At 65.1% G+C, this 105332-nt stretch carries 98 protein-coding genes and 1 pseudogene; 52 read left to right on the top strand and 47 right to left on the bottom strand.

Translation table 11 applies throughout. The features are described 5' to 3' along the window. Positions 1 to 59: 59 nt before the first annotated feature. Genes BraRD5C2_RS23600 through BraRD5C2_RS23610 form a run of 3 tightly spaced genes read right to left on the bottom strand, consistent with a single transcriptional unit; the run spans position 60 to position 3270 of the window. Entirely contained in the window at positions 60 to 1616 is a 1557-nt protein-coding gene (locus BraRD5C2_RS23600) for an MDR family MFS transporter (protein WP_223971979.1), read from the bottom strand. 6 nt (positions 1617 to 1622) lie between these two features. Next, positions 1623 to 2798, bottom strand: a complete 1176-nt coding sequence (locus tag BraRD5C2_RS23605) for an HlyD family secretion protein (protein WP_223971981.1) — start codon at positions 2796 to 2798, stop codon at positions 1623 to 1625. After that, positions 2791 to 3270, bottom strand: a complete 480-nt coding sequence (locus tag BraRD5C2_RS23610) for a MarR family winged helix-turn-helix transcriptional regulator (RefSeq protein ID WP_223971983.1) — start codon at positions 3268 to 3270, stop codon at positions 2791 to 2793. Before BraRD5C2_RS23610 ends, BraRD5C2_RS23605 begins: the two co-directional genes overlap by 8 nt. Before the next feature lie 190 nt (positions 3271 to 3460). Here BraRD5C2_RS23610 and BraRD5C2_RS23615 point away from each other — a divergent pair, with 190 nt between their 5' ends. From BraRD5C2_RS23615 to BraRD5C2_RS23625, 3 genes are all read left to right on the top strand, one after another. Then, positions 3461 to 3946 (top strand): Fur family transcriptional regulator, encoded by a 486-nt coding sequence (locus tag BraRD5C2_RS23615; RefSeq protein ID WP_028338147.1) that lies wholly within the window; start codon positions 3461 to 3463, stop codon positions 3944 to 3946. A 248-nt stretch (positions 3947 to 4194) separates the two neighbouring features. Beyond that, the gene (locus BraRD5C2_RS23620) at positions 4195 to 5070 is read left to right on the top strand and encodes a DMT family transporter (protein WP_223972550.1); all 876 of its coding nucleotides are present in this window, start codon (positions 4195 to 4197) and stop codon (positions 5068 to 5070) included. A gap of 139 nt (positions 5071 to 5209) precedes the next feature. Further along, positions 5210 to 5398 carry a hypothetical protein gene (locus tag BraRD5C2_RS23625; protein WP_223971985.1) on the top strand — a complete coding sequence of 63 codons (189 nt, stop codon included), beginning with the start codon at positions 5210 to 5212 and terminating at the stop codon, positions 5396 to 5398. A gap of 205 nt (positions 5399 to 5603) precedes the next feature. Here BraRD5C2_RS23625 and BraRD5C2_RS23630 read toward each other — a convergent pair whose 3' ends face one another. Next, entirely contained in the window at positions 5604 to 6479 is an 876-nt protein-coding gene (locus BraRD5C2_RS23630) for a sulfurtransferase (protein WP_223971987.1), read from the bottom strand. 258 nt (positions 6480 to 6737) lie between these two features. Between BraRD5C2_RS23630 and ispG the strand changes: the two genes are divergently transcribed. From ispG to BraRD5C2_RS23645, 3 genes are all read left to right on the top strand, one after another. Continuing rightward, complete coding sequence (ispG, locus tag BraRD5C2_RS23635; protein WP_223971989.1) at positions 6738 to 8027, top strand: flavodoxin-dependent (E)-4-hydroxy-3-methylbut-2-enyl-diphosphate synthase; 1290 nt, start codon at positions 6738 to 6740, stop codon at positions 8025 to 8027. 252 nt (positions 8028 to 8279) lie between these two features. After that, entirely contained in the window at positions 8280 to 9173 is an 894-nt protein-coding gene (locus tag BraRD5C2_RS23640; protein ID WP_223971991.1) for a TauD/TfdA dioxygenase family protein, read from the top strand. Positions 9174 to 9294: 121 nt separating this feature from the next. Then, the gene (locus tag BraRD5C2_RS23645; protein ID WP_223971995.1) at positions 9295 to 10635 is read left to right on the top strand and encodes a Rieske 2Fe-2S domain-containing protein; all 1341 of its coding nucleotides are present in this window, start codon (positions 9295 to 9297) and stop codon (positions 10633 to 10635) included. Positions 10636 to 10670: 35 nt separating this feature from the next. Here the strand turns inward: BraRD5C2_RS23645 and BraRD5C2_RS23650 are convergent, their stop codons facing one another. Together BraRD5C2_RS23650 and BraRD5C2_RS23655 are read right to left on the bottom strand one after the other, a co-directional pair. Next, on the bottom strand, positions 10671 to 12278 hold the full coding sequence (locus BraRD5C2_RS23650) for a Na+/H+ antiporter (RefSeq protein WP_223971997.1): 1608 nt from the start codon (positions 12276 to 12278) through the stop codon (positions 10671 to 10673). A gap of 107 nt (positions 12279 to 12385) precedes the next feature. After that, positions 12386 to 12760: a nuclear transport factor 2 family protein gene (locus BraRD5C2_RS23655; protein WP_223971999.1), complete on the bottom strand. Its 375-nt coding sequence runs from the start codon at positions 12758 to 12760 to the stop codon at positions 12386 to 12388. Positions 12761 to 12962: 202 nt separating this feature from the next. Between BraRD5C2_RS23655 and BraRD5C2_RS23660 the strand changes: the two genes are divergently transcribed. Beyond that, entirely contained in the window at positions 12963 to 13397 is a 435-nt protein-coding gene (locus BraRD5C2_RS23660) for a GFA family protein (RefSeq protein ID WP_223972001.1), read from the top strand. A gap of 6 nt (positions 13398 to 13403) precedes the next feature. Here BraRD5C2_RS23660 and BraRD5C2_RS23665 read toward each other — a convergent pair whose 3' ends face one another. The 3 genes from BraRD5C2_RS23665 to BraRD5C2_RS23675 form a co-directional block, all read right to left on the bottom strand. Continuing rightward, positions 13404 to 13820 carry a hypothetical protein gene (locus tag BraRD5C2_RS23665; RefSeq protein WP_223972003.1) on the bottom strand — a complete coding sequence of 139 codons (417 nt, stop codon included), beginning with the start codon at positions 13818 to 13820 and terminating at the stop codon, positions 13404 to 13406. Positions 13821 to 14046: 226 nt separating this feature from the next. After that, positions 14047 to 14727, bottom strand: coding sequence for a DUF1345 domain-containing protein (locus BraRD5C2_RS23670; protein WP_223972005.1), 681 nt, complete (start codon positions 14725 to 14727; stop codon positions 14047 to 14049). Between the two features lie 16 nt (positions 14728 to 14743). After that, entirely contained in the window at positions 14744 to 15664 is a 921-nt protein-coding gene (locus BraRD5C2_RS23675; RefSeq protein ID WP_223972007.1) for a polyprenyl synthetase family protein, read from the bottom strand. 200 nt (positions 15665 to 15864) lie between these two features. Here BraRD5C2_RS23675 and mtgA point away from each other — a divergent pair, with 200 nt between their 5' ends. From mtgA to BraRD5C2_RS23695, 4 genes are all read left to right on the top strand, one after another. Then, entirely contained in the window at positions 15865 to 16536 is a 672-nt protein-coding gene (mtgA, locus tag BraRD5C2_RS23680; protein ID WP_223972552.1) for a monofunctional biosynthetic peptidoglycan transglycosylase, read from the top strand. 157 nt (positions 16537 to 16693) lie between these two features. After that, complete coding sequence (rpmF, locus tag BraRD5C2_RS23685) at positions 16694 to 16879, top strand: 50S ribosomal protein L32 (protein ID WP_021077536.1); 186 nt, start codon at positions 16694 to 16696, stop codon at positions 16877 to 16879. 199 nt (positions 16880 to 17078) lie between these two features. Further along, on the top strand, positions 17079 to 17711 hold the full coding sequence (locus BraRD5C2_RS23690) for a hypothetical protein (protein ID WP_223972009.1): 633 nt from the start codon (positions 17079 to 17081) through the stop codon (positions 17709 to 17711). Positions 17712 to 17730: 19 nt separating this feature from the next. Then, a complete protein-coding gene (locus BraRD5C2_RS23695) occupies positions 17731 to 18201 on the top strand; it encodes a YybH family protein (protein WP_223972012.1) in 471 nt (156 codons plus the stop codon). A 16-nt stretch (positions 18202 to 18217) separates the two neighbouring features. On the opposite strand, the gene BraRD5C2_RS23700 is transcribed toward BraRD5C2_RS23695, so the two are convergent. After that, the gene (locus BraRD5C2_RS23700; RefSeq protein WP_374708038.1) at positions 18218 to 18475 is read right to left on the bottom strand and encodes a hypothetical protein; all 258 of its coding nucleotides are present in this window, start codon (positions 18473 to 18475) and stop codon (positions 18218 to 18220) included. Positions 18476 to 18734: 259 nt separating this feature from the next. Between BraRD5C2_RS23700 and BraRD5C2_RS23705 the strand changes: the two genes are divergently transcribed. Then, on the top strand, positions 18735 to 20426 hold the full coding sequence (locus tag BraRD5C2_RS23705) for a putative bifunctional diguanylate cyclase/phosphodiesterase (protein WP_223972018.1): 1692 nt from the start codon (positions 18735 to 18737) through the stop codon (positions 20424 to 20426). A 44-nt stretch (positions 20427 to 20470) separates the two neighbouring features. Here BraRD5C2_RS23705 and BraRD5C2_RS23710 read toward each other — a convergent pair whose 3' ends face one another. After that, complete coding sequence (locus BraRD5C2_RS23710; RefSeq protein ID WP_223972019.1) at positions 20471 to 21925, bottom strand: acetamidase/formamidase family protein; 1455 nt, start codon at positions 21923 to 21925, stop codon at positions 20471 to 20473. 394 nt (positions 21926 to 22319) lie between these two features. Between BraRD5C2_RS23710 and BraRD5C2_RS23715 the strand changes: the two genes are divergently transcribed. Beyond that, positions 22320 to 24677: an acetamidase/formamidase family protein gene (locus BraRD5C2_RS23715; protein ID WP_223972022.1), complete on the top strand. Its 2358-nt coding sequence runs from the start codon at positions 22320 to 22322 to the stop codon at positions 24675 to 24677. Between the two features lie 90 nt (positions 24678 to 24767). Here BraRD5C2_RS23715 and phaR read toward each other — a convergent pair whose 3' ends face one another. Further along, positions 24768 to 25358 carry a polyhydroxyalkanoate synthesis repressor PhaR gene (gene phaR / locus BraRD5C2_RS23720; RefSeq protein WP_223972025.1) on the bottom strand — a complete coding sequence of 197 codons (591 nt, stop codon included), beginning with the start codon at positions 25356 to 25358 and terminating at the stop codon, positions 24768 to 24770. 313 nt (positions 25359 to 25671) lie between these two features. Between phaR and BraRD5C2_RS23725 the strand changes: the two genes are divergently transcribed. The 3 genes from BraRD5C2_RS23725 to yddG all read left to right on the top strand — a co-directional run bounded on the left by BraRD5C2_RS23725 (position 25672) and on the right by yddG (position 28750). Further along, a complete protein-coding gene (locus BraRD5C2_RS23725) occupies positions 25672 to 26850 on the top strand; it encodes an acetyl-CoA C-acetyltransferase (RefSeq protein WP_223972027.1) in 1179 nt (392 codons plus the stop codon). A 168-nt stretch (positions 26851 to 27018) separates the two neighbouring features. After that, the gene (gene phbB, locus BraRD5C2_RS23730) at positions 27019 to 27744 is read left to right on the top strand and encodes an acetoacetyl-CoA reductase (RefSeq protein ID WP_223972029.1); all 726 of its coding nucleotides are present in this window, start codon (positions 27019 to 27021) and stop codon (positions 27742 to 27744) included. A 139-nt stretch (positions 27745 to 27883) separates the two neighbouring features. Beyond that, positions 27884 to 28750: an aromatic amino acid exporter YddG gene (gene yddG / locus BraRD5C2_RS23735; protein WP_223972032.1), complete on the top strand. Its 867-nt coding sequence runs from the start codon at positions 27884 to 27886 to the stop codon at positions 28748 to 28750. 52 nt (positions 28751 to 28802) lie between these two features. On the opposite strand, the gene BraRD5C2_RS23740 is transcribed toward yddG, so the two are convergent. Further along, positions 28803 to 29234 carry a cupin domain-containing protein gene (locus tag BraRD5C2_RS23740; RefSeq protein WP_223972034.1) on the bottom strand — a complete coding sequence of 144 codons (432 nt, stop codon included), beginning with the start codon at positions 29232 to 29234 and terminating at the stop codon, positions 28803 to 28805. Next, positions 29234 to 30001, bottom strand: coding sequence for a hydroxyacylglutathione hydrolase (gloB, locus tag BraRD5C2_RS23745; protein ID WP_223972036.1), 768 nt, complete (start codon positions 29999 to 30001; stop codon positions 29234 to 29236). Before gloB ends, BraRD5C2_RS23740 begins: the two co-directional genes overlap by 1 nt. A 183-nt stretch (positions 30002 to 30184) precedes the next feature. Here gloB and BraRD5C2_RS23750 point away from each other — a divergent pair, with 183 nt between their 5' ends. Next, on the top strand, positions 30185 to 30934 hold the full coding sequence (locus BraRD5C2_RS23750; protein WP_223972039.1) for a class I SAM-dependent methyltransferase: 750 nt from the start codon (positions 30185 to 30187) through the stop codon (positions 30932 to 30934). A 47-nt stretch (positions 30935 to 30981) separates the two neighbouring features. On the opposite strand, the gene BraRD5C2_RS23755 is transcribed toward BraRD5C2_RS23750, so the two are convergent. Together BraRD5C2_RS23755 and prmC are read right to left on the bottom strand one after the other, a co-directional pair. Beyond that, the gene (locus BraRD5C2_RS23755; protein ID WP_223972041.1) at positions 30982 to 31764 is read right to left on the bottom strand and encodes a DUF4167 domain-containing protein; all 783 of its coding nucleotides are present in this window, start codon (positions 31762 to 31764) and stop codon (positions 30982 to 30984) included. Positions 31765 to 32240: 476 nt separating this feature from the next. Further along, positions 32241 to 33128, bottom strand: a complete 888-nt coding sequence (prmC, locus tag BraRD5C2_RS23760; protein WP_223972044.1) for a peptide chain release factor N(5)-glutamine methyltransferase — start codon at positions 33126 to 33128, stop codon at positions 32241 to 32243. Positions 33129 to 33233: 105 nt separating this feature from the next. Here prmC and BraRD5C2_RS23765 point away from each other — a divergent pair, with 105 nt between their 5' ends. Further along, entirely contained in the window at positions 33234 to 33659 is a 426-nt protein-coding gene (locus tag BraRD5C2_RS23765) for an HIT family protein (RefSeq protein ID WP_223972046.1), read from the top strand. Between the two features lie 9 nt (positions 33660 to 33668). On the opposite strand, the gene BraRD5C2_RS23770 is transcribed toward BraRD5C2_RS23765, so the two are convergent. The 4 genes from BraRD5C2_RS23770 to BraRD5C2_RS23785 form a co-directional block, all read right to left on the bottom strand. Continuing rightward, positions 33669 to 34367 (bottom strand): ABC transporter ATP-binding protein, encoded by a 699-nt coding sequence (locus BraRD5C2_RS23770; protein WP_097671118.1) that lies wholly within the window; start codon positions 34365 to 34367, stop codon positions 33669 to 33671. Then, entirely contained in the window at positions 34364 to 36220 is a 1857-nt protein-coding gene (locus BraRD5C2_RS23775; protein ID WP_223972048.1) for a branched-chain amino acid ABC transporter ATP-binding protein/permease, read from the bottom strand. Before BraRD5C2_RS23775 ends, BraRD5C2_RS23770 begins: the two co-directional genes overlap by 4 nt. A gap of 13 nt (positions 36221 to 36233) precedes the next feature. Beyond that, positions 36234 to 37109 carry a branched-chain amino acid ABC transporter permease gene (locus tag BraRD5C2_RS23780; RefSeq protein WP_223972050.1) on the bottom strand — a complete coding sequence of 292 codons (876 nt, stop codon included), beginning with the start codon at positions 37107 to 37109 and terminating at the stop codon, positions 36234 to 36236. A gap of 103 nt (positions 37110 to 37212) precedes the next feature. Continuing rightward, positions 37213 to 38568, bottom strand: coding sequence for a substrate-binding protein (locus BraRD5C2_RS23785; protein ID WP_223972052.1), 1356 nt, complete (start codon positions 38566 to 38568; stop codon positions 37213 to 37215). 244 nt (positions 38569 to 38812) lie between these two features. On the opposite strand from BraRD5C2_RS23785, the gene BraRD5C2_RS23790 reads away from it, so the two are divergent. Beyond that, positions 38813 to 39301 carry a hypothetical protein gene (locus BraRD5C2_RS23790; RefSeq protein WP_223972054.1) on the top strand — a complete coding sequence of 163 codons (489 nt, stop codon included), beginning with the start codon at positions 38813 to 38815 and terminating at the stop codon, positions 39299 to 39301. Positions 39302 to 39448: 147 nt separating this feature from the next. Continuing rightward, the gene (locus tag BraRD5C2_RS23795; RefSeq protein ID WP_223972056.1) at positions 39449 to 39916 is read left to right on the top strand and encodes a MarR family winged helix-turn-helix transcriptional regulator; all 468 of its coding nucleotides are present in this window, start codon (positions 39449 to 39451) and stop codon (positions 39914 to 39916) included. A gap of 66 nt (positions 39917 to 39982) precedes the next feature. Here BraRD5C2_RS23795 and prfA read toward each other — a convergent pair whose 3' ends face one another. The 3 genes from prfA to BraRD5C2_RS23810 all read right to left on the bottom strand — a co-directional run bounded on the left by prfA (position 39983) and on the right by BraRD5C2_RS23810 (position 45091). Next, a complete protein-coding gene (prfA, locus tag BraRD5C2_RS23800; protein ID WP_223972058.1) occupies positions 39983 to 41062 on the bottom strand; it encodes a peptide chain release factor 1 in 1080 nt (359 codons plus the stop codon). A gap of 57 nt (positions 41063 to 41119) precedes the next feature. Next, positions 41120 to 43387 (bottom strand): phosphoenolpyruvate--protein phosphotransferase, encoded by a 2268-nt coding sequence (gene ptsP / locus BraRD5C2_RS23805; protein ID WP_223972060.1) that lies wholly within the window; start codon positions 43385 to 43387, stop codon positions 41120 to 41122. Between the two features lie 447 nt (positions 43388 to 43834). Beyond that, positions 43835 to 45091, bottom strand: coding sequence for an aspartate kinase (locus tag BraRD5C2_RS23810; protein ID WP_223972062.1), 1257 nt, complete (start codon positions 45089 to 45091; stop codon positions 43835 to 43837). A 210-nt stretch (positions 45092 to 45301) separates the two neighbouring features. Here BraRD5C2_RS23810 and BraRD5C2_RS23815 point away from each other — a divergent pair, with 210 nt between their 5' ends. From BraRD5C2_RS23815 to BraRD5C2_RS23825, 3 genes are all read left to right on the top strand, one after another. After that, the gene (locus tag BraRD5C2_RS23815; RefSeq protein WP_223972065.1) at positions 45302 to 45769 is read left to right on the top strand and encodes a PH domain-containing protein; all 468 of its coding nucleotides are present in this window, start codon (positions 45302 to 45304) and stop codon (positions 45767 to 45769) included. A 14-nt stretch (positions 45770 to 45783) separates the two neighbouring features. Beyond that, on the top strand, positions 45784 to 46554 hold the full coding sequence (ubiG, locus tag BraRD5C2_RS23820; RefSeq protein ID WP_223972069.1) for a bifunctional 2-polyprenyl-6-hydroxyphenol methylase/3-demethylubiquinol 3-O-methyltransferase UbiG: 771 nt from the start codon (positions 45784 to 45786) through the stop codon (positions 46552 to 46554). A 318-nt stretch (positions 46555 to 46872) separates the two neighbouring features. After that, on the top strand, positions 46873 to 47772 hold the full coding sequence (locus BraRD5C2_RS23825; protein ID WP_223972554.1) for a DMT family transporter: 900 nt from the start codon (positions 46873 to 46875) through the stop codon (positions 47770 to 47772). A gap of 59 nt (positions 47773 to 47831) precedes the next feature. Here BraRD5C2_RS23825 and BraRD5C2_RS23830 read toward each other — a convergent pair whose 3' ends face one another. From BraRD5C2_RS23830 to BraRD5C2_RS23850, 5 genes are read right to left on the bottom strand one after another with little or no spacing between them, the layout of a single operon-like run. Further along, positions 47832 to 48260, bottom strand: a complete 429-nt coding sequence (locus tag BraRD5C2_RS23830; RefSeq protein ID WP_223972072.1) for an EamA family transporter — start codon at positions 48258 to 48260, stop codon at positions 47832 to 47834. After that, on the bottom strand, positions 48257 to 48727 hold the full coding sequence (locus tag BraRD5C2_RS23835; protein WP_223972075.1) for a DUF1178 family protein: 471 nt from the start codon (positions 48725 to 48727) through the stop codon (positions 48257 to 48259). The genes BraRD5C2_RS23830 and BraRD5C2_RS23835 overlap by 4 nt, the downstream gene beginning before the upstream one ends. Beyond that, positions 48724 to 49602 carry a carbon-nitrogen hydrolase family protein gene (locus BraRD5C2_RS23840; protein WP_223972078.1) on the bottom strand — a complete coding sequence of 293 codons (879 nt, stop codon included), beginning with the start codon at positions 49600 to 49602 and terminating at the stop codon, positions 48724 to 48726. Before BraRD5C2_RS23840 ends, BraRD5C2_RS23835 begins: the two co-directional genes overlap by 4 nt. After that, positions 49602 to 49874: a glutaredoxin 3 gene (gene grxC, locus BraRD5C2_RS23845; RefSeq protein ID WP_097671104.1), complete on the bottom strand. Its 273-nt coding sequence runs from the start codon at positions 49872 to 49874 to the stop codon at positions 49602 to 49604. The genes BraRD5C2_RS23840 and grxC overlap by 1 nt, the downstream gene beginning before the upstream one ends. A 30-nt stretch (positions 49875 to 49904) precedes the next feature. Further along, complete coding sequence (locus BraRD5C2_RS23850) at positions 49905 to 50714, bottom strand: ComF family protein (RefSeq protein ID WP_223972080.1); 810 nt, start codon at positions 50712 to 50714, stop codon at positions 49905 to 49907. Between the two features lie 78 nt (positions 50715 to 50792). Here BraRD5C2_RS23850 and BraRD5C2_RS23855 point away from each other — a divergent pair, with 78 nt between their 5' ends. After that, positions 50793 to 51668, top strand: a complete 876-nt coding sequence (locus BraRD5C2_RS23855) for a methyltransferase domain-containing protein (RefSeq protein ID WP_223972083.1) — start codon at positions 50793 to 50795, stop codon at positions 51666 to 51668. A gap of 299 nt (positions 51669 to 51967) precedes the next feature. Here BraRD5C2_RS23855 and BraRD5C2_RS23860 read toward each other — a convergent pair whose 3' ends face one another. Continuing rightward, positions 51968 to 52378, bottom strand: coding sequence for a (deoxy)nucleoside triphosphate pyrophosphohydrolase (locus BraRD5C2_RS23860; RefSeq protein ID WP_050404797.1), 411 nt, complete (start codon positions 52376 to 52378; stop codon positions 51968 to 51970). A gap of 175 nt (positions 52379 to 52553) precedes the next feature. Here BraRD5C2_RS23860 and BraRD5C2_RS23865 point away from each other — a divergent pair, with 175 nt between their 5' ends. Next, on the top strand, positions 52554 to 53903 hold the full coding sequence (locus tag BraRD5C2_RS23865) for a TadE/TadG family type IV pilus assembly protein (protein ID WP_223972086.1): 1350 nt from the start codon (positions 52554 to 52556) through the stop codon (positions 53901 to 53903). A gap of 289 nt (positions 53904 to 54192) precedes the next feature. On the opposite strand, the gene argJ is transcribed toward BraRD5C2_RS23865, so the two are convergent. Beyond that, the gene (argJ, locus tag BraRD5C2_RS23870; protein WP_223972089.1) at positions 54193 to 55434 is read right to left on the bottom strand and encodes a bifunctional glutamate N-acetyltransferase/amino-acid acetyltransferase ArgJ; all 1242 of its coding nucleotides are present in this window, start codon (positions 55432 to 55434) and stop codon (positions 54193 to 54195) included. Positions 55435 to 55696: 262 nt separating this feature from the next. After that, positions 55697 to 56635, bottom strand: coding sequence for a peptidylprolyl isomerase (locus BraRD5C2_RS23875; RefSeq protein WP_212311945.1), 939 nt, complete (start codon positions 56633 to 56635; stop codon positions 55697 to 55699). A 379-nt stretch (positions 56636 to 57014) separates the two neighbouring features. Between BraRD5C2_RS23875 and secA the strand changes: the two genes are divergently transcribed. Then, positions 57015 to 59879, top strand: a complete 2865-nt coding sequence (gene secA, locus BraRD5C2_RS23880; RefSeq protein ID WP_223972091.1) for a preprotein translocase subunit SecA — start codon at positions 57015 to 57017, stop codon at positions 59877 to 59879. 55 nt (positions 59880 to 59934) lie between these two features. Here the strand turns inward: secA and BraRD5C2_RS23885 are convergent, their stop codons facing one another. Continuing rightward, positions 59935 to 60369 carry a VOC family protein gene (locus BraRD5C2_RS23885; protein WP_223972093.1) on the bottom strand — a complete coding sequence of 145 codons (435 nt, stop codon included), beginning with the start codon at positions 60367 to 60369 and terminating at the stop codon, positions 59935 to 59937. Between the two features lie 351 nt (positions 60370 to 60720). Between BraRD5C2_RS23885 and BraRD5C2_RS23890 the strand changes: the two genes are divergently transcribed. Beyond that, the gene (locus BraRD5C2_RS23890) at positions 60721 to 63156 is read left to right on the top strand and encodes a spermidine synthase family protein (protein WP_223972095.1); all 2436 of its coding nucleotides are present in this window, start codon (positions 60721 to 60723) and stop codon (positions 63154 to 63156) included. A gap of 21 nt (positions 63157 to 63177) precedes the next feature. Here the strand turns inward: BraRD5C2_RS23890 and BraRD5C2_RS23895 are convergent, their stop codons facing one another. Beyond that, positions 63178 to 63621, bottom strand: a complete 444-nt coding sequence (locus tag BraRD5C2_RS23895; protein ID WP_038387042.1) for a MarR family winged helix-turn-helix transcriptional regulator — start codon at positions 63619 to 63621, stop codon at positions 63178 to 63180. 178 nt (positions 63622 to 63799) lie between these two features. On the opposite strand from BraRD5C2_RS23895, the gene BraRD5C2_RS23900 reads away from it, so the two are divergent. The 9 genes from BraRD5C2_RS23900 (at position 63800) to BraRD5C2_RS23940 (ending at position 72957) form a co-directional block, all read left to right on the top strand. Beyond that, complete coding sequence (locus BraRD5C2_RS23900) at positions 63800 to 64981, top strand: substrate-binding domain-containing protein (RefSeq protein WP_223972097.1); 1182 nt, start codon at positions 63800 to 63802, stop codon at positions 64979 to 64981. Between the two features lie 152 nt (positions 64982 to 65133). Further along, entirely contained in the window at positions 65134 to 66297 is a 1164-nt protein-coding gene (locus BraRD5C2_RS23905; RefSeq protein ID WP_223972099.1) for a substrate-binding domain-containing protein, read from the top strand. 183 nt (positions 66298 to 66480) lie between these two features. Further along, entirely contained in the window at positions 66481 to 67995 is a 1515-nt protein-coding gene (locus BraRD5C2_RS23910; protein WP_223972101.1) for an amidase, read from the top strand. Between the two features lie 42 nt (positions 67996 to 68037). Further along, positions 68038 to 68895, top strand: a complete 858-nt coding sequence (locus BraRD5C2_RS23915; RefSeq protein ID WP_223972103.1) for a branched-chain amino acid ABC transporter permease — start codon at positions 68038 to 68040, stop codon at positions 68893 to 68895. Positions 68896 to 68900: 5 nt separating this feature from the next. Next, positions 68901 to 70121 carry a substrate-binding protein gene (locus tag BraRD5C2_RS23920; protein ID WP_212311940.1) on the top strand — a complete coding sequence of 407 codons (1221 nt, stop codon included), beginning with the start codon at positions 68901 to 68903 and terminating at the stop codon, positions 70119 to 70121. 7 nt (positions 70122 to 70128) lie between these two features. After that, on the top strand, positions 70129 to 71229 hold the full coding sequence (locus BraRD5C2_RS23925; protein WP_223972105.1) for a branched-chain amino acid ABC transporter permease: 1101 nt from the start codon (positions 70129 to 70131) through the stop codon (positions 71227 to 71229). Next, positions 71216 to 71950 carry an ABC transporter ATP-binding protein gene (locus BraRD5C2_RS23930; protein ID WP_223972108.1) on the top strand — a complete coding sequence of 245 codons (735 nt, stop codon included), beginning with the start codon at positions 71216 to 71218 and terminating at the stop codon, positions 71948 to 71950. The genes BraRD5C2_RS23925 and BraRD5C2_RS23930 overlap by 14 nt, the downstream gene beginning before the upstream one ends. Further along, positions 71943 to 72644: a branched-chain amino acid ABC transporter ATP-binding protein gene (locus BraRD5C2_RS23935; RefSeq protein WP_223972111.1), complete on the top strand. Its 702-nt coding sequence runs from the start codon at positions 71943 to 71945 to the stop codon at positions 72642 to 72644. Before BraRD5C2_RS23930 ends, BraRD5C2_RS23935 begins: the two co-directional genes overlap by 8 nt. Before the next feature lie 79 nt (positions 72645 to 72723). Further along, positions 72724 to 72957: a cysteine rich repeat-containing protein gene (locus BraRD5C2_RS23940; protein WP_223972114.1), complete on the top strand. Its 234-nt coding sequence runs from the start codon at positions 72724 to 72726 to the stop codon at positions 72955 to 72957. A 32-nt stretch (positions 72958 to 72989) separates the two neighbouring features. On the opposite strand, the gene BraRD5C2_RS23945 is transcribed toward BraRD5C2_RS23940, so the two are convergent. The 5 genes from BraRD5C2_RS23945 to BraRD5C2_RS23965 form a co-directional block, all read right to left on the bottom strand. After that, the gene (locus BraRD5C2_RS23945; protein WP_223972117.1) at positions 72990 to 73385 is read right to left on the bottom strand and encodes a nuclear transport factor 2 family protein; all 396 of its coding nucleotides are present in this window, start codon (positions 73383 to 73385) and stop codon (positions 72990 to 72992) included. A gap of 327 nt (positions 73386 to 73712) precedes the next feature. Continuing rightward, on the bottom strand, positions 73713 to 75185 hold the full coding sequence (locus BraRD5C2_RS23950) for a L,D-transpeptidase family protein (protein WP_249788359.1): 1473 nt from the start codon (positions 75183 to 75185) through the stop codon (positions 73713 to 73715). 229 nt (positions 75186 to 75414) lie between these two features. Next, a complete protein-coding gene (locus BraRD5C2_RS23955) occupies positions 75415 to 76377 on the bottom strand; it encodes an acetyl-CoA carboxylase carboxyltransferase subunit alpha (RefSeq protein ID WP_223972118.1) in 963 nt (320 codons plus the stop codon). Positions 76378 to 76579: 202 nt separating this feature from the next. Continuing rightward, the gene (xerD, locus tag BraRD5C2_RS23960; RefSeq protein WP_223972121.1) at positions 76580 to 77551 is read right to left on the bottom strand and encodes a site-specific tyrosine recombinase XerD; all 972 of its coding nucleotides are present in this window, start codon (positions 77549 to 77551) and stop codon (positions 76580 to 76582) included. 17 nt (positions 77552 to 77568) lie between these two features. Then, on the bottom strand, positions 77569 to 77715 hold the full coding sequence (locus tag BraRD5C2_RS23965) for a hypothetical protein (protein ID WP_016843561.1): 147 nt from the start codon (positions 77713 to 77715) through the stop codon (positions 77569 to 77571). A 145-nt stretch (positions 77716 to 77860) separates the two neighbouring features. On the opposite strand from BraRD5C2_RS23965, the gene BraRD5C2_RS23970 reads away from it, so the two are divergent. The 3 genes from BraRD5C2_RS23970 (at position 77861) to BraRD5C2_RS23980 (ending at position 81060) form a co-directional block, all read left to right on the top strand. Beyond that, positions 77861 to 78493 carry a shikimate kinase gene (locus BraRD5C2_RS23970; protein WP_223972124.1) on the top strand — a complete coding sequence of 211 codons (633 nt, stop codon included), beginning with the start codon at positions 77861 to 77863 and terminating at the stop codon, positions 78491 to 78493. Further along, positions 78490 to 79632 (top strand): 3-dehydroquinate synthase, encoded by a 1143-nt coding sequence (gene aroB, locus BraRD5C2_RS23975; RefSeq protein ID WP_223972127.1) that lies wholly within the window; start codon positions 78490 to 78492, stop codon positions 79630 to 79632. Before BraRD5C2_RS23970 ends, aroB begins: the two co-directional genes overlap by 4 nt. A gap of 117 nt (positions 79633 to 79749) precedes the next feature. Further along, a complete protein-coding gene (locus BraRD5C2_RS23980) occupies positions 79750 to 81060 on the top strand; it encodes an HlyC/CorC family transporter (RefSeq protein WP_223972130.1) in 1311 nt (436 codons plus the stop codon). 143 nt (positions 81061 to 81203) lie between these two features. Here the strand turns inward: BraRD5C2_RS23980 and BraRD5C2_RS23985 are convergent, their stop codons facing one another. Both BraRD5C2_RS23985 and BraRD5C2_RS23990 read right to left on the bottom strand, forming a co-directional pair. Continuing rightward, the gene (locus BraRD5C2_RS23985) at positions 81204 to 81692 is read right to left on the bottom strand and encodes a hypothetical protein (protein ID WP_223972134.1); all 489 of its coding nucleotides are present in this window, start codon (positions 81690 to 81692) and stop codon (positions 81204 to 81206) included. A gap of 88 nt (positions 81693 to 81780) precedes the next feature. Further along, positions 81781 to 82056, bottom strand: coding sequence for a BolA family protein (locus BraRD5C2_RS23990; protein ID WP_028338206.1), 276 nt, complete (start codon positions 82054 to 82056; stop codon positions 81781 to 81783). Positions 82057 to 82165: 109 nt separating this feature from the next. Here BraRD5C2_RS23990 and BraRD5C2_RS23995 point away from each other — a divergent pair, with 109 nt between their 5' ends. Continuing rightward, entirely contained in the window at positions 82166 to 82801 is a 636-nt protein-coding gene (locus BraRD5C2_RS23995; protein ID WP_223972137.1) for a J domain-containing protein, read from the top strand. A 107-nt stretch (positions 82802 to 82908) separates the two neighbouring features. On the opposite strand, the gene BraRD5C2_RS24000 is transcribed toward BraRD5C2_RS23995, so the two are convergent. Further along, positions 82909 to 84003 (bottom strand): citrate synthase/methylcitrate synthase, encoded by a 1095-nt coding sequence (locus tag BraRD5C2_RS24000; protein ID WP_223972139.1) that lies wholly within the window; start codon positions 84001 to 84003, stop codon positions 82909 to 82911. A gap of 76 nt (positions 84004 to 84079) precedes the next feature. Between BraRD5C2_RS24000 and BraRD5C2_RS24005 the strand changes: the two genes are divergently transcribed. Next, positions 84080 to 85303, top strand: coding sequence for a citrate synthase family protein (locus tag BraRD5C2_RS24005; RefSeq protein WP_223972142.1), 1224 nt, complete (start codon positions 84080 to 84082; stop codon positions 85301 to 85303). Here BraRD5C2_RS24005 and BraRD5C2_RS24010 read toward each other — a convergent pair whose 3' ends face one another. Next, a complete protein-coding gene (locus BraRD5C2_RS24010; RefSeq protein ID WP_223972146.1) occupies positions 85304 to 85966 on the bottom strand; it encodes a DedA family protein in 663 nt (220 codons plus the stop codon). It abuts the gene before it with no gap. 291 nt (positions 85967 to 86257) lie between these two features. On the opposite strand from BraRD5C2_RS24010, the gene cobS reads away from it, so the two are divergent. From cobS to BraRD5C2_RS24035, 5 genes are all read left to right on the top strand, one after another. Beyond that, positions 86258 to 87256: a cobaltochelatase subunit CobS gene (gene cobS / locus BraRD5C2_RS24015; RefSeq protein ID WP_050405952.1), complete on the top strand. Its 999-nt coding sequence runs from the start codon at positions 86258 to 86260 to the stop codon at positions 87254 to 87256. A gap of 3 nt (positions 87257 to 87259) precedes the next feature. Then, positions 87260 to 87670, top strand: a complete 411-nt coding sequence (locus BraRD5C2_RS24020) for a GNAT family N-acetyltransferase (protein ID WP_095731654.1) — start codon at positions 87260 to 87262, stop codon at positions 87668 to 87670. Then, the gene (gene cobT / locus BraRD5C2_RS24025; RefSeq protein WP_223972147.1) at positions 87667 to 89565 is read left to right on the top strand and encodes a cobaltochelatase subunit CobT; all 1899 of its coding nucleotides are present in this window, start codon (positions 87667 to 87669) and stop codon (positions 89563 to 89565) included. The genes BraRD5C2_RS24020 and cobT overlap by 4 nt, the downstream gene beginning before the upstream one ends. 3 nt (positions 89566 to 89568) lie before the next feature. Then, positions 89569 to 90675 carry an esterase-like activity of phytase family protein gene (locus tag BraRD5C2_RS24030; RefSeq protein WP_223972148.1) on the top strand — a complete coding sequence of 369 codons (1107 nt, stop codon included), beginning with the start codon at positions 89569 to 89571 and terminating at the stop codon, positions 90673 to 90675. 134 nt (positions 90676 to 90809) lie between these two features. Next, positions 90810 to 91922 (top strand): NADH:flavin oxidoreductase/NADH oxidase, encoded by a 1113-nt coding sequence (locus BraRD5C2_RS24035; RefSeq protein ID WP_223972150.1) that lies wholly within the window; start codon positions 90810 to 90812, stop codon positions 91920 to 91922. 31 nt (positions 91923 to 91953) lie between these two features. Here the strand turns inward: BraRD5C2_RS24035 and BraRD5C2_RS24040 are convergent, their stop codons facing one another. Further along, complete coding sequence (locus BraRD5C2_RS24040) at positions 91954 to 93522, bottom strand: FAD-dependent monooxygenase (RefSeq protein ID WP_223972152.1); 1569 nt, start codon at positions 93520 to 93522, stop codon at positions 91954 to 91956. Here BraRD5C2_RS24040 and BraRD5C2_RS24045 point away from each other — a divergent pair. After that, positions 93521 to 94159, top strand: coding sequence for a TetR/AcrR family transcriptional regulator (locus BraRD5C2_RS24045; protein ID WP_223972154.1), 639 nt, complete (start codon positions 93521 to 93523; stop codon positions 94157 to 94159). The two genes, BraRD5C2_RS24040 and BraRD5C2_RS24045, sit on opposite strands and share 2 nt — an antisense overlap. 106 nt (positions 94160 to 94265) lie before the next feature. After that, a complete protein-coding gene (locus tag BraRD5C2_RS24050) occupies positions 94266 to 95366 on the top strand; it encodes an LLM class flavin-dependent oxidoreductase (RefSeq protein WP_097671068.1) in 1101 nt (366 codons plus the stop codon). Between the two features lie 62 nt (positions 95367 to 95428). Here the strand turns inward: BraRD5C2_RS24050 and BraRD5C2_RS24055 are convergent, their stop codons facing one another. Then, positions 95429 to 97111, bottom strand: coding sequence for a phospholipase D-like domain-containing protein (locus tag BraRD5C2_RS24055; protein WP_223972156.1), 1683 nt, complete (start codon positions 97109 to 97111; stop codon positions 95429 to 95431). Positions 97112 to 97324: 213 nt separating this feature from the next. Continuing rightward, positions 97325 to 99592 carry a DUF2235 domain-containing protein gene (locus BraRD5C2_RS24060; RefSeq protein WP_223972158.1) on the bottom strand — a complete coding sequence of 756 codons (2268 nt, stop codon included), beginning with the start codon at positions 99590 to 99592 and terminating at the stop codon, positions 97325 to 97327. A gap of 222 nt (positions 99593 to 99814) precedes the next feature. Between BraRD5C2_RS24060 and BraRD5C2_RS24065 the strand changes: the two genes are divergently transcribed. Beyond that, positions 99815 to 100234: a hypothetical protein gene (locus BraRD5C2_RS24065; RefSeq protein ID WP_223972161.1), complete on the top strand. Its 420-nt coding sequence runs from the start codon at positions 99815 to 99817 to the stop codon at positions 100232 to 100234. 37 nt (positions 100235 to 100271) lie between these two features. On the opposite strand, the gene BraRD5C2_RS24070 is transcribed toward BraRD5C2_RS24065, so the two are convergent. Continuing rightward, positions 100272 to 101396, bottom strand: a complete 1125-nt coding sequence (locus tag BraRD5C2_RS24070; RefSeq protein WP_223972164.1) for an ABC transporter substrate-binding protein — start codon at positions 101394 to 101396, stop codon at positions 100272 to 100274. A gap of 236 nt (positions 101397 to 101632) precedes the next feature. On the opposite strand from BraRD5C2_RS24070, the gene BraRD5C2_RS24075 reads away from it, so the two are divergent. Continuing rightward, positions 101633 to 102589 carry a winged helix-turn-helix domain-containing protein gene (locus BraRD5C2_RS24075; protein ID WP_223972167.1) on the top strand — a complete coding sequence of 319 codons (957 nt, stop codon included), beginning with the start codon at positions 101633 to 101635 and terminating at the stop codon, positions 102587 to 102589. Here BraRD5C2_RS24075 and BraRD5C2_RS24080 read toward each other — a convergent pair. Further along, on the bottom strand, positions 102580 to 103206 hold the full coding sequence (locus tag BraRD5C2_RS24080; RefSeq protein ID WP_223972558.1) for a TetR/AcrR family transcriptional regulator: 627 nt from the start codon (positions 103204 to 103206) through the stop codon (positions 102580 to 102582). The two genes, BraRD5C2_RS24075 and BraRD5C2_RS24080, sit on opposite strands and share 10 nt — an antisense overlap. A gap of 52 nt (positions 103207 to 103258) precedes the next feature. On the opposite strand from BraRD5C2_RS24080, the gene BraRD5C2_RS24085 reads away from it, so the two are divergent. Together BraRD5C2_RS24085 and BraRD5C2_RS24090 are read left to right on the top strand one after the other, a co-directional pair. Continuing rightward, a complete protein-coding gene (locus BraRD5C2_RS24085) occupies positions 103259 to 103516 on the top strand; it encodes a hypothetical protein (RefSeq protein WP_223972170.1) in 258 nt (85 codons plus the stop codon). Positions 103517 to 103802: 286 nt separating this feature from the next. Further along, a pseudogene (locus BraRD5C2_RS24090) lies at positions 103803 to 105332 on the top strand (MFS transporter); the annotation flags it as partial.

A 105332-nucleotide genomic window follows, 5' to 3' on the forward strand; every position in this document is an offset into this window, starting at 1 on the left:
GGGCGATGACATCAACATTGGGGTTAGCGAGTGCGATCGAAGCGCAGGGACGCGAAAACCTACTCCATCACCGCGGCATGATCCGACGGCGCCGACTGCGCGCGCAGTGTGGCCTTGGTCGAGCCGATCATCAGCGCGAGCGGGATCGAGACCAGGATGAACAGCATCACCAGCTGGTAGTCGTGCGAGAACGCGATGATCTGCGACTGCGCCGCCACCATCCTGTCGGCCATCGCGCGGCCGGCATCGGTGTTGAGGTTGATCATGCCCGCGACGTCGGGCATCTGCAGCGCGTGGTTGAACGGATTGATCTGCTCCGACAGCTTTGCGTAGATCCGCCGTCCGCCCTCGGTGAGCTGTGCGATCACGATCGAAATGCCGACCGAGCTCGCGACGTTTCGGAACAGCGTCAGCATCGAGGTGCCGTCGGTACGCAGCTGGTTCGGCAGCGTCAGGAACGCCACCGTCGACAGCGGCACGAAGACGAGGCCGAAGCCGAAGCCCTGGATCACGCTGACGACGATGATCTCGCTCGCCTGCGTCATGTCGGTCCAGCCGGTCATCTGGAACAGTGACGCCGCGGTGAGTGCCAGGCCAGAGACGATCAGCGTGCGCGCCTCGATGTAGCGCATCAGGCGGCCGACCAGCATCATGGCGACGAAGGTGCCGGCGCCGCGGGTCGCCAGCAAAAGGCCGGCGGTGATGATCGGATAGCCGACCACGTTCTGCAGATAGGGCGAGGACAGCGCCATGGTCGAATACAGCACGAGGCCCATCACCGTCATGAACACGACACCGCCGAGGAAATTGCGGTCCTTGAAGATCGCGAACTGGATGAACGGCTTGTCGGTGGTCAGCGAATGGGCGAAGAAGAAGTAGGCGCCGACCGCCGCCACGATGAATTCGATCATGATCTCGTTGGATTCCAGCCAGCCGAGCTGCTCGCCGCGGTCGAGCGCGAGCTGCAGCGCGCCGATCGCGACTGCGAGCGCGCCGAAGCCGAACCAGTCGAAGCGCAGCGCGTGGTCCTTTCTGGTCTCGTCCATGAAGATGATCAGGCCGAGCACCGTGAACAAGCCGAACGGCAGGTTGACGAAGAACACCCAGTGCCAGGAATAGGTCTCGGTCAGCCACGCCCCCAATGATGGTCCCATAATCGGACCCATCATCACGCCCATGCCCCAGATCGACATCGCCTTGGCGCGCTCATGCAGCGCGTAGGAATCGAGCATCACGGCCTGCGACAGCGGCACCAGCGCCGCGCCGAACACGCCCTGCAACAGGCGGAACAGCACCATCTGGTTGATGTCCTGCGCCAGGCCGCAGAACACCGAGGCGACGGTGAAGCCGGCCGAGCAGATGATGAAGATGCGCTTGCGGCCGAAGCGGTTGGCGATCCAGCCGACCGGCGCGGTCATGATCGCGGCCGCGACGATGTAGGAGGTCAGCACCCAGTTGATCTGGTCCTGCGAGGCCGACAGCGAGCCCTGCATGTAGGGCAGCGCGACGTTGGCGATCGTGGTGTCGAGCGCCTGCATGATCGTCGCGGTCATCGCGCAGATCGTCACCATGTTCCGGCGCATGCCGGGCACGGCGGATGGTGACGGTGCATTCATGGCGTTTTAGTCCTGATGGTCCGGGTGCGCGGAGGCTGAGCCCAGCCCGAGCAGGCCGGCCAGCGTGCGGCGGTGGTTGGTGTCGATCGTCGCGTAGACGCTCATGCCGGCCTTCAGCTTCTTCACGAACGGATCGTTCTCGTCGAAGTAGATCCGCACCGGCACCCGCTGCACCACCTTGACGAAATTGCCGGTGGCGTTCTGCGGCGGCAGGATCGCGAACTGCGCCCCGGTGCCGGGCGACAGTGAGCCGATCTTGCCCTTGAATTCGTGGTTCGGGAACGCGTCGACGTCGAGCGTCACTGGCTGGCCGACCGCGACATAAGTGAAGTCGCTTTCCTTCGGATTGGCATCGACCCAGGGATGGTCGACGTCGATCACCGAGAACACCGGCGCGCCTGCCGCGACGAAGCGGCCGAGCTGGATCTGGTCGACCTGCGTCGCCACGCCGTCCATCGGCGCGCGCAGCACGGTGTGATCGAGATTGCGCTGGGCGTCGTCGAGCTTGGCCTTGGCCTGGGCGTAGGGCGGGAAGCGCTCGATCGGCAAATCGACATCGCCGAGCAGCTGGGTCTTGGCGTTGGAGATCTGCTGCCTGATGTATTGCGCCAGGCTCTCCGCGGTGACCTGCGCATTCGCCGCGTTGTCGAGGTCGAGCTGCGAGCCGAAATTCTGCTTGGCGAGCGTCGATTTGCGATCGACGTCCTTCTTCTTCAGCTCGATGCTCTGCTGGGCGAATTCGAGCATCCTGGTGTTGATCTTGATGTTGTCGACCAGATTGTCATAGCTGGTCCTGGTCTGGTCGAGCGCCGCCTTGGCCTGGTCGACCGCGAGGCGGAACGGCACCGGGTCGATCTCGAACAGCTCGTCGCCCTTCCTGACGTGCTGGCCTTCCTTGACGACGATCTTGTCGATCTTGCCGGAGATCTCCGGCGTGATCAGCACCTTCTGCGCGCCGACATAGGCGTCGTCGGTGCCGACATAGCGGCCGCCATTGAGATAGAACGCGCCGCCGCCGATCACCGCCACGATCGGCAGCACGACGAGCAGCAGCACCCGGCGATAGCGCCGCAGGGCCGCCATCAGGCGGCGGCGCGGCGCGCGGCTGGCCTTGCCTGCCGGCGTGGGCTCACCGGGATTGCTCTTCTGCTCAGGTGCCAGCTTGAGAACGGGTTCAGCCATAGCGTTGTTCCTTTCGGGAGGGCTCGCCGGCTGGGCTTTGGATGGCATTGCGAACGTTTTCCTTGATCGATTCCAATTGGGTGAGCAGGCGATGCGCATCAGTGGGGCTGATGCCCTCGAGCGCGGTCGCGGTGAGTTCGGAGCGCAGGCCGGCAAGCTTCCCGAGCAGCGGGCGCGCGGCCTTCTTCAGATAGAGGCGGTTGACGCGGCGGTCGTTGTCGTCGCTGCGGCGCTCGATCCAGCCATTGTCGCAGAGCTTGTCGATCAGCCGCGTCAGCGTGATCGGCTGCATCTCGAGCAGCTCGGCGAGCTCGGTCTGCTTCATGCCTTCCTGGCGTTCCACCTTGGACAGCACGGCCCATTGCGCGCGGGTGATGCCGTAGCGGGCGGCCTCCTTGTCGGCGTAGACGCGGATCAGCCGGAACAACTCGCCAAGCGTAAACAAGAAGTCCGTATCCACGGAACCGCGCATAGACCCATCTCCATAAGCTTGGGATATAATAAGCTTGCTTATGAATTCTGCATGCCGGGTTAACGGGAGGCTGCCCCGCATCACGCACATGGCTGCAGGGCAACGAGGGATGCGCTTCGGGTATTGGGCCGCGGTATTGAGGTTGGGCCGGGCTATGGGAACCGGCGCGGAAATGCTACACATCGGGGCAATGAGCCTGGCCAAGCCGACATTTCCTGCCCCCGACCACGATCACGGCCGTTGCGCCGCGGACGCGATGGCGCATGCCGAACAGGTGTGCGCGCGCCGCGGCCAGAAATTCACCCCGATCCGGCGTCAGGTGCTGCAGGCGCTGCTGTCGAGCCATCGCCCGCTCGGCGCCTATGAGGTGATCGACGAACTGGCCAAGACGATGCCGCGCCCGGCACCGATTACCGTGTATCGCGCGCTCGACTTCCTGATGGAGAACGGCCTCGTTCATCGCATCGAGAGCCGCAACGCCTTCCTTGCCTGCGCGCATGATCATGACGAGACCTCGATGGTGGCGTTCCTGATCTGCGACCATTGCGGCTCGGTCGGCGAAATCCCCGCCGCGCCCGTCGCGCAAAGCCTGACCGCCGCGGCGCGGGCCTCGGGCTTCATCCCAAAGCTCTCCGTGGTCGAGATCGCCGGCACCTGCGCGCATTGCCAGAAATGATTGTTCTCGTCCGAGACCCTTCTCCGTCATTGCGAGGAGCGAAGCGACGAAGCAATCCATGCCTCGGCAAGTGGCGAAATGGATTGCCTCGCTCCGCTCGCAATGACGATCCAAGCGACACGCGAAGACTAGCAACAACAGGCCGATAGGCCGGCCCGCGAGGAAACATGTCGACCCAAGCGATCACAGCCCACGTCACGAGGCCCGTCAGCGTCGGCCACGGGCTGCCGCCCGGCGCCATCGCATTGATGCTGATGCTGTGCGTGAGCTGGGGCTTCAACCAGCTCGCGGTCAAGCTCGCGCTGCCCGACGTGCCGCCGATGCTGCAGGCGCTGATCCGCTCCTCGGGTGCGCTGCCGGTCATGCTGATCGTCGGCCGGCTGCGCGGCGTCAAATTCTTCGAGCGCGACGGCTCGCTGCTGCCCGGTGTGATCGCCGGGCTGATGTTCGGCTGCGAGTTCGTGCTGATCTTCACCGGCCTCACCTTCACCTCGGCCTCGCGCGCCTCGGTCTTCCTTTACACCGCGCCGTTCTTCGTCGCGCTCGGTTCGCACCAGTTCCTCGGCGAGCGTCTTTCGACCGTGCAGTGGAGCGGGCTGGCGCTGAGCTTTGCCGGCGTCGCGCTCGCGATCGGCGTGCCGCAGCCGAATGTCGATGCCAAGGTGCTGCTCGGCGATCTTATGGTGGTCGGCGGCGGCGCGCTGTGGGCGGCGACCACGCTGGTCGCCAAGGGCACGCAGCTGCGCAAGGCGGCGCCGGAAAAGGCGCTCGGCTACCAGGTCGCGATCTCGATTCCGATTCTCGGGTTGGCGGCCTGGATCGCCGGCGAGCGTATCGAGCACGTACCGAGCGCGCTGTCGATCTCGCTGCTCGCATATCAGGCGGTCTGGGTGGTGGGCTGCACTTTTGTCATCTGGTTTGCGATGGTGAAGACCTATTCGGCGAGCAAGCTGTCGGCCTTCACTTTCGTCACGCCGCTGTTCGGCGTGGTCGCGGCCTATTTCGTCATGCACGACACGCTGACGGCGGTGTTCGGTGTCGCTGCGCTATTGGTGATTGCCGGGCTTTATCTCGTCAACAAGCCCGACCCGAAGGTGACACCGGATCCGAACGTTCCGGCGTGACAGCGCGGCAACGCGATACACATCGTCCGTGTCGGCCGGCGCAAACTGTGGCCCCTTGCTCCCGTATTGATCTACGTCAACACTGCTGCCCACATTCCGTGAACCCTCCCATGCGAGGGGATGCCGTGGAGGCACGCTGATGCCAATCGATGCCACCGATGCAATTGAAGCCGGAATCCGGTCCGCGTTCACCGCATACTCCAAAGAGGATGATCCGGACTGGCGCAGTGCGTGCTGGATCAAGCCGGATGAGTGCTCGCATTTGGCAAAGAGCATCTTGAAGGAATTGGCGGCCCGAGGCTTTGAGATCGTCAAGAGGCCGGCTTGATCGTCTGCTGCTTGGCGCCGCAATAGCGGTGCATCGTATCGTGCGAGAAGCCGTTCTCAGCGTCGTCCTGGCGAAAGCCAGGACCATTACCCCAAATGTCTGTTGTCGTGCGACGCTGGGGCCGCGTTCCCGTTTGCAAGCAAATTCGGTGGTTATGGGTCCCGGCCTTCGCCGGGACGACGAGTGGAGAGTCTGGTGCCTCCCACTACCCCACCTCGATCGGCAGCGATTTATCCTTTGCCCATTCGCCCATCGAGCCGTCATAGAGCGTGAGATTGTCGTAACCGAGCCGATGCAGCTGGAACAGGTCGATGGTCGCGGAGATGCCGCCGCCGCAATAGGCGACGACGCGCTTGTCCCTGGTGATGCCTTGCGCGGCGAAGGTTGCTTCGGCCTCTTCGAGCGGCACGAACGTCTTGCCCTTGGGATCGATCAAGGTTGCCGCCGGCACGCTGACGCTGCCGGGGATACGGCCGGGCCGGCCGTAACGGCTCGGCTCCAGTCCCTTGTAGAACTGCGGGCCGAGCGCATTGACGATCACGGTGTCACGCTCCGTGGTTGCGGCGAACATGTCACGCTTGTCGACGAACATGCCGTCCTTCGGCCGCGCCGAGAACGTCGCCTGCGGATAGCCGCCGGCAAGCCCGGTCTCGATGTCGCGTCCCTCGGCGGTCCATTTGTCGATGCCGCCGTCGAGCACCGCGGCGCCGTCGAAGCCCAGCGAATGCAGCATCCACCAGAACCGCGTCGCCCACATCGCGGTGCCGATCGAATAGAGCACCACGCGGCTATTGGCCGAGATGCCGTGGCGGCCGAACGCGGCTTCGAGCTGGGCCGTCGGCGGCATCATGAAGCGCAGCTCGGTGCGGGGGTCGGAGAATTCGGCCTGCAAATCGAGGAAATTCGCGCCGGGGATGTGACCGGCCTCGAACGTCTGGCGGCCCGAGACGACGACATAGGGGATGCTGCTGCCGGCCGGAGCCGGCTCCAGATAGGTCGTGCAGTCGAACAGGCGCAACTCGGGCCGGGTCAGGATGTCGGCGAGTTCCGCCGTGGTGATCAGCTCGCTATGGCCGGCCATGTCGCGCCTCCCGGTGTGTGTTTAACGGGATGCTAAGATGCTCCGGATCACATGAAAAGCTGTCACTTTGCCCTTTGATTCACCCCAATTCGGCCCAATATAGCTGTCCATGCAGGACGCCGCTGCATGGCTTGCCTTCGGCCTCAATCGGCGTCATAAGTTGTTGAATTCACTCCGAAACATCATCGTTTGGCCCGTCTTGCGCGAGGCCCATCGCCCCCTTGGTGAATGTCACCAAAACCTGATATTCGAGACGCCATGAACAAGCCCGAGATTTTGCCGCAAGACGACGTCGCCGGTCCCGCGCCGCGGCACCACACCACACAGGTCATGGTCGGCAACGTTGCCGTCGGCGGCGGTGCGCCGATCGTCGTGCAGTCGATGACCAACACCGACACCGCCGATATCGACGGCACCATCGCCCAGGTCGCCGCGCTGTCCCGCGCCGGCTCCGAGATGGTGCGCATCACCGTCGACCGCGAGGAGGCCGCTGCGGCCGTGCCGCACATCCGTGACGGCCTGCGCAAGCGCGGCATCACCACGCCCTTGATCGGCGACTTCCACTATATCGGCCACAAGCTGCTCGCCGAGTATCCGGCCTGCGCCGAGGCGCTCGACAAGTACCGCATCAATCCGGGCAATGTCGGCTTCAAGAACAAGCGCGACACCCAGTTCGCCGACATCATCGAGATCGCCAACAAGAACGGCAAGCCGGTGCGCATCGGCGCCAATTGGGGCTCGCTCGACCAGGAGCTGCTCACCAAGCTGATGGACGAGAACACGGCGTCCGCCAATCCGCGCGATGCTCGCGCGGTGACCCGCGAGGCGATGGTGCAGTCGGCGTTGCTGTCGGCGGCCCGCGCCCAAGAGCTCGGCATGCCCAAGAACAGGATCATCCTGTCGGCCAAGGTCTCGGCCGTGCAGGATCTGATCGCGGTCTATCAGGAAGTCGTGCGCCGCTCGGACTATGCAATCCATCTCGGCCTCACCGAGGCCGGCATGGGCTCGAAAGGCATCGTTGCGTCCTCGGCCGCGCTCGGCATTCTGCTGCAGCAGGGCATCGGCGACACCATCCGCATCTCGCTGACGCCGGAGCCCGGCGGCGATCGCACGCTGGAAGTGCAGGTCGCGCAGGAGTTGCTGCAGACCATGGGCTTCCGCACCTTCGTGCCGCTGGTTGCGGCCTGCCCCGGCTGCGGCCGCACCACCTCGACCACGTTCCAGGAGCTGGCGCGCTCGATCCAGGATTTCATCCGCGACGAGATGCCGGCCTGGAAGACCAAATATCCGGGCGTCGAAGAGCTCAACGTCGCTGTCATGGGCTGCATCGTCAACGGCCCCGGCGAATCCAAGCACGCCAATATCGGCATCTCGCTACCCGGCACCGGCGAAGCGCCGGCCGCGCCGGTCTTCGTCGACGGCAAGAAGTTCCGCACCCTGCGCGGTCCGGGCATCGCCGCCGACTTCAAGGCGCTGGTGATCGATTATATCGACCAGAAGTACGGCGCTGGCGCCAAGGTGCCCGAGCCGGCGGGCGCCGCGGAGTAATTTCACTCCGCGCGCGATCCACACTCAGTGTCGTCCCTGCGAAAGCAGGGACCCATAACCACAAGACGTGGTTATGGCACGAGATGTGAGTTACCAGCCTTCGCAAAAACCCAATCCTGTGGTTATGGGTCCCGGATCTGCGCTCCGCTTCGCTGCGCTTGTCCGGGACGACAGATATGTTTGCGGCGCAGATTGCGCTTCCGTTGATGCGCGCTACCATGCTCCCAATCAAGAACCATCGGGAGAACGCCCATGAGCTCGCTGTCCGGCAAGCAGGGTCCGCGCTACCGCCATCTCGCCGACCAATCCGAGCCCTATGAGACCATCGACGTCGAGAAACTGACGCCGATCATCGGTGCGGAAATCTCCGGCGTCGATATTGGCAAGCTGGTTGGCGACGATGCGCGCTCCAACCGCCAGATGGACGAGATCCATCGCGCGCTCGCCGAAAACCTCGTCATCTTCTTCCGCGACCAGCACATCAGCCCCGACCAGCATCTCGCCTTCGGCCGCAAGTTCGGCGAGCTGCACGTGCACCCGGCCGCGCCCAACGAGGGCGATCCGGCGCTGATGAAGATCTATGCCGACAAGGATTCACCGCGCGCCAATGGCGAAGGCTGGCACACCGACGTGTCCTGCGATCTCGAGCCGCCGATGGGCTCGATCCTCTACATCAAGCAGTGCCCGCCGCGCGGCGGCGACACGCTGTTCGCAAACATGTACGCGGCCTATGAGGCGCTGTCGGACCGCATGAAGGCTTATCTCGACGGGCTGACCGCGCTGCATGACGGCGAGCAGACCTACCGTGGGCTGTACGCCAATTATGGCGTCGCCGACAAACGGGAATATCCCCGGGCCGAACATCCCATCGTCCGCACTCATCCGGTGACGGGGAAAAAGTCGCTCTACGTTAATCGCGGCTTCACCCGCTTCATCGTGGGCATCCCGCGCGACGAGAGCGATGCCATGCTGGCCTATCTCTACCAGCATGCGGAGAACCCGCTGTTCCAGTGCCGCTTCCGCTGGTCCGAGAACGCGATCGCGTTCTGGGACAATCGTTGCGCCCAGCACCGCGCGATGTGGGACTACTGGCCGCACACCCGCTCCGGCACCCGTGTCACCGTGAAGGGCGAGCGGCCGGTGTAAAGGAATTGCGTGGATGGGTACAGCGCAGCGAAACCCATCATCTCGCCGCGTAGATGCCAGTGATGGGTTTGGCTTCGCTCTACCCATCCTACGAAAACAAAAGTAATTCGGGAGGTCGTCGATGCTTCGCGCCGAAGACAACAAATTCCTCACCGAGTCAGGTGAGGGGACCGGCATGGGCGAATTGCTGCGCCGGTTCTGGATTCCGGTGCTGCTCTCGGAAGAGCTGCCGGAGCCGGACAGCGACCCGAAGAAGATCGTGGTCATGGGCGAGGAGCTGCTGGCGTTTCGCGACTCGCGGGGCGTGGTCGGAATCATCGATCAATATTGCCCGCATCGCGGCGCCAATCTCTGGCTCGGCCGCAACGAGGAATGCGGCATTCGCTGCGTCTATCACGGCTGGAAGTTCGACACCGACGGCCGCTGCGTCGACATGCCGACCTCCTATCCGGACCTCAACGCCAAGGACCTGATCCGCATCAAGTCTTATCCGGTGCGCGAATGGGGCGAGATGATCTGGGCCTATATGGGCCCCGTCGAGCAGATGCCCGAATTGCCGGCGCTGGAGATGGCGCTGCTGCCGGCCTCGCATCGCTTCGTCACCAAAAAGTGGCAGGACTGCAATTGGGTGCAGGCGGTGGAAGGTTCGATCGACACCGCGCATTTCACCTTCGCGCATCTCTCCTTCGAGAAGGAGGAGAACGAAATCCTCGACATCAAGAAGCATTTCGTCAACCCGCTGACGCGGGTCGCGACCGACCACATGCGTTGGATCGCCGAGGATCCGCGCCCCGTCATCAAGATCAATCCGCATGAGGCGGGGCTCACGGTCGCGGGCGGACGGCTCACCGGCAGCGACAACATCTACTGGCGCATCGCCCAGTTCCTGATGCCGTTCCACAGCTATGCGCCGAGCTCGATGCCGGGCGAGAACATGTTCGGCCAGACCTTCGTGCCGGTGACCGACACCAATTGCTGGATCTACACCTATGCGTGGAATCCCGAGCGGCCGCTGACCGACGCTGAGCGCGACGGCTATGCCAATGGCAACGGCGTGATGGCAGTCGTCGACGAGAACTACGTGCCGCTGCGCAACAAGGCGAACGACTACCTGATCGATCGCAAATTGCAGCGGACCAAGAGCTACACCGGGATCAAGGGCGTCTCCGAGCAGGACGCCGCGGTGCAGGACAGCCAGGGCCCGATCGCCGACCGCACCCGCGAGCATCTCGGCCCGACCGATCTCGGCATCATGCATTTCCGCAAGCTGGTGCTGGAGGCGGCCCGCGCCCTGCAAAAGGGCGAGGCACCGCCGCACGCCAGGCACCAGGATCGCTACACCGTTCGCTCCGGCGCCTGCGTCACCAGCAAGACCAAGGATCTCACGGCCGTGATGGTCGAACGGTTCGGCGATCCCACGGGCTTCGTCGGCGGTCCCGGGCAGAACGCCGCGGCGGAATGATCTGTCGTCCCGGCCTTCGCCGGGACGACGTAAACTTACAACGGAATCCTGCGATACTCCCGGTTGGAGAGGCTCGCCTCCTCGAGATCCAGATCGCGCTCGATGCGCCGCCTGGTCTCGTCGGTGATCTTGCCGTCGCGCAGCAGCATGTGGATGAACTTGCGCTCGGACGAGATCAGCTCCCGCGTCAGCGCGGTGCCAGCGGCGGAGACGTCGTGCTTGTCGGGATCGAGCGTATCAGGCAGCTGGTTGATGCGGATCTCATGGCGCGAGCGCAGCAGCTTGATCACCTCGTCGGAGAGCTCGCGGTCGTCGGTGATGGCGTCGAGCGATTTCAGCGCGGCGTTCAGCGCCTCGCGCCGCGCCTCGATTTCCTGCTCGTGCTCGGCGATGTGCTCGCTGCGTCCGTCCTTGGCGAGGCCGAGCAGGCGCACCGCCGGCGGCAATCCGAGGCCGAGCCCGACCAGGGTCACGAAGATCACGCCGAAGGCGACGAACAGGATCAGGTCGCGATACGGGAAGGCCTCGCCACCAGGCAATGTCAGGGGCAGCGCAAGTGCCGCGGCGAGCGACACCGCGCCGCGCACGCCGGTGAAGGCGACCACGAACACCGCCCGCCACGACGGCAGCGGATCGCGCTCGCGCACGCGGGCGCTGATCAAGCGCGGCAGATAGGTGCCGGGGAACACCCAGAGGAAGCGCGCGACGATCACGATGACGGCGACCAGCGCGGTAGCGGTCAGGATGTCGTACAGCGGAAACGCCTTCGACTTCTCGTACAGCGAGCGCATCTGGAAGCCGGTCAGGAGGAACAGCAGGCCCTCGATCAGATAGATGATCAAGTCCCAGAAGAAGATGCCCTGCAGGCGCGTCGCGGCCGAGATCAGCAGCGGTCCGTTCCAGCTCATATAGAGGCCGCAGGCGACGGTTGCGATCACGCCGCTGCCGCCGAAATGCTCGGGGATCCAGTAGGCGAGATAGGGCGTGATCAGCGACAGCGTGATCTCGACCTGCGGATCCCTGGCGCGGCGGCGGGCGCGCAGGCTGAGCCAGCCCACCGCGATGCCGAACGCGATCTCGCAGGCGACGATGACGAAGAACGTGCCGGTCGCTTTCGGCAGCGAGAACAGCCCGGTGGTGATGGCGGCGAGCGCGAAGCGGTAGAGGATCAGCGCGGTCGCGTCGTTGGCGAGCCCTTCGCCCTCGAGCACGACAAGGATGCGGCGGGGCATGCCGAGCTTGCGCGCGATCGCGAGCGGCGCGACCACGTCGGGCGGCGCGACGATCGCCCCGAGCAGGAAGCCGATGCTCCAGGGCAGCCCGATCAGATAGTGGGTCGCGGCCGCGACCATGAAGGCGGTGAAGATCACGCAGCCGACCGACAGCAGGATGATCGGCCGCAGATTGGCCTTGAACTCGCGCCAGCTCATCGCGACGCTCGCCGAATAGATCAGCGGCGGCAGCACCACCAGAAGCACGAGCTCGGGCGGCAGTTCCAGCGACGGCATGCCCGGCACGAAGGCGAGCACGATGCCGACCAGCAGGAGCAGGATCGCCGGCGCGATGTCGGTCCGCCGTGCAACCAGCGCGGTTCCCGCCAGCACGCCGAGCAGCGTGAGAAAGATCTGAAATTTGGCTTCCATAATGGGCTCAATTCGCCCGGAAACCAGCGCCAGTCAATGCGGTCCGGCCGGAGCCGAACCGCTGGGGCGTGTCATAAAGCCGTCGTAGGGATGAGTGGGCCGCCCGGTCAGTCCCGCTGATCGTAGCGGTAGGACTTCGAGACGATCTGCCAGCCGTCGGCGAGCTTCATTGCGACCAGATAGTCGGTGAAATAGCGCGGCGGCAGCTGGCAGCGCACCTTGATGAAGGCGGTGTTGTCGTCGGAGCGGTCGATGGTGACGATGAAGTCCTCGCGCGGCTTGCCTTCGGCCTTCGCCGACGGCCGCTTGCGCACCAGAGCGAGCCAGTCCGGCACGCTGAGGACCTTCAGCTCGCCCCTGTCCACCCAGCGCAGGTCGGCACTGGGATGAAAGGCCGTCGCGAGCTTGTCGGCATTGCTCTCGTAGAGGCCGTCGAAATAGGTCTGCACGACGCTTTCGACGCTGGATCGTTCTTGACTCATTGGTTAGTCCTCCCGGCAGGATTTGAACTACTAGAGCGTTTTCGAGCGAAGTGGGTACCGGTTCGCGTGAAGAAAACGCGTCAAAACGAGAATCTAGAGCCCCAGTTCCGATTCAATCGAAACGGAAAGGGCTCTAGGATTTAGCCATGAACCGCCGGATTGCGCCATGGCCGGCGATAAAATTCCGCGTGAGGAGCGAGTCGTGACCGCATCTGCAAATTCGAACGAAACTATCCTGATCGGCGAATGCTTCTGCCGCGACGTGCGCTACGAGGTGGCCGACGCGTTTGGCTATGCGCTGAATTGTCACTGCTCGAATTGCCGGCGCACCACGGGTTCGGCGTTCAAGCCGTTCGCAGGCATCGTGCGCGAGAAATTCACCGTCACCAGTGGTGCCGACGGTCTTCTGATCTACGGCGATGAGCTCACCCACGACGCGCATTGCGGCCGCTGCGGGTCGCTGCTCTATTCGCAGGTCCGTAACGGCGCCTATATCCATGTCACGATGGGTACGCTGCGCGATGCGCCGACGATCCGACCGACCGCGCATATCTTCGTCGGCTCCAAGGCGCCCTGGTACGAGATACTGGACGACCTGCCGCAATATCAGGAGCACGTCACGCAAGGCGGGGAATAAATCCGCTCAAGGCAGGTTCTTGCCCTGAGTTGGGTCCACTTGTGCCGCCGATGTCTCGGACGGCCCCAGCGAGAAGGCGAGCACGACGTCGTCGGCGCGCTGCTTGAACTCCTTGCCGACCGCAGCGCGCGCGGCGTCGGCGAGTTCATGCAACGGCTTGTCCTGCAGCAGGCTGGGGAAGGTGACGGTGACCGACGTGAGCCGGCCATTGTGCCAGTTGAACGCGACCGCCGGTTTGACCCCGACCATCGCAACCAGATCGTTCTCCACGGCCTTGGCGTGCTTGAAGCCGTCGAACACGGCGTCGACCAGGCCGCAGCCCGCGGCGCAGCCGGCCAACAGCGCGAGTGAGAGGAGGTTTCTGGCCATGCTGCGGACCTTGCCGGCCCTGGCGGGTGGAACCGCCGCGCTTGTGCCCTGCATCATGTCCTCCGTGCTTCTGTTCTTGTTGGCTCGATCGTGCACGAAATCTCCCCACCAGCCAAATCCGAACCAGCGGTCTGTTTCGTCGACTAACAGTCAGGACGGCACGGTCCGCGCCATCGCCGATCGTGAGGCTGCTCACAAAGCGCCCCGGTTGCTTCTGGTAAACGGACCTGCATGGGCGGCAACGTCGGCAATGTCGAGGTCTGCAACTAGCTCTCAGCAGCTAGATCGCGCTCGCGGCGATATTCACCATCAGGGCCAGCAGCGCCGTGTTGAACACGAACGAGATGATGCCGTGCACGGTCGCGGTGCGGCGGATGATCTTGTCGGTGATGCCGACGTCGGAGACCTGCGCGGTCATGCCGATCACGAAGGAGAAATAGACGAAGTCCCAGTAATCGGCATCGACATGCGCATCGCCGCTCGGGAATTGCAATCCGCCGGGAGTCTTGCCGCGGTAGAACTCGTGGGCGTAATGCAGCGCGAACGCGGTGTGGACCGCCGTCCATGACAGCGTGATGGTGACGATTGCCACCGCCAGTCCCGCCGCGCTGCCCTTGGATGCGCCGAGTTCGAATACGATGGCCAAGAGGCTTGCCAGTGCGCCGAACGCGGTCAGCAGCAGGATCAGGAAACGGCCGTCGTCCTGCAATATGGCGCTGCGCTTGATGTGGGCGACGCCACAGCGCAGCATCATCACATAGGCGAGCACGAGATAGAGCGCGGCGAAGGCGTCCCAGCCGGCGAGCATGCGCGTCACGAGGCGCATCGAGCCGGGGATCAGCAGCGCGACGGCGATGCCGACCGTGATCGAAACGAAGGTGCGCGGCCGGCCCACCACCACGCGGACTGGCATCGGCAGCTTGCGGAAACGAACAAGGCGATCGTCGAGCTCCTTGTTCATTTCACGCGGCTTCCAGCTAGTTCTTGCGCTCGGCGACGAAGCGGGCGGCGGCGCGCAGCACGTCGCCCCGATCGCCGAACACCGACAGCGCGGCGTCGGCGCGGGCCAGCAGGTCGCGTACGCGCTGCTTGGCGCCGTCGATGCCGAGCTGGGTGACGAAGGTGGTCTTGCCGAGCACGGCGTCGGCGCCGGCCGGCTTGCCGAGTGCGGCGGCGTCGCCCTCGACGTCGAGCAGGTCGTCGGCGATCTGGAACGCTTCGCCGAGCGCTTTGCCGTAATCGTCGAGCGCCTGGTATTCCTTCTGCGAGGACTGGCCGAGGATCGCGCCGGCGATGCAGCCGAAGCGGAGCAGCGCGCCGGTCTTCATCTGCTGCACGCGCGCGACGTCGACCGGCTCGCGGTCGCCGAAGCGACCTTCGCCGGCGAGGTCGAGGATCTGGCCGCCGGCCATGCCGCCGACGCCGGAGGCGCGCGCCAGCGCGCGGGTCAACAGCAGGCGCACCTGGGCGTCCTTGTGGATCGCATCGCGGGTGATGATGTCGAAGGCAATCGTCAGCAGCGCGTCGCCGGCGAGGATCGCGGTGGCGTCGTCATAGGCCTTGTGCAGGGTCGGGCGGCCCCGGCGCAGATCGGAATTGTCCATCGCCGGCAGATCGTCATGAATCAGCGAGTAGCAGTGGATGCATTCGAGCGCGGCGCCCACCAGCAGGGCGGATTCGCGCGGGATGCCGAACACCGCGGCGCTCTCGACCGCAAGGAACGGCCGCAGCCGCTTGCCGCCGCCGAGGCTCGAATAGCGCATGGCCTCGATCAGCCGCTTCGGGCGCGCGATCTCGTCGCCTTCGGCCGCATCGGACAGCAGTTTGGCGAGCAGGGCTTCGGTATCCTCCGCGGTCTGGTCCAGCCGCTTGGAAAACTCTGCAGTACCGGTCGTCATTAAGAATTGCTCCAGATCGATTTTCGGCCGGACAATCGTTGATGGGATCGGCTTCGTCAATTCCCGCCCTGCGACGGATTGCGCCTTAAAAGTGCTGGAAAAACCGTGAATTATCCCATTGACGTCTGATGACGCCGGCCGTGTTCTGGCTGAAGGCTCCCAAATCCTCCCTGGAAAGGTCCTCCCCGGAAACCCCAGCTTTGCGCATTGTCCGGATTTTATTGCTGCTTTTGCTGGCCCTGCTGTTGCTGCCCTATCTGGTGACGCCGTTCTACCGCACCGGTCAGCCAGTTTCGGCCCTGATGGCGTGGCGGACCCTGCGAGGGGCCCCGGTCACGCGGCATTGGATCGATTTCGGCGCCATGTCGCCCTATTTGGCGCGGTCCGTGGTCGGCTCGGAGGACGCCCATTTCTGCAAGCACCGGGGCATCGATTGGGGGGCGCTGCGCGAGGTGATCGACGATGCCGGGGACGGCGAGGCGGCGCGCGGCGGCTCGACCATCACCCAGCAAGTGGCCAAGAACCTGTTCCTGTGGCCCGGCCGCAGCATGATCCGCAAGGGATTGGAACTGCCGCTGGCGCTCTGGATCGATTTCGTACTGCCCAAGCAGCGAATTCTGGAAATCTACCTCAACATCGCCGAAATGGGGCCATCCGGGCAGTTTGGCGCCGAGGCCGGTGCCCAATATGCCTTTGGCCGGCCGGCGGCAGAGCTGTCACCCCGGGAGGCGGCGCTTTTGGCGGCGATCCTGCCGAATCCGGTCAAAAGGAGCGCCCGGAACCCGGGGCCGGGGGTCCGCAGGCTGTCCGGCACCTACATGGTCCGGGCCAACTCGGTGACGCGCTGCTGGCGCGAAAATCGCGGCTCTTGAGCGCGATTTCGGGCGGATTTTGCTGTCTCCGGGCCTAGATTTACGCGGTCCCTTCCTCTATAAGCGCGGCCTTACCGGCATCGCAGCTTGCGCTTCGAAGCGCTGAGCCCGTCCGCATTTCGGACGATGCCTCCGCAACACCCTAGAGGACACCGTCATGGCCGTTCCCAGAAGAAAAACCTCGCCGTCGCGCCGTGGCATGCGCCGCTCGGCCGATGCGATCAAGACCCCGACCTATGTCGAGGACAAGGACTCCGGCGAGCTGCGCCGTCCGCACCACCTCGACCTGAAGACCGGCATGTACAAGGGCCGCCAGGTCCTGAAGGCCAAGAAAGAGTCCTGATCGGACCTTCGGCTGTCGCGCCGCTGGCGGGAGCATGATCCGGAAAAGTGCTTAGCGGTTTTCCGGAAATATCATCCTCCAATCAAGATCGCGCTGCGCCTGAATTCGGCCAACGAGTGCGGTCGACACGGACGCGTCGGCGGCGAGGCCAATGAGCATCGCCGCATTGCTGGTTCTCCCTGAATAAGGCGCAAGCCCGATGGTCGGTTTTCCGCTGTTGCTCGTTCCGCTCGCGGTCTACAACATCATCGCCTTCCTGATGCCCGGCGTGTCCTTCACGGACCCGCTGATCAGGCTGACATTGCTGTCGGGCGAGCAGTGGCAGATCACGCTCAGTGACATGCTGCTCGCCGCCGGCGTGCTGCTGCTGCTGCTCGAGGTCATCAAGGGCGCGCGCCCCGGCGCGAAGTATCTCACCGACCATCTGCTGTCGCTGATCGTGTTCGGCGCGGCGGCCGCCGAATTCGTGCTCTGGCCGAAATTCGGCAACTCGACCTATTGCCTGCTCACGCTGCTGGCGCTGGTCGATTTCATTTCCGGAATTGCGCTGCGCACCCGCCGCCGTGCGGTTGTCGCTGCACCGGCGCCTGCGCCGGTCGGCAAGTCGCAGCCCGCGGCGGTCGAGACGCCACGGGCCGCGCCTGCGGTGGAGCCTGCCCCGCCGCGACCCGAGCCTGCACCCGTCGTCACACCGGCGCCAGCCGCTCCCGTTCCGCCAGCGACTTCAGTTGCGGAATCCGTGCTGCTCGATCAGTCCGCGCCCAAGCCCACCGTCACCTCGCCGGATTTGCAGCCCGGCGGCCAGCCATCGCCAGGCACGCCGCAACGCTAGAGCGTTATCGAGGACGATCATGAGCGGAGAAACGGCCCTTCCGATCGCCGATTCGACGACCACCCGATCGATCTTCGACTGGCTCGAACGGTTCGCCGCCTGCGTCAGGGCGGTCGATTATGCGGCCGCCCATCCGTTCTGGCATTCGGACATCATCTCGTTCGGCACCTATCAGGAGCTGATCCACGGCCGCGAGCGCTGGACCGAGATGCAATGGGACAATGTCTGGCCCCGCACCGCGGATTTCGCCTTCGATCTCGCGCATACGGAGGTGCTGATCAGCGCCGACGGCGGCATGGCGACGGTGATCACGCCGTGGACGAGCACCGGCTTCCAGGCGGACGGCAGCCGCTTCGATCGGCCGGGGCGGGCGACGATCATTCTCGCGCGTCAGGCCGACGGGCGCTGGCTCGGCATCCATTCCCACATGTCGCTGCGCCGCGGCGTGCCGCAGGACAGCCACGGCAACCGGCCCGTCAAGGCCCGCTGATCCCCAAGATGATGGGCTAGATGATTTGCCTTGTCCGCCGCGCGACGCTGCGGCGTTCGTCGACATGCGGGCCGTAGGCGCTCTGCGCGTCGGCCAATGACCCACGCCGCAGCACGCAGGTTTGCGGCTCATGGGCGGCGGTGGCGATCAGATGGGCCACAAACGACGGATCGGCATGCACCAGCGGGATCTTGGGCGCCCAATGCGTGGTCGCGGCCAGCGGCACCAGAGCCGTGCCGGTCGCCTCGGGAGTATCGGTGAACTCGCCGTCCAAGATCTCTGATTGGACCTCTGATTGATCGATATCGAGCATCGCCTGCGACCCGTTGGAACGTCATAGTTTGGGACGTTGCGTCCCTCTGCAATACCCTCATGGCAAGGGTCATGCCCGCCATCCCCAGTTCGTTCCGCGGCAGTCGAAAACGTGGTTTCCAGATTATTTATCAAGTTCTCCTAGCGTTGGATTCGCCGGAACCACTATCTTGAGAGTGTAATAGAATCACCGGGTGCCGTCCCAAATCGAGACATGTTCGATGCTCCCTGTCCCGCCAGCTGCCAGCATCCTCGCCTCGCTCGGCCAAGCGACTTTCGCCTGGGACCTGGCGAGCGATGCGATTGCCTGGAGCGACAATGTGGCGACGGTGTTCCCGGACATCCCCGTCACAGCGCTGGCCAGCGGCACCGAACTCGCAAAGCTGATCGAGCCCATGCGCTCGGTTCGATCAGATGCACTCGGCCAGACCGGATCGGTGCGGGGCGGCGAGGGCGTGCCCTACCGGATCGAATATGGCGTGCGGGCCGTCACCTCGGCGCCGGTGATCTGGATCGAGGAGACCGGCTGCTGGTTTGCCGGCGCCGACGGCAGGCCGGCGCGCGTGCAGGGCGTCGTCCGCGTCAACAATGAGCGGCATGCCCGCGACGAGCAACTCGTGAAGCTGTCGCGGCACGACCCGCTGACCAACGAGCTCAACCGCACCCATCTGATCGCCTCGCTCGCCGAGACCATCGAGGAGTGCGCGCGCTTCCGTACCTCATGCGCCTTCATGCTGATCGGCATCGATCATCTGGCGCGGGTCAACGATGCCTTCGGCTTCGATGTCGCGGACGCCGTCATCGCCGAGGTGGCGAAACGGATTCGGGCCCGGCTGCGCAGCGGCGACATGCTCGGCCGCTTCTCCGGCAACAAGTTCGGCCTGATCCTGCGCAACTGCACCGTCGACGACACCAACGTCGCCGCCGAGCGCTTCCTCGCCGCGGTGCGCGACGAGGTGGTGCCGACCAGGTCCGGCCCGGTGTCGGTAACGGTCTCGATCGGCGCCGTCACCATCCCGCGCCATGCGAAGTCGTCGGAGGAGGCGGTCAATCGTGCCCAGGAGACGCTGGATGCCGCCAAGAGCCGTCGCGCCGGATCGTTTGCGCTGTGGAAGCCGAATGTCGAGCGCGACGCCCAGCGCCGCGTCAACATCCGTGTCACCGACGAGATCGTCACCGCGCTGAACGAGCGCCGCATCGTGATCGGTTTCGAGCCGGTGGTCGATGCGCGCTCGCGGCAGCCTTCGTTCTACGAGTGCCTGGTCCGCATGGAGCAGGATGACGGCCGCGCGCTGCTTGCGCCCGACATCGTGCCGGTTGCCGAGCGGCTCGGCCTGATCCGGATGGTCGATCATCGCGTGCTCGAGCTTGCGATCGCCGAGCTCGCTGCCGCGCCGAGCGTGCAGCTCAGCCTCAACATCTCGCCGGACACCACGATGGATCCGGACTGGTGGGCCACCATCGAATCGCTGATGCGTGCGCATCCCGGCGTCGGCGAACGGCTGATCGTCGAGATCACCGAGACGGTTGCGATCCAGGATATCGACGACGTCCGCGGCTTCGTCACGCGGCTGAAGAATTTCGGCAGCCGGATCGCGATCGACGATTTCGGCGCCGGCTACACCTCGTTCCGCAATCTGCGCAAGCTCGGCGTCGATATTGTCAAAATCGACGGCGCCTTCGTGCAGAACATCGTGCGTTCGGCGGACGACCGCGCCTTCGTGCAGACGCTGATCGATCTTGCGCGCCGCCTTGAAATCAAGACCGTCGCCGAATGGGTGCAGGACGAGGAAGCCGCCGTGATGCTGTGCGAATGGGGCTGCGACTTCATCCAGGGCCGCCTGATCGGCCTCGCCTCGCCGGACCGGCCGTGGAACGCGCTGGCGGAGAAGGTCGTGCCGGCTGCGGGGTGAAGCGCGATGATCGGCTGATCACCGCGCTCCAGAATTTCACTTCGTCAGCTGTCGCCGCCGGCGAAGATGTCCTTGCGGATCACCGCATGGACGCCCCAATTGCCGTCGACCACCTGGGTGACGCCGAAATCGACGCCGAGCGAGATCAGCGAGATCGCTTCGTCCTCGGTCAGCTTCTTCGTCGTCATCAGGAACTTGCGCATCTTGCGGAACGCATCGCGCAGAGCGAGGTCGACCGAGGACTTCTTGTAGATCTCGGTCTGCGCACTGGTGCCGAGCTCGCTGAGATAATTGGCGAAGCTGAAGCCGTGCACCAGCCATTCGTCCTGGGTCTCCAGCATCGGATAGTCGAGCGCTTCCAGCGCGGTGCCGCCGAGATCCGCCTTCTTGTGCAGGATGATCTGGAAGGTGCCGTTGAGCGAGCATTCGATCGCCGTGCCGCACAGTTCGGAATCGCCCTGCGAGGCGTGGGAATCGCCGATCGACAGCAGCCCGCCCTCGACCGCGACCGGATAATACATCGTGGCGCCCTTGCCGATCCGCCAATTGTCGATGTTGCCGCCGGTGTAGCTCGGCGGGATCGAATCGACGAACTCGGCCTCCTTGGGCGCGAGCCCGATCACGCCGAAATGCGGACGCACCGGGATGCGCACGTTCTTCAGGATGCCGTGGTTCTCCTTGACCGTCGAATGATCGACCGGCACGCCGGGATAATCGATGGTCTTGTGCACCACGCCGGACGGATCGGTCTGCGGCGTCCAGGTGAAGTTGTAGACGGCGCGCGCCCAGTTGCGTTCGCCTGTGGCATCGACCTCGTAGATGGTGACGACCTCGCGCGGCTTCGGCTCGGTGAGCAGATCCTTGTAGTGGAAGCCCCACGACGCCGCAGCGTTGCTGCCGAACGCCTTGCCGGAATATTTCGGGTTGGCACAGGGCCGCGGCGCCACGTCGATGATGCGCAGCTCGAGCACGTCGCCTTCCTCGGCGCCGCGCACGAACACCGGCCCGGTGCAGATGTGCACGCCGAGGCCTTCGCCCGCACCGCGTCCGAACAGCGAAGCATCCATCGGGCCGGCGCCGCGCCGGTTCACGCCCTTCTTCTCCTTGGTCCAGAGATACACGCTCTCGACGCCGGGATCGCCCTTCACCATGCGCTCGGCATCGTCATTGGCGTGGTGCGTCAGCGCCTCGATCGTGATGAAGTCGCCGGAATTGATCTCGACCCGTGGCTTCAGCGTCTTGCTGAAATAGCCCCAATGCACGGTGTCGGCATTCGCCGGCAAATGGTGATAGGCGCGCTGCGCCGGCTGATGCTTCTCGGCCGCGGCCGCCATCTTCGGCGTCACCAGCGAGATGCCGCCCGCGGTCATCGCCGCGGCGCCGCCCGCCGCCGCGAAGCTCGAGCGCAGGAACGAGCGGCGTTCCCGGTCGAGCGTCTCCTTGAACTGGCGATGATGCAATTCAAAGTCCGGGCAGTTCTTGTCGTCACCTGCGCACATCCTGAGCTCTCCCTCTGCTTTCCCTTGGATCGAAGTGCGGGTGAGAGTGCATGGAGCCGCGCTGCTCCGACATGACCGGGCGCGCCCAATAATTTGTAGCCGCGCTTGTGCTCCTCGCAACGCGAAAGCATGTGCAAAGGCGTGCAGAGCGTCCGCTGCGGCGGCCTTCGCATCGCGGCATGGCCGCTACGGTCAAGAATTTGGGCGCATTCGATCAAGTTGCACTGCGTTCGCGGGAGACCGCGTGCCGCGCGAGAGCGGCTGCGCCCGTGCATTGCACGCAGGCTGGGCAATCCGTGCCGCTGCAACATGCTTGCCGCCTCCCTGCAATCGGTGCACGCTGCCTTCACGGCTCTGTGACTTGAAGGTTGCGGAGCGTCGGCCTGGAGGGGTGATGGTCGCGACGACCTATCGGGTTTCGGTCGATGCGATCCCGCGGCAAAACCGGCGGGAGGCTTGGCGCGAGGCGCTGGCCGGATTGCAGCTCGATTGCGAATTGCCGGAGGCCGGCCAGTTCCAGTTCGGCGAGTTGACCGCGAAGCACTCGACGAGCGGCGGGCAGCTTGCGCTGCTGCGTTCCACCGAGCAGCAGATCATCTGCAATGGTCATGCGGCATCGCCTGCACTTCCGGCGCGGGTCGCCATCATCTTCCACGCTTACGGCCGCGGCAGCATTTCGTCCGGCCAACGCAGTTGCGAGTTCGCCGACAACGACATTGCGGTGTGCGATCTGCAATCGCCGTGGCGCATGACCTTGCGCGAGGATTTCGAGATCGTGCTGCTCGAACTGCCACGCGAGCGGTTGCTCGGCCGGCTCGGCCATAATCGCCTGCGTTTGCCGGCCGTGCTCGGCGCGACGATTGCCGCCGCGTCCGCCCGTCCGGTGATGCGGACCTTGGGCGGCAATTTCGCGATCCTGGACAAGGCCGATCTCGCCACCGCCGAGGTCGCGATCACCGAGCTCGTCGCCGGTGCGCTGCTCGGCGAGACCCGGCTCGACGCCGAGACGATGACGCAAGTCCAGGCCGGCCACTTAAGGCGGGTCGATGCCGCGATCGAAGCCCAACTCGGCAATGCAAGTCTCACCATCGCCGACATCGCGCGCCAGGAAGGGCTTTCGCAACGCTATCTGCAACGGCTGTTCGAGCGGCAGAGCACGACATTCTCGGCCTATGTGCGCGAGCGACGGCTGGAACGCTGCTGCAACGATCTGATCGATCCGAACTATGCCGACCAGCGCATCGCCGAGATCAGCTACCGCTGGGGCTTCACCGATCAAGCGCATTTCAGCCGCATGTTCAGCGCGGCCTATGGCACCTCGCCGCGCGACTTCCGCAAGGCCGTGCCGCGCGATGTGGAAAGCGAGCGGACCCGCGGCCGGCCGCGGCTGGCGCGCGGCACCGCAACGCTGCTCCGGCTCGCGCCGAGCCCAGCGGCGCGCGAGGTCATCTCGCAGCATGAGCCAGCCTTGCCGGTTGACCCGCCCATGACGACGCCGGAAGGGCGGGGCGCGTCGCATCACCATCTCAAGGTGTCCCGCGAGACCGCCCATTGGGGCTATCTCAGCCGCGCCATTCCGCCGGTCATGAGCGTGCAGTCGGGCGCGCTGGTGACGATCGAGACGCTGACCCAGCACGCCTTCGATGACTACGAGCGCATGATCAAGGGCGATCCGGGCGCGGAGAGCGTGTTTCACTGGACCGCCGAGGGCAAGTCGGTCGAACGGCGGGGCGCGGGCCCGATGGACGGTTCGATCTTCGGCCGTGGCGCCGGCGAAGGGTTCGGCGTGCATATCTGCACCGGCCCGATCCATGTCTGCGGCGCGGAGCCGGGCGATGTGCTCGAGGTGCAGATCCTCGATATCTGGCCACGGGCCTCGGCCAATCCGGCCTTCGCCGGCAAGTCGTTCGGCAGCAATGCCGCGGCCTGGTGGGGCTTTCAGTACAACGATCTGATCGAGTCGCCGGCCAAGCGCGAGACCATCACGATCTTCGAGACGGATGCGCGCGCGGAATGGGCCGAGGCGGTCTATTCCTATCGCTGGACGCCGCAGACCGATCCGTTCGGCGTGCGCCACGAGACGATGGATTATCCGGGCGTGCCGGTCGATCACGCCACCGTCGAGAAGCAACCCGGTGTGCTCGCCGGCGTGCGGATTCCGGCGCGATTGCATTTCGGTTTCATGGCGGTGGCGCCGCGCGAATCCGACATCATCGATTCGATTCCGCCGGGTTATTTCGGCGGCAATGTCGACAATTGGCGCGCCACCAAGGGCACCACGCTCTATCTGCCGGTCGCAGTGCCCGGCGCATTGTTCTCGATCGGCGATCCGCATTTCGCGCAAGGCGACGGCGAGGTCAACGGCACCGCGCTCGAACTATCGCTCACCGGCCAGTTTCGCTTCATCGTACACAAGAGCGGCGAGGAAGCCAAGCCCCATGTCGAGGGGCTTGCGCATCCGCTCTTGGAAACGCCGGAGGCGTGGATCCTGCACGGCTTCAGTTACGGCAATTATCTCCGCGAGCTCGGCCGCAACGCGCAGTCGGAGATCTACCAGCGCTCGTCGGTCGATCTCGCGCTGCGCAATGCGTTCCGGGCGACGCGCAAATTCCTGATGGAGTGTTATCGCCTCAGCGAGGACGAGGCATTGGCGCTGATCTCGCTCGGCGTCGATTTCGGCGTCACGCAGGTTGCCGACGGCAATTGGGGCGTACACGCGATCGTCCGCAAGAGCATGTTCGGCGGCACCTGACGCCGGCCAAAGGTGCCGCCGTCAGCATTCTCGAAGTGATGGCGGTCCGGCCGATCGGCCAGAAGACCTGCAAGAAGACCTCGACGAGACCTACTCGTCCTTCTTCGCCGGCTGCGACATGCGCTCGAGGCGTTCCTGCATGTCCTTCATCTGGCGGCGAAGGTCGTCGATGTTGCCGTCGTCGGCCGCGGGCTCCGGCACCTTCTCGGCCTCAGTGCCGCCGCGCTGCGGTACGAACGGCTTGAACATCGAGAAGGTCTGCTGGAACAGCTCCATGTTGCGGCGGACCTGTTCTTCCAGGGGCGCAAACGGCGTCCCGCTCAGGGCGCCCGCGATCTGCTTGCGGAATTTCTCCTGTTCCCGGGTCAGCGTATCGATCGACTGCTCGAGATATTTCGGCACCACCATCTGCATGCTGTCGCCATAGAAGCGGATCAGCTGGCGCAGGAAGGTGGTCGGCAGCAGGTTCTGCCCGGCCTTGTTTTCCTGCTCGAAGATGATTTGCGCGAGCACGGAGCGGGTGATGTCGTCGCCGGTCTTGGCGTCATAGACGAGGAAATCCTCGCCTTCCTTCACCATCGCCGCGAGATCCTCGAGCGTCACATAGGTGCTCGTACCGGTATTATAGAGCCGCCGGTTCGCGTATTTCTTGATCGTGGTCGGTTGTTCAGATTTTGCCATGGGCTCACACTTCAACACCGAAGGACCTGGAACCCGGCAGCATCGCCGCTGGGCTAAATGCAACGCATCGCAGCAAAGGTAAGCATTTTCAAAGCGCTTCGGCTACCGTTTTGTGCTTTGCGGTTAATTCCAAAGCATAGGATTTGCTCAGGAATGTGCCAAGAGCGCCATTTTGAGTGCGTCGCGGCGTGTTTTGCGCGACAGTTCGATTGACATGTCTCGACGAGGTTTACAGGATGGCCGTCAAGAGACAGGCCCGCCAAACCGGCCGCCCGCCGTCGAGAAACCCAGCTACAACCCATAGGAGATGTCCATGTCAGACGATGTCGTCATCGTCAGCGCCGCCCGCACCCCCGTCGGCAGCTTCAACGGCGCGTTTGCCACCACACCGGCCCACGACCTCGGCGCGATCGCCATCAAGGCGGCGCTGGAGCGTGCCGGCGTCGAGGGTGGTCAGGTCTCCGAAGTCATCATGGGCCAGATCCTCACTGCGGCGCAGGGCCAGAACCCAGCTCGCCAGGCCTCGATCGCGGCCGGCATTCCGGTGGAAAGCCCGGCCTGGGGCGTCAACCAGCTCTGCGGCTCGGGCCTGCGCACGGTGGCGCTCGGCTACCAGGCGCTGCTCAACGGCGATTCCTCGATCGTGGTCGCGGGCGGCCAGGAATCGATGAGCATGGCCCCGCATGCGCAATATCTGCGCGGCGGCGTCAAGATGGGCGGCCTCGAGCTGATCGACACCATGATCAAGGACGGCCTGTGGGATGCCTTCAACGGCTACCACATGGGCAACACCGCCGAGAACGTCGCCAAGCAGTACCAGATCACCCGCTCGCAGCAGGACGAGTTCGCGGTCGGTTCGCAGAACAAGGCCGAGGCGGCGCAGAAGGCCGGCAGGTTCAAGGACGAGATCGTCCCGGTCACCATCAAATCCCGCAAGGGCGATATCGTGGTCGACGCCGACGAGTATCCTCGTCATGGCGCCACGATCGATGCGATGGCCAAGCTCCGCGCCGCGTTCGAGAAGGACGGCACCGTGACCGCCGGCAACGCCTCGGGCATCAATGACGGCGCCGCCGCCGTCGTGCTGATGACCGCCAAGGAAGCCGCCAAGCAGGGCAAGAAGGTGCTCGCCCGCATCGTGTCGTGGGGCCAGGCTGGCGTCGACCCCAAGATCATGGGCACCGGTCCGATCCCCGCCTCGCGCGCCGCGCTGAAGAGGGCCGGCTGGAACATCGCCGATCTCGACCTGATCGAGGCCAACGAGGCGTTCGCCGCGCAGGCCTGTGCCGTCAACAAGGACCTCGGCTGGGATCCGGCCAAGGTCAACGTCAACGGCGGCGCGATTGCGATCGGCCATCCGGTCGGCGCGTCGGGCGCCCGCGTCCTTGTGACGCTGCTGCACGAGATGCAGAAGCGCGATGCCAAGAAGGGCCTCGCGACGCTGTGCATCGGCGGCGGCATGGGCATCGCTATGTGCGTTGCACGCGACTGAACAAGAGGCAGCGAGGTCGGTTAGGTGATGAAAAGATCATCTGTCAACCACGGCGCGAACTGATAGAAAAGATGCCCGGCTTTGCGCCGGGCATTTTTGTTTTGAGGTGTTGTGAGTGCGAGGACCGGAGTGATCCGGTTATAAAAGACGGCCAAGGAGGAGACGGATATGGCACGTGTTGCATTGGTGACGGGCGGAACGCGGGGCATTGGAGCTGCGATCAGCAAGGCGCTGAAAGCGGCGGGCTACAAGGTGGCGGCAAGCTACGCCGGCAATGACGCCGCGGCGGAGAAGTTCAAGGCGGAGAGCGGCATCCCGGTCTACAAGTGGGACGTCGCGTCGTTCGACGCCTGCGCGGCCGGCGTGAAGCAGGTCGAGGCCGATCTCGGCCCGGTCGACGTGCTCGTCAACAATGCCGGTATCACCAAGGACACCGCATTCCACAAGATGACGCTGGAGCAGTGGACTGCCGTGATCAACACCAATCTCGGCTCGCTGTTCAACATGACGCGCCCGGTAATCGAGGGCATGCGCGCCCGCAAGTTCGGCCGCGTCATCTCGATCTCCTCGATCAACGGCCAGAAGGGCCAGTTCGGCCAGGTCAACTACTCGGCGGCGAAGGCCGGCGACATCGGCTTCACCAAGGCGCTCGCGCTGGAGAACGCCAAGGGCGGCATCACCGTCAACGTGATCTGCCCGGGCTACATCAACACCGAAATGGTGCAGGCGGTGCCGAAGGACGTGCTCGAGAAGAACGTGATTCCGCAGATTCCGGTCAACCGGCTCGGCGAGCCCGAGGAGATCGCGCGGGCCGTGGTCTTCCTAGCCGCCGACGACGCCGGCTTCATCACCGGCTCGACGCTGACCATCAACGGCGGCCAGTATCACGCCTGACGCGAGAAGCGTCGTCGCGTCGCAGGCGCTCGATCAACGAAGTCGTGATGCCCGGCCTTGTGCCGGGCATTTTCGTCGTTACAACCGCGAGGCGCGAAGCCAAGACGTGGCCGGCCCGGCCGCGACGGATTGAATTCAGATGACGACCCGAACTGCCACCCTTGTCGGATTGACCGCCATCCTGATGTGGTCGCTGCTGTCGGTCATGACGGTCGCGACCGGGGCGATCCCGGCGTTTCAGCTCGCCGCGATGACGTTTGCGATCGGCGCCGCGGTTGCGTTCGCAAGCTTCCTGTTCCGCCCCGCGGCGTTCGGCGCATTGAAGCAGTCGCCGGTTGCCTGGCTCGTCGGCGTCGGTGGCCTGTTCGGTTATCACGCGCTGTATTTCCTGGCCCTGCGCTTCGCGCCGCCGGCCGAAGCCGGCCTGCTCAACTATCTCTGGCCGCTGTTGATCGTGCTGTTCTCGTCGCTGTTGCCGGGCGAGCGGCTGGCGATCCATCACATCATCGGCGCGCTGCTTGGCCTTGCCGGCACCGTGTTATTGTTCGCCGGCAACACCGGCGCCTTCACAAGAGCGCAGATTCCAGGCTTCGCGGCGGCCTTCGTCGCGGCGTTCGTCTGGGCCGCCTATTCGGTGATGTCGCGCCGGCTCAAGGCGGTGCCGACAGATGCGGTGGCGGGCTTCTGCCTGGCCACCGCCGTGCTTGCCGCGCTGGTGCACATGCTGGTCGAAACCACGGTGTGGCCCGCGACACCGCTGCAATGGCTCGCGGTGATCGCGCTCGGCATCGGCCCGGTGGGCGCTGCGTTCTTTGCCTGGGACATCGGCATGAAGCGCGGCGACATCCGCGTGCTCGGCGCCGCATCCTACGCCACGCCGCTGCTCTCGACCGCGTTCCTGATCGCCGCGGGTTTTGCCAAGCCCAGCGCCAACATCGCCATCGCCGCGATCCTGATCGCCGGCGGTGGGCTGATCGCGGCGAAGGATATGGTGTTGAAGCGATGACATCCTATCCGTCGTCATTCCGGGCGCGCTACGCGCGCCCTGGAATGACAAATTAGGCCGGCTCCCAGCCCTTCGGCGCCAGCTCGAACTTCGCGAACTCGAAGCCCGGCGCGACGGTGCAGCCGACCAGCGTCCAGTCGCCGCTGCTTTCAGCAGCCTGCCAGGCGGCCGCCGGCACGATCGCCTGGGGCTGCTCGCCATGCGCGACGTCAGGTCCGAGCGTGATGGTATGCTGCGGCGCGCCGTCCTGCGCAATCTTCAGCGTCAGCGGCGCGCCGGCGTAATAGTGCCACATCTCCACCGCGTCGATGCGGTGCCAGTGCGAGCGCTCGCCGCGCGCGAGCAGGAAATAGATCGCGGTCGAATGCGCGCGTCCACCGGCGTCGCAGCGTTGGTCGCGAAATGTTTCGCGATAGTGCCCGCCTTCGGGATGCGGCTTTAGCTCAAGCCGCGCGATGATGTCGGCAGCCGAGAGGCCGGCCATCACGACTTGTTCTTGCGCTCGCGGAGCTCGCCGAACACCAGTGCCGGATCGGCGCCCTTCATGTGCAGCTTGGCCGCGACAACAGGCTCGTCGGCGCGCAGGAACACGTTGGCCTTCTTCTCGTCGCCCAGCAGCACGGGGATCGTCGGCTTGTTCTCGGCGCGCAGTTTCGTGACTTCCTCGGCGCGCGCCTGCAGCGCCGGATTGTCGGGCTCGATGGTGAGCGCGAACTTCACGTTCGATGCGGTGTATTCATGGCCGCAATACAGACGGAAATCGTCCGGCAGCGAACGCAGCTTCAGCAGCGAATCCCACATCATGGGATAGGTGCCTTCGAACACCCGGCCGCATCCGATCGAGAACAGCGTGTCGGCGGCGAACACCGCCTTCTCGCCGTCGAACACATAGGAGATGTGGTCGAGCGTATGGCCGGGAGTTTCAACCACACGGGCCAAGAGGCTGCCGACCTTGATGACGTCGGCATTGGCGGCGCGCAGATCGACATTGGCGATCTTGGCCGACTGGTCGTGCGGCGCGACGACGCGGCAGCCGTATTTCTGCTTCAGCTCGGCGACGCCGCCGACATGGTCGCCATGGTGATGGGTGATCAGGATGTCGGTCAGTGTCCAGCCTTCGCGCTCCAGCGCCTTGATGATCGGGCCGGCTTCCGGCGCGTCGATCGATGCCGTCGCCTTGGTGGCCGGATCGTGGATCAGGTATCCGAAATTGTCGGTGAGGCAGCTGAAGGTGCGAATTTCGGCGGTCATGATATCTCCACGAACAAACGGGACGGACACGTCAGAGCATGATCTTTTCGAACAACCGGTGTCGCCGCTTCCGGATCATGCTCTTACCGCGCCCAATATAGGGGTGAAATATGGCGTTAACGCTCCGGCGGCAACGCAAATTTCGGCGCTCCCCGGCTGCAAGGGGCATGTTAGGCTGGGACCATGGACGTCATCGACCTCCGCGACTTCTATTCGCAGCGCCTCGGCATCGTGGCGCGGCAGCTGATCAACCGCGGCATCCGTGCGCGGTGGCCGAACGCGGAAGGCCAGCGCGTGCTCGGGCTCGGCTATCCGACACCCTATCTCGGTCTGTTCCGTGATACCTCCGAGCGCTGCATCGCCTTCATGCCGGCGGCCCAGGGCGTGCTGAAATGGCCGACCGGCCGGCCGGCGCTGGCGACCCTGATCGACGAATTCTCGATGCCGCTGCCGGATGCCGCGGTCGACCGCGTGCTGCTGGTGCATGCGTTGGAGATGTCTGACGATCCGGAGCGGCTGCTGCGCGAGGTATGGCGGGTGCTGTCGCCGTCGGGGCGGCTGATCGCGATCATCCCGAACAGGCGCGGCGTCTGGACACGCACCGATGCCACGCCGTTCGGCCACGGCCGTCCCTATTCGCGGGCGCAGATCACCCAGCTGTTGCGGCAGACCTGGTTCACGCCGGCGTCATGGGGCGAAGCGCTGTTCATGCCGCCGGTGCAGGGCAGCTGGTTCTTGCGCTCGGCGATGGCGTGGGAGCGTCTCGGCGCAGCGCTGTCGATGCCGTTCGCCGGCGTGCATATCGTGGAAGCGAGCAAGCAGGTCTATCGCGCGATCCCGGCGCGCCGCGAACGCACGCAGCTGATCCCGTCATTGCGCCCGGTGCTGGTGCCGTCCTCGACGGCGACGCGCAAATCCAGTCACGCGGAATGATGAAGACGCACCCTCCCCTGGAGAGGGAGGGTGGCCGCACAGTTGCGTTACTCGTTGCCCGGATTGAAGTCGTCGCTCGGCGCCGGCTGCGCCGCGATGTCCGAGCGCGGGCCGTGCGGACGGCGGCGGCGGCGCGGAAAGCGCTCGCTGCGTTCGCCGCGTTCTGCGCCGCCATTGTTGGCTTCATAGGTGCCGCCGTTGACCTGCGGCTGCGCGCCGCCGGTGATGAACGAGGGCAGGCGATCGACCCCGCCGGCATCGGCCAGCACCGGCTGCGGCTGGATTTGCGGTTGCGGCTGATACTGCGGCTGCGGACGATGCTCGCGTTCGCGGTGCTCACGCGGCTGCTGCTCGCGCGGCTGCTGGTCACGCTCGCGATGCTCGCGCGGTTGCTGCTGGTAGGGCTGCTGGCCGTTGTCGCGCACGAAGGGCTGTTGCTGCTGCGGCACGAAGCCCGGCTCCTGGCCGAAGCTCGAATAGCCGTCGCTGTCGTCGTCGCCGTCTTCGGTCTGCGTCACCTCGGCGTCGGGGCGCGGCTGCTGCTGATTCTGCCGGAACTGCTCCTGCGCGGTCGCGATGATCCGGTAGTAGTGCTCGGCGTGCTGGTAGTAGTTTTCGGCTGCCACTGGATCGCCGGAGGAGCGTGCATCCCGCGCAAGCTGGACGTATTTCTCGGCCACGTGGGAGGCCGTGCCGCGGATCTTGATGTCGGGTCCGTTTGATTCGTACACCCGTGTCAGGGGATTCTGGCCGCGCCGGTTATTATTATTGTTGTTGTTATTGTTGTTGTTCCGGTTGCGCATCCGCTTGTTGTTCTGACCGTTTCTCATCTGTCGCCTTTTATTCCAGCCCTGAAGTTATTGCAGTCCGGTGTTGAAGCTATTGCAGTCCAGCGTTCGATTCGGCGCGCGCCAAGGCACACGGAATCGCACTGCCGTTCGAAGTGGTTTCGATGTTGCCGACCATCACGTTCAGCAAAGTCGCGTTCAGCAAAGACGCGTTCCCCAACCGCCGCCGGCCAAACGCGCCAGCGACCAAATCATTCCGCCCGTTGAGACAGGCCCAGCTCTCGTGCGTAAGTCTTCAAGCGCAATAACAGGCTTTCGTTCGCTTGGCGGTCGAGAGCGGCACAGCTTCGGCTATTGCGCTCAATGAGACCTGCGTTCCTGGAACCTTTCGATCGGCGGGCTCTGCTGAGCCCTGGTCATCACCCGTAACGGTTACGGGGCCAGCACCGATGTTGTGGCCGGAACGTAGTCGTTCCCGGGGGATATTCCAAGAGGTTTTTTTTCGTTCCAATAGGACTTTATCGGGGCACCCGGCGGGCGGAAACCGCCCTCGGGATGCCCCCGAGATCGGCTTTCGGTGGTCCCGTTGGGGATAACCCCGAAGCCGTCATCAGCGCTTCAACGTCGCCGCTCTGGCCCAGTCCGACTTCCACAACCAGAAATCCACCTGAGGTCAAAAGACCCGCAGATTGCGAAATCAGGGCGCGGTAGGCGTCGAGCCCGTCGGCCCCGCCGTCGAGCGCCGCGCGCGGATCATGCGCGCGCACCTCGATGTCGAGGCCGGCGATGTCGGCCGAGGGGATGTAGGGTGGATTGGACACGATCAGGTCGAACGCGCCGGTCAGCGCGATGCCATAGTCGCACGCGATCCATGTCGCGCGCTGGCCGAGCCCGAGCTCGGCCGCGTTCCGGCTTGCCGTGTGCAGCGCCTCCGCCGAGATGTCGGTGGCGAAGCCATGCGCCTGGGGCAGTTCCGAGAGCAGCGCCAGCAGGATCGCGCCGGAGCCGGTCCCGAGATCGGCGATCCGCAACGCGCGGGCGGCCGCACCGTCGGCCCGCAGCAGTTCGAGTGCGCGCTCGACCACGGTCTCGGTGTCGGGGCGCGGCACCAGCGTCGCAGCCGTCAGATGCAGGGGCAGTCCCCAAAACTCCTTGATGCCGAGAATGCGCGCGACCGGTTCGCCGGCGAGGCGGCGCCGCGCCAGGTCTTCGAGGCGATCCGCTTCGTGCTTCGTCACGATGCGCATGGCACCGGTCACCATGCCGGTCAGATCGAGCCCCAGCGCGGCACCGGTCAATAGCCGCGCGTCGAGCTCGGCGGCGTCGTGGCCTGCCGCCTTGAGGCGCGCGGCGAGTGTGCGCCGTGCACCTTCGACGGTCTGGCCATTTTCAGCTGATGCGCTCATCGCGCGTTGTTAGCCGATGGTCGATGCGGCGTCGATATCGCTTGCGCCCTCGGCGGCCGGCGCGCACGGTCGAAGCCGCAGATTATCGATCCGGAACGCGCGACCATGACGGGCTACGACGACCAGAACATCTTCGCCAGGATCCTGCGCGGCGAGGTGCCGAGCTTCAAGGTTTATGAGACCGACCGGACCTTTGCGTTCCTCGACATCATGCCGCGCTCGCCGGGGCACACGCTGGTGATTCCGAAGGCGCCCGCGCGCGGCATCCTCGACATCGCCGAGGAAGACCTTGCCGCGGTGGCGCGGACGGCCAAGCGCATCGCGATCGCTGCGATGAAGGCGTTCTCCGCCGACGGCATCATCATCCAGCAGTTCAGCGAGCCCGCCAGCGGTCAGGTGGTGTTTCACCTGCACATGCATGTGATGCCGGTGAAGGCCGGCGTCGCGCTGCTGCCGGCGCAGACCCGCAAGGAGGACATGGATGTGCTCGCCGATCACGCCAGGCGCATGATCGCGGCGCTGGCAGGCTGAATTGCGCGGCTACACCCCGAGATAGCGCTGCAGGACGTCGGGCTGGGCCTTGATCTCCTGCGCCGGCCCTTCATGGACGATGTGACCGTTATTGATGATGTAGATGCGCTGCGCCAGCGCGAGCGTCGCGGCGAGGTTCTGCTCCACCAGCACGATGGTCTGTCCGGCCTCGGCCAGATCGCGGCACGCCTTCATCAGGTCGCGCACGATCACCGGCGCCAGTCCCTCGAACGGCTCGTCGAGCAGGATGATCTTGGGATCGCGCACCAGAGCGCGCGCGATCGCCAGCATCTGCTGCTCGCCGCCCGACAGGTCCGTGCCGCGATTGCCGCGCCGTTCCCGCAGCCGCGGGAACATCTCGTAGATGCGGTCGAGCGGCCAGCGCTGCGAGGCGGTCAGGCCGGCGATCACGAGGTTCTCCTCGACGCTCAGGCTACCGAAGATGCGGCGCTCCTCATGGACCAGCTGCATGCCGGCCTGCGCGATCTTGTGGCTCTTCTTGCCTGCAATCTCGGCGCCGTCGAACATCACCGAGCCGCGGCGCGGGGTGACCACGCCCATCAGGCTCTTGAGCGTCGTGCTCTTGCCGGCGCCGTTGCGGCCGAGCAGCGCCACCACCTCGTTGCGCTCGACCCGGATCGAGACGTCGAACAGGATGTGCGAGTCGCCGTAATAGCTGTTCAGTCCGTTGACTTCGAGCAGGCTCATGCGGCGAGCACTCCATGCACGCCGCCAAGATAGGCTTCCTGGACGGTCGAATTGTTCTTGATCTCTTCCGGCGTCCCCTCGACCAGCACCCGGCCCTCCTGCAGCACGGTGACGCGCTCGGCGAGCTCGAACAGCGCATCCATGTCGTGATCGATGATGATCATGGTGCGGCCCTGGCTGATCGACTTCAACAGCTTCACGGTCTCGACGCGTTCGCGCGGGCTCATGCCGGCCAGCGGCTCGTCGAGCAGCAAGAGGCTCGGCGACGTCGCCAGCGCCAGCCCAATCTCCAGCCGCCGCTTCTCGCCATAGGCGAGCTCGGAGACGGGCGTGTCGGGCCGCGAGGTCAGGTTGACCAGCTCGAGCGTGTGCTGCACGCGCTCGGATAGTCCGGGGATGCTGTCGATGCTGCGGAACAGGTCGAGCTTGAACTTGCCGCGAAGCCCCGATAGCGCTGCGATCACCAGGTTCTCGCGCACCGTGAGCCCGGCGAACAGCTGGTTGACCTGATAGCTCTTGGTCAGGCCGAGCTGGCAGACGTCGGTGACGTTCATGCCGGTGATGTCGCGGCCCTCGAACACGATGGTGCCCGAGGTCGGGTGCACCTCGCAGGTCAGCATCTTGAAGAAGGTCGACTTGCCGGCGCCGTTGGGGCCGATGATGCCGCGCAGCTCGCCGTGATTGACCGTGAAGTCGATGTCGCTGTTGGCGAGCAGGCCGCCATAGCGCTTGGTCAGGCCCTTGGCCTGGAGGATCGGTCCGGTCGGGCTGCCCGCGGGGCGGGGCCGCGGAGGCGTCGGCGCAGCGGCGACCGCGGCGTGTGGCTCGCTTGCGGCGGCCGCGACCTCCGGCTCGCTCTCGTCCGGCTCGCGGGCGCCGTGCTGTCCGGTCAGCAGGCCGTAGAGATCGGCGAGGCCGCCGATGATGCCGCGGCGCAGGAAGCACACCAGCAGCACGAACACGAGGCCGAGCACGAGCTTCCAGGCAGCACCAAGCCCGAGCGCCGCCTGCAGGAAGTCCTGCAACGACAGCCACACCGCGGCGCCAACCAGTGGCCCGAACAGCGTGCCGCGGCCGCCGATCGCGGTCTGCATCACGAGCTGGCCCGACGTGTCGAAGGTGAATGCGTCGGGCGGCATGAAGGCCTGCAGCACGCCCAGGAGCCCGCCGGCAAAGCCGGCATAGGCGGCTGCGATCACGAAGGCGGTCAGCTTGTAGCCGTGGATGTTGTGGCCGACCGCGGTCGCGCGCAGCGGATTGTCCCGGATCGCGCTGAACACGGCGCCGACCGGTGAGCGCACGATGCGCAACGCGATCACGACGCCGATGAAGTAGCACAGCGCCAGGAACTGGTAGAGCGACCAGCCGGTGGTGAAGTGCAGCGTGGTGAAGCCGAGATTGAAGCTCGGTGTCGGCACGCCCGGCAGTCCGTTCTCGCCGCCGGTGAAGTCCGACAGCGGATTGAACTCGACGAAGAAGAACACTTCGGCGATCGCGACCGTGATCATCGCGAAGTAGATGCCGGTGCGGCGCAGCGCGATCAGGCCGATCAGGTAGCCGGTGGCGGCGGCCGCGATCATGCCGATCACGAGCGCCAGCACGACGTAGGGGAAGCCGGCGCGGGTCAGCAGCCAGGCGGCGACGAAGCCGCCGGTGCCGTAAAAGGCCGACTGGCCGAACGACAGCAAGCCGGTGAAGCCGAACAGGATGTCGAAGCCGAGGCCGAACAGGCCCCAGACCAGGATCCGGTTCACCGTGTTGGGTGCGAAGCCGAGCCACGGCAGCACGAACGGCGCGACGATCAGGCCCGCGGCCGTCAGGAACTCGATCAAATATGGGCGCTGTTTCAGCATTGATTATCCGTCGTCATTCGCGGCCCTGCGTGCCGAGCAGGCCGTGCGGTCGGAGCACGAGCACGAGCGTCATCGCCGCAAACAGCATGACGTAGGCGTAACCGGGGTTGAACATCGAGGTGACGCTGATGATCTCGCCGGCGATCAGTCCGCCGAGGATCGCGCCTGGAAACGAGCCGACGCCGCCGATCACCACCACCACGAAAGTCTCCACCAGAATGTCGTCGCCGACACCCGGGGTCAGCGACACCACCGGCGCATTGATGATGCCGGCGAAGCCCGCGGCCATCGCGCCGATGCCGAACACGATCATGAAGACGCGGTAGACGTTGATGCCGAGCGAATCGACCATCACCGAATCCTCGATGCCGGCGCGCACGATCATCCCGAGCCGCGTGCGGTAGAGGATCAGGAACAATGCGCCGAGCGCGACCGCGACGATGCCGACCACGGCGAGCCGGTAGGTCGGATAGAACAGGAAGCCGAGCGAGGTGATGCCCTGCAGCAGCGCCGGCGGCGGTACCACCTGCGACTGGCTGGTGAAGATCAGCCGCACGATCTCGACGAAGCAGATGCCGAGCCCGAACGTGACCAGGAGTTGGTCCTCATGCGGGCGATGGTAGAAGTGACGGATGATGATCCGCTCCATCGCAACCCCGAGCAGCATCACGAACAGCGATCCGGCGATGACCGCGAGAATGAACGATCCGGTGTAGGAATAGGCCACATATCCGGCGTAGCCGCCGATCATGAACATGGCGCCGTGGGCGAGGTTAAGCACCCCGAGCGTGCCGTAGATGATCGTCAGCCCGGAGCTGATCAGCGCGAGCAGCGCGCCGAGCGCCAGCCCGTTGAAAAGTTGTGAGACGAAATTTGGCCAGTTGATCATGGCGTGCGTTCGGTTGGCCCGGTCAATGAAGGATGCGTTCCGACACAAAGCGGCGCCGCGGGTCGGGTCGCCCCGCCCACGGCGCCGAGTCTTCCCACGTTAATCAGGTGTAGTCGCCGAGATGGCAGCCGAACGCATCCGGCTTCTGCATCAGACCGTCGCCGGGGACGATCTCGACCACCTCGTAATAGTCCTCCTTGTTCTTCATCTCCTTTTCCATCTTGCCGCGGACGATGATGACAGGGCGGACGCATTGGTGATCCTCGGGGCGATAATGCACGTCGCCGACCAGCGAGGGGATGGTCTCGCCCTTCTCGTAGGCCTTGATGACGTCGGGCGGATAGAAGCTGCCGGCTTCTTCGACCATGCGGGCCCAGTGCGCGAAGCTGACATAGGCGTTCTCGGCGCCCCATTCGGGCTTGTAACCGAACCTCTTCTCGAAGGTTTCGTTGAACATCTTGGCCAGGGGATACTTGTCCTCGATGGTCCACCAGTAGTCGGTCGCGGCGTAGACGCCCTGCATCAGGCCGCCGGTCTCGCGCGCGATGAACGGCACCTGGTAGGGCACCACGAGCTTCATCTTGTCGAGCACGCCGAACTGCTTGGCCTGCTGCGTCGACAGCACGGCGTCGTGACCCCAGTTGACGTTGATCAGCACGTCGGCGCCGGAATTCGCGACATTGAGCAGGTACGACGAGTAATCCGGCGCGCCGAGCGGCGACACCTGGTTGGTGACCGTGGTCCAGCCCGCCTGGGCGAGGAAGTCCTGCATCGACTTGGTGACGGTGTGGCCGTAGGTGTAGTCGGGCGTCAGATACGCGGCCTTCTTGTCCTTGCCGAACTGCTTGATCAGCACCGGCGCGATTGCAGCTGCGGCGGTCTGGCCGAAGAAGTTCTGGCGGAAGCCGTAACGCACGCAATCCTTGCCGGTGGTGTCGTTGGAGCCGGAGATGCCGCAGACGAAGATCACCTTCTCGCGCTGCGCCAGCTTGTTCAGCGCGACCGCGACCGCACTCGAGGTGCCGCCGGTGATCATCACCGCCTTGTTCTCCGAGATGAAGCGCTGCTGCGCCTGCACCGCCTCGTTCGGCTTTGCCGCGGAATCCGCGACGCCGAACTTCAGCTCCTTGCCGAGCACGCCCTTTGAAGTCTTCGGCGAGATCTTCTTGATCAGGTCGTGGCCGCTGTTGATGTGCTCGATTGCGAGCTGATAGCCCTTCAGCTCATCCTCACCCTGCACCGCATAGGTGCCGGTGCGCGGCACCGAGATGCCGATGAAGGCCGAGGAGCCCGACGTGCCGGCGGGAAAGGTGCCGATCGCCGGATGGTCCTCGGCGAATGCCCGGGACGTGATCGAGGCCGGCAGCACGGTGCCGCCGATCAGGCCTGCGCCGGCCTGCAGCAGGGTGCGACGCGAGACGTTCAATGTGCTGCCCGGGCGAAAATCCTTGGTGCTCATCGCTCGATATCCTCCGATTAAATTGATTGTTGGCGCGCATGTTCACTCGTCGCCGGATCGGATCGATCGGCGGCTGGATGCGCCGGCTGCGATGCAGCAGCCTGTCGCAGCTACAATTCCCCACCGGGATATTTAGTCAATGTCACCTTTCGTCGAATCATATCGGTCTGCGATAGAATTAATGTCGATCTACGATATATCGAGGGTTTACCGCCCGGGTGCGGGTCCTGTAAGTGAGGGGGCGATGATCCAGGAGCCTTCAAATCGCGCCGGAAATGCCGCAGAGCACGCCGGGACCGAGGACGGCGGCGCCGAGCCATCGAGCGGCCTGAGCATCCGCGCGATGAACGTGCTGAAGGAGCTGTCGGTCGAGCTGACCGACGAACTGCCGCCGAAGCTCGGCTGGACACCATCCGACGACCTGCTGCGCCTGCTCACGGCGCGCCATCTGGCGACCGCGCGAAATTGCGGGCGGCAGACCATGCGCGAGATCATCGATTGGGCGGCGTCGCGCGGGATCTTGATCCCGGCACCGCACCATACCGGCAAATCGCTGTCCGAAGTCTGGGGCAGTCTGGTCGAGCGAGCCTCGGCCGGCGATCTCACCAAGAGCGAGATCACCGAGGCGCTGGAGAAGTCGATCCGCCGCCGCAGCCCGCGGATTCCGGTCGCCTTCCAGATCGTCCTCCTGAAGATATTGAGTTCGAGCTACGATCACTGGCCGCAACCGTAATCTCGTCCCGCGCCGCGCCGCGCGATCGTCAAACCGTTGAAAACATGCGTGCAAAGCCCGCCGGTAGGATGGTCCGTCCGGCGCGGGCTTGGTAGCGTCGTCCGGCTCCTCCCATCAGGCGGAGCGCGCCAGCAGCGGGACGACGGAATGCCTCAGGCCAAGCAGCGACCAACGGCAGTCGGAACCACCAAACGCAAGGCGGCGGGCGCGACGGTCGATTACGCGGCGCTGGCGCGGTTCCGCTACCAGCTGCGCAGCTTTCTCGCGTTCAGCGAGGAGGCGGCCCAGCAGGCCGGGTTGACACCGCAGCAGCACCAGGCGCTGCTCGCCATCAAGGGATTTTCCGGCGAGGAGCCGACCACCGTCGGCGATCTCGCACGCTATCTGCTGATCCGCCACCACACCGCGGTCGAGCTGGTCAACCGGATGACGAAACTCGGGCTACTGACCCGGGCGGTCGATGCCGCCGACGGCCGGCGCGTGCTGGTGACCTTGACCGCGCAGGGCGAGCGCAAGCTACAGGCGCTGTCGAAGATTCACCTGGAGGAACTGACCACGGCCGGCCCGGCGCTCGGCAAGATCCTGCGCCACTTCAGGCAGTCGCAGAAGAAGTAGCGCATGATCCGGAAAGGTGCGCAGCGGTTCTCCGAAGAGATCATGCGCCAGCGATAGATCGCGTTGTTATGCCGCCGCGCCCTGCGCCGCGAGCTGCGCGGCCTGGTGCTCGGTGGTCAGCGCGTCGATCAATTCGCCCAGCGCCTCGCCCGCGATCACCTGCGGCAGCTTGTAGAGCGTCAGGTTGATGCGGTGGTCGGTGACGCGTCCTTGCGGGAAATTGTAGGTGCGGATGCGCTCCGAGCGGTCGCCGGAGCCGACCTTTTCCTTGCGGTCGGCGGAGCGTGCGGCGTCGACCCGCTGGCGCTCGGCGTCATAGATGCGCGAGCGGAGGATGTTCATCGCCGACGCCCGGTTTTTGTGCTGCGAGCGACTGTCCTGCATCATCACCACGATGCCGGTCGGCAGGTGGGTGATGCGGATCGCGGACTCGGTCTTGTTGACGTGCTGACCGCCGGCGCCGCCGGCGCGCATGGTCTCGATCCGCAAGTCCGTATCCTTGATGTCGACGTCGACGTCCTCGACCTCGGGCAGCACGGCAACCGTGGCGGCCGAGGTGTGGATCCGGCCCTGTGTCTCGGTGTCGGGCACGCGCTGCACGCGGTGCACGCCGGACTCGAATTTCAGCTTGGCGAAGGCGCCGCGGCCCTGCACCTCGGCGATGATTTCCTTGAAGCCGCCGACGGTGCCTTCGCTCGCCGAGATCACCTCGACCTTCCAGCCCTGCAAGGCCGCGAAGCGCTCATACATCCGGAACAGGTCGCCGGCGAACAGCGAGGCCTCGTCGCCGCCGGTGCCGGCGCGGATTTCCAGCACCACGTTGCGGTCGTCCATCGCGTCCTTCGGCAATAGCGCGACGCGGATCTTCTGCTCGAGATCGCCGATCCGCGCCTGCAGCGTTTCCATCTCGGCTTCCGCCATGCTGCGCATCTCGGGATCGGTCCCGGCATCGGCCAGCAACGCCTCGGTGTCGGTGAGCTCCGACCGTGCAGAGCGATAGAGCTTCACGGCATCGATCAGCGGATTGAGCTCGGCGAGCTCGCGCGTGATCGCGACGTAGCGCTCGGAGTTGACCTGGCCGAGCAACTCGGCCTCGAGCGAGGCGTGATGGGCGAGCAGGACGTCGAGTTTGGCTTCGGGTAGCATGGCGGAGTCTCGAATTGCTGAAAGCGCGAGGGGGTGGCAGCGGCGACGGCAGCGTCGCTACAAGGCCAGCCCCTCGGTTTCCGCAAACTTCGTCAGCGCCCCGCGGATCGAGACGCTGCCGACCGGCGCGTCCAGCAGCGGATTGATCATCGCCTCGGCCTTCTTGGCGTCGAGGTCGAGGATCAGCGCCTTGACGGGGCCGTGGGCGGTTGCCGATAGTGAAAGCGAGCGATAGCCGAGCGCGATCAGCGCCAGCGCGCCGATCGGCTTCGACGCCATCTCGCCGCACAGCGAGGCGGCTTTCTTCGCGGTGTTGGCCTTGCGCACGATGTCGCGCAGCGCGCGCAGGATCGGCGCCGACAGGGTGTCGAAACGTTCCGAGACCTTGGCATTGCCGCGGTCGACCGCGAACAGGAACTGGAACAGGTCGTTGGAGCCGACCGAGACGAAGTCGACCTTCTTCAGCAGCTCGTCGAGCTGGTAGAGCAGGGCCGGTACCTCGACCATGGTGCCGATATCGATCCGCTCGGGCAGCGAATGGCCGTGCTGGCGCAGATAGGTCAGCTCGCGTTCGACGATCGCCTTGGCCTGGTCGAACTCGGTGATGTCGGAGATCATCGGGAACATGATCTTCAGGGCACGGCCGCCGCCGGCGCGCAGCAGCGCGCGGATCTGGCCGCGCAGCAGGCCGGGGCGGTCGAGGCCGAGCCGGATCGCGCGCCAGCCGAGCGCGGGATTTTCCTCGACCACGGTCTCCATGTAGGGCAACGCCTTGTCGCCGCCGATGTCGAGCGTGCGGAAGGTGACGGGCTTGGCGCCCGCGGCATCGAGCACGGTGCGGTACAGCGCGAGCTGGTCGCTCGAACGCGGCAGGCTCGGGCTCACCATGAACTGCAATTCGGTACGGAACAGGCCGATGCCGGCGCTGCCGGTGTCCTCGATATGCGGCAGGTCGATGGTCAGGCCGGCATTGATCAGGAGCTCGATCGGCTGGCCGTCCTTGGTCACGCAAGGCTTGTCGCGCAGCGCCGAATATTGCGCCTGCCGCCGCGCCCGGAACCGGACGCGCTCGGCATAAGCGGATTCGATCTCGGCGGAGGGGCGGACATAGATCTCGCCGGAAATGCCGTCGACGATGATGGCATCGCCCGGATCGGCGATGCCGGGTGCGTTGGGCACCTCGCCGACCGCGGGAATGCCGAGCGCGCGCGCCACGATCGAGACGTGGGAATTCGCGGTGCCTTCCTCCAGCACCAGGCCGCGCAGCCGCTTGCGGTCATAGTCGAGCAGCGCCGCGGGGCCCATCGCGCGGGCGATCAGGATGGCGTTGTCGGGCAGCTGCTCGCGCGTCGGCGCATGGTCCTGGCCGACCAGTTGCCGCATCAGGCGATGGCCGAGATCCTCGAGATCGTGCAGGCGGTCGCGCAGGTAAGGATCGGTCGAGCGCAGCATGCGCGCGCGGGTGTCGGACTGCACGCGTTCGACCGCGGCTTCCGCGGTGAGGCCGGTGGCGACCGCCTCATGCAGCTTGTGCGACCAGCCCTGGTCGTTGGCGAACATGCGATAGGCTTCCAGCACCTCGCGATGCTCGCCGCCCTCGGCGACGTCGCCGCGCTCCAGCATGCGGTCGAGATCGGCGCGCAGATTGGCGAGCGCCGTGTCGAGCCGCTTGATCTCCTTCGGCAGGTCCTCGGCGATGTAGTTGGTGATGACGACGCGCGGCTCGTGCAGCACGACATGGCCGAGCGCGATGCCGTCGGAGAGCACCGCGCCGGTCTTGTGCAGCGAGTGCCGCGCGGCGGGCTCGGCGCCGGGCTGGGCCAGCGCGGCCAACTCGCCCGAGGCGATCATCTCCGCCAGCACCATAGCGGTGGTCTGCAGCGCCTCGACCTCTTCCTCGACATAGGTGCGCTTGGCGCGGTTCTGCACCACGAGCACGCCGAGCGTATTGCCCGCGCGCAGGATCGGCACGCCGAGGAACGAGTGGTAAATCTCTTCGCCGGTTTCCGGGCGGTAGGCGAAGGCGGGATGGCTTTGCGCGTCGGAGAGATTGAGCGGCGTCGCCTCGCTGGCGACAAGGCCGACCAGGCCCTCATGCGCGCTCAGCACGGTGCGGTGCACGGCGTCGCGGTTCAGACCTTCGGTGGCGTAGAGCTCGAGTGTGTTGTCGATGCGCAGCACGTAGCAGGAGCAGACCTCGGCCACCATGTTGGCCGCGATCAGCACCACGATCTTGTCGAGGCGTTCCTGGGCGGAGACTTGCTCCGCCATGGTTTCGCGGAGCCGTCTCAACAGGACGCGGGGGCCTCCCGACGCGCTCCGCATGTGCTTCAGTCCCTCCCCACGAGGCCGGCGCACCGGGCCGGACGGCCGTTGGCGCAAAACTCGTCAAAAACAACAATTTTAGTCATTCGGCGTCGCCGCTCGCGCCAGTTCCCGCCGATTCGGGATCGCACAAACTGTGCCACAGTTTGCGACAGCCCACCTGACTGGCCGTATAGCCAATCAAGGCTCGCTTTGCCAAGCAAAACGCCTGCCAGTAGCAAATAACGTCTGCGTCAGCCCTATGCTGCGCCCGCTAAGAGAAATTCTAACTCCGGGATGTGGGTACCGGAGGACGGCTTGTTCCCCTGGGAGGGGCGGGGTCTATCCACCCGTCATTCCGGGGCTCGCGAAGCGAGAGCCCGGAATCCATCGGGCCCCAGCCCCCACGGTGAAATGGATTCCGGGCTTGCGCCAAGTGGCGCGCCCCGGAATGACGGGAGCTAGGTCCTACGCCTGATCCAGCCCGTACAGCGTGTGCAGTGTGCGGACCGCGAGTTCGGTGTAGGCGGCGTCGATCAGGACCGAGAACTTGATCTCGGAGGTGGTGATGGCGCGGATGTTGATGTTGCGCTCGGACAGCGCCTTGAACGCCTTCGCGGCGACACCGGCATGGCTGCGCATGCCGCTGCCGATCACCGAGACCTTGGCGACGTCGGTCGCGGTATCGAGCCTGACGTAGCCGATCTTGGCCTTGGCGGCGGTGATGGTGTCCTTGGCGCGGTTGTAGTCGGTGGCCGGCACGGTGAAGGTGAGGTCGGTGGTCTTGCCGTCCTCCGACACGTTCTGCACGATCATGTCGACGTTGATGTTGGCATCCGCGAGCGGCCCGAAGATCGCCGCGGCGACGCCGGGCTTGTCCTCGATCTGGCGCACGGAAATCTGGGCTTCGTCCTTGGAGAAGGCGATGCCGGTGACGACGTGCATTTCCATGATTTCCTCCTCGCTGCAGATCAGCGTGCCCGGCGGCTGGTTGGCGTGCGGGTCGATATCCTCTGGCTTGTCGAAGCTGGAGCGCACGAAGATCGGCATGTTGTGCACCATGCCGAGTTCCACCGAGCGAACCTGCAGCACCTTGGCGCCCTGCGAGGCCAGCTCCAGCATGTCCTCGAATGCGATCTTGTCGAGCCGGCGCGCCTTCGGCACCACGCGCGGGTCGGTGGTGTAGACGCCGTCGACGTCGGTGTAGATGTCGCAGCGGTCGGCCTTCAGCGCAGCCGCGATCGCCACCGCTGAGGTGTCCGAACCGCCGCGGCCGAGCGTGGTGATGCGGCCGGTCTGCGGATTGATGCCCTGGAAGCCGGCGATGACAGCGACTTCCTTGCGCTCCTTGAAGCGGTCGATGATCTCGCTGCCGTCGATATCGAGGATGCGCGCCGAAGCGTGCGCGTCTGAGGTCTTGATCGGGATCTGCCAGCCCTGCCAGGAGCGCGCCTGGATGCCGATGCCCTGCAGCACGATCGCAAGCAGGCCCGAGGTGACCTGTTCGCCGGAGGCGACCACCGCGTCATATTCGCGCGCGTCGTGCATCGGCGAGGCCTCGGTGCACCAGCCCACCAGTTCGTTGGTCTTGCCGGACATCGCGGAGACGACGACGGCGACCTGGTGGCCGGCGTCGACCTCGCGCTTCACGTGCTGGGCGACGTTGCGGATACGATCGATATTGGCGACGGACGTACCGCCGAATTTCATCACGAGGCGGCCCATGACGACGCGTCTATTCCTTTAAGAGGATAAGTAGGTTAACCCACGCCGAAAACCGCAAGCGCGGGCACCGAAAGGCGCGTATACATAGCGCCGCGCCCGGGGGCAAGCCGGTTGGTAGGGGTCCCCGGAAGGTCTTTTGGGGGTGTTTTGCCGGTTGCCGGCGGGCTGTTGCGCAAGGGTGACTCGCGGGTAATTCGAAGGCGGGATTGGATGGGACGCTATATCGACGAAATCCTGCAGCCCGGCGAGAAGCTGCTGTATTCCACCAATGCGCACTGGATGTTCTATCTGCCGGCGATCGCGGCCTGGATCGTGGTGCTGGTGCTGCTGATCCTGTCCCGGATGACGACGGTCGACGCCCTGGTGCTGGCCTGCCTGGCGGCCGCCGCCGTGGTCGCGGTCGCGGCGCTGTACTGGACCGGCGCGGCCTGGTTCCATCGCTGGACCACGGAAACCGACGTCACCAATTTCCGCGTGGTGCACAAGAGCGGCTTCATCAAGCGGCGCACCTTCGAGATGAGCCTCGACAAGGTCGAGAGCGTCGACGTCAACCAGAGCATCATGGGGCGCCTGCTCAATTATGGCGACGTCACCATCCGCGGCGTCGGCGAGGGCATCGAGACCATCAAGACCATCGCCTCGCCGCTGGCGTTCCGCAATTCGATCACCGCGCGATAGGGGCGCGCGCAATCATGACTACGCAAACAACTGTTTCAAATTCCTCCGCCAATGCCTTCGCCCACTCGGTCGATCCGGCCGAGGTCGCGAAATTCTCAAAACTGTCGGATGAATGGTGGGATCCGCGCGGCAAGATGGCGCCGCTGCACAAGATCAATCCGCTGCGCCTGACCTATATCCGCGACGCCGCCTGCCGCAAGTTCGAGCGCAACGCCAAGAGCCTGAGCTGCCTGTCCGGCCTGCGCCTGCTCGACATCGGCTGCGGCGCCGGCCTCTTGTGCGAGCCGTTCACGCGGCTCGGCGCCCAGGTGATCGGGATCGATCCGTCCGCCACCAACATCGCAGCCGCGAAGTTGCACGCCGACAAGGGGCACCTGTCGATCGACTACCGCTGCACCACGATCGAGGACATGGACGTCCGCGAGCGCTTCGACATCGTGCTGGCGATGGAGGTGGTCGAGCACGTCGTCGACGTCGGCGCCTTCATCAAGCGCTGCGCCGTCATGCTCAAGCCCGGCGGGCTGATGGTGGTCTCGACCTTGAACCGCAACTGGAAGAGCTTTGCGCTGGCGATCGTCGGTGCCGAATACGTGCTGCGCTGGCTGCCGCGCGGTACCCATGAGTGGAGCAAGTTCGTCACCCCCGCCGAGCTCGAACGCTATCTCGGCGACGTCAATCTCACCGTCACCGAACAGGCCGGCGTGGTCTACAACCCGCTCGCCGACAAATGGAGCGTCTCGTCCGACATGGACGTGAACTACATGGTGGTGGCGGAGGAGACGTGAGCTGAAGCCACGGTCTCGGCCACACAATAGGTGTCGTCCCTGCGAAAGCAGGGACCCATAACCACCGGCCCCGGTTGTTGAGCGCGATCTCAGTTCAGGAGCTGCTTCCGAATCCGATCGACACCATCCGTCTCGTCGCCCGTTCAACCATCGTGCCTCAAACCACTCCCTGTGGTTATGGGTCCCTGCTTTCGCAGGGACGACAGTGAGTTTGTGGCTCGAGCGCAATCCAGTCATGCGCCGTTTCGATTGACCGCATTCGTCGCGCCGGGCACGCTGCGCGCGTACTCCCGCCCCGGCGCACTTTCCTCATCCCGCATGTTCACCATCGCCTCGCTCTGGATCCCCTTCACCATCGTCGCTGCGTTCGGGCAGGTGGCGCGCAATGCGATGCAGCGGCATCTGACCGGGCCGCTGGGGACCTGGGGCGCGACCAATATCCGTTTCCTGTTCGGCCTGCCGTTCGCGGTGGTGTTCTTCGCGCTGGCGGTGCTGCTGACCGGCGATCGCCTGCCGTGGCCGGCGGCGTCGTTCTGGCCGTGGCTGTTGTCCGGCGCGCTCAGCCAGATCGTCGGCACCGGCTTCATGCTGCTGGCGATGAACGACCGCTCCTTCGTGGTGACCACGGCCTATATGAAGACCGAGGCGATCCAGACCGCGATCTTCGGCTTCATCTTCCTCGGCGACCATCTGACGACGCCCAAGGTGATCGCGATCGTGATCGCGACCATCGGCGTTGTCGTCACCGCGCTGCGGCCTGGCGGGCAGAAGAGTTTTGCCGATTTGCGCCCGACTGTGCTCGGCCTCGGCGCCGCCGCGGTGTTCGCGATCTCGGCGGTGAGTTTTCGCGGCGCCATCATTGCCGTGCCCGGCGTCTCGTTTGTGACGGCGGCCTCCTACACGCTGATGTGGAGCCTGTTCGTCCAGACGCTGATCCTGTCGGTCTATCTGCTGCTGCGCGCGCCCGACGTGCTGCGAAAGATTCTCGGCCTGTGGCGGCCCTCGATGTTCGCGGGCTTCATGGGCGCGTTCTCCTCGCAGTTCTGGTTCCTGGCGTTCGCGCTCACCGCCGCCGCCAACGTGCGCACGCTGGCGCTGATCGAGGTGCTGTTCGCGCAGGGCGTGGCCTATTTCTCGCTCAAGCAGCCGTTCTCGCTGCGCGAGGTGATCGGCATCGTCCTGATCGTGATCGGCGTCGCGCTGCTGATCGCCGCGTAAGCTCTTGTTTGACGCGTTTTCTTCACGCGAACCGGTAGCCACTTCGCTCGAAAACGCTATCAGCCCTTCACGGCGATCAGTACCGCGCCCGCCGAGATCAGCGCGATCCCGATCCAGCCATAGGCCGAGGGGCGCTCGCCAAGGAACACGGCGCCGAACAACGCCACCAGCACCACGCTGAGCTTGTCGATCGGCGCGACCAGTGTGGCAGGTCCAAGCTTGAGTGCGCGGAAATAGCAGATCCACGACGCGCCGGTGCCGAGCCCGGACAGCAGCAGGAATAGCCAACTCTTGCCCGAGATCGGGCCGGCCTGGGCGAATTGCCCGGTCGCGAACAGGATCGCCGACAGCGTGATCAGCACGATCACGGTGCGGATCAGGGTGGCGAGATCGGAGTTGATGCCCTCGACGCCGACCTTGGCGAAGATCGCGGTCAGCGCCGCGAAAATGGCCGAAAGAAACGCCCAGACCTGCCAGGACGCGGTCAATTCCGATCTTCCGGCAGCGTCGGCAGCGGCGAGACCTCGACGCCTTCGTCGATCAGCGCGCGCGCCTCCTCGGGCGAGGCCTCGCCGTAGATCGGCCGATGCTCAATATCGCCGTAATGCATCTTGCGCGCCTCGTTCGGGAAGCGGTCGCCGACATTGTCGGCGTTCTTCACGATATGGTCGCGCAGTTCCTTCAGCTTGCTGCGCAGCTCGCGCTCCTGCGCCATCATCAGCGACGTCGATTCGGCAGGCGGTGCCTCGACGGGCGCGGCCGGCGCCGGCTGGGCCGGTTCGCGGCCCTTCTTGCTGACGATTTGCGGCGCCATGATCGCGCGCTCGATCTTGTCGGAGCCGCAGGACGGGCAATCGATCAAATGACGCCGCTCCTGCGATTCATAGGCCGAGGAGCTCTGGAACCAGCTCTCGAACTGATGGCCGCGCTCGCAGCGCAGCGTGTAGCGGATCATGCCGAGCCCCGGACGAGGTGCAGATGCTCCGGGCCGGCCTTGGGGTCGGCGATGCCGAAACGCCTGCCGTGCTGAAGTGAAGGGATAGTCTTGCGCGCGGTCTCGACCTTGGTGGGATCGATCTCGGCCAGGAACACGCCGGGCTCGACGCCGCCCTCGGTGAGGATCTCGCCCCAAGGGTCGATGATCAGCGAATGCCCGAAGGTCTCGCGCTTGTTCTCATGCAGGCCGGCTTGCGCCGCCGCAAACACGAAGCAGCCGGTCTCGATGGCGCGGGCGCGCAGCAGCGTGTGCCAGTGCGCTTCGCCGGTCTTGCGGGTGAAGGCGGACGGCACGGTGAGGAACGACGCGCCGGCTTCGGCAAGCGCGCGATAGAGCGCCGGGAAGCGCACATCGTAGCAGATCGTCAATCCGATCCGGCCCCAGGGCAGGTCGGAGATCACGGCGGTCTCGCCGGGCTGGTAATTGGCCGACTCGCGATAGCTCTCGCCGCCCGGCAGATCGATGTCGAACATGTGGATCTTGTCGTAGCTCGCGAGCACATTGCCCTCGGGCCCGATCAGGAACGAGCGGTTGACCGCCTTCTCCGGCGAGTAGCGCAGCGCCAGCGAGCCGATATGCAGATGGATCTTCAGTTCGGCGGCCAGCGCGCGATAGGCCTGCAGCGACTTGTCGTCCTCTTCGCTCGCCAGATGCTCGAACAGCGCCTTGCGGTTCAGCTGCATCATGTTGCTGACCTCAGGGGTCAGCACGTATTTGGCGCCCTGCGCCGCCGCTTCGCGGATCAGCCGCGTGCCCTGCTCCAGGCTCGGCTCGGGCAGCAATCCGGTGCGCATCTGCACCATGGCGGCAGTGAAAATGTTGTCCGTGCTCATCAGGCGCCGCCTCCGTTGCTGAGCAGGCCGTCGAGCTTGCCCTCGCGGTCGAGCGCGTAGAGCTCGTCGCAGCCGCCGACATGGGTCTTGTCGATGAAGATCTGCGGGAAAGTCGAGCCCGCGCCGGCGCGATCGTACATCTCGTCGCGGTACGCCGGGTTGCTGGCGACGCTCAATTCGGTGAACGCGGCGTTCTTGCGCGTCAAAAGCGATTTGGCCGCGGTGCAATAACCGCAGCCGGGGCGGGTATAGATTTCGATGGCAGCGGTCATGGTGTGCTCGGTTGAACCAGAAGTTACAGATTATATGGGAGCGCGGTGGGTATCGACAACCCGGGCAAACACCAGCACGTCGACCTGCGCGGCCTTGGCGCGCAACAGCGCCCGTGCGCAGGCATCCACTGTGGCGCCAGAGGTCAGGACGTCGTCGACCAGGACCACACGGCGGCCTTGGATGTCAGCCTTGCGTTCATCGGCGACCCCGAATGCGCCCTGCACATTGCTGGCGCGGTCCTTGCGCGACAGCCCGATCTGCTGCTCGGTGGCGCGGGTGCGCCGCAGCGCCTCGGACACCATTTTGACGCCGCTCTGGCGCGCGATCACCTTGGCGAGCGCGCCGGACTGGTTGTAGCGCCGGCTCCAGCCGCGCCGCCAATGCAGGGGAACCGGCACCAGCATATCGGCATCTGCTAGCACTTCCTTCCCCGCGCGCGCCATCCAGCGGCCCATTGTCGGCGCCAGATCGGTGCGATCCTGGTATTTCAATGCGTGCACCAGGGTGCGCGCGACGTCGTCATAGCGCACCGCGGCGCGGGCGCGCTGGTAGGACGGTGGATTGGCGATCGCCTCCATCGACAGCAGCTCGGGACCGGGATCGTAGACAAAGGGAATCCCGAGCCGTGGGCAGAACGGCGGCGCGATGAACGACAATTTGGCCCAGCAGGCCGCGCAGACGCCCTCGCCATGAACCGGCTCGCGGCAGGACACGCACAGCGTCGGCAGCGCGATGTCGAGGGCCAACCGCGCGGTATGCAGCCACGCACCCCCGACCGCGCCGAGCGCCCGCTGGATGTGACCGGAAATGGAGCGTGTCGGTGATGCCTCGGCGTCCATGGCCGATGAGGCTAGCGTTTGAGCCGAGCGGGCTCAAGGCGCATTGCCTGCGGCGGCCGTCCGGCGTAACCAGCCGGCATGGCAACGACCCCAGCCACGGCTCCCGTCCTGTTCGATCGCGCATCGCTCCGCGCGCGGCTGGCGCGCGCGGAGGCCGCGGGGGCGGCGACGTTCCTGCTCGAGCGGGCCACAGAGGACATGTCGGACCGGTTGCTGGCGGTGTCGCGCGGCTTTTCTTCCGCGGCCGATATCTGGACGCCGGGAGACGGGCTTGCGGACGCCCTGCGCGGGCGTGTCGCCTCGGTCGATCCGATCGGTTTCAGCGAGACGGAAGCGCTCGGACTGCCACCTGAATCGCTGGACCTCGCGGTCTCCGCGCTCGCCTTCCAGTTCGTCAACGATCTGCCGGGCGTGCTGACGCAGATCCGCCGCGCGCTGAAACCGGACGGGCTGCTGCTCGCGGCGATGCTCGGCGGCGACACGCTGACCGAGCTCCGGCAAAGCTTTGCCGCGGCGGAGGCGGAGTGCGAGGGCGGGGTGTCGCCGCGCGTCGCGCCGTTCGCCGACCTGCGCGACATCGGCGCGTTGTTGCAGCGGGCCGGTTTTGCGCTGCCGGTCACCGATGTCGACCGCGTCGTGGTGCGCTACGCCAGCGCGTTCGCCCTGATGGCCGATCTCAGGCGCATGGGCGCCACCAATGTGCTGCGCGAGCGCCGCCATACGCCGACCCGCCGCGCCACCATGCTGCGCATGGCGCAGATCTATGGCGAGCGTTTCGCCGATCCCGACGGCCGCATCCGCGCCACCTTCGACATCGTCTGGCTCTCCGGCTGGGCGCCGCATGAGAGCCAACCGAAGCCACTCAAGCCGGGTTCGGCAAGAGCGAGCCTGGAGGCCGCGGTGAAGGGCACTTCACCCTCCCCTGGAGGGGGAGGGTCGACGCGAATGAAATGAGCGGCGGGGTGGGGTGACGGTCTTTCGACTCGAACAGTGCCCGTGTTGAGAGACCGTCACCCCACCTCGATCCGCATTCCGCTGCGCTTCATGCGGATCGATCCTCCCCCTCCAGGGGAGGATGAAGAGATCACAGCAGCAAATCCATCAGATGCGGCTGCAGCGGGGTGTCCGCGGGCCTGTGAGTTGCCCGACGCGTCAAGTCGCCAGGTCGAATGACGGCCGCAGCCGCTACTGTGCATGGGGTTGTTTTCGATATTTTGGGTAGCCGCGCCTCCCGCAAGCGGGGGAGGCTAAGATCACAGCAGCAAATCGATCAGATGCGGCAGCAGCGGAATGTCCGCCGGCGGCATCGGATAGTCGCGCAGCTTGTTGGCGCGGACCCAGGCGAGGTTCTGGCCCTCGCGTGCCACCGCCATGCCCTCCCAGCGCCGGCAGATGTAGAGCGGCATCAGCAGATGGAAAGTCTCGTAGGCATGGCTGGCGAAGGTCAGCGGCGCGAGGCACGGCTCGCTCACGGTGATGCCGATCTCCTCGTGCAGCTCGCGGATCAGGGTCTGTTCCGGTCGCTCGCCGGGCTCGATCTTGCCGCCGGGGAATTCCCACAGGCCCGCCAGTGCCTTGCCTTCGGGACGCTGCGCCAGCAGCACGCGCTTGTCGGCGTCGACCAGCGCGCAGGCGACGACGAGGGTCAGCTTGATGTCAGCCATGTAGCTGGAATGTCCTTCTCATCTGCAAGCTTTCATTAACCAGCAACGCCCCGTCAGCCAAACGATTTGTGCCGGTGCGCTTTTTCTGCATTCGCGATAAGCCGGCCTTAATTCGCGGCAGGCAGGGTGAAGGTCCTGATTTATCAGCCCATCAATTTCTCTGCCGATATAACCCATGCACACCTTGCTCCGGACCGTCAGCCGCTTCCGCCGCGATCGCTCCGGCAACATCGCGATGATCTTCGGCATGGCCCTGCTGCCGCTGCTCGTCGCGGTCGGATGCGCGGTCGACTATTCCCGCGCCAACCAGATCCGCAGCAAGCTGATCTCCGCCGCCGACGCGGCGAGCGTCGGATCGGTCGCCAAGGCATCGCCCGGCTTCATCGCGGCCGGCGCCATGACCTCGGACGGCGAGATCTCGGCGGGAGAAGCCGATGCGAAAAAGATCTTCAACGGCAACATCTTCAACCAGAACGGCTTCACGCTGACCAACGTGACGCCGACCATGACCAAGAGCGGCAGCATCATCACCTCGACGGTCCAATTCACCGCCGATGTCCCGACCATGTTCCTCGGCGTGCTGGGGCGGAGCAAGGTGTCGGTGTCGGGCACCTCGACCTCGACCGCGAACATGCCGCTCTATATCGATTTCTATCTGCTGCTCGATAACTCGCCGTCGATGGGCGTCGGCGCGACGCCGACGGACGTCGCCAAGCTGGTCACGGCCACCACCGGCAACAGCTTCAAGCCGAACGACCAATGCGCCTTCGCCTGCCACGACTACAACGACCCCAACAACTACTACAATCTGGCAAAATCGCTTGGCGTCACGACGCGGATCGATGTGCTGCGCAGCGCGACCCAGCAATTGATGGACACCGCGGCGGCGACCCAGACCTATTCGAGCCAGTTCCGCATGGCGATCTATGACTTCGGCGCGTCCTCGGCGACCTATGGTTTGCGAAGCCTGTTTTCGCTGTCATCAAGCCTGTCGAGCGCAAAGTCGGCGGCCGGCAACATCGATCTGATGGGTGTCTACGGCAACAACGATTCTTACACCGCGGACAAGGACAGCCAGTTCACCGCGATCTTTCCCCAGATCAACAATGCGATCGCAAATCCGGGCGCAGGCACGTCGTCGGCGCCGCTGAAATATCTGTTCTTCGTATCCGACGGGGTCGCCGACGAGCCGAATACAAGCTGCCTGAAGCCGATCACCGGCAGCAATCGCTGCCAGTCGCCGATCAATCCGGCGCTTTGCGATGCGATCAAGAAGCGCAACATCAAGATCGCGGTGCTCTACACCACCTATCTGCAGCTGCCGACCAACAACTGGTACATGACCTGGATCGATCCGTTCAATCAGGGCCCGTTCGGCCCCTCGCCGAACAGCCAGATCGCGCAGAACATGCAGACCTGTGCGTCGCCGGGCTTCTATTTCGAGGTCAGCCCGACGCAGGGCATCGCGGACGCGATGAACGCACTGTTCAAGAAAGCAGTCGCCGACGCGCGGATCTCGAGCTAGCGAAAGCTCACGGTGTCTCTCACCGTCACCCTGAGGTGGCCGCGAAGCGGCCGTCTCGAAGGGTCGACGGCCCAACTCCCTCACAGCGCTGATGCATTCAGGCCGTGCATCCTTCGAGGCTCGCTCCGCTCGCACCTCCAGCGACAAAGGCGAAGCCTTTGCGCGGGGATGACGGGACTTACACCGTCATTGCGAGCGAAGCGAAGCAATCCATCTCACCGCACATACGGACGGGTGGATTGCTTCGTCGCTTCGCTCCTCGCAATGACGGAGGTGATTGGGAAAGCGGCTACGACCTGTAATCGCCGTTGATCGCGACATATTCCTTGGTGAGGTCGCAGGTCAGCACGCGGTCCTTCGCCTTGCCGAGGCCGAGCGCGACCTTGATCTGGATCTTCGGCGCCTTCATCGCCTCCGATACCTCTTTCTCATTGTAGGACGGATCGCGCGCGCCGCTCTTGGCGACGCGGATGCCGTTGAAGGAGATCGAGAGCTTGTCGCGGTTGGCGGGCTCGCCGGCCTTGCCGACCGCCATCACGACGCGGCCCCAATTGGCGTCCTCGCCGGCGATCGCGGTCTTCACCAGCGGCGAATTGGCGATCGACATCGCGATTCTGCGCGCCGACGGCTTTGTCGTGGCACCCTCGACCACGACCTCGACCAGCTTGCGGGCGCCCTCGCCGTCGCGCGCCACCTGCTCGGACAGATTGGCGAGGATCTGCTGGAACGCCTTGGTGAAGGCCTTCAGCCGCGGGTCGCTGGCGCGCGAGATCTTCGGCGCGCCGTTGGCGGCCGCAGCACCGGTCGCAAATGCGAGCAGCGTGTCCGAGGTCGAGGTGTCGCCGTCGATGGTCAGCGCATTGAAAGTGTCCTCGACGCCGGCCTTGAGCAGGGATTGCAGCACGCCAGCCGACAGCGGCGCATCGGTGAAGACGAAGGACAGCATGGTCGCCATGTCGGGCATGATCATGCCGGCGCCCTTGGCCATGCCGTTGATCGTCACCTTGGCCTTGCCGAGCTTCACGGTCGCGGTGGCGACCTTCGGGAAGGTATCGGTAGTCATGATCGCCTTGGCCGCGTCCATCCACAGATCGGGGGTCGCGGTCTCCGCGAGCTGCGCCAGCACGCCGTCGAACTTGGTGGCGTCGAGCGGCTCGCCGATCACGCCGGTGGAGGCAAGGAACACATCCGACGTCGAACAGCCGACCGCCTTCGCCGCGATCTGCGCGGTCAATGCCGTCGACGACTTGCCGGTCTTACCGGTGAAGGCGTTGGCGTTGCCGGAATTGACCACCAGCGCGCGCGCGGCCCCGCCCTTCAGTTTGGCGCGGCACCATTCGACTGGCGCCGACGGGCATTTCGACTTGGTGAAGACACCGGCCACCGTGGTGCCCTTGTCCATCAGCGCGAGCAGCACGTCGGTGCGGCCCTTGTAGCGGATGCCGGCGGCAGCGGTCGCAAGCCGCACACCCGCGATCACGGGCATCTCGGGGACGTCGGGCGGGGCGAGGGGGGAGACGGCGGTGGACATGGGAGGCTTCCGGCTACGGGGAGGGAAGCGCTGCATAACATCTCGCCGGCTGAAGCGGGAGAGGGCTCGGGCGCGAACGCGCTGTCATCAATTGTTCAAAGAGACGTCTGTAGCCCGGACGGAGCGCAGCGTAATCCGGGGCCGCTGTCCCCGTGGATGGTCTGCCCCGGATTTCGCTTCGCTTCATCCGGGCTACGAACGCACCACAAAATGCAAATGGCCGGGACATGCCCGGCCATCGCAACTGCTTTCGCTCTGGAGCTTACTTCTTCGCCGGCGCCATCTTGTTGTCGGCGGGCTTCGGCGCGTCCTTGGCGGCATCGGCCGGCGCCGTCGCGTCCTTGGCCGTCTCGGCCGGCTTGTCTAGGCGCTCGACCTTGGCGGCCTCGCGCAGCTTGGCGACATAGTCGGCCTGGGCCTTGCGGGTCACATAGGTCTCGATCTGGGCCTTCACCTGCTCGAAGTCGGGCGCCTTGCGGTTGCGCTTTTCCTCGACCTTGATGATGTGCCAGCCGAACTGCGACTTGACCGGATCGGAGATCTTGCCCGGCTCGAGCGTGAAGGCGACCGCAGAGAATTCCGGCACCATCTGCTCCTTGGTGAAGAAGCCGAGGTCGCCGCCATCGGAGGCGCCGGGATCCTTGGACTTCTTCTTGGCGAGCTCGGCGAAGTCCGCGCCCTTGTCGAGCTCGGCCTTGATCGCCTTCGCTTCGTCCTCGGTCTCGACCAGGATGTGGCGGGCGCGCACCTCCTGCTCGCCGGTGATCTGCTTGGAGGCCTCTTCATAGACCTTCTTCATGGCGTCGTCGGTGGTCGCGGCCTTGCCCTCGCTGGCAAGCAGGCTGTCCATCAACAGGCGGTTGCGGGTGAAGGCGAGCCGCTTCTTGAAGTCGTCATTGTTCTCGATCTTCTTGTCCTCGGCGGCCTTGGACACGATCTTCATGTCGATCAGGAAGGACAGCACGTTGTCCTTGCGGGTCGAGGGGTCCATCTGCTGCAGGCTCGGGCCGAGTTCCTCCTCGGCGAGCGCCACGTCGCTGGCATGGATCTCGGAACCGTTCACCTTCGCCAGCACCGGGTCGGATTCCGCGGCGCGGACCGGGAGGCCGGCAGCCAGCACTGCGACAAGACAGCCCGTGGCGGCCAGGGTGGCGAGGCCGAGGCGCAGGCCGGTTTTGGTTTCCGGAGGCGAGGTGGTCATGCAAAATCCTTGGTCTAAAGGGGGGAAGCTCGAGCGGGGCGGACACTCGCCCAATCGTGTTACATTGGCAACGCGAAAGTCTTGTCAAAATGATGAATTCCTTGACATCTTGGCGGCGTTGACAACCCCCCGACCGGGCCATATCTCTGGCCGACCGTGTCAGCGGTGAGAGCGCTTATTTTGCTGCGTTTTTCGCCGTTGAACCCAGGATGGCCTGTTTCCCACTCAATTGGCGGAGGAGCTCCGGGCCGGGGCTCGAACCGTAGCGCGTCACGGTGAGTTGATAGGCAATCCGGCGGACCATCTCAGGCTGTATTCCAAGACTGAAATTCAACACTGAACCAAGACCGAACTCGAGACCGAAGAACAGGAATTTCGCATGATCGGCGCGCTCGCCCGCAAGTTTTTCGGCTCCTCCAACGACCGCCGGGTCAAGGGGTATCAGTCCCGCGTCAGCGCCATCAACGCCCTCGAGCCCGAAGTCGTCAAACTGACGGACGATGAGCTCAAGGCCCGCACCGCCGAGTTCAAGCAGCAGCTCGCCAATGGCAAGACGCTCGACGACCTCTTGGTTCCGGCCTTCGCCACGGTGCGCGAGGCGGCCAAGCGGACGCTCGGCCAGCGCCATTTCGACGTCCAGCTGATCGGCGGCATGGTGCTGCACGAGGGCGACATCGCCGAGATGAAGACCGGCGAAGGCAAGACGCTGGTTGCAACCCTCGCGGTCTACCTCAACGCGCTCGCCGGCAAGGGCGTCCATGTCGTCACCGTCAACGACTACCTCGCCCGCCGCGACTCCGGCTGGATGGGCCAGATCTATTCGTTCCTGGGGCTGACCACCGGCGTGATCGTGCACGGCCTCGACGACGCCGAGCGCAAGGCCGCCTATGCCTGCGACATCACCTACGGCACCAACAACGAATACGGCTTCGACTATCTGCGCGACAACATGAAGTACCGCCTGGAGGACATGGTCCAGCGCGAGCATTTCTACGCGATCGTCGACGAAGTCGACTCGATCCTGATCGACGAAGCGCGCACGCCGCTGATCATCTCCGGCCCGCTCGACGACCGTTCGGATTTCTACAACACCATCGACACCTTCATGCCGAAGCTCGTCAAGAAAGACGACTTCGAGGTCGACGAGAAGCAGCGCACGGTGACGCTGACCGAAGGCGGCATGGAGAAGCTCGAGAACCTGCTGCGCGACGCCGGCCAGCTCAAGGGTGACTCGCTGTACGACGTCGAGAACGTCTCGGTCGTGCATCACGTCAACCAGGCGCTGCGCGCGCACACGCTGTTCACGCGCGACAAGGATTACATCGTTCGCGACGACGAGGTCGTCATCATCGACGAGTTCACCGGCCGCATGATGCAGGGCCGGCGTTATTCGGAAGGCCTGCACCAGGCGCTGGAAGCCAAGGAACACGTCACGGTCCAGCCCGAGAACCAGACGCTGGCCTCGATCACCTTCCAGAACTATTTCCGGATGTACCAGAAGCTGTCCGGCATGACCGGCACGGCGCTGACCGAAGCCGACGAACTGTTCGACATCTACAAGCTCGAGGTCGTCGAGATCCCGACCAACCTGCCGGTGGCGCGTCTCGACGAGGACGACGAGGTCTACCGCACCCAGAACGAGAAATACGCCGCGATCCTTGCCGAGATCGAGCGCGCCAACAAGCGGCTGCAGCCGGTGCTGGTCGGCACGGCGTCGATCGAGAAGTCGGAAGTGCTGGCCGAGTACCTCAAGAAGCACGGCTACAAGCAGATCGATTTCGGCGCCGAGTCCGGTATGGACAAGCTTTATGCTGCGGCCCGCGCGGGCAAGCCGGCAAAGCTGTTCGCGGTGCTGAACGCGCGCTTCCACGAGCAGGAAGCCTATATCGTCGCGGAAGCCGGCGTGCCGGGTGCGATCACGATCGCGACCAACATGGCCGGCCGCGGTACCGACATCAAGCTCGGCGGCTCGCTCGAGATGCGGATCCAGCAGGAGACCGCCGCGATCACCGACGAAGCCGAGAAGGCCAAGAAGATCGAGCTGATCAAGGCCGACATCGAGCGCTTCCGCGAGATCGTGCTGAAGGCCGAAGAGGATTTCGAGGTCGAGCCCGCCAAGGGCAACAAGCCCGCCAAGACCGTGAAGAAGCCGGGCGGCCTCTACATCATCGGCTCCGAGCGCCACGAATCCCGCCGCATCGACAACCAGCTGCGCGGCCGTTCCGGCCGTCAGGGCGACCCCGGCCGCTCGAAATTCTTCCTGTCGCTGGAAGACGACCTGATGCGCATCTTCGGCTCCGACCGGCTCGACAGCATGTTGCAACGGCTCGGCCTGCAGGAAGGCGAGGCCATTATCCATCCCTGGATCAACAAGGCGCTCGAGAAGGCCCAGCAGAAGGTCGAGGCGCGCAACTTCGACATCCGCAAGAACCTCCTGAAGTTCGACAACGTCCAGAACGACCAGCGCAAGGTGATCTTCGACCAGCGCATCGACCTGATGAAGGACGACAGCGTCGTCGAGACCGTGACCGACATGCGCCATGCCTTTGTCGAGGACGTGGTCGCCAAGCACATCCCCGAGCACGCCTATGCCGAGCAGTGGGACACCGCGGGCCTCAAGGAAGAGCTGAAGCGCGTGCTCGATGTCGACCTGCCGGTCGACGAATGGGCCAAGGAAGAAGGCATCGCCGACGAGGAGCTGCTGACGCGCATCGAGAATCATGTCGACGAGCGCATGGCGGCCAAGGTCGCGCAATGGGGCCCCGACGTGATGCGTTACGTCGAGAAGACCATCCTGTTGCAGACGCTCGACCATCTCTGGCGCGAGCACCTGATCATGCTCGACCATCTGCGCCAGGTGATCGGCCTGCGCGGCTACGGCCAGCGCGATCCGTTGCAGGAGTACAAGACCGAGGCCTTCAATCTCTTCCAGGAGATGAGCGCGCATCTGCGCGAGGCGGTCACCGCGCAGCTGATGCGGGTCGAGATCGTGCCGCCGGAAGAGCCGCCGATGCCGCTGCCGCCGATGGAAGCGCACAAGCTCGATCCCAACACCGGCGAGGACGAGTTCGCCCAGGCCCGCCTGACCGAGGCCACCTACGCGCAGGCCTCGCTGGCGCCGGGGATGCCCGCCGCCGACCGCAATCCGAATGACCCGGCAAGCTGGGGCAAGGTCGGCCGCAACGAGGATTGCCCCTGCGGGTCAGGCAAGAAGTACAAGCACTGCCACGGGCGGTACGCGTAAGCCGCCGCAAGCCTGACGCGGCGGGCGCCTGGCCCGCCGTCGAGACTACTCGCGCTCAACCGGCGAACGCCTTGTCGAGATCGGCGATGATGATCTTCTGCATCTTCAGCATCGCCTGCATTGCGCGATCGGCCGCCTTGCGGTCGGGGTCGCCGAGATAGCGGCTCAGCGCCGTCGGGATCACCTGCCAGGACAGGCCGAAGCGGTCCTTGAGCCAGCCGCAGCGCGATTCCTGGCCGCCGTCGGTGAGCTTGCTCCAGAAATAATCCACCTGCTCTTGGGTCTCGACGCTGAGGAAGAACGACACCGCCTCGTTGAATTTGTGCTGCGGCCCGCCATTGAGAGCGTAGAACCGCTGCCCCTCGAGCTCAAAACTCGCCATGAAGTCGCTGACGGTCTCGATCTCGGCGTTCGGGAACACCGACTTGTAGAAGGCGACGGCGTCGCGGACGTTATTGTCGAGCCAGAGGAACGGCGTGATCGAAGTCATGACGGGGAAATCCTTGTGATCGATGAGGAGGATGAGCCGGAACCGCGCGCACAGCGTTAGCGCATCCGGAGGACGCGCCCGCGACCGTCACTCCGACATGTTGACCGGACTTTTTGTTGAGCCTCCCGGCACGGCTGTCTGCCGGTAAGGCGGTATTTTTCGCGATTTTGGAGCCCCGGTAACCCTGCGCTAAGCCCGCGGCCGGTCCGGCCACTACCCAACGTCGGTATTGGTTCGTCCAATCAATCACTTGTTAGTGCTCTGTGCTTCAATATTGCCGGGCGCGTCGGGTGAGCCGCCAACGCGCATCAAAGCGTCTCTTTGGTCAAGGCTCGATCCGGAGGCCGCGCCTTGCAGACCGCGACGACTATGCCCGGCCGCTACTATCCGGCGATCTTCGTGCTGGCGTCGGCCACGCTGGCCTATCAGATCCTGATCACCCGCTTCTTCAGCGTGATGGTGCATTACCACTTCGCTTTCGGGGCCATCGCGCTTGCGATGTTCGGGCTGACGCGCGGTGCAATGAAGGTTTATGAGGATTCGGCCCGCTATGCGCCGGCGCGTGTGGCGCCGGAGTTTGCCCGCCATGCCGCGCGGTTCGCGATCAGCGGCGTCGTCGTGATGTGCGCCTTTCTGTATGCGCCGCTGGTCGTGCCCGGCGCATATGCCATGTCTGCGCTCGCCGTGGTCGCGCTGGGTTTCACCATCCCGTTCGCCGAGGGCGGCATCTGCATCACGCTTCTCCTGACCCGGCTGCCCAACGTCGGCGGCTGGCTTTACGCTGCCGATCTGGTCGGCGCCGCGGTCGGATGCCTCGGCATCATCTTCGTGCTGCTGGTGATCGATCCGGTCAGCGCGACGCTGTGGATCGGCGCCTGCGCCGCGGCCGTCGGCTGGTTCGTGGTCCGTCACGGCGAAGGCCGAAGCGATGTGCGCCTGAGCCGCAACGCCGCGCTTGGTCTTGCCGCGCTCGCCGCGGTCCACACCGCGCTTGCCGCAACCGGCAGCAGCCATCTTGGCGTGATCTGGGCCAAGGGCACCCAGCAGACCGGAACGTTGTTCGAGCGCTGGAACACCTATTCGCGCATCCGCGTGACCGATCTCGGGCTTTCGACTCCGTTCGGCTGGTCGTTCTCGCGCACCCCGGATACCAGGATCGAGCAGCTCTATCTCGACATCGATGCCGACGCGGCGACACCGATCACCCGCTTCTCCGGCGATCTGACCAAGGTTTCCTATCTCAAGGACGACGTCATCAACGCGCCCTATCTGGTGCAGCAGCGGCCGGGCGACGTCGCCGTGGTCGGCGTCGGCGGCGGCCGCGACATCCTCTCCGGCCTGTATTTCGGCGCGCAGCGAATTCACGGCATCGAAATCAATCCCGCGATCTTCGAAGTGCTGACCGACAAGTTCGCCGATTATTCGGGCCATCTCCATCGCCAGCCCGGCGTGTCGCTGGTCAATGCCGAAGCGCGCAGCTACATCAACCACTCGCCCGATCGCTACGACCTGATCCAGATCTCGCTGATCGACACCTGGGCCGCCACCGCAGCCGGCGGGCTGACGCTGACCGAGAACCGGCTCTACACCGTGGAGGCGTGGGACGATTTCTTCCGCGCGCTGAAGCCGGGCGGCATGCTCTCGGTATCGCGCTGGTACGAACCAACGGCCTATCGCGGCGAGTTCTATCGCCTGATTGCGATCGCGGCCGAGGCGTTGCAGCATCAGGGCGTGCCGATGACCGAACTGTCGCAGCATGTGATTGCGGCGAATGTCGGCAGCGTCGTCACGGTCATGACCCGGCCCGAGGCGTTCACGGCGGCGCAATGGCAGGGCGCGCGCGAGCGGCTGGAAGCACGGGGATTCAAGCTGCTGCTCGGGCCTGACATCGCGTATGACAATGTCACCTCGGCTCTGCTATCGGGCAAGGCCGACCAGCGCTTCCTTGATTCATTGCCGGTAAACATCGCGGCCTCGACCGACGACAAGCCGTTCTTCTTCTATACCGCGCGACTTGCCGATCTGTTCCTCAAGAACGGCTTCGAGGCGCAGAACAACGCAGCGCTCGGCATCATCAAATGGGTGCTCGTCTTCCAGCTCGGCATCTGCATTTTCTACATCGGCATTCCCTTCGCGCGCTTGATGCGGCGGATGCCGGCGGCCACACTGGTGCCGCCGGTGGCCTATTTCGCCGCGATCGGCATGGGCTTCATGCTGATCGAGATTTCGCAGATGCAACGGCTGATGGTGTTCCTCGGCCACCCCGTCTACGGGCTCAGCGTCGTGCTGTTCACGATCCTGCTGTTCGGCGGCATCGGCAGCGCCACGGTGGGTGCCGCGCCTGCGCGGCCGGCCATGTTGATCGCTCGCCTCGTGGCGCTGGTCGCAACGCTGGTGGCCGCAGGCCTGCTGACGCCGGCCATCACCGCCTTGGCGCGCTCCGCGCCGACCGACATCCGCATCCTGGTGTCGGTCGCGCTGCTGGCGCCGCCGGCCTTCTGCATGGGCATGATGTTCCCGCTGGGCCTCGGCATCTGGCGGCGGCATGACGGGCTGCTGCCTTTCTTCTGGAGCACCAACGGCATCACCTCGATGCTTGCGTCCGTGCTCGGCATGGCGCTGTCGATCCAGTTCGGCATCACCACGACGTTCGCGCTCGGCGTCTGCTGCTATGTGGTGTGCGCGATCATGATCGTCGGCAACCGGCTGGCCCATCCGGTCGCTGATGACGCCCTCACGCCGGTCGGGCCGGCAAGCCTGGTGGCGCAGGACGAGGTGGCGTCGTAGCGGAGGCTGTTGCCTATTGCCTCAGTTGGCGCTGCCGATCAAGCTTTCCAGCAGCCGCTTGAGCTCGGTGGTCGACTTGTCGCCATAGCTCTCGACGATGTGCTCTTCCTGGCTCACCGCCAGCGAGTTCAGCCGGCGGCACAGCGCCTTGCCGCGATCGGAGACGAACATCAGCACCTTGCGGCGATCCTTGGGATCCTGCACGCGATAGACCAGCGCATCCGACACCATGCGGTCGATCATCTTGGTCAGCGTCGGATGATTGAGCAGCACCGCGTCGGCAAGCTCGCCCATCGAGTGTCCGTTGCCGTCGGACAGCACTTTGAGGATGCGCCACTGCTCGACCGGCACGCCTTCCTTGGCCAGCCGCGTCTCCAACTGCCGGTTGATCTCCCGGTTGGCTTGCGCGAGCAGGTAGGTGAGGTGTTCGGTGATCGGGGAGTTTTCTTTCGGCGGTTTAGCCACGGCGTGAGACCTGGTTCCTGACCCGGTGAATGAATGTCCGGCAACTCATGCCGTTTCTATATGCACTTCAATTGTTGAATATTCAATATTTTCCCCTAGGATATTCCCCCAACCAAGGGGCGGATGCCGCGACCGCCCGCTGGCTGCGTTGCGTACTGCTTCCCAGACAGGAGTTGGCGTGCTCTCGACGGTCTCCTTCCAGGCGTATGGCGGCATGCCCGTCGCGCCGCCGCACCTGTTTCGAAATCCGTCGTCCTGCGCGGCCGATCTCGCTTTGACCGTCAAGCCGGGCTCCTCGCGCCGTGGCGGCACCGACAGCAAGCTTAGAATCGGCAATTTCATCACCTTCTCCGGCGCGCCCGGGATCTGGGGGCCGATCTCGGCCAACAGCGTCATGCTCGCGGTCGCCGAGATCAACCGCCGCGGCGGCATCCGCGGCCGCGAGGTCGAATTGTCGATGTACGACGCTGGCGGTCCGATCGAGGAGGTGGTGCGCCGCGCCGAGCGGGCGATCGCGTTCGACGAGATCGACGTGATCATGGGCTCGCATATCTCGGCGGTCCGCCTCGCATTGCGCAAGGTCACAGCCGGCCGCATCCCCTATGTCTACACGCCGGTCTATGAGGGCGGCGAGCGGACGCCCGGGGTGATGGCGATCGGCGAGACGCCGCGTGCCGAAAGCCGCCCGGCGATCCACTGGCTCACCGAGGTCAAGAAAGCGCAGCGCTGGTACCTGATCGGCAGCGACTATGTCTGGCCCTGGCAATCGCATCGCGCGGTGAAGCGCTACATCAAGGAGGCCGGCGGCCAGGTGGTCGGCGAGGAGTTCGTCCCGCTCGGCGAGGACGATCACGAGCCGCATCTGGCGCGGATCCGCGCAGCAAGGCCCGATGTCGTGCTGATCACCCTGATCGGCACCGACAGCATCACCTTCAACCGCGCCTTTGCGGAAGCCGGGCTCGCCGCCACCACGCTGCGCTATGCGGGCGCGATGGACGAGACCGTGCTGCTCGGCATCGGGCCGGACGCGACCGAGAACCTGTTTTGCGCCTCCGGCTATTTCGGCTGCGTCGCTTCGCGCGTCAATGACGAGTTCCAGACCAGCTACCGCGCGATGTTCGGCGCGCACGCGCCGCCGATCGGCTCGGTCGGACAGTCCAATTACGAGGGAATGCGCTTTCTGGAAGCTGCGGCCAATCGGGCCCGCTCGCTGTCGACGGGCCCGTTGTTTGCTGCAGCGCGCAACCTCGTCTACACCGGCGCCCGCGGCACCGTGACCATTCGCGACGGCCGTGCCGAAATGCCGATCTATCTTGCCGAGGCCGACGGTCTCGACTTCAATGTGATCAAGACGATCTAGAAGCGTTCTCGAGCGAAGTGGGTACCGGTTCGCGTGAAGAGAACGCGCCAAAACAGGAGCTAATGGCACCGTCGCCCGCAAGGGCGAGGGCGATGCCGTGAGCGGCGTGCCGGTGCCGGACAGGAGCAGGTGTGCATTCGACGTCCAACGTCATGGCAAGAGACCTCCCGTTCCCGCCATCCCTGCTGTTCAGGAACCTGGCGTCGGCGGCGTCGGATCGCCTGCTTGCGCCGATGGATCGGGGTGGGTTCGGTCCGCGCGGCGCGCGTAACCGGCTGCGGATCGGCGGCTTTCTCTGTTGCTCCGGTTCGCCCGGGATGTGGGCACCCGCCGCGACCTCGACCGCGCAACTCGCCGTTGCGGAACTCAACCGGCGCGGCGGCATCCTCGGCCGCGAGATCGAGTTCCAAGTCTACGACGCCGGCGGTCCGCTCGACGAGGTGGTCGACCGCGCCGAGCAGGCGATCGCCTCCGACGAGGTCGATCTCATCATGGGCATGCACACCAGCGCGGTGCGTGTCGCGCTGCGTCGCCTCATCACCCGCAGCAAGATCCCCTACATCTACACGCCGGTCTATGAGGGCGGTGAGCGCACGCCGGGCGTGATTGCGATCGGCGAGACGCCGCGCTGGCAGAACCGGCCGTCGATCCACTGGCTGGCCGAGGCGAAGCGCGCGAGGCGCTGGTACCTGATCGGCAGCGACTATGTATGGCCTTGGCAGTCGCACCGCGCCGTGAAGCGCTACATCAAGGAGACCGGCGGTCTTGTGGTCGGCGAGGAGTTCGTGCCGGTCGGCGAGGACGATCACGCGGCGCATCTGGAGCGGATCCGCGCGGCGAAGCCCGACGTCGTGCTGATCTCGCTGATCGGCACCGACGGCGTGACCTTCAACCGCGCCTTCGCCGACGCCGGGCTCGCCGCTACCACGTTGCGCTTTGCCGGCTGTTTCGACGAAACCGCGCTGCTCGGCATCGGCGCCGACAAGACCGAGAACCTGTTCTGCGCCTCCGGCTATTTCCCCTCCGTCGGCTCGCAGGCCGGCGACGATTTCAGGGATCGCTATCGCGCGATGTTCGGGGCGTTCGCGCCGCCGGTCGGATCGTGCGGCGAGTCCGCCTATGAAGGCTTCTGCCTGCTTGAAGCCGCGGCCAACCGCGCCGGCACGCTCGACCTGCGGGCGCTGCTCGCGGCAGCGGACAACCTCGTCTATCGCGGCCCGCGCGGTCCGGTCACGGTGCGCAATGGCCACGCCAGGATGCCGATGTATCTCGCCGAAGCCGACGGCCTCGACTTCAGGGTGATCAAGGCGATCTGACGCCGGATGCGACAGCCTGCCTAACCGATCCATGAAATAATACTTGAAAAGGAAAATATTTCCGTTTTCAATACGGCAGCGGGGTGGGCGGTTCGCGCGGGTCAAACGCGCCGCCGCTGCTTCGTGCCAAGGGATCCGATCCAGGAATCAAAATTCAAAGATCAAAAGCTTCAGGAGAGCGCCGTGACCGTCGTCCTTCCCACGCCAACGCAACTTCGTGCCGTCGCCGAGCAGTGCGGCCTGTCCCTGACCGATGAGGACGTGGCCTCGTTCCGCGGCCTGATGCAGGGCTCAGTCGATGCCTACAACCTCGTCGCCGCGATGCCGGACGAGCTGCCCGAAGTGAAATATCCGCGCACGCCCGGCTATCGTCCGGCGCCGGAAGACAACAAGCACAACGCCTGGTACCGCAAGTCGACGGTGAAGGGCGCGGCCTCCGGCAAGCTCAAGGGCAAGACGGTGGCGCTGAAGGACAACATCATGCTGGCCGGCGTGCCCATGACCAACGGCTCGTCGACGCTGGAAGGCTATGTGCCCGATTTCGACGCCACCATCGTCACCCGTATGCTGGATGCCGGCGCCGAGATCGCCGGCAAGGTGCATTGCGAGCACTTCTGCCTGTCCGGCGGCAGCCACACCAATTCCTACGGAGCCGTGCACAATCCGCACAAGATGGGCTATTCGGCCGGCGGCTCGTCGTCGGGCTCGGGCGTGGTGGTCGCGCTCGGCGAGGTCGACATGGCGATCGGCGGCGACCAGGGCGGCTCGATCCGCATGCCGTCCTCGTTCTGCGGCACCTACGGCATGAAGCCGACCTGGGGCCTCGTGCCCTACACCGGCATCATGCCGATCGAGATCTACGTCGACCACACAGGCCCGATGACCGCGACCGTGGAAGACAACGCGCTGCTGCTGGAGGTGCTGGCCGGCGACGACGGCTACGATCCCCGGATCAAGGCGCCGAAGGTCGAGGATTACACCAAGGCGCTCGGCAAGGGCGTCAAGGGCATGAAGATCGGCATCGTCAAGGAAGGCTTTGAGCAGCCGACCGCGGAGGCCGCGGTGAATGAAAGCGTGCGCGAGGCGGCCAAGCGCTTCAAGGATCTCGGCGCCAGCGTCGAGACAGTATCGATCCCGATGCACATGCTCGGCGGCGCGATCTGGACTCCGATCGGCACCGAAGGCCTGACCCAAACCATGATGTTCGGCGACGGCTACGGCCTCAGCCGCGGCGACCTCTATTCGACCTCGCTGATGGATTTCCATCGCGGCTGGCGCCGTCAGGCGGATTCGCTGTCCGAGACCACGAAGCTGTTCATGATGCTCGGCACCTACATCAACAACAGCTTCGGTCCGCGCTTCTACGGCAAGGCGCTCAACATCTCGCGCCGGCTGGCAGCAGCCTACGACAAGGCCTTCAAGGACTATGATCTGCTGCTGATGCCGACCACGCCGATGAAGGCGACGAAGTTGCCCGAGGCCAATGCCAGCCGTGAGGAATATGTCGCCCGCGCGCTGGAGATGATCTCCAACACCGCGCCGTTCGACATCACCCATCACCCGGCAATGTCGCTGCCCTGCGGCATGGTCGACGGGCTGCCGGTCGGCCTGATGTTGGTCGGCCGGATGTTCGAGGAAACCACCATCTACCGCGCCGCGCATGCCTTCGAGCAGGCCGGCGATTGGAAGAAGATGTGAGGCACCGCTTGTCGCAGACGCAGGGTCGATGGATCGAACACCATGGCTAGCACCTTCGCCGCGGTGTTCGAAATCGTGAGCTTCGGCGCGATCATCGTGCTGGTCGTGCTCGGGCTCGGCATCATCGCCAGCATGATGGGCATCTTCAACTTCGCGCAGGGCGAATTCGTCCTGCTCGGAGCCTATGTGACCTATCTGGCGTATGCCCATGGCGCGCCGGTCTGGGCCGGCATGGTCGCCGCGCCCTTCGTGGTCGGCGCGATCGGCTTCGTGCTGGAGGCGCTGATCATCCGGCGCTTCTATGCCGCGCCGATCGTGGCGATGCTCGGCACCTATGCGCTCGGGCTGATCATCCGCGAAAGCGTCCGCGGCCTGATCGGCGGCTTCTATCTCACGGTGCCGGAGCCGATCGGCGGTTCGATCGACCTCGGCTCCGTCCACATCTCGGCCTGGCGCTTCACCATCATCGTGATCACGCTCGTGGTGATGGGCGGCTGCTATCTGCTGCTGGCGCGCACGAACTTCGGGCTTCGTGTCCGCGCCACGCTGGAGAATCCGGCGCTGGCGCGCGCGTCGGGCATCTCGACGCCGTTGATCTACGGCGCGACCTTTGCGTTCGGCGCGGCACTGGCCGGGCTTGCCGGCGCGCTGATCGTGCCGGTGTTCTCTCTGTTTGCCGATCTCGGCATCCGCTTCCTGATCCAGGGCTTCGTCGCCGTGATGGTCGGCGGGGTCGGCTCCTTCATCGGTCCGGTCGCCGGCGCCGGCGTCATCGGCACGCTCAGCGCGGCGCTGCCATGGGTCATGTCTCCCGTCGTCGCCGACGTCCTCGTCTTCGTGCTCGCCATCGCCTTCATCAAATTCCGGCCGCAAGGCCTCATTGCTGGGAAAGGGGTCTAATCACCATGTCGATTGAACGCATGAATCTCACGCGCCGCCGCTTCATGAGCAATTTCGCCTTCGCGACCGGTGCGCTCGCGACCGGCGTCGGAAGCTGGGTGGTGAGGCCCGATTGGGCCAACGCCGCTGAAGGCCCGATCAAGGTCGGCATCGCAACCGACCTGACCGGCCCGATCGCCTATGCCGGCAATGCCGACGCCAATGTCGCCAAGATGGTGATCAAGGAGATCAACGCCGGCGGCGGCCTGCTCGGCCGGCCGCTCGAACTCTACATCGAGGACACCGCCTCGAACGAATCGGTCGCAGTCGGCAACGTCCGCAAGCTGATCCAGCGCGATAAGGTCGACATGGTGCTGGGCGGCATCACCTCGTCGATGCGCAACGCGATCAAGGACCCGATCGTGGCGCGTGGCAAGACGCTCTACATCTATCCACAGCTATACGAAGGCAAGGAGTGCACGCCCTATCTGTTCTGCACCGGGCCGACGCCGGCGCAGCAATGCGACGAATTCATTCCCTGGCTGATCAAGAACGGCGGCAAGAAGTTCGCGCTGCCGAGCGCCAACTATGTCTGGCCGCACACGCTCAACGTCTACGCCCGCAAGGTGATCGAGGACAATGGCGGCGAGGTCGTGTTCGAGGAGTATTACCCGCTCGACCAGGTCGACTTCTCGTCCACCGTCAACCGCATCATCTCCAACAAGGTCGACGTGGTCTTCAACACCGTGATCCCGCCTGGTGTCGGGCCGTTCTTCAAGCAGCTCTATGAAGCCGGCTTCCTCAAGAACGGCGGACGGCTCGCCTGCGTCTACTATGACGAGAACACGCTCAACATCAACCAGGCCAGCGAGATCGAGGGGCTGGCGAGCTGCCTCGATTATTTCAAGGTGCTGACCAAGGAGGATCCGTTCAACGCCAAGATCCAGGCGGCCTATGAGAAGGATTTTCCGGGCAACTTCCTGTTCGCGGCCGGCAGCGCCGCCACCGGAACCTATCGCGGCCTCAAGCTGTGGGAAGCCGCGGTCAAGGAAGCCGGCAAGGTCGATCGTGACTCGGTTGCGGCCGCGCTCGATCACGCCAAGATCGCCGAAGGGCCCGGCGGACCGGCCGAAATGGTGCCGGGCAAGCGGCACTGCAAGATGAAGATGTACACCGCTGTTGCCAAAGGCGGGAACTATGAGATCGTGGCGCGCAGCGCCGGTCTCGTCGATCCCAAGGAATGCTGAGCAATCCATGGGTGGAGCAGAGCAGGCCGTCGCACGCATCCGTGAGGAACCGGATGTCGTGACAGGTGATGGCGCACCGGCCGCGCGCGCGCCGGCGGGACAGGCATCGGCAGGATGGAAGGTCCTGCCGATCGTGGAAGGGCTGGTGCTCTTGATCGCACTGGTCCTGCCATGGGTGCTGCAGGATTATCTCACGGTGTTCGCCACCCGCGTGGTGATCCTCGCGCTGTTCGCGCTGTCGTTCGACCTGGTGTGGGGCTATGCCGGCATCATGAGCTTCGGCCAGGCGCTGTTTTTCGGCGCCGCCGGCTACGGCGTGGCGTTGCTGGCGCGCGACCTCAATGTCACCTCGATCCTCCTGATCCTGCCGGCGGGCACCCTGATCGGCCTCACCGCATCGCTGCTGCTCGGCGGCTTCCTGCTGCTCGGGCGCTATCCCTCGAGCGTGATCTTCGTCTCGCTCGGTACCCTGACCGGCTCCTACGCGGCGGACCGGCTGGCGCGCGGCTGGTACTATCTCGGCGGCCAGAACGGCATCCCGTCGATCCCGCCGCTCACGCTCGGCAGCTACGAGTTCGAGGAGGGGCCGGTCTACTACTACATGGTGCTCGGCATCCTCGTCGTGGTCTATCTGCTCTGCCGCTTCCTGGTCCGCTCGCAATTCGGCCTCGCGCTCGCGGGCCTGCGCGAGAACGAGCAGCGCATCGCCTTCTTCGGCTACAAGGCGCAGCATCTGAAGGCGATCATCTTTGCGGTCGGCGGCACCATCGCCGGCCTCGCCGGCAGCCTCTATGCCTTCCACGAAGGATTCGTCTGGCCCAACATGCTGGGGGTCGTGTTCTCGACCCAGGTCGTTCTGTATGTGTTATTCGGCGGCTCCGGCACGCTGATCGGCGCGGTGATCGGCACCGTGATCATCGAGGGCGTCAGCTTCTGGCTGTCGGACAATTACCGCGACGTCTGGCCGATCATCCTCGGCGTGCTGCTGCTGCTCGTGATCATGTTCCGCCCGCTCGGGCTGGTCTCCCTCGTGCTCGGCGAGCGCGAGCGGGTCGGCAGCTTCGGCAAAGCGCCAAAGCCAAAGGAGACCGGCAATGCCGCTCCTTGAAGCATCAGGCATCAGCAAGGTGTACGGCAAGCTCACCGCGCTCGACGGCGCAGGCTTGACCGTCGGCGAGAACGAGTTTCACGGCCTGATCGGCCCCAACGGCTCGGGCAAGAGCACGCTGATGAAATGCGTCGCCGGCGCCGAAATGCCGACCACGGGCAAGGTCTCGTTCGTCAACGCCGACATCACCGCGTTCACGCCGACCGAGCGCGCCCGCGCCGGCATGAGCCTGAAATTCCAGATCACCTCGGTGCTGCCGACGCTGACGCTGTACGACAACATCCTGCTGGCGCTGCAGGCGCAGTCCTCGCTGTTCGATCTCGTGCTGTCGCGCACCCGCAACAGGCTGCACGATCAGGTCATGACGATGCTGACCCAGTTCCGGCTCGCGGACCGCGCGCATGATGCCGCGGCGGCGCTGTCGCACGGCCAGCAGCAATGGCTCGAGATCGCGATGGCGCTCGCCGGCAAGCCGCGGCTGTTACTGCTGGACGAGCCAACCGGCGGCATGAGCCTCGAGGAACGCCGCGTCACCGGCGAGCTGTTGCAGCCGATCAAGCAGCATTGCTCGCTCGTCATCGTCGAACACGACCTCGATTTCATCCGCGACATCTGCGACCGCCTCACCGTGCTCGACCAGGGCAAGGTGCTGGCGTCGGGGACGGTCGCGGAAATCCAGGCCAACAAGAGCGTCCAGGAGATTTATCTTCGCCGTGCCTGACCAATCCTTCCTCGATATAAGGCATCTCGATGCCGGTTACGGCCGCAGCCAGGTCCTGTTCGATGTCAACATCGGCATTCCCTGGCGCGGCGGCGTCGCCGTGCTCGGCCGCAACGGCGCCGGCAAGACCACGCTGATGAAGACCATCGTCGGCGAGCTCGCGAGCACAACGGGAGAGTTGTTCTTCGACGGCCGCGACATCACCCGCCGCCGCACCGAGGAGCGCGTGCGCTCCGGCATCGGCTATGTGCCGCAGGAGCATTCGGTGTTCGCCCGGCTTTCAGTGCGCGACAACCTCGCGGTCGGCTCGCTGACCAACTCCGATACCAGCGCGGTCGATCGCGTGCTCGAGATCTTCCCCAAGCTCGGCCAGCGTCTCGACCAGCCGGCCGGCACGCTGTCCGGCGGCGAGCGCAAGATGCTGGCGATCGGCCGCGCCATGCTCGGCAATCCGAAACTGCTGCTGCTGGACGAGCCAACCGAAGGCGTCTGGATCGGCGTGATCGAGGAGATCACCGAGCGGCTGATCGAGCTTGCCAAGAGCATCTCGGTCGTGATCGTCGAGCAGCATCTCGACCTCGCGCTGCGCGTCGCCGACTACGCCTATGTGCTGGATCGCGGCCGCGTCGCGCTGCAGGGCGGCGCAAGCGAAGTGCGCAACGATCCGGAATTGCTGCGGTACCTGGCGCCGTAACCGCAGGGGCGTGGTGAATCCCGGGTTCCCGAGGAACGAAGCGCCCCGGCCGCCGTTGGGCCGCGGGAGGAATTCACCAATGCGTTATCTTTCGATCATAACTCTTTTTGCTGCTGCTGCCGTGATGAGCAGCGGTGCAGCGCTGGCGCAGCATGCCGGCACCAAGTCCGAACAATCCGCGTGCTCACGCGATGCACAGCGCTTCTGCCGGAAAGACCTCGGCAATGACGGCGCCGTGCAGAGCTGCCTTCAGATGAAGCGAGCCAACCTGAGCTCAAGCTGCAAGAAGGTATTTGAAAGCCACGGCATGTAACCGTCATCAGCCGGTGCAGATATTCGCGTTGATCAACGCGACGGCGTCCCGCCGACGTGCTCGACAAGATGCGCGCGCGACGGCGACGGCTCAAACCGGTCGGCGAAGTACTGCGTTTCGTGGACGATCTGTCCGTCGCGGAATTCCATGATGCTCACCGTGTAGGACGGGATGCCGTCATAGGTCAGCACGAATTCGGTGACCCAGAGATCGCCGCTGCCGATCATACGCTGGATCGTGAAGCGCTTCTTGTTCGGCTGCACCGTCCGGCTCTGCTGAATGTTGCGCCGGCCGCGAATTCGTTCGCCCGATTGCGGATAATCGAGCACCGCATCCTCGTGGTAGATCTCATGCTCGCGCTCGAAATCGCTCGCGTCCGAAGCCTCCCAATGGCGCTGCAACGCCGTGCGTACGGCTCGATCGTCCATCGCAATCTCCCGGCTGTGCCCCGTGCATCATCTGACGGTCGTCAGTGCGCGATTGGCAAGCAGAATGTGGCAGAGCGACGCTGGGGCAATTCATGTCGCGTGGATGCGGAAGTTTGGCTCACAGATCGCGCAACATACTCGATGTCGTCCCGGTGCAGGCCGGGACCCACAACCACCGAAGTTGATTGTTGTGCGGCGCTGGGGCCACAGCTTTCCTCACCAACCCAACCCTGTGGTTATGGGTCCCGGCCTTCGCCGGGACGACACTGTACTGGCGGGAAAGTTTGATCGTTACCGAAAGGCGGCGCCGCGGCGCAAGCCCCCCGCTCACTTCACCGCGGAGAAGCGGGTGTCGAACGAGTTGGTCTGCACGACGGGCGCGGAGCCGGCGAGTTGGGTCGACGGTGTCGCCGCGGGGGCGGCTGCGGCGGTGTTGGTCACCTGCGGCTTCGGCGCGGGCTTGGTGGCCTGCTTCGGCTCCACCTTCGGGGCGACGCGAACCACCGATTGCGGCTTGGCCTCGGCGACCTTCGGCTTGACCGGCACGGCGGCGGCCGGCGTGGACGGCGATGCGGCCGGCTTGCCGGCGTCGGCGGTGGCGTCACCGATGCCGACCTTGCGGGCAAAGCTCGAGAAGAAGCCTTCGGATTTGTCGGACGCGTTGGCCGAGGCGACGCGGGTGCTGGCCGGCGGCGTGGTCGACGACGTGGTCGCCACCACCGGCTCTTCCCGCTGGACTGCGAGATTGGGCCGCGGCGGATTGACCGTGCCGGGGATCGTGCCGGGGGCGCGCGCCAGCGACATCGACTGAAGCGCCTGGCTGTCGCCGCCTTCGGACAGACCGGTGTTTCCTTCGGGAATCTTCGAGGCGAAGATCGCGTTCATGCCGCCGTCGATGCCGGTGTTGAGGCGGGCCACGGGCGTACCCTTCGCGGCCAATTTGGCCATCTCCGCGTCGTCGCGCTGCTCCTTCTCGCGCACCGCGCTCGCGATCTCCGCGGGGATGACATAGGCCGGGCACTTCGCCGATGCATTGAACACCGGATCGCGCAGAGCGTCCGGCGCCTTCACCGCGTCGAAGACGTATTTCTTCTCGCAGAAGTCGACCTTCGGCTCCTGCTTCGTCACCTCGAAATGATCGTTGCCTTCCTTGATCATCTTCCAGAAAGGCATGTTCGGGTTGTTGCGGTGCTTGGCCATGTTCACCGGCGTCATCCGGAACGGATAGGCTTGAAACTGGAAGGCCTTCTGGCCACCGAAGAACGACTCGCGGCCGAGCGAATAGATCTCCGCGATCTGCTCGTCGGTCATCGCGTAGCAACCGCGCGACGAGCAGTCGCCATGCACCATCAGCTCCGAGCCGGTGCGGCCGAGCGACTTGTCGAACGCGTTGGGATAGCCGGTGTTGAAGGAGAGGTAATAGGCCGACTGCGGGTTCATCTGGCTCGGGTTGATCGAATAGAATCCCTCGGGCGCCTGACGGTCACCCTCGCGGACCTTCGGACCGAGATCGCCCGACCAGCGGCAGATCGGATAGGTCTTGAGCAGCGCGAACTGGCCGGAGCGGGTCTGCTTCCAGATCTCGAGCTCGGCTTCCTGCTTGAACAGCCGCACCAGGATCGGCGACTGCATGTCCATGTCCTTCTCGGTCATGGCAGCGACGAGCTTTGGCGGGACCGGCTGGTTGGCCTTGGCATTCTGCGCGAGCGAGATCTGATCGCTGTCACAGCCGGCGAGCATGACACCCGCGGCGAGGACCGCCGAAGTCAGAAGCGCGCGTACGAGCGTGCGATGAGTCAAGTCCGAGCTCCACACCCACCGGGCGATTTTCGCGACCCCAACACGGCGAATATGCCCTGAAGCCATTGTGTAAAATATTAGCCTTCGACCACCCCTGCTCGCAACCTGAACCGAGGCTGACAGCCTTCACGGTAGCAGGCATGGTTCAAGGAACGTTAAAGACCCCGCTCGGGGCCCAATTACGGCAAAATCGGCCGATTTGGTCGAAAAATTGGGCGGTTTGGGTGGGTCAACCCAGCTTGCGGCCGATATCCAGGAACTTCTGGCGCCGCTGTTTGCGAATCGCGTCCGGATCAAGATTTCGTAGGTCGTTGAACGCTTGGGCGATGGCGTCGCCCGTGAGCGCGATCATCGCGGCGGGGTCGCGATGAGCGCCGCCGGAGGGTTCTTTCAGGATCTGGTCGATCACGCCGAAGCGCAGCATGTCCTGGGCGGTGATCTTCATGCTGTTGGCGGCTTCCTGCGCCTTGGTGCCGTCGCGCCACAGGATCGAAGACGCGGCCTCCGGCGAGATCACGCTGTAGATCGCGTGCTCCATCATCAGGACGCGGTTCGCCGTCGTGATCGCGATGGCGCCGCCCGACATGCCTTCGCCGGTGACGATCGCGACATTGGGCACGCCGAGCGACAGGCAGGAGTCGATCGAGCGCGCGATGGCCTCGGCCTGGCCGCGCTCCTCGGCGCCGATGCCGGGATAGGCGCCGGCGGAATCGACGATCGACAGCACGGGGATGCCGAAGCGGTCGGCCATCTCCATGAGGCGCACCGCCTTGCGGTAGCCTTCGGGGCGCGCCATGCCGAAATTGTGCTTGATGCGGGTATCGGTGGTGGCGCCCTTCTCCTGGCCGACCACGCAGATGCTCTCGCCGCGGAAGCGGCCGAAGCCGCCGATCAGGGCCTCGTCGTCGGCGAATTTGCGGTCGCCGGCCATCGGGGTGAATTCGGTGATCAGGCCGCCGATGAAATCGGTGAAGTGCGGCCGCTGCGGATGCCGCGCCACCAGCGTCTTCTGCCAAGCCGTCAGGTTGGCATAGAGGTCGGTCAGCGCCTGTGCGGCCTTGTCCTCGATCCGCGCGACCTCGTCGCCGATGTCGCTGCCGCTCGCGGCAAGCGCACGCAACTCGTCGATCTTGGATTCAAGCTCGGCGACGGGTTTTTCGAAGTCGAGATAGCTGCGCATCGGGTCGGGCATCAACTCAATATAGGGAGGAACAATGCGAGGAGCGAAGCGGTTTCGGCGGTGGCAAGAGAAGTTTTGTAACTTCAATCGGTTAACGCGCATTCGGGCGGAATGCACGCTTCGGGATCGCAGGCAGGTGACGCTCTTTCTGCGGAGACGACGCGGAAGTCAAGGCGGATCAGGCGAAGGTATCGATGTCTGGCGGGTGCCGGACTTACTTCTCCGCCAGCGGATGCAGGTCGCGGACCAGGCTCTTCAGCCGCTCCTCGACCACATGGGTGTAGATCTGGGTGGTGGAGATGTCGGTATGGCCGAGCAGAGTCTGCACGATGCGTAGGTCCGCGCCATTGTGCAGCAGGTGGCTGGCGAAGGCGTGGCGCAGCACGTGCGGAGACACCAGCCGCGGTGCGAGGCCGGAGGCGCTCGCGAGCTCCTTCAGGTCGCGGGCGAAATGCTGCCGGGTCAAATGGCCGCTCTCGCCGGAGGAGGGAAACAGCCATTTCGACGGCGCGGTTTTCTTCGCCTTCGGCTGCATCACCTCCAGCGCGGCGAGATAGTCCGCCATCGCCTGGCGCGAGGCGTCGTTCAGCGGCACCAGCCGCTCCTTGTTGCCCTTGCCGCGCACCACGATCATCCGTGCGTCGCGCCGCGCCGCGGAGACCGGCAGCGACACCAGCTCGGAGACGCGCAGGCCGGTGGCGTAGAGCACCTCGAGCAGGCAGTACAGCCGCAGCGCGCGCAGCCGCTGCGCCGGCGAGACGTCGGTCTGGGTCAATTCCTTGGCGCGGGTCAGCATGCGGTCGACATCGGCAATCGACAGCACCTTGGGCAGGCCGCGGCCGCGCTTCGGGCCGGACAGGATCGCGGCCGGATCGTCGCCACGGATACGTTCGTTGAGCAGGAAGCGGTAGAGATGCCGCATGGCCGACAGCCGCCGCGCCACGCTGGTCGACTTGAAGCCGCGCGTGTCCAGGTCAGCGAGGTAACCGCGCAGCGCCTCGGTGTCGGCACTGGTGAAATCGGCGCCGGCATGGGCGAGGTAGTCGGAGAAGTCGGTGAGGTCGCGACGGTAGGCGTCGAGCGTGTTGGCGCCGGCCCCCTGTTCCGCGGCGAGCATGTCGAGGAACAACGCGGTCAGCTTGGCGTCGGAGGACTTGGCAGGGGTCTTCTTGGCAGCAGCGGTCATGCCAAGACTCATAGCGCCTATTTCTTGAGGAATTTATCCGGCGGGATGGTCACCGTCATTTCCCGCGGTTTCGGGTGCACGAAATTCGCCAGCGCGAAGACGATGCCGTAGCCGATCCCGAAAATCACGGCGACGACCGTCAGGAAGCGGAACAGGCTGGGCATGGAGGCGACTCAGGCGGCGAATTAACCAATGAAATCATCCAACATGTTCCCCGCGCCGTTGCAAGAGTCGCTGGTAACGGTATCGCCGGGGGTAGTATAGGTGGCTCGAATTCTGAACAAATCGTCCCAATATCCGAGCTTTTTGATGTCCGACGCAGCCGTCCCGGCGCCCACCCACCCGACCCTGGAGGCCGATATCACGGCTGCGCTGGGGACGCGGTCGATCGTGCTGGTCGGCATGATGGGGGCCGGTAAGTCGACTATCGGCCGCCGGATGGCGCTGCGGCTCAGTTTGCCGTTTACCGATGCCGACACCGAGATCGAGGCGGCGGCGCGCATGACGATCCCGGAGATCTTCGAGACCCATGGCGAGCCGTATTTCCGCGACGGCGAGGCCCGGGTGATCGCCCGCATCCTCGACAGCGGCTCGGTCGTGCTGGCGACCGGCGGCGGCGCCTTCATGCGCGAGGAGACCCGCAGCAAGATCCGCGACCGCGCCGTTTCAATCTGGCTCAAGGCCGACAGTGATATCATCATGCGCCGGGTCCGCCGCCGCGCCGATCGTCCGCTGCTGCAGACCGCCGATCCCGAGGCGACGGTGAACCGGCTGCTCGGCGAGCGCGAGCCGGTCTACCAGACCGCCGATCTGACGATCGCCTCGCGCGACGTGCCGCACGACCGCATCGTCGACGAATGCCTCGCGGCCCTGCATGCGCATCTGTGCGGCGTGCATCCGGCCGGCGAGCCACCACCTGATGGATTGAACGCTACCTCATGACTGCACCCTTGAAACACTCCGCCTCCGTTACCGTCGACGTCGCGCTCGGCGACCGCGCCTATGACATCGTCATCGGCCGCGACGTGCTGGCCTCGCTGGGCGAGCGGATCGCGGCGCTGCGGCCCGGTGTGCGGACCGCCATCGTCACCGACCGCACCGTCGCAAAACACTGGCTGGAGCCGGCCGAGGCGTCGCTGGCGGCCGCGGGCGTGCCGACCTCGCGGATCGTCGTCGAGGAGGGCGAGGGCTCGAAGAGCTACACCACGCTGACGCAGGTCAGCGAGGCGCTGATCGCGGCGAAGATCGAGCGCAACGATCTGGTGATCGCGCTCGGCGGCGGCGTGGTCGGCGATCTCGCCGGGTTCGCGGCTGCGATCCTGCGCCGCGGCGTCGATTTCGTGCAGGTGCCGACCTCGCTGCTGGCGCAGGTCGATTCCTCCGTCGGCGGCAAGACCGGCATCAACTCGCCGCAGGGCAAGAACCTGATCGGCGCCTTCCACCAGCCGGTGCTGGTCATCGCCGACACCTCGGTGCTCGACACCCTGTCGCCGCGCCAATTCCGCGCCGGCTACGCCGAGGTCGCGAAATACGGCATCCTCGGTGACGAGGCCTTCTTCGCCTGGCTGGAGAAGAACCACGCCGACATCTTCTCGGGCGGTGCGGGGCGCGAGCATGCGATCGCAACCTCCTGCCGCGCCAAGGCCGGCGTCGTTTCCCGCGACGAGCGCGAGACCGGCGAGCGCGCGCTGCTCAATCTCGGCCACACTTTCGGCCATGCGCTGGAAGCCGCGACCGGCTTCTCCGACCGCCTGTTCCATGGTGAGGGCGTTTCGGTCGGAATGGTGCTCGCGGCTGAATTCTCCGCGCAGCTCGGCATGATTTCATCCGACGATGCGGCCCGCATCGCGCGTCATCTTTCCGCGGTAGGATTGCCGACGCGTCTGCAGGATATCGCAGGCTTCACGCAGGAAGGGCTTGCCGATGCCGACGCTCTGTTGGCGCTGATGGCGCAGGACAAGAAGGTCAAGCGCGGCAAGCTCACCTTCATCCTGCTGGAGGCGGTCGGCCGCGCCGTGATTGCCAACAATGTCGAGCCGCAGCCGGTGCGCGACTTCCTGCAAGCCAAGCTGAAGGCCTAGAGCGGGATGACTCTTCTTCGAATCGTCATCCCACTCTATCTCTTTGATTTGAGCATGATCTTTTCGGAAAACCGCTGCACACTTTTCCGGATCGTGCTCTAGCCACGGATTAAGCCAGTGGGATGGTTGACCTTCTCGATCGTGCTGCTCTGTCTGCTCGTCTCCGCCTTCTTCTCGGCGAGTGAGACGGCGCTGACCGGCGCCTCGCGCGCCAGCATGTTGCGGCTGTCGAAGCAGGGCAACAGCGACGCCACGGTGGTCTCGAGCCTGATGGCGATGCGCGAGCGGATGATCGGCGCACTGCTGCTCGGCAACAATATCGCCAATATCGGCGCCTCTGCGCTTGCCACCGGCATCTTCACCGCCTGGTTCGGCGATGTCGGCGTGCTCTATGCCACCGGCGTGATGACGGTGCTGGTGGTGATCTTCGCGGAAGTGCTGCCCAAGACCGTCGCCATCAATGCGCCGGACCGGGTGTCGCTACTGGTGGCCCGGCCGATGCGGCTGACGGTGTTCGTGCTCGGCCCGCTGCTGACCATCATCGAAGGGATCGTCCGCGCCCTGATGCGGCTGCTCGGCATCAAGATCGGCGCGCATCAGGCCATCCTGTCGCCGACCGAACGCCTGCGCGGCGCGGTCGATCTGCTGCATCACGAAGGCAAGGTCGAGAAGCAGGACCGCGACATGCTCGGCGGGTTGCTCGACCTCAGCGAGTTGCAGGTCTCCGACGTGATGGTCCACCGCACCGAGATGACCATGGTCAACGCCGACCTGCCGCCCGAGGAGCTGGTGCGCGAGGTGCTGGCGAGCGAATACACCCGCATCCCGCTGTGGCGCGAGAAGCCGGAGAACATCGTCGGCGTGCTCCACGCCAAGGACCTGCTGCGCGCGATGCGCGCCAATGAGGGCGACATGTCGGCGATCGATGCCTCGGCGATCGCGCTGCCGCCCTGGTTCGTGCCGGAGATGCGCCCGGTCTCCGAACAGCTGAAGGCGTTCCGCCGCCGCAAGACCCACTTCGCCCTCGTGGTCGATGAATATGGCGAGGTTGAAGGCATGGTGACGCTGGAGGACATCCTGGAGGAGATCGTTGGCGACATCTCCGACGAGCACGATGTCGTGGTCGCCGGCGTGCGCGCCCAGCCGGACGGCTCGGTCGTGGTCGACGGCTCGGTGCCGATCCGCGACCTCAACCGCGCGATGGACTGGCGCCTGCCGGACGAGGAGGCGACCACGGTCGCCGGCCTCGTGATCCACGAGGCGCGCTCGATTCCCGATCGCGGCCAGAGCTTCACCTTCCACGGCTTCCGCTTCCGCGTGCTCCGCCGCGAGCGCAACCGCATCACCGCGCTGCGCATCGTCGCCGTCCCGCGCGAGGCCGCCGAGCTCGACGAGAAGAAGCCGAAGCGGGCAGGGACGGCGTTTTAGCCAATCGAACGACGGTCCATCACCGTCACCCTGAGGAGCCGCGAACCGGCGTCTCGAAGGGTCGACGGCCCGACTAGTGGCCGTGCATCCTTCGAGACGCGCTACGCGCTCCTCAGGATGACGGGTTAGGAAAGGGCGCTAGCCTACTCGATATCGATCGTGATGCCCGACAGCTTCCACGCGCCGTCGGAGGGGATGAAGCCGAGCTGATACTTCACCTGCTTGGGCGTGGTGTCGAAATGGCCCTTCAGCCGCAACACGCCCTTGTCGTCGATCTTGGCGTCCTCATCGAGCACGATCGGCTTGGCGACCACCGCGTCGAACACCGCGTGCTTGTCGACCAGGTCCTTGAAGATCGTCTTCAGCTTGTCCGGCGAAAACTGGTCGCGGAACGGCTTTGAGATCTTGGCGTGGAACACGGTGAAATTGTTCGCGGCCACCGCATCGTTGAGCGAGACCAGGATGCTCTTGATCAGCACCTCCTGGACGAACGGGCTCGGCATATCCAGCGCTGCGGCCGGGCGCATCGCGCAGATCAGGAGCAGGCCGGCGGCGGCGACAATCGACCGGAAACGTGGCCAGCAAGGGATCATCAATGGCCCCATATCAAGCGTGGCGATACGATCCATCATTCACCTGCTTGCAGATGGCGCAGGTCCGTCGCCCGAGGTCCCATTCTCATAACGGAAAACCGCTGCTTCGTCTTGAGCCAAGCGCGCGCTAGCGCGGCTTTTCCCCGGGGCCGTGGGCGTGGATCGCCAGCGCGTGCACCGAGCCGGCGAGTTCCTGCGCCAGCGTCGCATTTATCATGCGATGGCGTTCGATCCGGCTCTTCCCTTCGAAGGCCGGAGACACAATATATACCCTGAAATGTGTCTCGCCGCCTGGCCTGTGGCCGGCGTGGCCCTCATGCAGATGTGACTCGTCGACCACGTCGAGGCTTTCGGGCAAGAAAGCTTCACGCAACTTGTTTATGATAGCGTCTTTGGTGCTCATGGCGGCGGAGTTAGGTCCGCGACGGCTTTTCGTCAATGGTGCAAGCGGGAAACGAGGTCTGCGCAATGTCAAGACTTGAAGATTTGTGCATTGCGTAGTCAAAGAGAACATGCCGATCGATTCATCTAAATTCTTCGACTCCATTCGCATCAAGCCGACCAAGGTGAGTGCGAAGCGCCAGGCGCAAGCCGGCGAGCAGGCTGTTGCCTGCGAGTGGGCGGGTTGCCAGAACAAGGGCGCGCACCGCGCCCCGAAGGGTCGCGAGAACTCGCGCGAGTATTGGCACTTCTGTCTCGATCACGTCCGTGAGTACAACCAGTCCTACAATTTCTTCCAGGGCATGAATCCTGACGACGTGGCGCGCTACCAGAAGGACGCGCTGACCGGCCATCGCCCGACCTGGAAGATGGGCGCCAACAACGGCAAGAAGGAGAGCGGTCTCGACGCCGCCGCCGATCCGTTCCACGTGTTCTCCGAGCTCAACGGCCGCGGCCGCTGGCGGCCCGGGCCGGGCGGCGCGGAGCCCAAGCCCGAGACCCGCAAGGTCATGAACGCCGAGCGCAAGGCGCTGCTGGTGATGGGGCTCGGCGCCGGCGCGACGCTCGAAGACGTCAAGTCGAAGTACAAGGCGCTGGTGAAGCAGCACCACCCCGACGCCAATGGCGGCGACCGCTCCACCGAGGATCGCCTGATCGAGATCATCAAGGCGTACAATTATCTGAAGACCGTGGTGCGCGAGGCGTAGGGTCTCGCTGTCTTCGTCGCCCCTGCTCCCGTGCGCAACTGCGCACTAGGCAGGGACGACAGCGGAGTTCGTGGCTCCGCTGTCGATTCGCCGCTAGCCCTCAGCCCTCAGCCCTTCGGCACTGCTCCGACATACGACGAACTCGGCCGGATCAGCCGGCCGGTGCGCCGCTGCTCGAGCGCGTGCGCGGTCCAGCCGGCGGCGCGGGCCACCGCGAAGATTGGCGTGAACGCCTGTCGCGGGATCTCAAGCCCATCGAGCAGGATCGCGGTGAAGAACTCGACATTGGTCTCCAGCGGCCGCTCCGGGTTCTTCTTGCGCAGTGCTGCGCGGATATAGGCCTCGACCTCGCCGGCGAACGGCAGGTCGGCGCCACTGGCCTCCAGCTGCTCGATCGCGACCTTCAGCACGTCGGCGCGCGGGTCGCGCACCCGATAGACGCGGTGACCGAACCCCATCAGCCGTTCGCCGTGCGCCAGCGCGCCGTCGACCCAGGGCTTGATGCGCTCGCGGGTGCCGATCGCATCCAGCATCTCGAGCACCGGCTCAGGCGCACCGCCATGCAGCGGGCCGGTCAGCGCGCAATAGCCGCCGGTGATGGCCGCGAACAGACCGGCCTGGGTCGAGGCGATCACCCGCGTGGTGAAGGTCGACGCATTCATGCCGTGATCGCAGACCGTGACGAAATAGGCGTCGAGCGCCGCAACCTCGCGCGGCTCGGCCTTGCCGCCCCGCAGCATCCGCAGCGTGTCCGCGGCGTGGCTGGCATTCGGGTCCGGCGCGATCGGGGCATGTCCCTTGGCGTGCTGGACCAGGGCGCCCGCGATCACCGGGAAGGCGCCGACGATGGTCGCCTCGTGCTCCAGCCCGTTCTCGCCGCGGAGGCCTGCGACAGCGGCACGGAAGCCGTCGACGATCGACATGCCGCGCGTCGCCGGCAGCAGGTCCGGCAGCCGGGCGAATGCGCGTTCGCGGGCGGCGCCGAGGCTGGCGCGGACATTGGCCTCGCTCAGCGATTTGCCGGTGGCGCCGTTCCACAGCCGCGCCGTGACGCCCTCGAAGCTCGACTTGCCTGCGAGGCTGGCGACGTGCTCGCCGGCGATGATTAACTCGCCGCGCTCGCCGTCGACATGGCTCAACACGGTCTCGGCGGCGGGGACGCCATCCAGACCGATCTGGCTCTTGGTGAGAATCATGTTCATGGCCCGATCTCCTTGCTTCACCCCTTCAAGGTCGGGCCTCTCGACGAGTTGATCAATCTTGATTATATAAATCAATATGAAAAAATCCGCCGAGCTTTACCTCTCCGCCCGCGAAGCCGCCGCCGAGCTCGCGATCTCGCCGGCGACCCTCTACGCCTATGTCAGCCGCGGCCTTATCCGCTCCGAGCCGTCGCCGGATTCGCGCAGCCACCGCTACCGCGCCGAGGACATCAGGGGCTTGAAGGAGCGCCGCGTGCCGTCGCCGGAGCCGCGCGGATTTCGCAATTTCGATGCCGACCTGCCGGTGATGGATTCGGCGATCGCCACCATCACCGAGCAGGGCCCGATCTATCGCGGCGTGAACTGCGTCGATCTCGCCCAGCGCGACACGCTGGAGCACACCGCGACGCTGCTGTGGGACGTCACCGGCGTCGATCCGTTCGCGTCGGACAATTGCCCGCATGTCTCGGATGAAATGCGCGCGATCGCCGAGGCCGCGCGCCGCGCCCAGCCGATCGATCGCACCGTCGCTGTGCTGGCGCTGGCGGCCAGCGCCGATCCGGGCGCCTTCACCCGCGCGCCCGATGGCCGCGCGATGGTCGGCGGGCGAATCCTGCGGCTGCTGGTCGCGACCATGCTGAACGCTGTGCCATCGGCCGAACCGCTGCATGAGCAGGTGGCGCGGGTCTGGACGCCGGACAACAAGCACGCGCCCGACCTGATTCGACGCGCGCTGGTGCTGCTCGCCGATCACGAATTGAATGCCTCCACCTTCACCGCGCGCTGCGCGGCATCGACCGGCCTCAATCTGTACGACGCCGTCATCGCTGGTCTCGTCGCGCTGAAGGGGCCGATGCATGGCGGCGCCGGCGTGCTCGCCTCGCGCCTGGTCAAGACCATGATCGACAATGACGTCGCGCCCGTCGTCCGCGAGCGGGTCGCGCTCGGCGAGCGCTTCGCCGGCTTCGGGCACGGCGTCTACAAGAAGGGCGATCCGCGCGCGATCTCGCTGCTTGAGGCGCTGACCCGCGCCGGCGCGCCGCGCAAATTCACCCGGGAAGTGCCGGAGCGGATCGCGGAAGCAACCGGCGAGTTCGTCAACATCGATTACGCGCTGGCGGTGCTGGTGCATGCGCTGCGGATGCCCGCAGGCAGCGAGCTCGCGCTGTTTGCGATGGCCCGCAGCGTCGGCTGGATCGCGCATGCCTGCGAGCAGCTTCAACTCGGCAAGCTGATCAGGCCTCGCGCGCGCTATGTCGGTCCCGCACCCGGGCGCGCCGGCGCCACCAATAGTATTTAGCTATTTCGCCGGTCTGGCCGGTTCGATCAGGCCGCCGCCATGCCGGCGGCGGATGGTCCAGATCGCGAGCGTCAGGATGACGGCAGCGCCCGCGACTGCGAACATCCAGAGATGCTTGCCGACATGTTCATGGTGCGGCAGGCCGGCATAGTCGTGCAGCGCGGTGACGGCGAGCACGCCGGGCAGCACATGGGCCGGCGCCCAGAGCAGGATCGCGGGAATGTTGACGGCGTAGAAGCGCGCCGGCGGCATGTCGAGCGCGCCGGCGGTGATCGGCACGAAGGCGCGAATCGGCGGCACGAAGCGGGCGAAGAACACCGCGAGCACGCCCCAACGGTTGAAGAAGGCCTCGCTCTGCGCGACCACGCGGGGGTAGTTGGAGAGCGGCCACGCCGACAGGATCTCGCGCTGGCTGCGGTGGCCGATCAGATAGGCCGTGCCGTCGCCGAGCATCGCACCGGCGGCCGCGGCGGCGAGCACCGGCACGAGCTTCAATTCGCCGCCTGGCACCAGCGCGCTCAGCGCCAGGATGATGGTCGAGCCCGGCACCAGCGAACCGACCACCGGGACAGCTTCCAGCAGGGCGGCCAGAAACAGCGTCAGGTAGGCGAGCCAGGCATGGGCCGAAACGAACGCGATCAAAGGGTCAAGAAATGACGTCACTGAATTCCTGGGTGGCGATGAAACAGGTCCGAGAGCTAACAACTCGCCGCCGGGCTGAAAAGTGCCTGCGGACAAGCCGCCGTGGCGCTGCGGCGAAAGTACGGCGAGATTTGCAGAGCAGCCTTCCAAAAACCGAGTTTTGCGCCTATCTTTATGATACAACAACGGAACTTTGATTTGCCCGTGGGCTTCTGCCGGCCGATGCTCTCTGCTAGGCTTGTGCGTAGCACCCCATCCGCAGCCAAATGACCTAAATCTGGTTTCGGGAGCGCCCGGGACCTCGGAGGATGAATGACGACGGCCGTCCAGACCAAAGCGCAAGAACCCGTCGGTTTGCCCGACATGAAGGTTTCGGTTCGGCAGGTCTTCGGGATCGATAGCGATCTGGAAGTTCCCGCCTATTCCGAAGTCGATCCGCATGTGCCGGAAGTAGACAGCGACTATCGCTTCGACCGCGCCACCACGCTCGCGATCCTCGCCGGCTTTGCCAAGAACCGCCGCGTGATGGTCACCGGCTATCACGGCACCGGCAAGTCGACTCACATCGAGCAGGTTGCGGCCCGCCTCAACTGGCCCTGCGTGCGCGTCAACCTCGACAGCCACATCAGCCGTATCGATCTCGTCGGCAAGGACGCCATCGTGGTCAAGGAAGGCAAGCAGGTCACGGAATTCCGCGACGGCATCCTGCCCTGGGCGCTGCAGCACAACATCGCGTTGGTGTTCGACGAATATGACGCCGGACGCCCGGACGTGATGTTCGTGATTCAGCGCGTGCTGGAAGTGTCCGGCCGCCTGACGCTGCTCGACCAGAACAAGGTGATCAAGCCGCATCCGGCGTTCCGCCTGTTCTCGACCGCCAACACGGTCGGCCTCGGCGACACGTCGGGCCTCTATCACGGCACCCAGCAGATCAACCAGGGCCAGATGGACCGCTGGTCGATCGTCACCACGCTGAACTACCTCGCCCATGACGAGGAAGTCGAGATCGTGCTGGCGAAGGCCAAGCACTATCGCACCCAGGAGGGCCGCGACATCGTCAATAAGATGGTGCGGCTGGCGGATCTCACCCGCAACGCGTTCGCCAATGGCGACCTGTCGACGGTGATGAGCCCGCGCACGGTGATCACCTGGGCCGAGAACGCCGACATCTTCAACGACATCGGCTTCGCGTTCCGCGTCACCTTCCTCAACAAGTGTGACGAGCTGGAGCGGCCGCTGGTCGCCGAGTTCTACCAGCGTTGCTTCAACGTCGAGCTGCCGGAATCCTCGGTCAACGTGGCGCTCAGCTAGCCCATGCCGAAAATCTCCGTCGAGCGCACAGTCACACAGACGAAGAAAGCGGTGCTCGGCGGATTGCTCCGCTACAACAACGAGAAGATGGGGAAGCAAAAGTACAAGCGCTTCGCCATCTCGCTGCGGCAAGGCGACGAGATCGTCGGCGGCATCGTCGGCGAGGTCTGGACCGCGGTGTTGTTCATCCAGCTGTTCTGGATGGAGCAGAAGTTTCGCAACAAGGGATTTGGCGCGAAGCTGATCAAGGCGATCGAAGACGAGGCGCGGCGCTTCGGAGCCACGCAATCCTATCTGGATACGATGAGCTTCCAAGCGCCGGGCTTCTACCGCGCCAATGGATATAAAGAGTTCGGTTCGATTGAGGGGTATCCCGGCGGCGTCACGCGCCACTGGTTTACGAAATCGCTATGACAGCCTCCAATATCAAATTCCGTCCCGGATCGAAGGAAGCGCCGACCGAGCCGTTCAAGCGCTCGGTGTCGGCCTGCCTGAAGGCGATCGCCAAGAAGCCGGAGCTCGAGGTCTCTTTCGCTGCCGAGCGTCCGGGGCTTGCGCCCGGCAAGGCGCGGCTGCCGGAGCCGGCCCGCAAGATGACCAAGCGCGATGCGGCGATCGTGCGCGGCCACGCCGATTCGATCGCGCTCAAGATCGCCTGTCACGATCCCAAGGTGCATCGCAAGCTGATGCCGGGCAATCCGCAGGCGCGCGGCGTGTTCGAGGCGGTCGAGCAGGCGCGCGTCGAGGCGATCGGCTCGCGGCGGATGGCCGGCGTTGCGAAGAATCTCACCGCGATGCTCGACGATCATTTCCACCGCGGCAAGTATGACGAGATCACCGATCGCGCCGATGCGCCGCTGTCGGATGCGCTGGCGATGCTGGTGCGCGAACGCCTGACCGGCATGGCGCCGCCCGCGGCTGCCAAGAAGATGGTCGATCTCTGGCGCCCGACGCTGGAGGACAAGATCGGTTCGCGGCTCGACCAGCTCAGCCGCTTCGCCGAGGACCAGGCGAGGTTCGGCGACCTCGTCCATGATCTGCTGTCGGCGCTCGATCTCGGCGACGACCGCAACATGGATTCCGACGACGACGATGACCAGGACGAGAACCAGGACGGCGAGAACGATCAGTCCGGCGCCGAGGGCTCGCCTGATTCCGACGCTGCGCAGGAGATGAGCGCCGATCAGGCCCAGACCACTGCGGAAGAGATGAGCGAAAGCGCGATGGAGAGCGCGCAGGCCTCCACGTCGGACACGTTCGACGACGGCGAACTCGGCGACGATGAGACGCCGGGCGAGGCGACACGGCCGAATTCCCGCGGCCAGAACGAGCCGCGCGGCCCGGAATATCATGCGTTTGCGCCGAAGTTCGACGAGGTGATCGCCGCGGAAGATCTCTGCGATCACGACGAGCTCGAGCGGTTGCGTTCCTATCTCGACAAGCAGCTCGCGCATCTGCAGGGCATCGTGGCGCGGCTCGCCAACCGCCTGCAGCGCCGCCTGATGGCGCAGCAGAACCGCGCCTGGGATTTCGATCTCGAGGAAGGCATCCTCGATCCGGCGCGGCTGTCGCGCGTCGTCACTGATCCCTATCATCCGCTGTCCTTCATGCATGAGAAGGAGGCGACCTTCCGCGACACCGTGGTGACGCTGCTGCTGGACAACTCCGGCTCGATGCGCGGCCGTCCGATCACGGTTGCCGCCACCTGCGCCGACATCCTGGCGCGCACGCTGGAGCGTTGCGGCGTCAAGGTCGAGATCCTGGGCTTCACCACCCGCGCCTGGAAGGGCGGGCAGTCGCGCGAGGCGTGGCTTGCGGCCGGCAAGCCGGCCAATCCCGGCCGCCTCAACGACCTGCGCCACATCATCTACAAGTCGGCGGATGCGCCGTGGCGCCGTGCGCGAAAAAATCTCGGCCTGATGATGCGCGAGGGCCTGCTCAAGGAGAACATCGACGGCGAGGCGCTCGACTGGGCGCACAAGCGCCTGCTCGCACGTCCCGAGCAGCGCCGCATCCTGATGATGATCTCCGACGGCGCGCCGGTCGACGACTCCACGCTGTCGGTCAATCCCGGCAACTATCTCGAGCGGCACCTGCGCCACATCATCGAGGAGATCGAGACCCGCTCGCCGGTCGAGCTGATCGCGATCGGCATCGGTCATGACGTGACGCGCTATTATCGCCGCGCGGTGACCATCGTGGATGCCGAAGAGCTTGGCGGTGCCATCACCGAAAAGCTCGCCGAGCTGTTCAGCGAGACGCACGGCTCGGCGCCCGCACCGGGCACGCGGCGCCGCCTCCACTCGTGAGACATGCGCTCATCAGTTAGCCGTCGCCATGTCCTGCAAGGGATGGCGTCGGGGTTATCGGCCGCGGCATTGCCGAGGCTTGCCCAAGCACAGGGCGCGAGCCAGCCGGCGCTGACGCCGGGACCGCCCGGCAGGCCGGGCCGCCACCGTGTCGATGAACCCGCAGCGGTCGAGGTCAACGCGCGGCCGCTGCCGTCGTTCGATATCCGCGATCGTTCGCGGGTGCGGTTCGGCGCGCTGGAATATCGCAGCGGCCTGATCCTGAGCTCGTCATTCTCCGGCTTCGGCGGCCTGTCCGCGCTGCGGCTCGATGCCAAGGGCGAACGCTTCATCGCGGTCAGCGACCAGGGCACCTGGTTCACCGGCCGCATCGTCTATCGCGGCCGCGACATGGCCGGGCTCGACGATGTCGAGGCGGCGCCGCTGCTCGACGCCCAGGGCAAGCCGATCACCGCGACCCGCGGCTGGTACGATTCGGAATCGCTCGCGCTCGACGGATCGATTGCCTATGTCGGGCTCGAGCGGGTTAACCAGGTGCTGCGCTACGATTTCGCCAAGGGCTTCACCCGCGCGCGCGGCGACGTGGTGCCGCTGCCCGTGGCGGCGCGCAAGCTGCCCATCAACAAGGGGCTCGAGGCGCTCGTCTTCGTGCCCAAGGTCATGCCCAAAGCCACACCGGCGAGCCCGCCGCTGGCCGGTACGCTGATCGCGTTTTCCGAACGCGGGCTCGATGCCGCCGGCAACCTGATCGCCTTCCTGGTCGGCGGCAACACGCCGGGCCAGTTCAGCGTCCGCCGCACCGAGAATTACGACATCAGCGACGCGGTGCTGCTGCCGTCGGGCGATCTGCTGATCCTGGAGCGGAAATTCTCCTGGCTCGGCGGCGCCGGGATTCGCATCCGCCGTCTCGCTTTGTCGGACATCGCGCCGGGCGCCGTCGTCGATGGCCCGGCGATCTTCAATGCCGATCTCGGCAACGAGATCGACAACATGGAAGGCATCGACGCCCATGTCACCACGGAGGGCGAGACCGTACTGACCATGGTTTCCGACGACAATTTCTCCCTGATCCAGCGCAATTTGCTGCTGCAATTCACGCTGGTTGAGTAAAGGGCGGCGCCCAAGGGACGGCGCTATCGCATTGCTGGTCTGCCCCGGCCCGTTCGGCGACGGCGACGGTTGGTGATCGCAGCGGCCGCCTCTATCTTGTGGTGGCCCTTTCCTCGATCCCGGATGTCCCTCGCATGAGCACCCTGTTCTCCCCGATCGAACTGCGCAGCCTCAAACTCTCCAACCGGATCATGGTCTCGCCGATGTGCCAGTACTCGGCTGACGACGGCTCCGCCAATGATTGGCACTTCACCCACATCAACATGCTGGCGCTGTCGGGCGCCGCGATGTTCTGCATCGAGGCCACCCATGTCGAGGATATCGGGCGGATCACGCCGGGGTGCCTCGGCCTCTACAGTGATGCCAACGAGGCGGCACTGAAGCCGATCCTGGCCTCGGTGCGCAAGCATTCGAAGGCTGCGGTCGCGATGCAGCTGGCCCATGCCGGCCGCAAGGCGTCGAGCCAGCGTCCGTGGGAGGGCGGGCAGTTGATCCCGATCGCCGAAGGCGGCTGGCAGACGGTTGGGCCGTCGGCTGTCCCGCATAAGGAAAGCGAGGCCGCGCCGCTGGCGCTCGATGACGCCGGCCTGAAGCGCATCCGCGAGGCCTTTGTCGCGGCCGCCAAGCGCGCCGACCGGCTCGGCATCGACGCGCTCGAACTGCACGGCGCGCACGGTTATCTGCTGCACCAGTTCCTGTCGCCGATCGCCAACAAGCGGACCGACCGCTATGGCGGCTCGCTGGAAAACCGCATGCGCTTCCCGCTGGAAGTGTTCGACGCGGTGCGCGCGGTATTCCCGGATCACAAGCCGATCGGCATGCGGGTGTCGGCGACCGACTGGGTCGAAGGTGCCTGGGACCTCGCGCAGACCATCGAATTTGCCAAGGAGCTGAAGATGCGCGGCGTCGACTGGATGGACGTCTCCTCCGGCGGCGTGTCGCCGCTGCAGAAGATTCCGCTCGGTCCGGGCTACCAGGTGCCGGCGGCACAGGCGGTGAAGGAGGCGACCGGCATCACCACGATGGCGGTTGGCCTCATCACGGAAGCGAAGCAGGCCGAGGAGATCGTTACCTCAGGGAAGGCCGACATGATCGCGCTCGCCCGCGGCATGCTCTACGACCCGCGCTGGGGCTGGCACGCCGCCGCCGAGCTTGGCGGCGAGGTCAGCGCGCCGCAGCAATATTGGCGCTCGCAGCCCTCGACGCAGAAGGCGCTGTTCGGCAAGACCACGTTCGGGACGCGCTGAGACGCCGTCTCGCCCCGGCCTCGCCGCGAGATCAATGCATGGCCGGTCCGAACCAGCGCGCGAGCGCGGCGTCGAGGCCCGCCAGGTCCTTGCCGTCGGCCGCCCAGGCGATGCAGGCATCGGGGCGGATCAGCAGCGACGGGCCGGCGCGCCTTGGTACGCATCGTACGAACATGTCCCAGCGAGTTGCGATCGCTGACGCAGCTCCATCAGTTGCATCGACCAGCACGGCCCTGCCGTCTTCCATCCGATCGAACAGCGTTGTTTCCGCACCGTCGTTGCCGAGCGCGAAATTGCCGGAGAGCCGGCCGACCGATGCGTGTTCGCTGCCGAGGTCGTAGCGGATCTTGATGCCGCTGATCATTTCGCCGAAGTAACGGGTGCCCTCGTCGCCGCTCATCAGGTCGGCGACGATGTCGCGCAGGGCGTCCGTCATGACGTCGGGCCGCATCAATGCGACCTGGGCGCGGGTGTTGGCGAGCACCTTGGCCGCGATCGGGTGCCGTTCTGCCGTGTAACTGTCGAGCAGGGCTTCGGGCATGCGATCGCAGACGACTGCCGCGAGCTTCCAGCCGAGATTGACCGCATCGAGCAGGCCGAGATTGAGGCCTTGCCCGCCGAACGGCGAATGCACATGCGCCGCGTCGCCGGCCAGCAGCACGCGGCCTCTGCGATAGCTGTCGGCCTGCCGCGCATTGTCGGTGAAGCGGGTGGCGGTCTTGACGGCGGTGACACGCACGTCGGCGCCGCTGATCCGGCGCAGGGTGGTCTCGACCTCCTCGCGCGTCACGGGCGCGCTGCGATCGGCCGGCGGTCCGTCGAACTCGGCCATGAACACCCGGCCGGGAATCGGTCCATAGGCCATCATGCCGATAGGCGTCCGCCGCCAGCCGACCGGGAGCAGACGATCCGGATGATCGAGGTCGACGATGGCCTGGTGTCCGGTCAGCGTCGGTTCGGTGCCGAGGAAGTCGAAGCCTGCGCGCTTGCGCACCGCGCTGCGGCCGCCGTCGCAGCCGACAAGATATGCTGAGTGCAGCTCGATATCGCCGGACGCGCCCCTTGCCCTCGTCAGCATGCCGTCTCCGGCATCCTCGAAATCGATCAGCTCGCAGCCGCGCCGGATCGCGATGCCGAGCGCGTGGGCGCGCTCGCCGAGCATTTTCTCCAGGGCTTGCTGGTTCACGCCGCGCAACCGCCGGTCGGGCTCGCGCTGACGCGTCTGGTCGATCCCGAAGATGCCGGAGAAGTGACCGCCGAATTTCTTGAACGGCAGTTCGGCTCCGGCGTCCGCGCTCTTCATGAGCCTGGACATGCCCTCTGCCATGGTGCGTTCGACCGCATCCATCGCCTCACTGAGGCCGCGGCGCTCCAGCGCCTCTCCAGCGAGTGCGCCGATCGCGCCGGCCTTGATGGTCTGGTCGGGCTCCGCCAGCCGCTCGATCACGACGACGTCGGCTCCGCCCAGGGTCAGTTCGATCGCCAGCAGCAATCCGGTCGGTCCGGCGCCGACCACAACCACATCCGTTCGTTCACGCGTCAAGTCGTCACCATAAATTTGTACTAAGTACAATATTTTGTATGGTACAAATTCTTCCATGTCAAACCGGGACGGATTGCGGGAGCGAAAGAAGGAGGCGACGCGCCAGGCGATCTCGGATGTCGCGACCGAGCTGTTCGTGGCGCGCGGCTTCGACAATGTCTCGGTGGCCGAGATTGCCGAGGCCGCCGAGGTCTCCCGGATGACGGTGTTCAATTACTTCCCGCGCAAGGAAGATCTGTTCTTCGACCGTGAGGAGGAGAGCCGCCAGATTCTGAAGGCCGCCTTTGCCGAGCGACCGGCGGGCGAAGCGCCGCTGATGACGCTGCGCAGGCTGGTGCAGAGCCTGGCGGATCGGGCGCATCCGTTCGCGAAATTCACCGATGCAACGGCAAAATTCTGGCGCACCGTCGCCGAGAGCCCGGCGCTTTCGGCGCGGGCGCGCGAGATGCGTGACGAGCTGATCGATGATCTCGCAGCCGTGCTGGCGGGCGCCATCAAGCGGCCGCTCGCCGATGCCGACGCCCGGCTCGCCGCGTCGATGGTGGTCACGGCCGTGACCGTCGCCTATACGGAAGGGCTTCGCGAGCACAAGGCGCGCCGATCGGCGGCCTCGACACGCGAGGCTTTCCTGCAGATCATGGAGCGCAGCTTCTCGGGTATCGCGATCATGCTGAAGGGGACGCCCTACGCGTAATTCCCGCCGGGGCCGCATACGACAAAGCCATTGTTCTGCTGTAGCCGGGGCAGGTACTCTCCGGAGCGCGTGCGGAAGACACGCATCGAACAAAGAGAGGAAACCCATGGAACTCGGATACTTCGCGATGCCGTCGCATCCGCCGGAGTGCGGACTGAAAGAGGGCCACGACTGGGATCTTCAGGTGCTGCGGTGGCTCGACGAGCTCGGCTACCAGGAAGCCTGGATCGGCGAGCACCACACCGCGCCTTGGGAGCCGCATCCGTCGCCGGATCTGTTGATCGCGCAGGCGCTGCTGCAGACCAAGAACATCCGCATCGGACCCGGCGGCTTCCTGCTGCCGTATCATCATCCGGCGGAGCTCGCCAACCGCGTTGCGATGCTCGATCATCTCTCGAACGGCCGCTTGAACTTCGGCGTTGCGGCCTCAGGCCTGCCGAGCGACTGGGCGATGTTCAACGTCGACGGCATGTCCGGCCAGAACCGCGACATGACCCGCGAGGCGCTCGAGATCATCTTGAAGATGTGGACCGAGCCGGCTCCGTGGACCCACAAAGGCAAGTTCTGGACGGTGACCAAGCCGGACACGATGTTCGATTTCCTCAAGCCGCACATCAAGCCGCAGCAAGCACCGCATCCGCCGATCGGCGTCGCGGGGCTGTCGAAGAACTCGGATACGCTCAAGCTCGCCGGCGAGCGCGGCTTCATCCCGATGAGCCTGAACCTCAACCCGGCCTATGTCGGCAGCCACTGGGACTCGGTGGAAGCCGGCGCCGCCAAGACCGGCCGCAAGCCGAGCCGCAAGGACTGGCGGATGGTGCGCGAGGTGTTCGTCGCCGATACCGACGCGGAGGCGTGGAAGCTCTCGACCGGCGACATGATGGGCCGGATGATGGGTGAGTACTTCCTGCCGCTGCTCGGCCACTTTGGCTTCAAGGATTATTTGAAGGCCTCGCCCGACGTGCCTGACAGCGACGTCACGGTCGAGTATTGCGCCCGCAACAACTGGATCGTCGGCTCGCCCGCGACCGTCACCGAGAAGATCGAGAAGATCTATCAGGAGGTCGGCGGCTTCGGCGTGCTTTTGGTGTTCGGCTTCGACTACAAGCACAAGCCCGAAGCCTGGCACAATTCGCTGCGGCTCCTGAAGCAGGAGGTCTTGCCGAAGCTGAAGCATCTCGACGCCTCGGTCGGCCGCGCGGCGTAGGCTTGAGGAAGAGTGCGGGGCAGCGGCAACGCTGCCCCGTATGTCATGACGGATCGCCGGCCTCAGGCCGTGCCGAGCCAGAACCGGGTTTCGATTTGCGCCCAGCCCTTGCCGATGCGGCTGCTCAGCCAGTTGTCGCCGCGCTTCAGACCCTTGTCCTTCTGGCCTTCCGGCGTGTTGCGCCAGGCCTGCCAGCGATACTGGCCGTAGATGCTGACGATGCGCGCCGCATAGGTCAGCGCCAGCTGTGAATCGCCCCTGATGATGACAAGGTTGTCGTCGTTCTTGGTGCTGGCACGGTCGGAGAAATTGTGCGAGCCGGTCATGACCACCGGGTTCTTGCCGGCCGGATCCAGCACGATCACCTTGCTGTGCACGGCGATCATGAATTTTCCGGTGTTCTTGATCTGGTGCTGCCACCAGTCGGCGGTCTTGTCGATGCCGGCGGGCCGGATCACGTCGGCAATCTGCTTGCCCTTGAAGACCTGCTGCTGACCGCTGCCGGCCAGCAGTTGCAGCTGATCCTTCGGACTGTCCTTGCCCTGCGCCGGGAAATTGTTGAGCACTCCGCGCACATAGAGCTTCTTGTCCTGCGCCTTCTCCAGGATCGGGCCGAGCAGGCCCTTGTTGCCGGGATTGAGCATCAGGCACACCGCGCCATGCTCGGCGTCCTCGATCAACTTGGTCGCTTCCTTGAGATCGCCGTTCTTGGTGGTCGGCGTGAACCAGACGCTGATGTTCGAGTTGCTGACCGTGAACGGCCATTCGTGATCGCCGGCCACAGCCAGCGCCTTCGGCGACTTGCTGCCGTCGGCGTAGATCGCCTTCCAATGCCCGTGATAGGCGGCCGCGATCTTGTCGTCGGTGATCTCCAGCCCATTGTTGTTCTGGGTGCAGAGCCCGGTCCGGGTCCAGTTGGTGCTGCCGGTCCAAACCACTTTCGGCTGCTTCGCGCCGTCACAGAACACCGCGAACTTGTTGTGCGCGTAGCGGCTCGGCGCGATCTTGCGGCGAACGATGTCGACGTCTGCCTTCTTCAGCACGCCGGCGTTCTTCTCGGTCTCCTTTGCGGTGGCGTCGGACTTGCCGGTGCTGTTGCCGAGCACGACGTGCGCCTTGCCCTTCAGCGCGGTCAGTGCGGCGATCAATTCGGGATCGTTGAGCTCGTAGAGCGCGACATAGACGTCGACTTTGTCCTTCTTGGCCCCGGCCAGCAGGGCGAGCAAGCGCGCGCCAAGCTCGCCCTTGAGGAAGTCGCGGATCTTGTTGCCCTTGGTGGAGATCGCCTTCTCCAACGTCTGGGAGGCTTTCGGCGTGGTGCCGATTGCGCGCGACAGCCATTGTGCCGAGATCGTGCCGCGGTTGAACCATGGCTTGAGCGGGCCCGACGGCGTAGCCGAGACGTATTCGGTCCATGTCGCCGGCGCACCGTACGCGGGCTTCACCTCGGTGGCGCCGTCCTTGAGAACCGGAACGACGCCATAGCGGACCGGTGCATCGGCCGGGGCGAGGAAATCGGTCCAGTTGGTCTTCTGCACCGGCCATTCGGTGCTCGGCCGATGATCTCCCGCCTTGTGGCCCTGCACCTGATCCTCGAACCCGACCCAGGTGTCGACGACGGTCGCGCTCTTGCCCTGCTGCTGACGATAGAGCGCAAAGCCGAGGCAGTCGGGAATCATTGCTGCGACCTCCCAAACGACGAAGATGCCGTCGGTGGTCGGAAATGCCTGAATTGTGGAAATCATGGTGATGCCTCCAAATCACTGATGAGAAGTATCCGGTCGATATGAATCTGGCGCGTCAGGGCTCAGGGAATCCGGGATGTCGCGTCGGATCGCTCCGGACGCCCGGCGGCCCATCTAGCAGGAGGAGTATGGAACAAGGCATGCAACCGAAACTATCGGCTGGATCACAGATGGATCACGCCGTGCGGACCGGTCCGCCGCGATTGCGGCTGCCTAGAGCAGCTTCACCGTGACCTTCGCCTTGCCCTTGTGATCGCCGTAGAACCATTTGTAGATCCAGGGCAGGCCGATCACGGCCTGGTTGACGTAGAGGAAGATCTCACCGCTGCGATCGGCGGTGAACCTTGCCTTGTAGACCTGCGGATCGGTGTTCGGCGCCGCAAAGGGATCGAGGAAATACTCGTCGACCCCGGTTTCGCCGACCCGCGCGATCAGCCTGAACCACGGCCGGAACAGGACGCGCCGCAGGAAGATCGTGGCGTATCCGCGCCACCGTTTCGCGCCCTCGATTGTCGAGGTCCGGTATCCGATCGGCGTCACCGCGCGCCCGGCGTCCTCCCACGGCTGCGACATCGTGATCGCGATCTCGTAACTGAACCCGGTGCGGACCTTGAGGCCGGTCGGCGCACAGATCGCGCTGGTGTCGAAATCGGCCGCATCCTGCGCAATGCCCTTGTCGACGGCGACGAGCTTGTCGGCCGCGCTCCCCTTGCAGAAGGCGCCCATCGAGTCCGCGGCATTGAACAGGAAATGGCTGAGCAGCGTTGCGCTGAACCAGACCAGCAAGGCCGTGAGCAGGAACGGCACGACATGCCGTTTCCCGGCATTGAGGATCCACTGATAGATCGTGCTGGTACGGAATCGATAGATTGCGTCGTGCATCAACCCGGAGAGCGGTGTCGGGTTGACGCGGTCACGCCAGATGATCCGCATCCTGTCGCTGATCGTTGCGCTGAGCGAACTGCCGACACCCATCAGCACGAAAACGGCGATGATGCCGCCGGCGAACCATTCCGGGTTGCCGGCGTACCAATCGGTCCACCAATGAAGTGACGTGGGCAGGAACGATTCGATGAAGCGCACCAGCTCCGAAATCATCCTGAACCAAGAGCTGAACTCGTGTTCCTTGTGCTGGTTGTGGAATAGCCAGAACGCCGCCAGATGCAGCGACGCCGCCAGCGTGGCGAAGTAGGCGATCCGCCGCATCCAGACGAAATTCCACAGCTTCTCCTGCGCGGCATGACGCGCCGGCGCGCCGACGGGCGTTTCAAACGTCGTGGAGCCCAGCGGTGTGACCTGGCCGTTGCGGGAGACCACCACATAGTTCGGCGGAAGCCCGATCGGGGCATAGGCATTGGCGCCGCTGTCGATCCGCTCGAACACGCTTTCGTGGATCTTCGGCATCGGCACGCTGACGCCGGCATAGGGATCGTTGCAGAGATCGGCGACTTTGCGAGGACCGTACCGGTAATAGGCGCCAAGGCCGGCCCGCGAATCGTAGAGGCGGCCATCCTTGTCCTCGGAGGACTTGATCGCCTTGATCGCATCGGGATCGGCAATCGGCGCGCTCTTGAACACAAGCCCGCGCTTGACGGCTTCGTCAACCAGCCAGGCCAGCGGCACGAAGGCGACGGCGTCGTCCGGATAGCCGCCGCCGACATTGGCATGCATGCCGACGAACCACACCTGGACGAGGCGCTGGCCATCGATCGTTGTCGGCACGGCCGGTGCGGGCTGTCCCGGCTCTTGCTCGGTCCAGAGCACCGGATGAAACGTCGTGCGCTCGTCGTCGAGCGCCAGCGCGTGTCGTGCCCACTTGACCTTCGGGCTGAGAATCCGGTTCGGCAGCTCGAGCGGCCACACCCAGTTGGAGATGCCGCGTGTCATCTCGTCGATCGGCAGGCCGTAGGCCGCGACGGTGTCCCAGATGCCGATGAACTCGATCGCGGGCACCTGCTCCCGCGCGATCTCCGCATAAGGCTTGTTGCGCTGAAGGCGGTCCAGCACCGGCACGAGGATGTAGTCGCGTAGCGCGCGGAACAGCACCTCGATGCGCCAGATCGAGTGGTAGCCCGCGGCGCGGTACGCACGATAGGCCTTCACCGCGCCGTCGTGCAGCTCGGCTTCGGTGTCGGCGACGATCAGGCCCTGATCGAGGATGAGTGCGGCGAGCGTGCGCACGGTGAATGCGCCGCGGCTGAATCCGAACAGGTAGATTTGCGAGCCGTTCTGGTGGTCGTAGTTGCGGCAGATGAACTTGTAGGCATCCAGGATATTGCGCTTGAGGCCGTAGCCGAAGGCGCCGCCGAGCAGCGCAAGCGGAACGAATTTCGAGGTGCCGACGCCGTCATCATACTTGGCGGCCTGCGTATTGCCCTGCAGATCAAGCGACTGGAATATCCGCCAGACATTGGTGCGCCAGACGCTGGAAGCGGCATTGCCGGTGCCGTCGGACAGGATGATGATCTTGGGGCTCGGCATCGAAAAGACGCTCGCTGAAATGACTGAAGCGGACGGTGCAGTGTAGTGGTAGCGGATTCGATTGCTACCTTGGATCGATATTTAGTCATTCTGTGCCAAGACAGATGTGAACTGACGCACAAAAGCGTCACGAGGTCGCGGCCATGTGAGACGAGACGCCTTTCGCGCTGCTGCGAAAAGGCCTAGCCTGATAGCGGCACAATTCATTGATGAGGCACAGCAATGCGCAGCCGCGTCAGAAAATTTGCCCATGTCCTGGAGCGCTTCGGTCTCGCCCTCGCGGGCGCTGCCAGCGGTCTGTTCGTCGCCATCCATGTCGGCTCGAGCGTGTCGGCGCTGACCTCGCAGGCGTTCCTGCTGATCATGATGCTGGGCGGTGCGATCGGCTTCTATGTGGGCATCGATACGCCGCCAAAACTGTTCCATCCGAAGGACGGCAACTCGACGCGCAAGATCGACGCGGCGGAGCTGCTGAGCGCGATCGGCACTTTCCTCGCGACCATGGTCGCGTTCTTCTCGGTCGGCGTCGTGGTGCTGCGCAGCGAGCCGGACATCGCCTGGACCGCGGCGATCATGGCGGGCTGGGTGCTCGGCGTCGCCATGCAGATCGTCGCCGGCACGATCGCCCGCACGCGGGTCTGAAGCGTCGTCAGGCCCGGCCGGCTACGCGCCGCCTGGCCTATTTGTTCGCGATCTTGGCGGGATCCTTGACGGCCTTGAAGGTCTCGTGCTCGACGCTGTAGAGCTCGCCGCCGACCCTCTCGACCCTGCGAATATAGATGTCGTGGACGACGTCGCGCGTCTTCGGGTCGATCGACATCGGGCCGCGCGGGCTTTCCCAGGCCGTGCCCTTCATGGCCTCGATCAACGCGTCGCCGTCGGTCTTGCCGCCGGTCGCCTTCAGCGCCTGGTAGATCAGATGCATGCCGTCATAGGCGCTGACGCTGATGAAGTTCGGGCGGACGTTGGCGTTGGCCTTGCGGAACGCTGCGACATAGTCGCGGTTCAGGTCGGATGGATGGGCGGCGGAGTAGAACCCCGCCGTGATCATGCCGATCATGGCATCGCTCATCCCCGGCAGGTCTTCGTCGTCGGCGATGTCGCCGGGGCCGATCAGCTTGATCCCGCTCTTGTCCAGACCACGCTCGACAAACTGCTTGGCCAGGATGCCGGCCTGGCTGGCCGGGACGAAGATGAACAGCGTATCGGGATTGCCGTCCCGTGCACGCTGCAGGAACGGCGCGAAGTCGGGATTGGCCCGCGGCACTTTCAGCGCCTCGACGATCGCGCCGCCCGCCGCGGTGAAGCTCGCCGAAAATACGCCGGCGGCTTCGCGCCCGGGTGCCCAGTCGGATGCGATGATGGTGGCCCGCTTCGATCCGTTTCTGGCCGCCCAATCCGCCAGCACGCTGGCCTGCTGTGCGTGCGTCCAGCTGGTGCGCACGAAGTAGGGCGACCGTTCGGTCACGATCGAGGTGCCCGATACCATGACGACGGTTGCCGTCTTGCTCTCGGTGACCAGCGGTGCGAGCGCCAGCACGCTCGGCGTCAGCCCGCCGCCGAGGATCGCGGCCTTGTCGTTGACGATCAGCTCCTGCGCGATGCGCTTGGCATTGTCGGGCACGCTGGCGTCGTCCCGGACGATCAATTCGATCTTGCGACCGGCGACCATATCGCCGTGCTGCGCCATGTAGAGCCGCGCCCCCGCGACCGCCTGCTTGCCCACCGGTCCCAGAACGCCGGTCAACGGCATCACCAGCCCGACCTTCACGGTGTCCTGCGCTTGGGCTGGTCCCGGTTGCACCGCCGAAGCGCCAGAACGGCGCCGACCAACACGGCAAATGGCGTTCGCGACATGGCCAGCCTCCTGCGGGTCCGGAAATGATGCCGGGCAGGCTCGCGACTATCGGCTTCGCCGCAGGGAAGTCCTGATCAAGAAGTGACAGAACGACGAATTTCCTGCTAAATTTCTCCGATTGATGCCGTCTGTGGGCATGGAGTGACCCGGCGACTGATTCCGTTTTGATATTTGATTGCTTTGTGCTCGATCTCGCCCGCGGCGTCGCGCGCGTGGATGGCGTCGAGCTCGATCTCAGGCCGAAATCATTCGCGGTTCTCCGCCATCTCGCCGGCAATGCCGGACGGTTGGTATCCAAGCAGGATTTGCACGAGGCGGTCTGGGGCAACGTCGCCGTTTCGGATGACTCGCTGGTCCAATGCATTCGCGAGTTGCGCCTGAAACTGCGGGATGACGACCACCGCATCATCAAGACGGTGTCTCGCCGGGGCTACCGGCTCGACGCCGAGCCCGCTCCGCTATCGCGCGACCATGGACCGCAGCATGTCCTGCGCGAGCCGTCGACTGCCCGGGGCGTTGCAGCACGTTTGGCCATGCTTCCCCGATGGTTGCTGGTCGCCGGCCTGTCGGTGATCGCCTTCGCGACGCTCGCATCGGCGCCGCCGATTGCCAACGGGATGTGGCATCCGCTGGCACAATTGGCGAACTGGCTTGCGCCGCAGGATCACGGCATCGTGCCGGATCAGGATGTTGAGCGGATCACCGCGCTGGCGGCCGAGAAGCAATTGCCGCTTCCCGCTTATCGCGTTCACGCGCCGGCCAGTGACGTGCCGGACAATATTCGCCGCTTTCTCGGCGTGTGGGTAAGCGGTGAGGGATGGATCAACTCGCACCGCCAATTCATGATGATCGTCACCAATGTCAATCGGGACGGTGTTGCGACCGGCTACCTCGTGAACGGGCCGGCGATGCCGCACAGCCGAGTGCCCGGGCCCGGCTTTTCCGGAGGCTTCACCGGATATGTCCTCGACGACGTCTTGCGATATGACGGCAATACGGGACTGCATTCTGCATCCATCACCGCGGACGGACGGATCGAGTTCAAGCTCGTCTTCCGCGAGGGAGGCACCAGTGTTGTGTTCCTCGAACCGCTCTGGACGCTCGCCAACCCAGGTCGTGTCGCACGCAATCAAACCTGATTGCCGCGTGTGACGCCCAATCCCGCAAGATGCGTGTCGACGAATTGTGCGAGCCGCTCGCGCAACATCTCCGGCGGCACCGCGACCATGCGCTCCTCGAGGCCGAGCGAGATGATTCCGTGGACTGCGGAGAACATCATCCGCGACAGCAGCGCGACGTCGTCGGGATCGCGATCGGGCAACAGCCGCACCAGCGGCGCATGCATCAGCGCGAAGGCATCCATCACCATCGCCAGGATATCTTCCGGAAACGGCCGGTCATCCTCCATCCGGTGCTCGAACAGCGAGCGCAGCAGATTGGCGTGCTCGGTGGCGAAACCGAGATAGGCGTCCGCAAGCCCGTGCAGCTGGCGCAGGGGATCGTCGGCCGGGACGGCCGTGAGCCGGGCGGTCAGGGCCTGAACGGTCTCCCGGTTCACGGTCAGGATCAGGCCGTCGAAGTAGCCGAATTCATTATAGACGCTGCCGATGGAGCAGCCGGCGGCCTCGGCAACGTCGCGAACCTTTAATGATCTCAAGCCTTTAGTTGCGATGGATCGGCGTGCGATCTCGATCAGCAAAGTGCGCCGCTGAAGTTTTTTTCGGCCGCGCCGCGATTCTTCTTGAACAATGTTCATTTTCGTATTACTAATTTGAGCGTTGCTCAAGTTGGCATAGGAGGCCACTCACATGCAGACCCTAGCACTTCAATTGACCACCACCCTTGTCGATGACGCGATCGAACTCGTGACGGGCTTTGGCCGCGCCATCTTCGCACTGGCGACCGCCCCGATCGAGCGGATCGCCCGCGCCTGCGACGTCGCAGGTGTCCTGGAGCAGCGGCGCGCCGATCGGCGCGCGCCGCGCCCGGCGGCCCAGCGCGGCAGCCGCTGCAAGTCGCGTAGCTGCCGCTGGTCGCCATTCCGCGGGTTGAGTGAACTGACCTGAAGCGGCCGCGCCGCAATTGTCACCGAAACCTCAACGAAGCACTCACTATGTCCCCCGCGAGCCCGTTTCGATGTCGATCGACCACAACCCTGGATAAGGTCTCGTACATTTCTGCCGGGCATTGTCGCGGCGCCCGGCGCGGCCGATCCGAGCTGGTTCGAACCGATACGTTGCGGAAAAGACTAAAGGCTGCGGCATCTCCGTCATTTTCACCACGCTCCCCATTCTCTGCCACGCGAATTCGCAGACCTGCCAGCGCCATGCGCGCTAACCCAAGGAACCGGTCATGATCAAGGAATTGATGACGTCCCGCCGCTTCGCGCCGCTGTTCTGGTCGCAGTTCTGCTCGGCGCTGAACGACAACGTGCTGAAGAACGCGCTGGTCATCATGCTGTTGTACGGCGTCGCCAACGAGCAGGGGCCGGCGCTGGTCCAGCTCGCGGGTGCGATCTTCATCGCGCCGTTCTTCGTGCTGTCGGCACTCGGCGGCGAGCTCGCCGACCGCTACATCAAGTCCGTCGTCGCGCGCCGGCTGAAGTTCTTCGAGATTTTCGCCGCGGCCTTTGCCGCAGCCGGCTTCTTCACCCATTCGATCCCGCTGCTGTTCATCGCGCTGGCGCTGTTCGGCATCGTCGCCGCGCTGTTCGGCCCGGTGAAATATGCCGTGCTGCCCGACCAGCTGTCGGTGTCCGAACTCGCGACCGGCAACGCGCTGGTCGAGGGCGCAACCTTCATGGCGATCCTGATCGGCACCATCGCGGGCGGCATGTTCGTCGCCGGCGCCAGCCACATGGGCTGGATCTGTGCCGCCGTGGTCGGCCTGTCGGTGCTGTCCTGGGGATTTGCGTCGCGCATCCCGGTGACGCAGCCCTCCGCGCCCGATCTGCCGATCACCAAGAATCCCTGGACCTCGACGGTGCGCCTCTTGAAGTCGCTCTACGCTGAGCAGCGGCTGTGGGACGGTATGGTGATCGTGTCCTGGTTCTGGATGGTCGGCGCGATCGTGCTGTCGCTGCTGCCCGCGCTGATCAAGGAAGGCGTGGGCGGCACCGAGGGCGTGGTCACGCTGTGCCTTGCCGTGTTCGCGATCGGCATTGCGGCCGGTTCGCTGTTCGCCGCCCAGTTGAGCCACGTCCGCCCGAATCTCGCGCTGGTGCCGATCGGCGCCATCGTGATGGGCGTGATCGGCCTCGACCTCGCCTGGGCGATCGCCACCACCTCGCTCGGCAAGGACGTCACCGCGGCAGCGTTCGCGGCCTCGTTCGGCGGCTTCCGCATGCTGGCCGACTTCTTCCTGTTCGCGTTCGGCGGCGGCCTGTTCGTGGTGCCGTCGTTTGCGGCCGTGCAGGCCTGGACCGCGCCGTCCGAGCGCGCCCGCATCATCGCCGCCGGCAACATCTTGCAGGCAGGCTTCATGGTCGCCGGCGCGGTGTTCGTCGGCGCGCTGCAAGCTGCCGGTTTGCCGATCGCCTGGATCTTCTTCGGCCTGGCGATCGCGAGCTTCGGCACCGTCTGGTTCGTGCTGACCAAGTGGGGCAAGGAAGGCGTGCGCGATTTCGGCGCGCTGCTGTTCCGGGCGCTGTTCCGCCTCGAGGTGCGCGGCATGGAGAATCTGCCGCCCGCAGGCACCCGGATGCTGATTGCGCCGAACCATGTCAGCCTGGTCGACGGCCCGCTGCTGCACGCCATGCTGCCGATCGATGCGAGCTTCGCGGTCGACACCGGCATCGCCAAGGCGTGGTGGGCAAAGCCGTTCCTGAAGATGATCAAGCACTACACGATGGACCCGTCGAAGCCGCTGGCGGGGCGCGGCCCG

The sequence above is a fragment of the Bradyrhizobium sp. RD5-C2 genome (assembly GCF_019972155.1).
GTDB lineage: Bacteria > Pseudomonadota > Alphaproteobacteria > Rhizobiales > Xanthobacteraceae > Bradyrhizobium.

Coding starts and splice junctions, on each gene's coding strand:
- BraRD5C2_RS23765 (WP_223972046.1), top strand. CDS start 33,234: ATGACGGGCTACGACGACCAGAACATCTTCGCCAGGATCCTGCGCGGC.
- ptsP (WP_223972060.1), bottom strand. CDS start 43,387: ATGCGGAGCGCGTCGGGAGGCCCCCGCGTCCTGTTGAGACGGCTCCGC.
- BraRD5C2_RS23625 (WP_223971985.1), top strand. CDS start 5,210: ATGCCAATCGATGCCACCGATGCAATTGAAGCCGGAATCCGGTCCGCG.
- BraRD5C2_RS23855 (WP_223972083.1), top strand. CDS start 50,793: ATGGCAACGACCCCAGCCACGGCTCCCGTCCTGTTCGATCGCGCATCG.
- BraRD5C2_RS23970 (WP_223972124.1), top strand. CDS start 77,861: ATGTCCGACGCAGCCGTCCCGGCGCCCACCCACCCGACCCTGGAGGCC.
- argJ (WP_223972089.1), bottom strand. CDS start 55,434: ATGTCCACCGCCGTCTCCCCCCTCGCCCCGCCCGACGTCCCCGAGATG.
- BraRD5C2_RS24050 (WP_097671068.1), top strand. CDS start 94,266: ATGGAACTCGGATACTTCGCGATGCCGTCGCATCCGCCGGAGTGCGGA.
- BraRD5C2_RS24080 (WP_223972558.1), bottom strand. CDS start 103,206: ATGAACATTGTTCAAGAAGAATCGCGGCGCGGCCGAAAAAAACTTCAG.
- BraRD5C2_RS23615 (WP_028338147.1), top strand. CDS start 3,461: ATGAGCCTGGCCAAGCCGACATTTCCTGCCCCCGACCACGATCACGGC.
- phbB (WP_223972029.1), top strand. CDS start 27,019: ATGGCACGTGTTGCATTGGTGACGGGCGGAACGCGGGGCATTGGAGCT.
- BraRD5C2_RS23690 (WP_223972009.1), top strand. CDS start 17,079: ATGGTCGGTTTTCCGCTGTTGCTCGTTCCGCTCGCGGTCTACAACATC.
- aroB (WP_223972127.1), top strand. CDS start 78,490: ATGACTGCACCCTTGAAACACTCCGCCTCCGTTACCGTCGACGTCGCG.
- BraRD5C2_RS23740 (WP_223972034.1), bottom strand. CDS start 29,234: ATGGCCGGCCTCTCGGCTGCCGACATCATCGCGCGGCTTGAGCTAAAG.
- BraRD5C2_RS24000 (WP_223972139.1), bottom strand. CDS start 84,003: ATGAACATGATTCTCACCAAGAGCCAGATCGGTCTGGATGGCGTCCCC.
- BraRD5C2_RS23915 (WP_223972103.1), top strand. CDS start 68,038: ATGGCTAGCACCTTCGCCGCGGTGTTCGAAATCGTGAGCTTCGGCGCG.
- prfA (WP_223972058.1), bottom strand. CDS start 41,062: ATGCTACCCGAAGCCAAACTCGACGTCCTGCTCGCCCATCACGCCTCG.
- BraRD5C2_RS23705 (WP_223972018.1), top strand. CDS start 18,735: ATGCTCCCTGTCCCGCCAGCTGCCAGCATCCTCGCCTCGCTCGGCCAA.
- BraRD5C2_RS23850 (WP_223972080.1), bottom strand. CDS start 50,714: ATGGACGCCGAGGCATCACCGACACGCTCCATTTCCGGTCACATCCAG.
- BraRD5C2_RS23610 (WP_223971983.1), bottom strand. CDS start 3,270: ATGCGCGGTTCCGTGGATACGGACTTCTTGTTTACGCTTGGCGAGTTG.
- BraRD5C2_RS23770 (WP_097671118.1), bottom strand. CDS start 34,367: ATGAGCCTGCTCGAAGTCAACGGACTGAACAGCTATTACGGCGACTCG.
- BraRD5C2_RS23955 (WP_223972118.1), bottom strand. CDS start 76,377: ATGCCCGACCCGATGCGCAGCTATCTCGACTTCGAAAAACCCGTCGCC.
- phaR (WP_223972025.1), bottom strand. CDS start 25,358: ATGGCAAAATCTGAACAACCGACCACGATCAAGAAATACGCGAACCGG.
- BraRD5C2_RS24020 (WP_095731654.1), top strand. CDS start 87,260: ATGCCGAAAATCTCCGTCGAGCGCACAGTCACACAGACGAAGAAAGCG.
- BraRD5C2_RS23650 (WP_223971997.1), bottom strand. CDS start 12,278: ATGGAAGCCAAATTTCAGATCTTTCTCACGCTGCTCGGCGTGCTGGCG.
- BraRD5C2_RS23945 (WP_223972117.1), bottom strand. CDS start 73,385: ATGGACGATCGAGCCGTACGCACGGCGTTGCAGCGCCATTGGGAGGCT.
- BraRD5C2_RS23665 (WP_223972003.1), bottom strand. CDS start 13,820: ATGCAGGGCACAAGCGCGGCGGTTCCACCCGCCAGGGCCGGCAAGGTC.
- xerD (WP_223972121.1), bottom strand. CDS start 77,551: ATGACCGCTGCTGCCAAGAAGACCCCTGCCAAGTCCTCCGACGCCAAG.
- BraRD5C2_RS24005 (WP_223972142.1), top strand. CDS start 84,080: ATGAAAAAATCCGCCGAGCTTTACCTCTCCGCCCGCGAAGCCGCCGCC.
- BraRD5C2_RS23810 (WP_223972062.1), bottom strand. CDS start 45,091: ATGGGCCGCCTCGTGATGAAATTCGGCGGTACGTCCGTCGCCAATATC.
- BraRD5C2_RS23815 (WP_223972065.1), top strand. CDS start 45,302: ATGGGACGCTATATCGACGAAATCCTGCAGCCCGGCGAGAAGCTGCTG.
- BraRD5C2_RS23670 (WP_223972005.1), bottom strand. CDS start 14,727: ATGAACAAGGAGCTCGACGATCGCCTTGTTCGTTTCCGCAAGCTGCCG.
- BraRD5C2_RS23790 (WP_223972054.1), top strand. CDS start 38,813: ATGATCCAGGAGCCTTCAAATCGCGCCGGAAATGCCGCAGAGCACGCC.
- BraRD5C2_RS23725 (WP_223972027.1), top strand. CDS start 25,672: ATGTCAGACGATGTCGTCATCGTCAGCGCCGCCCGCACCCCCGTCGGC.
- BraRD5C2_RS23750 (WP_223972039.1), top strand. CDS start 30,185: ATGGACGTCATCGACCTCCGCGACTTCTATTCGCAGCGCCTCGGCATC.
- BraRD5C2_RS23885 (WP_223972093.1), bottom strand. CDS start 60,369: ATGACTTCGATCACGCCGTTCCTCTGGCTCGACAATAACGTCCGCGAC.
- BraRD5C2_RS24060 (WP_223972158.1), bottom strand. CDS start 99,592: ATGCCGAGCCCCAAGATCATCATCCTGTCCGACGGCACCGGCAATGCC.
- BraRD5C2_RS23715 (WP_223972022.1), top strand. CDS start 22,320: ATGGTCGCGACGACCTATCGGGTTTCGGTCGATGCGATCCCGCGGCAA.
- BraRD5C2_RS23710 (WP_223972019.1), bottom strand. CDS start 21,925: ATGTGCGCAGGTGACGACAAGAACTGCCCGGACTTTGAATTGCATCAT.
- BraRD5C2_RS23795 (WP_223972056.1), top strand. CDS start 39,449: ATGCCTCAGGCCAAGCAGCGACCAACGGCAGTCGGAACCACCAAACGC.
- BraRD5C2_RS24045 (WP_223972154.1), top strand. CDS start 93,521: ATGTCAAACCGGGACGGATTGCGGGAGCGAAAGAAGGAGGCGACGCGC.
- BraRD5C2_RS23695 (WP_223972012.1), top strand. CDS start 17,731: ATGAGCGGAGAAACGGCCCTTCCGATCGCCGATTCGACGACCACCCGA.
- ubiG (WP_223972069.1), top strand. CDS start 45,784: ATGACTACGCAAACAACTGTTTCAAATTCCTCCGCCAATGCCTTCGCC.
- BraRD5C2_RS23600 (WP_223971979.1), bottom strand. CDS start 1,616: ATGAATGCACCGTCACCATCCGCCGTGCCCGGCATGCGCCGGAACATG.
- BraRD5C2_RS23835 (WP_223972075.1), bottom strand. CDS start 48,727: ATGATCCGCTACACGCTGCGCTGCGAGCGCGGCCATCAGTTCGAGAGC.
- BraRD5C2_RS23965 (WP_016843561.1), bottom strand. CDS start 77,715: ATGCCCAGCCTGTTCCGCTTCCTGACGGTCGTCGCCGTGATTTTCGGG.
- BraRD5C2_RS23905 (WP_223972099.1), top strand. CDS start 65,134: ATGGCAAGAGACCTCCCGTTCCCGCCATCCCTGCTGTTCAGGAACCTG.
- BraRD5C2_RS24030 (WP_223972148.1), top strand. CDS start 89,569: ATGCGCTCATCAGTTAGCCGTCGCCATGTCCTGCAAGGGATGGCGTCG.
- BraRD5C2_RS23645 (WP_223971995.1), top strand. CDS start 9,295: ATGCTTCGCGCCGAAGACAACAAATTCCTCACCGAGTCAGGTGAGGGG.
- BraRD5C2_RS23605 (WP_223971981.1), bottom strand. CDS start 2,798: ATGGCTGAACCCGTTCTCAAGCTGGCACCTGAGCAGAAGAGCAATCCC.
- BraRD5C2_RS23920 (WP_212311940.1), top strand. CDS start 68,901: ATGTCGATTGAACGCATGAATCTCACGCGCCGCCGCTTCATGAGCAAT.
- cobT (WP_223972147.1), top strand. CDS start 87,667: ATGACAGCCTCCAATATCAAATTCCGTCCCGGATCGAAGGAAGCGCCG.
- BraRD5C2_RS23840 (WP_223972078.1), bottom strand. CDS start 49,602: ATGAGCACGGACAACATTTTCACTGCCGCCATGGTGCAGATGCGCACC.
- ispG (WP_223971989.1), top strand. CDS start 6,738: ATGAACAAGCCCGAGATTTTGCCGCAAGACGACGTCGCCGGTCCCGCG.
- prmC (WP_223972044.1), bottom strand. CDS start 33,128: ATGAGCGCATCAGCTGAAAATGGCCAGACCGTCGAAGGTGCACGGCGC.
- BraRD5C2_RS23940 (WP_223972114.1), top strand. CDS start 72,724: ATGCGTTATCTTTCGATCATAACTCTTTTTGCTGCTGCTGCCGTGATG.
- BraRD5C2_RS24065 (WP_223972161.1), top strand. CDS start 99,815: ATGCGCAGCCGCGTCAGAAAATTTGCCCATGTCCTGGAGCGCTTCGGT.
- grxC (WP_097671104.1), bottom strand. CDS start 49,874: ATGACCGCTGCCATCGAAATCTATACCCGCCCCGGCTGCGGTTATTGC.
- BraRD5C2_RS23755 (WP_223972041.1), bottom strand. CDS start 31,764: ATGAGAAACGGTCAGAACAACAAGCGGATGCGCAACCGGAACAACAAC.
- BraRD5C2_RS24055 (WP_223972156.1), bottom strand. CDS start 97,111: ATGATTTCCACAATTCAGGCATTTCCGACCACCGACGGCATCTTCGTC.
- cobS (WP_050405952.1), top strand. CDS start 86,258: ATGACGACGGCCGTCCAGACCAAAGCGCAAGAACCCGTCGGTTTGCCC.
- BraRD5C2_RS23655 (WP_223971999.1), bottom strand. CDS start 12,760: ATGAGTCAAGAACGATCCAGCGTCGAAAGCGTCGTGCAGACCTATTTC.
- BraRD5C2_RS23780 (WP_223972050.1), bottom strand. CDS start 37,109: ATGATCAACTGGCCAAATTTCGTCTCACAACTTTTCAACGGGCTGGCG.
- BraRD5C2_RS23630 (WP_223971987.1), bottom strand. CDS start 6,479: ATGGCCGGCCATAGCGAGCTGATCACCACGGCGGAACTCGCCGACATC.
- BraRD5C2_RS24085 (WP_223972170.1), top strand. CDS start 103,259: ATGCAGACCCTAGCACTTCAATTGACCACCACCCTTGTCGATGACGCG.
- BraRD5C2_RS23930 (WP_223972108.1), top strand. CDS start 71,216: ATGCCGCTCCTTGAAGCATCAGGCATCAGCAAGGTGTACGGCAAGCTC.
- BraRD5C2_RS23995 (WP_223972137.1), top strand. CDS start 82,166: ATGCCGATCGATTCATCTAAATTCTTCGACTCCATTCGCATCAAGCCG.
- BraRD5C2_RS23875 (WP_212311945.1), bottom strand. CDS start 56,635: ATGACCACCTCGCCTCCGGAAACCAAAACCGGCCTGCGCCTCGGCCTC.
- BraRD5C2_RS23825 (WP_223972554.1), top strand. CDS start 46,873: ATGTTCACCATCGCCTCGCTCTGGATCCCCTTCACCATCGTCGCTGCG.
- BraRD5C2_RS23620 (WP_223972550.1), top strand. CDS start 4,195: ATGCTGATGCTGTGCGTGAGCTGGGGCTTCAACCAGCTCGCGGTCAAG.
- secA (WP_223972091.1), top strand. CDS start 57,015: ATGATCGGCGCGCTCGCCCGCAAGTTTTTCGGCTCCTCCAACGACCGC.
- rpmF (WP_021077536.1), top strand. CDS start 16,694: ATGGCCGTTCCCAGAAGAAAAACCTCGCCGTCGCGCCGTGGCATGCGC.
- BraRD5C2_RS23985 (WP_223972134.1), bottom strand. CDS start 81,692: ATGATGGATCGTATCGCCACGCTTGATATGGGGCCATTGATGATCCCT.
- BraRD5C2_RS23775 (WP_223972048.1), bottom strand. CDS start 36,220: ATGCTGAAACAGCGCCCATATTTGATCGAGTTCCTGACGGCCGCGGGC.
- BraRD5C2_RS23990 (WP_028338206.1), bottom strand. CDS start 82,056: ATGAGCACCAAAGACGCTATCATAAACAAGTTGCGTGAAGCTTTCTTG.
- BraRD5C2_RS23865 (WP_223972086.1), top strand. CDS start 52,554: ATGCACACCTTGCTCCGGACCGTCAGCCGCTTCCGCCGCGATCGCTCC.
- BraRD5C2_RS23785 (WP_223972052.1), bottom strand. CDS start 38,568: ATGAGCACCAAGGATTTTCGCCCGGGCAGCACATTGAACGTCTCGCGT.
- gloB (WP_223972036.1), bottom strand. CDS start 30,001: ATGACCGCCGAAATTCGCACCTTCAGCTGCCTCACCGACAATTTCGGA.
- BraRD5C2_RS23675 (WP_223972007.1), bottom strand. CDS start 15,664: ATGACGACCGGTACTGCAGAGTTTTCCAAGCGGCTGGACCAGACCGCG.
- BraRD5C2_RS23860 (WP_050404797.1), bottom strand. CDS start 52,378: ATGGCTGACATCAAGCTGACCCTCGTCGTCGCCTGCGCGCTGGTCGAC.
- yddG (WP_223972032.1), top strand. CDS start 27,884: ATGACGACCCGAACTGCCACCCTTGTCGGATTGACCGCCATCCTGATG.
- BraRD5C2_RS24040 (WP_223972152.1), bottom strand. CDS start 93,522: ATGGAAGAATTTGTACCATACAAAATATTGTACTTAGTACAAATTTAT.
- BraRD5C2_RS23640 (WP_223971991.1), top strand. CDS start 8,280: ATGAGCTCGCTGTCCGGCAAGCAGGGTCCGCGCTACCGCCATCTCGCC.
- BraRD5C2_RS23925 (WP_223972105.1), top strand. CDS start 70,129: ATGGGTGGAGCAGAGCAGGCCGTCGCACGCATCCGTGAGGAACCGGAT.
- BraRD5C2_RS24035 (WP_223972150.1), top strand. CDS start 90,810: ATGAGCACCCTGTTCTCCCCGATCGAACTGCGCAGCCTCAAACTCTCC.